The organism is Curtobacterium sp. BRB10 (genome assembly GCF_031844325.1).
Lineage (GTDB): Bacteria > Actinomycetota > Actinomycetes > Actinomycetales > Microbacteriaceae > Curtobacterium > Curtobacterium poinsettiae_A.
Genome location: NZ_JAUZVA010000002.1, coordinates 335,408 through 450,750 on the forward strand (window position 1 = coordinate 335,408; position 115,343 = coordinate 450,750).

Annotated in this window: 107 protein-coding genes (2 of these 107 running past the window's edge); 76 read left to right on the forward strand and 31 right to left on the reverse strand. The window is 70.7% G+C overall.

The annotated features are described in order from the left end of the window. From rplF to map, 8 genes are all read left to right on the forward strand, one after another. Positions 1 to 489: the 3' portion of a 50S ribosomal protein L6 gene (rplF, locus tag Q9R26_RS05480; RefSeq protein ID WP_017885518.1), read on the forward strand. The gene continues 48 nt to the left of window position 1, outside the view; the window shows 489 of its 537 coding nt (coding positions 49-537); its start codon lies beyond the left edge, outside the window; the stop codon is at positions 487 to 489. Between the two features lie 2 nt (positions 490 to 491). Then, positions 492 to 866 carry a 50S ribosomal protein L18 gene (gene rplR, locus Q9R26_RS05485; RefSeq protein ID WP_027466725.1) on the forward strand — a complete coding sequence of 125 codons (375 nt, stop codon included), beginning with the start codon at positions 492 to 494 and terminating at the stop codon, positions 864 to 866. Then, entirely contained in the window at positions 863 to 1,690 is an 828-nt protein-coding gene (gene rpsE / locus Q9R26_RS05490) for a 30S ribosomal protein S5 (protein ID WP_311226747.1), read from the forward strand. Before rplR ends, rpsE begins: the two co-directional genes overlap by 4 nt. Further along, positions 1,690 to 1,875 (forward strand): 50S ribosomal protein L30, encoded by a 186-nt coding sequence (rpmD, locus tag Q9R26_RS05495; protein WP_017885515.1) that lies wholly within the window; start codon positions 1,690 to 1,692, stop codon positions 1,873 to 1,875. Before rpsE ends, rpmD begins: the two co-directional genes overlap by 1 nt. Next, positions 1,872 to 2,336 carry a 50S ribosomal protein L15 gene (rplO, locus tag Q9R26_RS05500; protein WP_027466723.1) on the forward strand — a complete coding sequence of 155 codons (465 nt, stop codon included), beginning with the start codon at positions 1,872 to 1,874 and terminating at the stop codon, positions 2,334 to 2,336. The genes rpmD and rplO overlap by 4 nt, the downstream gene beginning before the upstream one ends. Before the next feature lie 147 nt (positions 2,337 to 2,483). Next, entirely contained in the window at positions 2,484 to 3,806 is a 1,323-nt protein-coding gene (gene secY / locus Q9R26_RS05505) for a preprotein translocase subunit SecY (RefSeq protein ID WP_027466722.1), read from the forward strand. Beyond that, complete coding sequence (locus Q9R26_RS05510; RefSeq protein WP_209134957.1) at positions 3,803 to 4,393, forward strand: adenylate kinase; 591 nt, start codon at positions 3,803 to 3,805, stop codon at positions 4,391 to 4,393. Before secY ends, Q9R26_RS05510 begins: the two co-directional genes overlap by 4 nt. Before the next feature lie 5 nt (positions 4,394 to 4,398). Then, a complete protein-coding gene (gene map / locus Q9R26_RS05515; RefSeq protein ID WP_371830597.1) occupies positions 4,399 to 5,232 on the forward strand; it encodes a type I methionyl aminopeptidase in 834 nt (277 codons plus the stop codon). 138 nt (positions 5,233 to 5,370) lie between these two features. Here the strand turns inward: map and Q9R26_RS05520 are convergent, their stop codons facing one another. Further along, positions 5,371 to 6,666, reverse strand: coding sequence for an LCP family protein (locus Q9R26_RS05520; RefSeq protein WP_209134958.1), 1,296 nt, complete (start codon positions 6,664 to 6,666; stop codon positions 5,371 to 5,373). 294 nt (positions 6,667 to 6,960) lie between these two features. On the opposite strand from Q9R26_RS05520, the gene infA reads away from it, so the two are divergent. The 8 genes from infA (at position 6,961) to Q9R26_RS05560 (ending at position 14,687) form a co-directional block, all read left to right on the forward strand. Beyond that, complete coding sequence (infA, locus tag Q9R26_RS05525; protein ID WP_017885509.1) at positions 6,961 to 7,182, forward strand: translation initiation factor IF-1; 222 nt, start codon at positions 6,961 to 6,963, stop codon at positions 7,180 to 7,182. 70 nt (positions 7,183 to 7,252) lie between these two features. Beyond that, on the forward strand, positions 7,253 to 7,369 hold the full coding sequence (gene rpmJ / locus Q9R26_RS05530) for a 50S ribosomal protein L36 (protein WP_022903266.1): 117 nt from the start codon (positions 7,253 to 7,255) through the stop codon (positions 7,367 to 7,369). Positions 7,370 to 7,555: 186 nt separating this feature from the next. Next, on the forward strand, positions 7,556 to 7,930 hold the full coding sequence (gene rpsM, locus Q9R26_RS05535) for a 30S ribosomal protein S13 (RefSeq protein ID WP_017885508.1): 375 nt from the start codon (positions 7,556 to 7,558) through the stop codon (positions 7,928 to 7,930). 9 nt (positions 7,931 to 7,939) lie between these two features. Then, entirely contained in the window at positions 7,940 to 8,338 is a 399-nt protein-coding gene (rpsK, locus tag Q9R26_RS05540) for a 30S ribosomal protein S11 (protein WP_017885507.1), read from the forward strand. Between the two features lie 205 nt (positions 8,339 to 8,543). After that, positions 8,544 to 9,539 (forward strand): DNA-directed RNA polymerase subunit alpha, encoded by a 996-nt coding sequence (locus Q9R26_RS05545; protein ID WP_017885506.1) that lies wholly within the window; start codon positions 8,544 to 8,546, stop codon positions 9,537 to 9,539. A gap of 63 nt (positions 9,540 to 9,602) precedes the next feature. Next, positions 9,603 to 10,181 carry a 50S ribosomal protein L17 gene (gene rplQ / locus Q9R26_RS05550; protein WP_071245471.1) on the forward strand — a complete coding sequence of 193 codons (579 nt, stop codon included), beginning with the start codon at positions 9,603 to 9,605 and terminating at the stop codon, positions 10,179 to 10,181. A gap of 141 nt (positions 10,182 to 10,322) precedes the next feature. Beyond that, positions 10,323 to 11,441, forward strand: a complete 1,119-nt coding sequence (locus Q9R26_RS05555; RefSeq protein WP_182064354.1) for an aromatic acid exporter family protein — start codon at positions 10,323 to 10,325, stop codon at positions 11,439 to 11,441. Positions 11,442 to 11,480: 39 nt separating this feature from the next. Beyond that, entirely contained in the window at positions 11,481 to 14,687 is a 3,207-nt protein-coding gene (locus Q9R26_RS05560) for a BTAD domain-containing putative transcriptional regulator (RefSeq protein WP_209134961.1), read from the forward strand. A 9-nt stretch (positions 14,688 to 14,696) separates the two neighbouring features. Here the strand turns inward: Q9R26_RS05560 and Q9R26_RS05565 are convergent, their stop codons facing one another. Beyond that, positions 14,697 to 15,527, reverse strand: coding sequence for an ABC transporter permease (locus tag Q9R26_RS05565; RefSeq protein WP_259578948.1), 831 nt, complete (start codon positions 15,525 to 15,527; stop codon positions 14,697 to 14,699). Further along, on the reverse strand, positions 15,524 to 16,513 hold the full coding sequence (locus Q9R26_RS05570; RefSeq protein WP_259578950.1) for an ATP-binding cassette domain-containing protein: 990 nt from the start codon (positions 16,511 to 16,513) through the stop codon (positions 15,524 to 15,526). Before Q9R26_RS05570 ends, Q9R26_RS05565 begins: the two co-directional genes overlap by 4 nt. A 90-nt stretch (positions 16,514 to 16,603) precedes the next feature. Between Q9R26_RS05570 and truA the strand changes: the two genes are divergently transcribed. The 6 genes from truA (at position 16,604) to glmM (ending at position 24,137) form a co-directional block, all read left to right on the forward strand. After that, positions 16,604 to 17,479: a tRNA pseudouridine(38-40) synthase TruA gene (gene truA / locus Q9R26_RS05575; protein ID WP_259578953.1), complete on the forward strand. Its 876-nt coding sequence runs from the start codon at positions 16,604 to 16,606 to the stop codon at positions 17,477 to 17,479. After that, the gene (locus tag Q9R26_RS05580) at positions 17,476 to 18,219 is read left to right on the forward strand and encodes an MBL fold metallo-hydrolase (protein WP_311226748.1); all 744 of its coding nucleotides are present in this window, start codon (positions 17,476 to 17,478) and stop codon (positions 18,217 to 18,219) included. The genes truA and Q9R26_RS05580 overlap by 4 nt, the downstream gene beginning before the upstream one ends. 130 nt (positions 18,220 to 18,349) lie before the next feature. Continuing rightward, on the forward strand, positions 18,350 to 21,439 hold the full coding sequence (locus tag Q9R26_RS05585; protein ID WP_311226749.1) for an ExeM/NucH family extracellular endonuclease: 3,090 nt from the start codon (positions 18,350 to 18,352) through the stop codon (positions 21,437 to 21,439). Between the two features lie 332 nt (positions 21,440 to 21,771). Next, positions 21,772 to 22,218, forward strand: a complete 447-nt coding sequence (gene rplM, locus Q9R26_RS05590; protein ID WP_027466717.1) for a 50S ribosomal protein L13 — start codon at positions 21,772 to 21,774, stop codon at positions 22,216 to 22,218. 37 nt (positions 22,219 to 22,255) lie between these two features. After that, on the forward strand, positions 22,256 to 22,741 hold the full coding sequence (gene rpsI, locus Q9R26_RS05595) for a 30S ribosomal protein S9 (RefSeq protein ID WP_027466716.1): 486 nt from the start codon (positions 22,256 to 22,258) through the stop codon (positions 22,739 to 22,741). A 22-nt stretch (positions 22,742 to 22,763) separates the two neighbouring features. After that, entirely contained in the window at positions 22,764 to 24,137 is a 1,374-nt protein-coding gene (gene glmM / locus Q9R26_RS05600) for a phosphoglucosamine mutase (protein ID WP_259578963.1), read from the forward strand. A gap of 92 nt (positions 24,138 to 24,229) precedes the next feature. Here the strand turns inward: glmM and coaA are convergent, their stop codons facing one another. Continuing rightward, positions 24,230 to 25,174, reverse strand: coding sequence for a type I pantothenate kinase (gene coaA / locus Q9R26_RS05605; protein ID WP_027466714.1), 945 nt, complete (start codon positions 25,172 to 25,174; stop codon positions 24,230 to 24,232). A 105-nt stretch (positions 25,175 to 25,279) separates the two neighbouring features. Then, positions 25,280 to 25,765 (reverse strand): glutathione peroxidase, encoded by a 486-nt coding sequence (locus Q9R26_RS05610; RefSeq protein ID WP_182065709.1) that lies wholly within the window; start codon positions 25,763 to 25,765, stop codon positions 25,280 to 25,282. Positions 25,766 to 25,835: 70 nt separating this feature from the next. Here Q9R26_RS05610 and glmS point away from each other — a divergent pair, with 70 nt between their 5' ends. The 10 genes from glmS (at position 25,836) to Q9R26_RS05660 (ending at position 34,456) form a co-directional block, all read left to right on the forward strand. After that, on the forward strand, positions 25,836 to 27,683 hold the full coding sequence (glmS, locus tag Q9R26_RS05615; RefSeq protein ID WP_311226750.1) for a glutamine--fructose-6-phosphate transaminase (isomerizing): 1,848 nt from the start codon (positions 25,836 to 25,838) through the stop codon (positions 27,681 to 27,683). 8 nt (positions 27,684 to 27,691) lie between these two features. Then, the gene (locus tag Q9R26_RS05620; RefSeq protein WP_111038494.1) at positions 27,692 to 28,087 is read left to right on the forward strand and encodes a holo-ACP synthase; all 396 of its coding nucleotides are present in this window, start codon (positions 27,692 to 27,694) and stop codon (positions 28,085 to 28,087) included. Next, positions 28,084 to 29,187, forward strand: a complete 1,104-nt coding sequence (gene alr, locus Q9R26_RS05625; RefSeq protein ID WP_311226751.1) for an alanine racemase — start codon at positions 28,084 to 28,086, stop codon at positions 29,185 to 29,187. The genes Q9R26_RS05620 and alr (Q9R26_RS05625) overlap by 4 nt, the downstream gene beginning before the upstream one ends. Further along, positions 29,184 to 30,350, forward strand: coding sequence for an alanine racemase (gene alr, locus Q9R26_RS05630; protein WP_209134970.1), 1,167 nt, complete (start codon positions 29,184 to 29,186; stop codon positions 30,348 to 30,350). The genes alr (Q9R26_RS05625) and alr (Q9R26_RS05630) overlap by 4 nt, the downstream gene beginning before the upstream one ends. After that, on the forward strand, positions 30,347 to 30,862 hold the full coding sequence (gene tsaE / locus Q9R26_RS05635; RefSeq protein WP_311226752.1) for a tRNA (adenosine(37)-N6)-threonylcarbamoyltransferase complex ATPase subunit type 1 TsaE: 516 nt from the start codon (positions 30,347 to 30,349) through the stop codon (positions 30,860 to 30,862). The genes alr (Q9R26_RS05630) and tsaE overlap by 4 nt, the downstream gene beginning before the upstream one ends. A gap of 68 nt (positions 30,863 to 30,930) precedes the next feature. After that, positions 30,931 to 31,317 (forward strand): GNAT family N-acetyltransferase, encoded by a 387-nt coding sequence (locus Q9R26_RS05640; RefSeq protein WP_310648859.1) that lies wholly within the window; start codon positions 30,931 to 30,933, stop codon positions 31,315 to 31,317. A gap of 20 nt (positions 31,318 to 31,337) precedes the next feature. Further along, a complete protein-coding gene (tsaB, locus tag Q9R26_RS05645) occupies positions 31,338 to 31,973 on the forward strand; it encodes a tRNA (adenosine(37)-N6)-threonylcarbamoyltransferase complex dimerization subunit type 1 TsaB (protein WP_311226753.1) in 636 nt (211 codons plus the stop codon). After that, positions 31,970 to 32,515 carry a ribosomal protein S18-alanine N-acetyltransferase gene (rimI, locus tag Q9R26_RS05650; protein ID WP_311226754.1) on the forward strand — a complete coding sequence of 182 codons (546 nt, stop codon included), beginning with the start codon at positions 31,970 to 31,972 and terminating at the stop codon, positions 32,513 to 32,515. Before tsaB ends, rimI begins: the two co-directional genes overlap by 4 nt. Beyond that, on the forward strand, positions 32,502 to 33,557 hold the full coding sequence (gene tsaD, locus Q9R26_RS05655) for a tRNA (adenosine(37)-N6)-threonylcarbamoyltransferase complex transferase subunit TsaD (RefSeq protein ID WP_311226755.1): 1,056 nt from the start codon (positions 32,502 to 32,504) through the stop codon (positions 33,555 to 33,557). The genes rimI and tsaD overlap by 14 nt, the downstream gene beginning before the upstream one ends. Before the next feature lie 86 nt (positions 33,558 to 33,643). Beyond that, positions 33,644 to 34,456 carry a DUF4190 domain-containing protein gene (locus Q9R26_RS05660; protein ID WP_311226756.1) on the forward strand — a complete coding sequence of 271 codons (813 nt, stop codon included), beginning with the start codon at positions 33,644 to 33,646 and terminating at the stop codon, positions 34,454 to 34,456. 39 nt (positions 34,457 to 34,495) lie between these two features. Here the strand turns inward: Q9R26_RS05660 and Q9R26_RS05665 are convergent, their stop codons facing one another. Beyond that, positions 34,496 to 35,698, reverse strand: a complete 1,203-nt coding sequence (locus Q9R26_RS05665; protein ID WP_311226757.1) for a class I SAM-dependent methyltransferase — start codon at positions 35,696 to 35,698, stop codon at positions 34,496 to 34,498. Between the two features lie 160 nt (positions 35,699 to 35,858). Here Q9R26_RS05665 and groES point away from each other — a divergent pair, with 160 nt between their 5' ends. Both groES and rarD read left to right on the forward strand, forming a co-directional pair. Then, positions 35,859 to 36,155: a co-chaperone GroES gene (groES, locus tag Q9R26_RS05670; RefSeq protein ID WP_017885484.1), complete on the forward strand. Its 297-nt coding sequence runs from the start codon at positions 35,859 to 35,861 to the stop codon at positions 36,153 to 36,155. A gap of 165 nt (positions 36,156 to 36,320) precedes the next feature. Next, complete coding sequence (gene rarD / locus Q9R26_RS05675) at positions 36,321 to 37,478, forward strand: EamA family transporter RarD (RefSeq protein ID WP_311226758.1); 1,158 nt, start codon at positions 36,321 to 36,323, stop codon at positions 37,476 to 37,478. Here rarD and Q9R26_RS05680 read toward each other — a convergent pair. Beyond that, on the reverse strand, positions 37,442 to 38,770 hold the full coding sequence (locus Q9R26_RS05680) for an ABC transporter substrate-binding protein (RefSeq protein ID WP_182065718.1): 1,329 nt from the start codon (positions 38,768 to 38,770) through the stop codon (positions 37,442 to 37,444). The genes rarD and Q9R26_RS05680 overlap by 37 nt on opposite strands. A gap of 262 nt (positions 38,771 to 39,032) precedes the next feature. Here Q9R26_RS05680 and Q9R26_RS05685 point away from each other — a divergent pair, with 262 nt between their 5' ends. After that, on the forward strand, positions 39,033 to 39,833 hold the full coding sequence (locus tag Q9R26_RS05685) for an SDR family oxidoreductase (RefSeq protein ID WP_138802038.1): 801 nt from the start codon (positions 39,033 to 39,035) through the stop codon (positions 39,831 to 39,833). Between the two features lie 12 nt (positions 39,834 to 39,845). Here the strand turns inward: Q9R26_RS05685 and Q9R26_RS05690 are convergent, their stop codons facing one another. Both Q9R26_RS05690 and guaB read right to left on the reverse strand, forming a co-directional pair. Further along, positions 39,846 to 40,247 (reverse strand): VOC family protein, encoded by a 402-nt coding sequence (locus tag Q9R26_RS05690; protein WP_259578983.1) that lies wholly within the window; start codon positions 40,245 to 40,247, stop codon positions 39,846 to 39,848. A gap of 76 nt (positions 40,248 to 40,323) precedes the next feature. Further along, a complete protein-coding gene (gene guaB / locus Q9R26_RS05695) occupies positions 40,324 to 41,826 on the reverse strand; it encodes an IMP dehydrogenase (protein WP_027466700.1) in 1,503 nt (500 codons plus the stop codon). A 242-nt stretch (positions 41,827 to 42,068) separates the two neighbouring features. Here guaB and Q9R26_RS05700 point away from each other — a divergent pair, with 242 nt between their 5' ends. From Q9R26_RS05700 to Q9R26_RS05730, 7 genes are all read left to right on the forward strand, one after another. After that, on the forward strand, positions 42,069 to 43,463 hold the full coding sequence (locus Q9R26_RS05700) for a branched-chain amino acid ABC transporter permease (RefSeq protein ID WP_259362796.1): 1,395 nt from the start codon (positions 42,069 to 42,071) through the stop codon (positions 43,461 to 43,463). Between the two features lie 12 nt (positions 43,464 to 43,475). Beyond that, positions 43,476 to 44,462, forward strand: coding sequence for a branched-chain amino acid ABC transporter permease (locus tag Q9R26_RS05705; RefSeq protein ID WP_027466698.1), 987 nt, complete (start codon positions 43,476 to 43,478; stop codon positions 44,460 to 44,462). Beyond that, entirely contained in the window at positions 44,455 to 45,345 is an 891-nt protein-coding gene (locus Q9R26_RS05710) for an ABC transporter ATP-binding protein (RefSeq protein WP_110859529.1), read from the forward strand. Before Q9R26_RS05705 ends, Q9R26_RS05710 begins: the two co-directional genes overlap by 8 nt. Continuing rightward, on the forward strand, positions 45,342 to 46,148 hold the full coding sequence (locus tag Q9R26_RS05715) for an ABC transporter ATP-binding protein (protein WP_259578984.1): 807 nt from the start codon (positions 45,342 to 45,344) through the stop codon (positions 46,146 to 46,148). Before Q9R26_RS05710 ends, Q9R26_RS05715 begins: the two co-directional genes overlap by 4 nt. Before the next feature lie 145 nt (positions 46,149 to 46,293). Further along, positions 46,294 to 46,485, forward strand: a complete 192-nt coding sequence (locus Q9R26_RS05720; protein WP_311226759.1) for a hypothetical protein — start codon at positions 46,294 to 46,296, stop codon at positions 46,483 to 46,485. 61 nt (positions 46,486 to 46,546) lie between these two features. After that, positions 46,547 to 47,665: a GuaB3 family IMP dehydrogenase-related protein gene (locus Q9R26_RS05725; RefSeq protein ID WP_182065723.1), complete on the forward strand. Its 1,119-nt coding sequence runs from the start codon at positions 46,547 to 46,549 to the stop codon at positions 47,663 to 47,665. A 62-nt stretch (positions 47,666 to 47,727) separates the two neighbouring features. Then, the gene (locus tag Q9R26_RS05730; protein WP_311226760.1) at positions 47,728 to 49,614 is read left to right on the forward strand and encodes a glycerol-3-phosphate dehydrogenase/oxidase; all 1,887 of its coding nucleotides are present in this window, start codon (positions 47,728 to 47,730) and stop codon (positions 49,612 to 49,614) included. Positions 49,615 to 49,712: 98 nt separating this feature from the next. On the opposite strand, the gene Q9R26_RS05735 is transcribed toward Q9R26_RS05730, so the two are convergent. Continuing rightward, positions 49,713 to 50,216 (reverse strand): hypothetical protein, encoded by a 504-nt coding sequence (locus tag Q9R26_RS05735; RefSeq protein ID WP_182065725.1) that lies wholly within the window; start codon positions 50,214 to 50,216, stop codon positions 49,713 to 49,715. Between the two features lie 75 nt (positions 50,217 to 50,291). Here Q9R26_RS05735 and Q9R26_RS05740 point away from each other — a divergent pair, with 75 nt between their 5' ends. The 5 genes from Q9R26_RS05740 to guaA are packed head-to-tail and all read left to right on the forward strand — an operon-like array spanning position 50,292 to position 55,093. Then, entirely contained in the window at positions 50,292 to 50,822 is a 531-nt protein-coding gene (locus Q9R26_RS05740) for a cation:proton antiporter regulatory subunit (protein ID WP_017885470.1), read from the forward strand. A 3-nt stretch (positions 50,823 to 50,825) separates the two neighbouring features. Next, positions 50,826 to 52,277, forward strand: a complete 1,452-nt coding sequence (locus Q9R26_RS05745; RefSeq protein WP_027466692.1) for a cation:proton antiporter — start codon at positions 50,826 to 50,828, stop codon at positions 52,275 to 52,277. Between the two features lie 47 nt (positions 52,278 to 52,324). Beyond that, positions 52,325 to 53,059 (forward strand): SURF1 family cytochrome oxidase biogenesis protein, encoded by a 735-nt coding sequence (locus tag Q9R26_RS05750; RefSeq protein ID WP_311226761.1) that lies wholly within the window; start codon positions 52,325 to 52,327, stop codon positions 53,057 to 53,059. A 10-nt stretch (positions 53,060 to 53,069) separates the two neighbouring features. Next, a complete protein-coding gene (locus Q9R26_RS05755; protein WP_017885467.1) occupies positions 53,070 to 53,516 on the forward strand; it encodes a DUF3817 domain-containing protein in 447 nt (148 codons plus the stop codon). Continuing rightward, positions 53,513 to 55,093, forward strand: a complete 1,581-nt coding sequence (gene guaA / locus Q9R26_RS05760; RefSeq protein ID WP_027466690.1) for a glutamine-hydrolyzing GMP synthase — start codon at positions 53,513 to 53,515, stop codon at positions 55,091 to 55,093. Before Q9R26_RS05755 ends, guaA begins: the two co-directional genes overlap by 4 nt. 326 nt (positions 55,094 to 55,419) lie before the next feature. Here the strand turns inward: guaA and Q9R26_RS05765 are convergent, their stop codons facing one another. Both Q9R26_RS05765 and Q9R26_RS05770 read right to left on the reverse strand, forming a co-directional pair. Further along, positions 55,420 to 56,283 (reverse strand): Bax inhibitor-1/YccA family protein, encoded by an 864-nt coding sequence (locus Q9R26_RS05765; RefSeq protein ID WP_209134987.1) that lies wholly within the window; start codon positions 56,281 to 56,283, stop codon positions 55,420 to 55,422. 31 nt (positions 56,284 to 56,314) lie between these two features. Then, the gene (locus Q9R26_RS05770) at positions 56,315 to 57,319 is read right to left on the reverse strand and encodes a DUF817 domain-containing protein (RefSeq protein ID WP_311226762.1); all 1,005 of its coding nucleotides are present in this window, start codon (positions 57,317 to 57,319) and stop codon (positions 56,315 to 56,317) included. Positions 57,320 to 57,425: 106 nt separating this feature from the next. Between Q9R26_RS05770 and Q9R26_RS05775 the strand changes: the two genes are divergently transcribed. From Q9R26_RS05775 to Q9R26_RS05800, 6 genes are all read left to right on the forward strand, one after another. Then, on the forward strand, positions 57,426 to 58,436 hold the full coding sequence (locus Q9R26_RS05775; RefSeq protein WP_262127110.1) for a glycerophosphodiester phosphodiesterase family protein: 1,011 nt from the start codon (positions 57,426 to 57,428) through the stop codon (positions 58,434 to 58,436). Between the two features lie 12 nt (positions 58,437 to 58,448). Next, positions 58,449 to 60,890, forward strand: coding sequence for an ATP-dependent helicase (locus tag Q9R26_RS05780; RefSeq protein WP_182065731.1), 2,442 nt, complete (start codon positions 58,449 to 58,451; stop codon positions 60,888 to 60,890). A 99-nt stretch (positions 60,891 to 60,989) separates the two neighbouring features. After that, a complete protein-coding gene (locus tag Q9R26_RS05785) occupies positions 60,990 to 62,969 on the forward strand; it encodes a LamG-like jellyroll fold domain-containing protein (RefSeq protein ID WP_311226763.1) in 1,980 nt (659 codons plus the stop codon). 142 nt (positions 62,970 to 63,111) lie between these two features. Beyond that, on the forward strand, positions 63,112 to 64,536 hold the full coding sequence (locus Q9R26_RS05790; RefSeq protein ID WP_311226764.1) for a pyridoxal-dependent decarboxylase: 1,425 nt from the start codon (positions 63,112 to 63,114) through the stop codon (positions 64,534 to 64,536). Then, positions 64,533 to 65,963: a SidA/IucD/PvdA family monooxygenase gene (locus Q9R26_RS05795; RefSeq protein WP_311226765.1), complete on the forward strand. Its 1,431-nt coding sequence runs from the start codon at positions 64,533 to 64,535 to the stop codon at positions 65,961 to 65,963. The genes Q9R26_RS05790 and Q9R26_RS05795 overlap by 4 nt, the downstream gene beginning before the upstream one ends. After that, positions 65,960 to 68,323 carry a GNAT family N-acetyltransferase gene (locus tag Q9R26_RS05800; RefSeq protein ID WP_311226766.1) on the forward strand — a complete coding sequence of 788 codons (2,364 nt, stop codon included), beginning with the start codon at positions 65,960 to 65,962 and terminating at the stop codon, positions 68,321 to 68,323. Before Q9R26_RS05795 ends, Q9R26_RS05800 begins: the two co-directional genes overlap by 4 nt. Positions 68,324 to 68,417: 94 nt before the next feature. Here Q9R26_RS05800 and Q9R26_RS05805 read toward each other — a convergent pair whose 3' ends face one another. From Q9R26_RS05805 to Q9R26_RS05855, 11 genes are all read right to left on the reverse strand, one after another. Further along, positions 68,418 to 69,056: a pyridoxal 5'-phosphate synthase gene (locus tag Q9R26_RS05805; RefSeq protein ID WP_311226767.1), complete on the reverse strand. Its 639-nt coding sequence runs from the start codon at positions 69,054 to 69,056 to the stop codon at positions 68,418 to 68,420. A 33-nt stretch (positions 69,057 to 69,089) separates the two neighbouring features. Then, a complete protein-coding gene (locus Q9R26_RS05810; protein ID WP_311226768.1) occupies positions 69,090 to 73,460 on the reverse strand; it encodes an FtsK/SpoIIIE domain-containing protein in 4,371 nt (1,456 codons plus the stop codon). A 210-nt stretch (positions 73,461 to 73,670) separates the two neighbouring features. Then, positions 73,671 to 74,231, reverse strand: a complete 561-nt coding sequence (locus Q9R26_RS05815) for a hypothetical protein (protein WP_182065738.1) — start codon at positions 74,229 to 74,231, stop codon at positions 73,671 to 73,673. Next, positions 74,228 to 74,410, reverse strand: a complete 183-nt coding sequence (locus tag Q9R26_RS05820) for a hypothetical protein (protein ID WP_182065739.1) — start codon at positions 74,408 to 74,410, stop codon at positions 74,228 to 74,230. The genes Q9R26_RS05815 and Q9R26_RS05820 overlap by 4 nt, the downstream gene beginning before the upstream one ends. Before the next feature lie 89 nt (positions 74,411 to 74,499). Further along, complete coding sequence (locus Q9R26_RS05825) at positions 74,500 to 75,075, reverse strand: hypothetical protein (RefSeq protein WP_259579008.1); 576 nt, start codon at positions 75,073 to 75,075, stop codon at positions 74,500 to 74,502. Then, complete coding sequence (locus Q9R26_RS05830) at positions 75,072 to 76,553, reverse strand: hypothetical protein (RefSeq protein WP_311226769.1); 1,482 nt, start codon at positions 76,551 to 76,553, stop codon at positions 75,072 to 75,074. The genes Q9R26_RS05825 and Q9R26_RS05830 overlap by 4 nt, the downstream gene beginning before the upstream one ends. Beyond that, positions 76,546 to 76,764, reverse strand: coding sequence for a hypothetical protein (locus Q9R26_RS05835; RefSeq protein WP_259579011.1), 219 nt, complete (start codon positions 76,762 to 76,764; stop codon positions 76,546 to 76,548). The genes Q9R26_RS05830 and Q9R26_RS05835 overlap by 8 nt, the downstream gene beginning before the upstream one ends. A gap of 251 nt (positions 76,765 to 77,015) precedes the next feature. Continuing rightward, complete coding sequence (locus tag Q9R26_RS05840; RefSeq protein WP_311226770.1) at positions 77,016 to 77,627, reverse strand: hypothetical protein; 612 nt, start codon at positions 77,625 to 77,627, stop codon at positions 77,016 to 77,018. Between the two features lie 17 nt (positions 77,628 to 77,644). After that, the gene (locus tag Q9R26_RS05845) at positions 77,645 to 78,928 is read right to left on the reverse strand and encodes a hypothetical protein (RefSeq protein ID WP_182065744.1); all 1,284 of its coding nucleotides are present in this window, start codon (positions 78,926 to 78,928) and stop codon (positions 77,645 to 77,647) included. Beyond that, positions 78,928 to 79,221 carry a hypothetical protein gene (locus Q9R26_RS05850; protein WP_182065745.1) on the reverse strand — a complete coding sequence of 98 codons (294 nt, stop codon included), beginning with the start codon at positions 79,219 to 79,221 and terminating at the stop codon, positions 78,928 to 78,930. Before Q9R26_RS05850 ends, Q9R26_RS05845 begins: the two co-directional genes overlap by 1 nt. Positions 79,222 to 79,327: 106 nt before the next feature. After that, positions 79,328 to 79,621, reverse strand: coding sequence for a WXG100 family type VII secretion target (locus Q9R26_RS05855; protein ID WP_311226771.1), 294 nt, complete (start codon positions 79,619 to 79,621; stop codon positions 79,328 to 79,330). Positions 79,622 to 79,741: 120 nt separating this feature from the next. On the opposite strand from Q9R26_RS05855, the gene Q9R26_RS05860 reads away from it, so the two are divergent. Beyond that, positions 79,742 to 80,251, forward strand: a complete 510-nt coding sequence (locus Q9R26_RS05860; protein WP_311226772.1) for an FHA domain-containing protein — start codon at positions 79,742 to 79,744, stop codon at positions 80,249 to 80,251. Here the strand turns inward: Q9R26_RS05860 and Q9R26_RS05865 are convergent. The 4 genes from Q9R26_RS05865 to Q9R26_RS05880 all read right to left on the reverse strand — a co-directional run bounded on the left by Q9R26_RS05865 (position 80,224) and on the right by Q9R26_RS05880 (position 83,661). Further along, entirely contained in the window at positions 80,224 to 81,060 is an 837-nt protein-coding gene (locus Q9R26_RS05865) for an oxygenase MpaB family protein (RefSeq protein WP_311226773.1), read from the reverse strand. The two genes, Q9R26_RS05860 and Q9R26_RS05865, sit on opposite strands and share 28 nt — an antisense overlap. Before the next feature lie 65 nt (positions 81,061 to 81,125). Continuing rightward, complete coding sequence (locus tag Q9R26_RS05870; RefSeq protein ID WP_311226774.1) at positions 81,126 to 81,458, reverse strand: hypothetical protein; 333 nt, start codon at positions 81,456 to 81,458, stop codon at positions 81,126 to 81,128. A 76-nt stretch (positions 81,459 to 81,534) separates the two neighbouring features. Further along, on the reverse strand, positions 81,535 to 81,822 hold the full coding sequence (locus tag Q9R26_RS05875; protein ID WP_311226775.1) for a hypothetical protein: 288 nt from the start codon (positions 81,820 to 81,822) through the stop codon (positions 81,535 to 81,537). Between the two features lie 207 nt (positions 81,823 to 82,029). Continuing rightward, positions 82,030 to 83,661, reverse strand: a complete 1,632-nt coding sequence (locus tag Q9R26_RS05880; protein WP_311226776.1) for a RecQ family ATP-dependent DNA helicase — start codon at positions 83,659 to 83,661, stop codon at positions 82,030 to 82,032. A gap of 225 nt (positions 83,662 to 83,886) precedes the next feature. Between Q9R26_RS05880 and sucC the strand changes: the two genes are divergently transcribed. The 8 genes from sucC to Q9R26_RS05920 all read left to right on the forward strand — a co-directional run bounded on the left by sucC (position 83,887) and on the right by Q9R26_RS05920 (position 95,152). Beyond that, positions 83,887 to 85,056: an ADP-forming succinate--CoA ligase subunit beta gene (sucC, locus tag Q9R26_RS05885; RefSeq protein ID WP_311226777.1), complete on the forward strand. Its 1,170-nt coding sequence runs from the start codon at positions 83,887 to 83,889 to the stop codon at positions 85,054 to 85,056. Between the two features lie 11 nt (positions 85,057 to 85,067). Further along, on the forward strand, positions 85,068 to 85,955 hold the full coding sequence (gene sucD / locus Q9R26_RS05890) for a succinate--CoA ligase subunit alpha (RefSeq protein WP_071250213.1): 888 nt from the start codon (positions 85,068 to 85,070) through the stop codon (positions 85,953 to 85,955). Positions 85,956 to 86,095: 140 nt separating this feature from the next. After that, positions 86,096 to 88,153: a DUF6350 family protein gene (locus tag Q9R26_RS05895; protein ID WP_311226778.1), complete on the forward strand. Its 2,058-nt coding sequence runs from the start codon at positions 86,096 to 86,098 to the stop codon at positions 88,151 to 88,153. A gap of 41 nt (positions 88,154 to 88,194) precedes the next feature. Next, positions 88,195 to 88,788, forward strand: a complete 594-nt coding sequence (gene purN / locus Q9R26_RS05900; protein ID WP_071404669.1) for a phosphoribosylglycinamide formyltransferase — start codon at positions 88,195 to 88,197, stop codon at positions 88,786 to 88,788. Further along, complete coding sequence (purH, locus tag Q9R26_RS05905; RefSeq protein WP_311226779.1) at positions 88,785 to 90,419, forward strand: bifunctional phosphoribosylaminoimidazolecarboxamide formyltransferase/IMP cyclohydrolase; 1,635 nt, start codon at positions 88,785 to 88,787, stop codon at positions 90,417 to 90,419. The genes purN and purH overlap by 4 nt, the downstream gene beginning before the upstream one ends. A 557-nt stretch (positions 90,420 to 90,976) precedes the next feature. Then, entirely contained in the window at positions 90,977 to 92,785 is a 1,809-nt protein-coding gene (locus tag Q9R26_RS05910) for an ABC transporter ATP-binding protein (RefSeq protein ID WP_182065754.1), read from the forward strand. Between the two features lie 101 nt (positions 92,786 to 92,886). After that, positions 92,887 to 94,686 (forward strand): ABC transporter ATP-binding protein, encoded by a 1,800-nt coding sequence (locus Q9R26_RS05915; RefSeq protein ID WP_209135411.1) that lies wholly within the window; start codon positions 92,887 to 92,889, stop codon positions 94,684 to 94,686. Between the two features lie 37 nt (positions 94,687 to 94,723). Beyond that, the gene (locus Q9R26_RS05920; RefSeq protein ID WP_182065755.1) at positions 94,724 to 95,152 is read left to right on the forward strand and encodes a DUF805 domain-containing protein; all 429 of its coding nucleotides are present in this window, start codon (positions 94,724 to 94,726) and stop codon (positions 95,150 to 95,152) included. 22 nt (positions 95,153 to 95,174) lie between these two features. Here Q9R26_RS05920 and Q9R26_RS05925 read toward each other — a convergent pair whose 3' ends face one another. After that, on the reverse strand, positions 95,175 to 95,516 hold the full coding sequence (locus tag Q9R26_RS05925; RefSeq protein WP_311226780.1) for an MGMT family protein: 342 nt from the start codon (positions 95,514 to 95,516) through the stop codon (positions 95,175 to 95,177). A gap of 29 nt (positions 95,517 to 95,545) precedes the next feature. Continuing rightward, a complete protein-coding gene (locus tag Q9R26_RS05930) occupies positions 95,546 to 96,001 on the reverse strand; it encodes a GNAT family N-acetyltransferase (protein ID WP_027466669.1) in 456 nt (151 codons plus the stop codon). An 85-nt stretch (positions 96,002 to 96,086) separates the two neighbouring features. Between Q9R26_RS05930 and Q9R26_RS05935 the strand changes: the two genes are divergently transcribed. Together Q9R26_RS05935 and Q9R26_RS05940 are read left to right on the forward strand one after the other, a co-directional pair. After that, the gene (locus Q9R26_RS05935) at positions 96,087 to 97,355 is read left to right on the forward strand and encodes an ROK family transcriptional regulator (RefSeq protein WP_182065757.1); all 1,269 of its coding nucleotides are present in this window, start codon (positions 96,087 to 96,089) and stop codon (positions 97,353 to 97,355) included. Positions 97,356 to 97,580: 225 nt separating this feature from the next. Then, positions 97,581 to 99,986, forward strand: a complete 2,406-nt coding sequence (locus tag Q9R26_RS05940; protein WP_311226781.1) for a lamin tail domain-containing protein — start codon at positions 97,581 to 97,583, stop codon at positions 99,984 to 99,986. A 160-nt stretch (positions 99,987 to 100,146) separates the two neighbouring features. On the opposite strand, the gene Q9R26_RS05945 is transcribed toward Q9R26_RS05940, so the two are convergent. Beyond that, positions 100,147 to 100,659 carry a hypothetical protein gene (locus tag Q9R26_RS05945; RefSeq protein WP_182066612.1) on the reverse strand — a complete coding sequence of 171 codons (513 nt, stop codon included), beginning with the start codon at positions 100,657 to 100,659 and terminating at the stop codon, positions 100,147 to 100,149. Between the two features lie 138 nt (positions 100,660 to 100,797). Between Q9R26_RS05945 and Q9R26_RS05950 the strand changes: the two genes are divergently transcribed. The 9 genes from Q9R26_RS05950 (at position 100,798) to Q9R26_RS05990 (ending at position 111,796) form a co-directional block, all read left to right on the forward strand. Further along, complete coding sequence (locus Q9R26_RS05950) at positions 100,798 to 101,352, forward strand: DUF805 domain-containing protein (RefSeq protein WP_182066611.1); 555 nt, start codon at positions 100,798 to 100,800, stop codon at positions 101,350 to 101,352. Between the two features lie 9 nt (positions 101,353 to 101,361). Next, positions 101,362 to 102,204 carry a PhzF family phenazine biosynthesis protein gene (locus Q9R26_RS05955; protein WP_311226782.1) on the forward strand — a complete coding sequence of 281 codons (843 nt, stop codon included), beginning with the start codon at positions 101,362 to 101,364 and terminating at the stop codon, positions 102,202 to 102,204. A 214-nt stretch (positions 102,205 to 102,418) separates the two neighbouring features. Next, positions 102,419 to 103,777: an extracellular solute-binding protein gene (locus Q9R26_RS05960; RefSeq protein ID WP_311226783.1), complete on the forward strand. Its 1,359-nt coding sequence runs from the start codon at positions 102,419 to 102,421 to the stop codon at positions 103,775 to 103,777. A gap of 107 nt (positions 103,778 to 103,884) precedes the next feature. Further along, on the forward strand, positions 103,885 to 104,835 hold the full coding sequence (locus Q9R26_RS05965; RefSeq protein ID WP_110894824.1) for a carbohydrate ABC transporter permease: 951 nt from the start codon (positions 103,885 to 103,887) through the stop codon (positions 104,833 to 104,835). A gap of 5 nt (positions 104,836 to 104,840) precedes the next feature. Continuing rightward, positions 104,841 to 105,734, forward strand: a complete 894-nt coding sequence (locus Q9R26_RS05970; protein WP_371830315.1) for a carbohydrate ABC transporter permease — start codon at positions 104,841 to 104,843, stop codon at positions 105,732 to 105,734. A 105-nt stretch (positions 105,735 to 105,839) separates the two neighbouring features. Next, a complete protein-coding gene (locus tag Q9R26_RS05975; protein WP_311226784.1) occupies positions 105,840 to 108,893 on the forward strand; it encodes a glycoside hydrolase family 38 C-terminal domain-containing protein in 3,054 nt (1,017 codons plus the stop codon). Between the two features lie 299 nt (positions 108,894 to 109,192). Continuing rightward, positions 109,193 to 110,152 carry a hypothetical protein gene (locus Q9R26_RS05980; protein ID WP_311226785.1) on the forward strand — a complete coding sequence of 320 codons (960 nt, stop codon included), beginning with the start codon at positions 109,193 to 109,195 and terminating at the stop codon, positions 110,150 to 110,152. Between the two features lie 50 nt (positions 110,153 to 110,202). Beyond that, on the forward strand, positions 110,203 to 110,943 hold the full coding sequence (locus Q9R26_RS05985) for a histidine phosphatase family protein (protein WP_311226786.1): 741 nt from the start codon (positions 110,203 to 110,205) through the stop codon (positions 110,941 to 110,943). After that, a complete protein-coding gene (locus tag Q9R26_RS05990) occupies positions 110,933 to 111,796 on the forward strand; it encodes an NAD(P)H-hydrate dehydratase (protein ID WP_182066605.1) in 864 nt (287 codons plus the stop codon). Before Q9R26_RS05985 ends, Q9R26_RS05990 begins: the two co-directional genes overlap by 11 nt. A gap of 131 nt (positions 111,797 to 111,927) precedes the next feature. Here Q9R26_RS05990 and Q9R26_RS05995 read toward each other — a convergent pair whose 3' ends face one another. Then, positions 111,928 to 112,365, reverse strand: a complete 438-nt coding sequence (locus Q9R26_RS05995) for a YdeI/OmpD-associated family protein (RefSeq protein ID WP_311226787.1) — start codon at positions 112,363 to 112,365, stop codon at positions 111,928 to 111,930. Positions 112,366 to 112,549: 184 nt separating this feature from the next. Between Q9R26_RS05995 and Q9R26_RS06000 the strand changes: the two genes are divergently transcribed. The 3 genes in view from Q9R26_RS06000 to Q9R26_RS06010 are tightly spaced (at most 5 nt apart) and all read left to right on the forward strand, a layout consistent with a single transcriptional unit that may run on beyond the window. After that, entirely contained in the window at positions 112,550 to 113,695 is a 1,146-nt protein-coding gene (locus tag Q9R26_RS06000) for an ABC transporter substrate-binding protein (RefSeq protein WP_311226788.1), read from the forward strand. A 5-nt stretch (positions 113,696 to 113,700) separates the two neighbouring features. Next, complete coding sequence (locus tag Q9R26_RS06005; protein ID WP_311226789.1) at positions 113,701 to 114,714, forward strand: ABC transporter permease subunit; 1,014 nt, start codon at positions 113,701 to 113,703, stop codon at positions 114,712 to 114,714. Continuing rightward, positions 114,711 to 115,343: the 5' portion of an ABC transporter permease subunit gene (locus Q9R26_RS06010; RefSeq protein WP_311226790.1), read on the forward strand. 282 nt of this gene lie beyond the right edge of the window; the window shows 633 of its 915 coding nt (coding positions 1-633); it begins with the start codon at positions 114,711 to 114,713; the stop codon falls past the right edge of the window. Before Q9R26_RS06005 ends, Q9R26_RS06010 begins: the two co-directional genes overlap by 4 nt.

Genomic DNA, 115,343 nt, shown 5'->3' on the forward strand with positions numbered 1-115,343 from the left:
GTCTCCGTTGACGGTCAGAACGTGGCGGTCAAGGGCCCGAAGGGCGAGCTCGCGCTCGTCATCGCCGAGCCCATCCAGGCCAAGGTCGAGGAGAACCAGGTCCTCGTCACCCGTCCGGACGACGAGCGCGAGTCGCGTTCGCTCCACGGACTGACCCGGACCCTCATCGCCAACAACATCATCGGCGTCACCCAGGGCTACACCAAGGGCCTCGAGGTCGTCGGTACCGGTTACCGTGTCGCGGCCAAGGGCTCGAACCTCGAGTTCGCGCTCGGGTACTCCCACTCGATCACGGTCGAGCCGCCGGCGGGCATCAGCTTCGCGGTGGAGGGCAACAACAAGGTCACCGTCGCCGGTATCGACAAGCAGGCTGTCGGCGAGGTCGCCGCGAACATCCGGAAGCTCCGGAAGCCCGAGCCCTACAAGGGCAAGGGTGTCCGTTACGCCGGCGAGAACGTGCGCCGCAAGGCCGGAAAGTCAGGTAAGTGATCATGGGACTCCTCAAGACACGAGGCAAGAGCAAGGCGGCCGCCAAGGCGCGTCGTCACAACCGTCTCCGCAAGAAGATCACCGGCACCGAGGCTCGTCCCCGTCTCGCCGTCACCCGCTCGTCGCGTCACGTGTTCGTGCAGGTCATCGACGACTCGAAGGGTCACACCCTCGCCAGCGCCTCGACGATGGAGGCAGACCTCCGCTCGTTCGACGGCGACAAGACCGCCAAGGCCCGTCGCGTCGGTGAGCTCCTCGCCGAGCGCGCGAAGTCGGCTGGCGTCGAGGCCGTGGTCTTCGACCGCGGTGGCAGCAAGTACGCCGGTCGCGTCGCCGCGATCGCCGATGGTGCCCGTGAAGGAGGGCTGAACCTGTGAGCGACAACGCGAACACCAACGAAGACGCCAAGACCGAGGCCGTCGAGGCCACGGCAACCGAGGCCGTCGAGACCACCGAGGCGAGCACGGAGGCCACGGCCACCGAGGCGACCGCCGAGGGCGCCAAGACCGGCAAGGAGGCGGAGGCACCTACCGTCGCCGAGCGTCCGGTCGAGACCGCCGCGGGCTCCGCGTCCAACAACCGCGACTCCGCCGACAACCGTGGCCGTCGTGGTGGCGGTCGTGACCGTCAGCAGGGCCGCGACCGCAACAACCGCGGTGGCGACAGCCAGTTCCTCGAGCGCGTGGTGACCATCAACCGCGTCTCGAAGGTCGTCAAGGGTGGTCGTCGCTTCAGCTTCACGGCGCTCGTCGTCGTCGGTGACGGCAACGGCCTCGTGGGCGTCGGCTACGGCAAGGCCAAGGAGGTCCCCACGGCGATCTCCAAGGGCGTCGAAGAGGCGAAGAAGAACTTCTTCCGCGTCCCCCGCGTCGGCAACACGATCCCGCACCCGGTGCAGGGTGAAGCCGCCGCTGGCGTCGTCCTCCTGCGTCCGGCCGGCCCCGGTACCGGTGTCATCGCCGGTGGTCCGGTCCGCGCCGTGCTCGAGTGCGCCGGCATCCACGACGTCCTGAGCAAGTCGCTCGGCTCGTCGAACACCATCAACATCGTGCACGCGACCGTCGAGGCCCTGAAGCAGCTCGAGGAGCCCCGCGCCGTCGCGAGCCGTCGTGGCCTCGACGTCGAGCGGGTCGTCCCGGCCCGTCTGCTCCAGGCCGAGGCCGCAGCCCTGCGTGCCGCGACCGAGAAGGCAGGTGCGTGATGGCGATGCTGAAGATCACGCAGATCAAGTCCGTTATCAGCGAGAAGCAGTACCAGCGCGACACCCTGCGCAGCCTGGGCCTCAAGCGCATCGGCCGTTCGGTCGAGCGTGAGGACAACTCCCAGAACCGCGGGTACATCGCGACGGTCGCGCACCTCGTGAAGGTCGAGGAGGTCGACGCATGAGCGACGAGAAGAACGAGCGCGTGCAGGTGCTGAAGCTGCACCACCTCCGTCCTGCAGAGGGTGCCAAGAAGGACCGCACCCGCGTGGGTCGTGGTGAGGGCTCGAAGGGCAAGACCGCTGGGCGTGGTACCAAGGGCACGAAGGCCCGTTACCAGGTCCGGGTCGGCTTCGAGGGTGGGCAGATGCCGCTGCACATGCGCACCCCGAAGCTCCGCGGGTTCAAGAACCCGTTCCGGGTCGAGTACCAGGTCGTGAACCTGGACAAGATCTCGGAGCTCTACCCCGACGGTGGCGACGTCACCGTTGCGGGCCTGGTCGCCAAGGGCGCCGTCCGCAAGAACGAGAAGGTCAAGGTTCTCGGTCAGGGTGACATCACCGTGAAGATCACGGTCACGGTCGACAAGGTCTCGGCGTCCGCCGCTGAGAAGATCGTGGCTGCTGGCGGCACCGTCTCCCAGTAACCCCCGTCGGCGGCCCGTGCGTTTGCGCACGGGCCGCCGTTACGGTTTCCTTGACAGTGGCCGGCATCCGCCAGCCGGGTCGGCCCTGCCGACCGAAACCGGTCCGGCCGCGATCGACGGCCCCGGTCCCACAAGTTCGGAGTCATCGTGTTCAGAGCGGTCGCGCGCATCATGCGCACCCCTGATCTTCGCAAGAAGATCGGCTTCACCCTCGCGATCATCGCGCTGTTCCGTCTCGGGTCGTACATCCCGGCACCGTTCGTCGACTACGCCGCCGTGCAGAGCTGTCTCGCCAGCGCGTCGTCCTCCGGCGGCCTCTACGACCTGATCAACCTCTTCTCCGGCGGCGCGCTGCTGAAGCTCTCGGTCTTCGCGCTCGGCATCATGCCGTACATCACCTCGTCGATCATCGTGCAGCTCCTGCGTGTGGTCATCCCGCACTTCGACACCCTCTACAAGGAGGGCCAGTCCGGCCAGGCGAAGCTCACGCAGTACACGCGTTACCTCACGATCGCGCTCGGTGTCCTGCAGTCCACGACCTTGATCACGGTGGCCCGCTCCGGCGCGCTGTTCGGCACCAACGCCTCCGCATCGTGCACGTCGATCATCTCGAACGACAGCTGGTACGCCATCATGCTGATGGTCGTCACGCTGACCGCCGGTACCGGCCTCATCATGTGGATGGGCGAGCTCGTCACCGAGCGCGGTATCGGCAACGGCATGTCGCTCCTGATCTTCACGTCGATCGCGGCGCAGTTCCCGTCGGCGCTCTGGGCGATCGAGCAGTCGCAGTCGTTCGAGCTGTTCCTGTTCGTGATCCTGGTCGGACTCGTGATCATGATGGCCGTCGTGTTCGTCGAGCAGTCACAGCGGCGGATCCCGGTGCAGTACGCCAAGCGCATGGTCGGGCGGCGGACGTACGGCGGCAACAACACCTACATCCCGATCAAGGTGAACATGGCCGGTGTCGTGCCCGTCATCTTCGCCTCGTCGCTGCTGTACCTGCCGGCCCTGATCGCGCAGTTCAACCAGCCGTCGGACGGCTCCGAGCCCGCCGCATGGGTGACCTGGATCCAGAACAACCTGACCTCGGGTGACAACTGGTTCTACATGGTCCTGTACTTCCTGCTCATCGTCGGGTTCACGTACTTCTACGTGGCGATCACCTTCAACCCCGAAGAGGTCGCCGACAACATGAAGAAGTACGGCGGGTTCATCCCCGGCATCCGTGCCGGTCGTCCGACCGCCGAGTACCTCGACTACGTCCTCACCCGGGTGACGCTGCCCGGCTCGCTCTACCTCGGTCTCATCGCGCTCATCCCGCTGGCAGCACTGGCGCTGTTCGGCGCGAACCAGAACTTCCCGTTCGGTGGCGCGAGCATCCTGATCATCGTCGGTGTCGGTCTCGAGACCGTGAAGCAGATCGACTCGCAGCTGCAGCAGCGTCACTACGAAGGGCTTCTCCGTTGAGCGCACGTCTCATCATCGTCGGACCTCCCGGAGCCGGGAAGGGCACCCAGGCCGGCCGCATCGCCGATTCCCTCGGGATCCCTGCGATCTCGACCGGGGACATCTTCCGCAAGAACGTGGCAGAGGGCACGCCCCTCGGTGTGCAGGCGAAGGCGATCATGGACGCCGGTGACTACGTCCCGGACTCCCTGACGAACGAGCTCGTGAAGTCCCGCCTGCAGGAGCCCGACGCCGAGCACGGCTTCCTGCTGGACGGCTACCCGCGTACGGTCGGCCAGGTCGAGTACCTCGACGCACTGCTCGCCGAGCAGGGCACCGGGATCGACGCCGTGGTGCAGCTCGTCGCCGACCAGGACGAGCTCGTCGGTCGCCTGCTCAAGCGCGCGGAGGACCAGGGCCGCAGCGACGACAACGAGGAGACGATCCGTCGTCGCCAGCAGGTGTACGTCGAGCAGACGGCGCCCATCGTGGCGGCGTACGGCGAGCGTGGCCTCGTGGTCGACGTCGACGGCCTCGGCGCCATCGACGAGGTCGGCGACCGCATCCAGGCCGCGCTGGCGGGCCGCGGGCTCTCCGCGACCGTCTGACCAGCGTGGTGCGGTTCAAGAAGCCCTCGATCTACAAGACTCCGGACGAGCTCCGGGCGATGGTCCGGCCGGGCCTGCTGACCGCCGAGGCGCTCGACGCGGTCCGTGCAGCGATCCGACCGGGCATCACCACCGGCGAACTCGACGCGATCGCGGAGCGCACCATCCGTGACGGCGGCGGGGTCCCGAACTTCCAGCTCGTGCCCGGCTACCGCCACACGCTGTGCGTGTCGGTGAACGACGAGATCGTGCACGGGATCCCCGGTGACCGCGTGCTCGCGCCCGGTGACATCGTGTCGGTGGACGCCGGCGCCGAGGTCGACGGCTGGAACGGCGACAGCGCGTTCACGACCGTCGTGCCCGGTGGCGACGCAGCGGTCACCGCGGCCCGGCAGACGCTCTGCGACACGACGGAGCGGTCGCTGTGGCACGGCATCGCCGCGCTCGCCCACGCGACGAACCTGCACGAGGTCGGCTCCGCCGTGGAGGACGCGATCGACGAGACCGGGGCGTGGGGCATCGTCGAGGACTACACCGGCCACGGCATCGGCCGGTCGATGCACGAGGACCCGCCGGTCTTCAACTACCGCGTCCGTGGTGCCGGCCCTGCGGTCAAGCCGGGGCTGGTGGTCGCCATCGAACCCATGGTCACGGCCGGCACGATCGACAGCTCGACGGACGACGACGACTGGACCGTCCGCACCCTCGACGGCTCCGACGCCGCGCACTGGGAGCACAGCGTGGCAGTGCACGCGGGCGGTGTCTGGGTGCTCACGGCCGCCGACGGCGGCGCTCGGGGCCTGGCCCCGCTGGGTGTGACGCCCGTCCCGATCCCGTAGGACGGGCCTCCAGTCCGCATGCGGTGCCCACGCTGGCTCGCACGATGCGACGGCCAGGAGGCCCGGCTGACGTCCGCCGCGTCGATCACGTCGCGCGGATCCACCGGACCAGTGCCGGGCGCACGCCGTGGCGTCGCGTCAGTTGCCGACGGAGCAGGTCTCCTCGGAGGCGCTCTGCCCGGTGATCGACGAGGGCAGCGGCGTCGCCGATGCGGTCGGCGTCCGCGTGGCGGCCGCGCTCGGCGTCGCTGACGGCGTGCCGGCGGACGACGAGGTCCCGGTTCCACCAGAGGAGCCGGACGACCCCGAGGAGCCGGACGACCCGGCGCCGCTCGACGTCCCGCCGCTCGACGGCGACTCCTCGGACGCGCGACCGGTGCTCGAGTCGCTCAGCGAGGACCGGACGTCGTTCTGCAGCGCCACGTTCAGGGTGTGGGCCGTCTCCTGGTCGACGATCACCCGGGCGCTGTCGGCCGGGTCGTCGGCAACCGGGTACTGCACGAAGAGCATGTTGGCCGTGCTCATCCCGCGCAGCGCCGCGGCGAGCTTGACCAGGGTGCCGGTCTGGGCCAGGCCGTCGGACAGCGTCATGTTGGACAGGGCGGCGCCCGCCAGCTTGTAGAGCGTGATGGGGTTCGAGAGCGTGCCGTCCGAGGTGACCTTGCGGAGGAGCGCCGACAGGAACACCTGCTGCGAGCTGATGCGGGCGAGGTCGCTGCCGTCGCCCACCCCGTGGCGAGTGCGCAGGAAGGCCAGGGCGTCCGAGCCCTCGAGGGAGTGCGAGCCCGTCGTCAGGTGCAGGCCGGTGAACGTGTCGTCGATCGGCTCGGCGACGCAGACGTCCACGCCGCCGAGGGCGTTCGACATCTCGATCACGCCGTCGAAGGTGATGAGCCCGGCGTAGGGGATGCTCAGACCGGTCAGGTTCTCGACGGTGTCCACGACGCAGGAGACGCCGCCGTTGCCGAGTGCGGTGTTGAACATCGCCGAGGTGGACGCGGGGTAGGTCGTGCCGGTCGCGGGGTTCGTGCAGGCCGGGATGGGGACCATCAGGTCCCTGGGGAAGCTGACCGCGGTGAGCTGCTGGTGGTCCGCCGAGATGTGGATGAGCATCGTGACGTCGTTCCGGGCGCCCTCGACGTCCTCGTCGGAGTCGAACTGGCCGACCCGGGTGTCGCTGCCGATGAGCAGGATGTTCGCCCCGCCCTTGATCGCCGAGATGTCCGCGGTCTTGGCGGTGCTCTGGTCGTCGGTGCTCAGCGCGACGGTCTGCGGCGCGGTGGCGAGCTGCGCCCCGGCGATCGCGGCGACGCTCGTGCCGCTGACGAGCAGGACGGCCACGGCGGAGGCGACGACGGTGACGAGCGTGCCCCAGCCCCGGCGACGGGCCTGCTTGCCGTGGCTGGCGAAGGGGCGTCGGGTGGCGTCGGGCACGTGTTCTCCGTTCGGTGGTCCGGCGCGAGCTGCTGGTGCGACGGACGTGGCTGCGGAGCAAAACTACGGTTCGCGCGCAAGCGCGCGCCCGGAGCGCGCCGTCAAACCACTGTGGAACGCTCAGGCACGGCTCCGGAAGCCCCAGACGTGGGGTGTTCCGCGCCCCCACTTGGCAATTGCGGGTTTACCACATAAGATCGATCTTTGGTGTGTCATGCCCTCTCGGGTGTGGCGACCGACCCGCAGACCGGTTCGGGGATCACACCTGTTCCACAACCAAGCGACAGTGAGGCTATGGCCAAGAAAGACGGCGTCATCGAGATCGAAGGCTCGGTGCTCGAAGCTCTGCCCAACGCGATGTTCCGCGTTGAGCTGACGAACGGACACAAGGTCCTCGCGCACATCTCCGGGAAGATGCGCCAGCACTACATCCGCATCCTCCCCGAGGACCGCGTGATCGTGGAGCTGAGCCCGTACGACCTGACCCGCGGCCGGATCGTCTACCGCTACAAGTGATCCGCGAGCTGGAAAGGAACGGCACGGCAATCCTGCCGAGCACGAAGCCAGCGAGCACGAGGAAAGAACCATGAAGGTCAACCCCAGCGTCAAGCCCATCTGCGAACACTGCCGTGTGATTCGCCGCAAGGGCCGCGTCATGGTGATCTGCAAGAGCAACCCGCGTCACAAGCAGCGCCAGGGCTAGTCCCGGGCGCGTGACCGGCGCCGACGGTGTCCATCGGACACCAGGCTGCTCGAGCACGACCCACAACTGAAGATCGACAACGCAGTACCAGAACCCGGTCGCACGACGGCCGGGGGACACCTCGGGGCGGAGGCCCGAGCACCGGTACTGCGCCACACCTCCATCGACAACAGGAGCAGCCATCACATGGCACGTCTAGCAGGCGTCGACATCCCGCGCGAGAAGCGCGTGGAGATCGCACTCACGTACATCTACGGCGTCGGCCGTACCCGCGCCGTCCAGGCACTGACGGAGACCGGTATCTCCGGTGACATCCGCGTCAAGGACCTGACCGACGACCAGCTCGTCGCCCTCCGTGACTTCATCGAGGGCAACTTCAAGGTCGAGGGTGACCTCCGCCGTGAGGTCGCCGCCGACATCCGCCGCAAGGTCGAGATCGGCAGCTACGAGGGTCTTCGCCACCGTCGTGGTCTCCCGGTGCGCGGTCAGCGCACCAAGACCAACGCTCGTACCCGCAAGGGACCGAAGCGCACCGTGGCAGGCAAGAAGAAGGCTCGATAGGAGACCCCGATGGCTACCCCCAAGACTGCCGCGCGCAAGCCGCGCCGCAAGGAGAAGAAGAACGTCGCCGTGGGCCAGGCCCACATCAAGAGCACGTTCAACAACACGATCGTCAGCATCACCGACCCGTCGGGTGCCGTCCTCAGCTGGGCGTCCTCGGGTGCCGTGGGCTTCAAGGGTTCGCGCAAGTCGACGCCGTTCGCGGCGCAGCTCGCCGCCGAGTCCGCTGCGCGTCAGGCGCAGGAGCACGGCGTCAAGAAGGTCGACGTCTTCGTGAAGGGCCCGGGTTCGGGTCGCGAGACCGCGATCCGCTCCCTCCAGGCCGCTGGCCTCGAGGTCGGCTCGATCAACGACGTCACGCCGCAGGCGCACAACGGGTGCCGCCCGCCCAAGCGCCGTCGCGTCTGACGCGAGGAGCAACCGGCCGCGCCCTGCTCGTCCCCTGACCGGATCCGTTCCGGCGAGGGCGGGCAGGGCCCGCGGCCATTCCTGGTCGTTCGATCGCGCACGTGTGTGCGCGTGATCACAACTCAACAGACCCGTCGGGGCCCATGCGGCCCCGTCGTACCGCCAAGTGTCATATAGCGGACACTTCGCCGAAAGGAATCCCACAGTGCTCATTGCACAGCGCCCCACCCTGACCGAGGAGCCGATCTCCGAGCACCGCTCGCGCTTCGTCATCGAGCCGCTCGAGCCGGGCTTCGGTTACACCCTCGGCAACTCGCTGCGCCGCACGCTCCTCTCCTCGATCCCCGGCGCGGCTGTCACCAGCATCCGCATCGACGGCGTCCTCCACGAGTTCAGCACCGTTCCCGGTGTCAAGGAAGACGTCACCGAGATCATCCTCAACATCAAGAGCCTGGTCGTCTCCAGCGAGCACGACGAGCCCATCACGGCGTACCTGCGCAAGCAGGGTGCCGGTCAGGTCACCGCAGCGGACATCTCCGCTCCGGCCGGCGTCGAGATCCACAACCCGGAACTCGTCATCGCGACCCTGAACGACACCGCACGCTTCGAGCTCGAGCTCACGATCGAGCGTGGCCGTGGCTACGTCTCGGCGACGCAGAACCGTTCCGAGTTCAGCGAAGCCGGTCAGATCCCGATCGACTCGATCTACTCGCCGGTCCTCAAGGTCACCTACCGCGTCGAGGCGACGCGTGCCGGTGAGCGCACGGACTTCGACCGCCTGGTCGTCGACGTCGAAGCGAAGCCGGCCATCACGCCGCGTGACGCCATCGCGTCGGCTGGTCGCACGCTGGTCGAGCTGTTCGGGCTCGCTCGCGAGCTCAACACGGCGGCCGAGGGCATCGAGATCGGCCCCGCGCCGGTCGACGCCGTGCTCTCGAACGAACTGCAGACCCCGATCGAGGACCTCGACCTGTCGGTCCGCAGCTACAACTGCCTGAAGCGGGAGGGCATCAACACGGTGTCCGAGCTCGTCGCCCTCTCGGAGACGCAGCTCATGAACATCCGCAACTTCGGTCAGAAGTCGGTGGACGAGGTCAAGGACAAGCTCACCGAGCTCGGCCTGTCCCTCAAGGACACCGTCCCCGGATTCGACGGCGCCCACTTCTACAGCGGGTACGACGAGGACGAGTCCAACAACTGACCTCGCGCTCACGCGCACGCGCGCTGACACCGCGCGCACCACTTTCACCACTGGAGAACTGACATGCCGAAGCCCACCAAGGGCCCCCGCCTCGGTGGCGGTCCCGCCCACGAGCGCCTGCTCCTGAGCAACCTCGCCAACGCCCTCTTCACGCACGGTCGCATCACGACCACCGAGACGAAGGCCAAGCGCCTCCGCCCGGTCGCCGAGCGTCTCATCACGTTCGCGAAGCGCGGCGACCTGCACGCGCGTCGTCGTGTGATCAGCATCCTGCGCGACAAGTCCGTCGTGCACACGCTGTTCACCGAGATCGCCCCCCAGGTCGAGGACCGCCAGGGCGGTTACACCCGCATCACGAAGCTCGGCTTCCGCAAGGGCGACAACGCCCCGCTGGCGTCGATCGAGCTCGTCCTCGAGCCCGTCTCGAGCACGCCCGCTCCGGTCAAGCGCAACTCGGCTCCGGCCGCTGCTGCCGCCCCGGTCGACGAGCCCGCCGCTGACGAGACCACCGAGGAGGCCCCGGTCGAGGAGACCGAGACCACCGAGGAGTCCGCACCGGTCGAGACCGAGTCCGAGACCGAGGCTGCTGCCGAGGTCGAGGCCGACGCCGCCGAGAAGTCGGACGACGCCGACACCAAGTAGTCCGGTGCCCTCCGGGGCGCTGCACCACCACGAGGAAGCCCCCGCGACCCAGGTCGCGGGGGCTTCCTCGTGTTCGCAGAGCGGACGGCAGCTGCGGCGTGCCGCGTACGGTGGCCGATCATCAGGACAGGGAAGGAAGTCATGGCGTTCCAGCACGTTGCGGGTCTGGGGACCCGGGTCTGGCGGTGGAGCCGGACCTCGGGCACGCAGCCGCGCCTGCTGCACGCCGGCAAGGCCGCGGCCGCTGCGGTGATCGCCTGGTTCGTGGCGCAGCACATCCCGGGCGTCGCGGCCGAGTACCCGTACTACGCACCACTCGGCGCCGTCGTCGCGATGCAGACCACGGTGTTCGCGGGCATCCGGAGCGGTGTGCAGACCCTGGTCGGGATCGCCCTCGGCATCCTCATCGCCGCGTTCACGATGTGGATCGGCGACCCGGGCTTCCTCGCGATCGCGCTCGCGGTCGGCGTCGGTGTCCTGGTCGGCGGGTTCCGCGTGCTGGGCGAGGGCAGCTCGTGGGTGTCCACCGCGGCGCTCTTCGTCCTGCTCGTCGGCGGCGCGCACGCCGAGGGCTACTCGCTCGGGTACCTCGTGCAGATGGCCGTGGGTGTCGTCGTCGGGCTGCTCGTCAACTTCCTGGTGTTCCCGCCGCTGCACTTCTGGGATGCCGAACACCGCATCGACACGGTCAACGGCGTGCTGGCGGACCACCTCGACGGTCTGGCCACCGTGCTCGAGGAGGGCAAGCGCGACGAGAAGGCGTGGGACCACCAGCAGGACCGTCTGGACCGTGCGATCGCGGACGTGCGGTCGCGGGTGGCGATCGCGCACGAGAGTCGTCGGCTCAACCCCCGTGGTGCGCTGCGCGGGTCCCGAGCGCGGCTGCAGAAGGACGGTGGACGCTTCCGTGCACTGGAGCGGGTCGCCTGGTACACGACCGACCTCACCGAACTCGTGGCACGCTCCGGCCCGGTGTCCGAGGGCGTCGGTCGTCCGGATCCGGCGTTCGCCACCCCCATCGCCGAGGCACTGCGGCAGATCGCCAGCACGATCCGTGGCGACTCCCCGGAGGACCAGGCCGAAGAGGCCATCGCACGACTCGAGCGCGCGCTCGACGCATCACGTGAGAACCCCTCGCACGTCGCGGTCACCTCGGCCGCGCTCGTCGCACTGCGCGGGATCGTCGAGTCGGAACGACGGGCCACCGACGACCTCGACACCCGGACCGGTCCGTCGGCGTTCGGTCGTCCGCGCGGCTGAGTGACCGGCACGTGCGCGGTCGTCCGTAGACTCGCCCTCGTGACCGACCGCCCCCGCATCGCCGTCCTCGGTCCGATCACCGTGGACGACGCCGACGGCGCTCCGACCGCGGTGCCGGGGGCGCTCGCCAGGGTGTTCCTGACAGCGCTCGTGCTCGCACGCGGCAACGCGCTGACGAGCGAGTCCCTGATCGAGGACCTGTGGCCGAACGAACGGCCGCGCGGTGCGCGAGCTGCACTGCAGGCGCTCGTCTCGCGACTGCGCCGGGGAGTCGCGGACGGCATCGTCGTGTCCACGAGCACCGGGTACGCGCTCGGTGGCGGTCCGGACGACATCGATCTGTTCCGAGCCGAACAGGCACTCGGCAACGGTGACCGCGCGGCCGTCTCCGCCGCACTGGGCCTCTGGCGCGGTGACCCCGGGGCGGACGTCGACGGGGAGCCGGGCACGGCGCTGGCCGACCGGGCGAACGCCGTCCGCCGCGGGCTCCGACGGGCGCTCGGCGCCGCTCTTTCCGACGACGGACACGCGGACGAGGCAGCCGAGGTGTGGGCAGCCGAGTCGCTCGCGAACCCCTTCGACGAGGTCGCAGCAGCCGGGGCGATGCGCTCCCTCGCCGCAGCGGGCCGAACCACTGAGGCGCTCACCGTGTTCGCGGCGCACCGGGACCGTCTCGCCGACGAACTCGGCGCCGACCCGTCGGCAGACCTGGTCCGTCTGAACGCCGACCTGCTGCGTCGGTCCGACGTGGCCGCCGGCACTGCGCGGCGCATCGGACTGCGGGCGGCGCCGAACGCGTTGGTCGGGCGACAGGACGACCTGGCCGCCGTGGGCGACCAGCTCTCGAAGAGCCGGCTGGTCACGATCCTCGGTGCCGGCGGACTCGGCAAGACCCGCCTGGCGCAGGCGGTCGCAGCCGCCCTGCCGCCGACGACCGGGGTCGTGGTCTTCGAGCTGGCGCCGCTCACCGCGGCGGAGGACATCGTCCCAGCGCTCGCCGCGCTGCTCGGGATCGGGGAGTTCCGATCGACCCGGTCGCTCCGGGACGCCGTCGCCGCGGACCTCGGATCGCGGGTCGTCCACGCCCTGGCCGACGGTCCCACCGTGCTCGTGCTCGACAACTGCGAGCACCTGGTCGCCGAGGTCGCGACCTTCGCAGCCGACCTGCTCGCGACGGTGCCGCAGCTCCGGATCCTCACGACCTCGCGGGCACCGCTGGCGATCGCCGGCGAGGTCGTGGCCCCCCTGGCACCCCTGCCGGTCGCCGCGGACGGCGCCGCCGTGCGCCTGTTCACCGAGCGGGCGCGGGCGGCGCGTCCGGGCGCGGTGCTGCCCGTGGACGCCGTTCGCCGGATCTGCACGCGGCTGGACGGATCGCCCCTGGCGATCGAACTCGCGGCCGCGCGGATCCGTGGCATGAGCACCGAGGAGATCGAGCGCCGACTCGACGACCGGTTCGCGCTGCTCCGCGGCGGCGACCGGAGTGCTCCCGAGCGGCACCGCACCCTCCTCGCGGTGATCGAGTGGAGCTGGCGATTGCTGAACGACGGTGCGCAGAACCTGCTGACCCGTCTCGCGCTGTTCCCGGACGGGCTGGCGGTCGACGCCGTCGAGTCGGTGACGCTGCCCGGACGCCGCGGAGAGGCGCTCGACGACCTCGCCGAGCTGGTCGAACAGTCCCTCGTGCAGCTGGTCGAGCACGTGGGCGAACCGGTGCGGTACCGGCTGCTCGAGACGGTCCGCGAGTTCGGAGCCGCACGGCTCCGGGATGCCGGGGCGACCGAGGACGTGCGGTCCGCCATGATCCGGTGGGGTCGCGGCTTCACCGCCGCCCGCAACCTGCTGACCATCACGGGCGAGCCGCAGCTCGAGTGCTTCCGGCAGGTCGGACGTGAGGCGGACAACATCGTCACGCTGTTGCGCTGGAGCCTGCGCGCCGGCGACGCATCCGCGGTCGCGCACCTCTTCGCCGCGCTCGCCGGGTACTGGTCGCTCCGAGGTGCGCACGGCGAGGTCGTCGCCCTCGGCCCGGACGTCGTGCCGCTGCTGGGCGGCACCGTCCCAGCGCCGGAGGACCGCAACGCCGTGGTGGTGGGCCTCGTCGTCGCCGGGGCGTCTGCCGCGTTCGGCGACCGGCGGACGGCTGCCCTCGCCGTGTCGGCCCTGCGGCGGGTGTCCGCCGGCGGCAGCACCGGGTACGCGGTCCTCGACGCACAGGCCGCGCTGGTGCTGACCCTTGGCCGGCCTGCCGACGGCAGTGCCCTGCTGGCCCGCCTGCGCGAGGACCCGGAGCCCGGGGTGGCGTGCCTGGCGAACATGCTCAGTGCGCCGCTGGCCGAGAACGACGGTGACACGGCCGTCGCCCTGCGGTACGCCCACCGCGCCGAAGCGCTCGCACGGATCAGCAACGACGCGTGGACCGCTGGGTCGATCGCCGTCACCGTCACGCAGCTGCTCGCACAGACCGGGCGCCACTCCGAGGCGTTGGCGGCCGCCGAGGCCGCGCGGGAGCAACTCGAACGGTTCGGCGCCGACGACGACCTGTACGAGATCGGATGGACGGTCGGGCTCTGCGCGGCGACGACCGGCGACGTGGCACGCGCCAGGGCCGTCGCCGACGACCTGCGGCAGCGGCCGTCGGAGGGCCGTGGCGGGTTCGACGGCGACCGGATGCAGATCGGCGTCCTCGCGACGGCGATCGCCGCCGAGTGCGCCCGGTACGAGGGCGACCTCGACGAGGCGGCGGCCGCATACGCCGCCGCCTGGGACGCGATCGCCCCGATCCGGAAGGAGACGCCGCACTGGAGCCTGATGGCGGGCGTGGCGCGGATCGCGGCTGCTGACGAGGCGGCGGTGAGCCGGACCGCCGGGAGCGCCCCGGGCCTCCCGGCCACCGATGTGGCGGTCGCGAGACGCCTGCGGGTCGGTGCGCTCGTGATGCTGCGCCTGCACCCGTGGTGGCTCGACCTCCCGGTCATCGGGACCACCCTGCTCGGGCTGGCGCTCGCCGCAGTCCGGACCGGTCAGTCGGAGTTCGCTGCGCAGGCGTGGGGGGTGACTGCTCGGCTCGGGTCTCGGCAGGACTTCGGGGTGCTCGCGCACACCCGCATGCGGCCGTTGCTGGTGACCGCGCTCGGCGACGCGGCCGTGAAGGACGCCGAGACGGCCTCGGCCGGTTGGGACCGGGCCGAGGCCGTCTCGCGGGCGCGGGCGCTGCTCGAGCAGCTGCGCTTCAGCGACCACTGATCGTGCGGTTCAGGCCTTCCGCATGTAGGCGCGGACCGTCAGGGGCGCGAACACCGCGACGATCACCGCCGCACCGAGCAGGCTGATCCACAGGTCGACGCCCACCGTGCCCTGGTTGACCAGGTCACGGACCGCGGTGATCAGGTGCGAGATCGGGTTGACCTCGGAGAACCAGCGCAACCAATCCGGCAGGGTGTCGGCTGGCACGAACGCGTTCGACAGGAACGTCAGCGGGAACAGCACCATGTTCGAGATGCCGGAGACACTCGACGCCGTCCGGGCGACCACACCGAAGTAGGCGAAGATCCAGCTGATCGCCCAGGCGACCACGATCACGAGCAGCCCGGCGAGGACCACCGCGCCGAAGCCCCCGGCCGGACGGAGCCCCATGACGATCCCGACCGTGAAGGTGATGGCGGTCGCGATCGCGTACCGCACGGTGTCGGCCAGCAGGGCGCCGGCGAGCGGGGCGATCCGTGCGATCGGCAGGGACTTGAAGCGGTCGAACACGCCCTTGTCCATGTCCTCGCGGAGCTGGACGCCCGTCACGATCGACGACGTGATGTTCGTCTGCACGAGGATGCCGGGGATGATGATCGGCAGGTAGCTCGCCACGTCGCCGGCGATCGCTCCGCCGAAGATGTACGTGAACATCACGGTGAAGATGATCGGCATCAAGGTGACGTCGAACAGCTGCTCGGGGGTACGCCGGACCTTGATCAGGCCTCGGTAGGCCATCGTGAGCGACTGACGGACCGTGGCTCCGAGCCCGGTCGAGCCGACGCCGGGGCGGGGGGTGACCCGCGGACCCGAGGTCCCCGTGGTGGTGATGGTGGTCATGCGATGCTCCCTTCGAGCTCGTGGTGGGCGTCGTCATCGGTGTGTGCGGGCGCGCCGGTGATGGTCAGGAAGACCTCGTCGAGCGTCGGCTTCTGCACGCTCATCTCGGCGAGCGAGACACCGGCCTGCCGGAACGACAGGAGCAGGTCGGTCACCCGGTCGGGGTCCGCCATCGGAGCGGTGAGGCGCGATCCCTCGGGGCTGACGACCGCGTCGACGCCGAGCGTGTTCCGGACGATGCCGCGTGCCGTGTCGAGGAGGAGCGAGTCGGCGAGGCGGAGCTGCAACGATGCCGTGCCGATGCTCGACTTCAGCTCGTCGCTCGTGCCCTCGGCGACGACCCTGCCGTGGTCGATCACCGCGATGCGGTCGGCGAGCTGGTCCGCCTCGTCGAGGTACTGCGTCGTGAGCAGGACGGTCGAACCGGTCGCCACGAGTTCGCGGATCGTGTCCCACATCTGCGCCCTGGTGCGGGGGTCGAGGCCGGTCGTCGGCTCGTCGAGGAAGATCAGGGGCGGTTGTGCGATCAGGCTCGCGGCGAGGTCCAGCCGACGACGCATGCCGCCGGAGAACCCCTTGAGTGGCCGGGACGCGGCCTCGGTCAGCCCGAAGCGCTCCAGCAGCTCGACGGCCTTCCGCTTCGAGTCCGCGCGGGACAGCCCGAGCAGGCGGGCGAAGACCACCAGGTTCTCGGTCGCGCTGAGCGTCTCGTCGACGCTGGCGTACTGCCCCGTCACGCCGATCAGGGTCCGGACGGTCTGTGCCTCTCGGCGGACGTCGTGCCCGAAGATCCGAGCCTCGCCGCCGTCCGCCTTGAGCAAGGTCGCGAGCATGGAGATGGTGGTGGTCTTGCCGGCGCCGTTGGGACCGAGCACGCCGTAGACCGTGCCGGCCTCCACGCGGAGGTCGACACCGTCCACGGCCCGGTTCGAGCCGAACGTCTTCACGAGGCCGGTGGCCTCCACCGCGAGCGGTGTCGTGGTCATCGCGGGGTCCTTTCGTCGATGTCGTGGACGATGCTGCCGCGGGGCGCTCACGCGGCACTGACGTGGCGCTGACATCGCTACCGTGGTCGTGTGAGTGAGACGGTGCGGCTGCGACTGGACATCGCCTACGACGGGGCGGCGTTCTCCGGGTGGGCCCGGCAGCCCGGGCTCCGGACCGTGCAGGGTGCCCTCGAGGCCGCACTCGCCACCGTGTTCACCCGCTGGGGTGAACCGCCGTTGCTCACCGTCGCCGGACGCACCGACGCCGGGGTGCACGCCACCGGGCAGGTCGCGCACCTGGACCTGTCGGCCGAGCAGTGGGCAGCGCTCACCGCCAAGCGCGGGTCGGGCAGGTCACCGCTCGACGGGCTGCTCAAGCGGGTCAACGGCATCGCGGCACCCGAGGGGGACGTCGTCGTGACCGGTGCCTCGGTGGCACCCGCGGGGTTCGACGCCCGGTTCTCCCCGCTGTGGCGCCGGTACGAGTACCGGGTCGCGGACGCCGACGCCCCGCGCGATCCACGTCGTCGTGGGCACACGGTCTGGCACGCGGCGCGGCTCGACCCGGCAGCGATGGAGCGCGGTGCGCTGACGCTGCTCGGGCTGCACGACTTCGCGACGTTCTGCAAGCCGCGCGAGGGGGCGACGACCATCCGGACGTTGCAGCAGTTCCGCTGGGACCGCGAGCCGGACGGCGTGCTGGTGGCGCGCCTCCAGGCCGACGCCTTCTGCCACTCGATGGTGCGGGCCATGGTCGGCGCGACCATCGCCGTCGGCGAGGGCCGCTTCGGCCCGGACCGCCTCGAGGAACTGCGCGTCGCCGAGGAACGCACGAGCGCCTTCAAGACGGCGCCGGCGAAGGGACTGACCCTGACCGAGGTGGGCTACCCGGCCGACGCCGAGCTCGCGGAGCGGGCGGAACAGACCCGGGCCAGACGGTCGGTGGACGGTACCGTCGAGGGATGAGCCCGCGCGAACCCCGTTCCGTCGTGTCCGTCGCCCCCGGAGTCGTCTTCGTCGAGGGCCCCGTGTCCAACTGGGTGGTGCTGGCGGAGGAGGACGGCGTCGCGCTGATCGACGCCGGCTACCCGGCCGACACCGACCTCGTGCTCGACACCGTGCGCGCCGCCGGACACGACCCCGCAGACCTCCGTCGCGTCTACGTGACGCACGGACACGTCGACCACGTCGGCGGCATCCCCGGGATCCTCGAGCGGTACCCCGACGTCGAAGTGCTCGCCCACGCCGACGAGCTCGCCAACGTGCGCGGGCCGGAGCGGCAGCAGGTCACCCCGGCGGAGATCGGCGGCCGGCTCGCCAGCCCCCGCGTGCTCGCCTGGCTGGCGCGGGCGATCCGCTCCAACGCCCTCCGACCCACCACCGTGCCGTCCGCTCGCGCGTTCACCGGTGCGGACTTCGCGGGTCGGGCGATCGCGCCGTTCCCGGCCGTCGGCCACACCGACGGCTCGACGGCCTACCTGCTGCCCGCAGCGGACGCGATCGTCACCGGCGACGCGGTCGTCAGTCGGCACGACACCCAGCCCGGGTCGTGGGCCCCGCGGCCGCGGATGATCACGCCGTTCTTCACCGCCGATCAGGACCTGGCGCTCGAGTCAGCACGGGCGCTGCCGTTCCCGGCCCTCGTGCTGCCGGGACACGGACCGGCCGTCCGACGCGTGGGTGGGGCCTGGCTGCCGATCGGCTGATGGCGCCTGAGGCGATCGGCTCATGCCGGCCGATCGGTTGCGCCGCGGAACGCGGTCGGCTCTTGTTGCCGAGCGCAATCATTTACCTCGACGCAACCTGAATGTCCCCGCAGGTCGGTAGCGTGCCGACATGGCCAACACCCTCGGGCGCACTCTGCTGTGCGCCACGGCGGCCGCGACGCTCCTCGCGGCCCCACTCGTCACCGTCACCGCAGCGACCGCGAACCCCGAGGGGACCGACCTCGTCATCGAGGAGGCCTACCTGAAGGCGGGGAGCAAGGGCGCGTTCTACAACGAGAAGTTCGTCGAGATCGGCAACCCGACCGACGCCGCCGTGTCACTCGACGGGTGGTCGCTGCAGTACCGGTCCGCCACGGGCACCGGCACCTTCTCGGCCAGTACGCTCCAGGGCACCGTGCCGGCGAAGGGCACATTCCTGGTGTCGATGGCGGGCAACGGCGGGGCCACCGCGGCCGGCGAGGACCTGCCCGCCGCCGACGACACCGCGACGCTCAACCCCTCGGGCACCACGGGCACGCTCGTCCTGTCCGACGCCACGGCACCCCTGTCGCTCGCCGCCGGACCCGTCACCACCGGCACCGACGGGGTGGTCGACCTGCTCGGCTACGGCGCCTCGAACACGTTCGAGTCGGCCGTGCGCACCGTGACCGGGGACAACTCCGTCCCGAACGGCCTGGTCCGCCAGGGCACCACGGACACCGACGTCAACGGTGCGGACTTCTCCGTGACGACGACGCTCACCCCGCGGAACGCCGCGGGCGAGACGACGGCACCGACCGAACCCACGGACCCGACCGACCCGGGTGACGGCGGGACCCCCGCGCCCGGCACCCCCGCCGAGACCGTGACCATCGCCCAGCTGCAGGGCACCACGGACACCTCGCCGTACGCCGGAAAGAACGTCACGACCGACGGCGTCGTCACCGCGGTGTACGGCACCGGCGGCTTCAACGGCTACACGATCCAGACCCCCGGCACCGGCGGCGCCATCGACCTCGGTGCCCACACCGCGTCCGACGCGGTGTTCGTCTTCTCGTCGGCCACCGCCGGCCTGGTGCACGAGGGCGACCACGTGCGGGTCACCGGTGCCGTGTCCGAGTACTTCGGCCTGACCGAGCTCACGGTGTCCGGGGCCTCGTCGCTGCAGCAGCTGGACGACACCGTCGCGGCACCGCAGCCGGCCGCGGTCGCGTTCCCGTCGTCCGACACCCAGCGCGAGTCGCTCGAGAGCATGCTCGTCGCTCCTCAGGGGGCGTACACCGTCGCCGACAACTACACGACGAACCAGTACGGCGAGGTCGTGCTCGCCAGCGGCACGAAGCGCCTGATCCAGCCGACCGAGGTCGGCCGACCGGGCAGCGCCGAGGCGAAGGCCGCCGAGGCCGACAACGCCGCGCGCAAGGTCACGCTCGACGACGGCGCGAGCACCAACTTCCTCACCCAGGCGAACCAGGGCATCCCGGTGTCGTGGCTCACCCAGGGCCCGGTCACGGTCGGGGCCGCCGCCACCTTCACCGAGCCGGTCGTCCTCGACTACCGCAACAACGGGTGGAAGTTCCAGCCGACCGCGCCGATCACGGGTGCGACCCCGGCCGCCGCGCTGCCGGCGTCGTTCTCGAAGGTGCGCCAGCCGGCACCGCAGGACGTCGGTGGCGACCTGAAGCTCGCCGGCTTCAACGTGCTCAACTACTTCCCGACCACGGGCGACGAGCTCACCGGCTGCAAGTACTACACGGACCGTGCCGGAGACCCCGTCACGGTGAACTCCGGCTGCGACGCCCGCGGCGCCGCCGAGCAGGAGGACTTCCTGCGCCAGCAGGTCAAGATCGTCAAGGCCATCAACGGCCTGGACGCCGACGTCGTCTCGCTCGAGGAGATCGAGAACTCCGTCCGCTTCGGTCAGGACCGCGACGCCGCCGTGGCCACCCTGGTCGACGCGCTCAACGCCGCCACCGGCCAGGACACCTGGGCCTACGCGAAGTCCCCGGCCGTCGTGCCCGCGAGCGAGGACGTCATCCGCCTCGCCCTGATCTACAAGAAGGACCGCGTCGAGCCCGTCGGCGAGTCGACGATCCTGCTCGACGACGCGTTCACGAACGCCCGCCAGCCCGTCGCGGACGCGTTCCGCCCGGTCGGCGGCACCGCGGACGACGACTTCCTGGTGATCGCGAACCACTTCAAGTCCAAGGGCTCCGGCACCGGCGAGAACGCCGACCAGGGCGACGGGCAGGGGGCGTCGAACGCCGACCGCGTCGAGCAGGCGAAGGCCCTGGTGACGTTCTCCACCGACATGCAGGAGCAGTACGGCACCGACAAGGTGTTCATGCTCGGCGACTTCAACGCCTACAGCAAGGAGGACCCGGTGGTGGTCCTCGACGAGGCCGGCTACACCGACCTCGGCCCGGCGCTCGACAGCACCGAGTACTCGTACGTGTTCTCCGGCCTGAGCGGCTCGCTCGACCACGTGTTCGCGTCGGAGGCCGCGCTCGAGACGGTCACGGGCGTGGACATCTGGAACATCAACTCGGTCGAGTCGGTGGGCCTGGAGTACAGCCGCTACAACTACAACGCGACGAACCTGTACACCGACGACGTGTACCGGGCGAGCGACCACGATCCGATCCTGGTCGGGTTCGACCTCGACGCCGCGGGCACCGACCCGACGCCGACCCCGACCCCGACCCCGACCCCGACCCCGACGCCGACCCCGACCCCGACCCCGACCCCGACCCCGACGCCGGTGCCGCCGGTCGACGGGATCACTCCGCCGGTCGTTCCGGTGGCGCCGTCGGGGTCGCTGTTGACGGAGGCGAGTCGTGGTGGGGTGTCGGCTCCGGCGACCGCGCGTGCGGGGGAGACGATCACGGTGACGGTGGGGACGGCGTCTGCCGGTGACACGGTCGACGTGTGGTTGTTCTCGGAGCCGACGCTGATCGGGACGGCGGTGGTGGCTGCTGATGGGACGGTTCGGGTGACGATCCCGGCGGACACGGCGGTTGGTGTGCACCGGTTGGCGGTGACGGCTGCGGACGGGAGTCTGATCGGGTGGACCCCGATCACGATCACCGTGGATGGGCAGCTCGCGTTCACGGGTGCTGCGGGGATGGGTGCTGGTGCGTTGGTGGCGTTCCTGTTGCTCGCGGCGGGTGCGGGTGTGCTGGTCGTGCGTCGCCGACGTCGGACGGTGGCTGCGGAGTAGTCCCCACGTCGCGCGTCGGGGCGACGAGTGTGCAGAAGACGTCGGGTTCGCGGTGCGGACCCGACGTCTTCTGCTCACCGGGTGCAGTGGGCTGGGCCCAGGGGCGGACGGGAGGCGCGGTGCGGGGCCGCCCCGCGCCTCCAGGCCGGCAGTCGCCCGCGTTTGACCGACGTGCCCCGCGTCGGCTAGGCTCTCACCTTGGTCTGTGCGCCCCGCGCGCGGACAGTCAGATGAGCCCTCCAACCGAGGTGTTCCCCGCGCTTCTGCTCGTGGAACTCCCGCCCGGAGTGGGATTCACGGACTCCTCACCTCGACACGAAAGCAGCACTCCTGTGACTCGCACGTTCTCACCGAAGCCGGCAGACGTCCAGCACGACTGGATCGTCATCGACGCCACCGACGTCGTCCTCGGCCGTCTCGCCACCCACGCCGCGGCGCTCCTGCGCGGCAAGCACAAGGCCACCTTCGCCCAGCACATGGACATGGGTGACTTCGTCATCATCGTGAACGCCGACAAGGTCGCCCTGACCGGTTCGAAGCTCGCGAAGAAGGTCTACTACCGTCACTCGGGTTACCCGGGCGGCCTGACGGCGACCTCCTACCCGGAGATGCTCGAGAAGCACCCCACCCGCGCCGTCGAGAAGGCGATCCGCGGCATGCTGCCGAAGAACACCCTCGGCCGCGAGCAGCTCAAGAAGCTGAAGGTCTACGCCGGCGCGGAGCACCCGCACGCCGCGCAGCAGCCCAAGCCGTACATCTTCGACCAGGTCGCACAGTAGTTCCGGCCACGACGACTTCAAGGACATAGAGAAACTCATGGCTCAGATCGCTGATTCCCTCGACCAGACCCCGGAGAGCTTCACCACGGAGAGCGCACCCGCCGCTGCCGAGGCCGCTCCCCGTCAGATCCTCAACGTCTCCGGCGGTGCCGTCGGGCGCCGCAAGGAGGCCATCGCGCGTGTCCGGCTCGTCCCGGGCTCCGGCACGTTCGTCGTGAACGGCCGCACGCTCGAGGACTACTTCCCGAACAAGCTGCACCAGCAGCTCATCAACGACCCCTTCAAGGTGCTCGAGCTCCTCGGCTCGTACGACGTCGTCGCCCGCATCACCGGTGGTGGCCCCTCGGGTCAGGCCGGCGCGCTCCGCCTCGCCATCGCCCGCACCCTGAACGAGATCGACCGCGAGAACAACCGCGCGACCCTCAAGAAGGCCGGCTTCCTCACCCGTGACGCCCGCGTCATCGAGCGCAAGAAGGCCGGTCTCAAGAAGGCCCGCAAGGCTTCGCAGTTCTCGAAGCGCTAGTCGTCACCGGCTGAAGATCGCCATGCCGCGTCTGTTCGGTACCGACGGGGTTCGTGGTCTCGCCAACGGCGAGCTGACGGCCGCGCTCGCACTGGGTCTTGCCCAGGCGAGCGCGGCCGTCCTCACACACGGACACCATGCCGACGCCCGCCGGGCGTCGGGTCGACCGCGCCCACGCGCGGTCCTCGCGCGGGACCCGCGCGTCTCCGGCGAGTTCCTCGGTGCCGCCGTCGCGGCCGGACTCGCCTCGGCCGGCGTCGACGTGCTCGACGCCGGGGTCATCCCCACCCCCGCCGCGGCGTTCCTCGTCGCGGACATCGACGCCGACTTCGGCGTGATGATCTCCGCATCGCACAACCCCGCTCCCGACAACGGGATCAAGTTCTTCGCCACAGGTGGCCGCAAGCTGCCGGACGAGGTCGAGGACCGCATCGAAGCGGCCATGCACGACCACTCCGCGCCCACCCCCACCGGCATCGACGTCGGGCGCATCTCGCGGTTCGCCGACGCCGAGGACCGCTACGTCGTGCACCTGCTCGGCACGTTGCCGCACCGGCTCGCTGGGCTCCACGTAGTGCTCGACTGCGCCAACGGTGCTGCCGCCGGCGTCTCGCCCGAGGTCTTCGTCAACGCGGGTGCCCGCGTGACGCTCATCGGCGCCGACCCCGACGGCTGGAACATCAACGACGGCGTCGGTTCGACCCACATCGACAACCTCGCCCGCGCGGTGCTCGAGCACGGCGCCGACGTCGGCATCGCGCACGACGGCGACGCGGACCGCTGCCTGGCGGTCGACGCCGCGGGCAACGCGATCGACGGCGACCAGATCATGGCGATCCTCGCGCTGTCCCTGCAGGAGCGCGGCCGCCTGAAGGACGACACCCTCGTCGCGACGGTCATGTCGAACCTCGGGCTGAAGCGCGCCATGGCCGACGCGGGCATCACCGTGATCGAGGCCGGCGTGGGCGACCGCTACGTGCTCGAGAAGATGACCGAGGGCGACTACTCCATCGGCGGCGAGCAGTCGGGCCACATCATCTTCAACGAGTTCGCCACGACGGGTGACGGCATCCTGACCGGGCTCCACCTGGTGGCCGAGATGGCCCGGACCGGGAAGTCGTTGCAGGAGCTCGCCTCGTGCATGACCGTGTTCCCGCAGGTACTGCTCAACGTCCGCGGCGTCGATCGGCACGGGCTCGCCGACCAGGGCGTGCAGGACGCCATCGCCGCCGCCAGCGAGGCGCTCGGGGACAGCGGCCGCGTGCTGCTCCGTCCGTCGGGCACCGAGCCGGTCGTGCGCGTGATGGTCGAGGCCGCTTCGCAGGACGATGCCCAGCGCATCGCCGAGGAGCTCGCCGCCGTCGTGCAGGACCGCCTGGCGCTCGACGCCGCGTAGGCGTTTCGCCGCAAAACACCGGTGTTCGCCGGTTGAACACGCGCAGACCGCGGTTCAGCTCGCGAACACCGGTGTTTTGCGCTGCCCTACCGCTAGATCTTGCGGAGCAGGACCGAGTTCACCTTGTGGTTCGCGCCCTTCTTCAGCACCAGCGTGGCGCGGGAGCGCGTGGGCAGCACGTTCTCGATCAGGTTCGGCTCGTTGATCGCCCGCCAGACCTCGGTCGCCGTCCGTACCGCGTCCTCTCGCGAGAGCGAGGCGAACCGGTGGAAGAACGAGTCGGGGCTCGAGAACGCTTCTTCCTGCAGGGCGAGGAACCGGTCGACGTACCAGGACTCGATGTCCTTCGTCTTCGCGTCCACGTAGATCGTGAAGTCGAACAGGTCGGACAGCGCGAGCCTGCCGTGCACCGGGGGCGCCAGCACGTTGAGGCCCTCGACGATGAGCACGTCGGGCTGCCGGACGACGATCTCGGCATCGGGCACGATGTCGTAGACCAGGTGCGAGTAGTACGGCGCGCGGACCTCGGTCGCCCCGCTCTTCACCTGGCTCACGAAGCGCAGCAGGGAGCGGCGGTCGTACGACTCCGGGAAGCCCTTGCGGTCCATGATCCCGCGGCGCTCCAGCTCGGCGTTCGGGTACAGGAAGCCGTCGGTCGTCACGAGCTCCACACGAGGGGTGTCCGGCCAGCGCTTCGTCAGCTCGCGCAGCAGGCGGGCGACGGTGGACTTGCCGACCGCGACGGAGCCCGCGACGCCGATGACGAACGGCGTGCGCCCGGCGCGCTCACCGAGGAACCGGCTCGTCTCGGCGTGCAGGTTGCGCGCACCGGCGGCGTAGAGCGTGAGCAGGCGGGACAGGGGCAGGTAGACCTCCTGCACCTCCTGCATGTCCAACCGGTCACCGAGACCGCGCAGCTGCACGATCTCGGTCTCGGTGAGCGACAGGTGCTCCTTCGGGGCGAGCTGGGACCACTCGTCGCGCGGGATCTCCACGAACGGGGTCGGGTGCGCGACGGCGGTCTCCGAGAACGGCATGGGATCGAGCGTACAGACGGGAGGCCCGTGGCACGTGAGCCGACCGGCTCACGTGCCACGGGCCTCCCGTCCAGTGCTCGGTGCGCGTCCGCAGGACGCGACGCGTCAGGCGGGGAGGGCCGCCTCGATGGCGGCGACGACCTCGGGGGCGTCGGGCTTCGTGGTGGGGCGGAACCGCGTGACGGTGCCGTCGGGGGCGATGAGGAACTTCTCGAAGTTCCAGGCGACCCGGCCGGCCTTGCCGTCGGCGTCCGGGGTCTCCTTGAGGGCCTGGTAGAGCGGGTGGGCGCTCTTGCCGTTGACCTTGACCTTCTCGGACATCGGGAACGTCACGCCCCACGTGGTGGAGCAGTACTCGTCGATCGCCTCGGACGAGCCGAGCTCCTGCAGGAACTGGTTGCTCGGGAAGCCCAGCACCGTGAACCCGCGGGGGCCGTACTGCTTCTGCAGGGCCTCGAGCTGCTCGTACTGTGGGGCGAGGCCGCACCGGGAAGCGACGTTCACGACCAGTACGGCCTTGTCGGCGTAGGCGCCGAACGTGGTGTCCTCGCCGTGCAGCGTGGTGATGGCGATGTCGTCGAAGCGTCCCATGGCCGAAACGTTATCCCCACCCCCGGGACTTCGCAGGGTCGGCGTCCAGGCAGACCGTAGGATCGGTTCCATGTGTGGAATCGTCGGCTACGTCGGCAGCAACAGCAGCCAGGACGTCCTCCTCGGTGGCCTCCGTCGCCTCGAGTACCGCGGCTACGACTCGGCGGGCATCGCCGTCGTCGACCCAGCCGGAGACCTCGTGTCGGCCAAGAAGGCCGGCAAGCTCCAGGCCCTGGTCGACGAGCTCGAGTCGTCGCCGATCCCGGACGGCACGACGGGCATCGGGCACACCCGCTGGGCGACGCACGGCGGACCGACGGACGGCAACGCCCACCCGCACCTGGCCGACGGCGACAAGCTCGCCCTCATCCACAACGGCATCATCGAGAACTTCTCCGAGCTCCGCGCCGAACTGCAGGCCGAGGGCATCGAGTTCCGCAGCGAGACCGACTCCGAGGTCGCCGCGCACCTGGTCGGACGCGCCTTCCGCGAGACCGGCGACCTGACCGCCGCCATGCAGCAGGCCGTGCAGCGGCTCGAGGGGGCCTTCACGCTCCTCGTCGTGCACGCCGACCAGCCCGGCGTCGTCGTCGGTGCCCGCCGCAACTCGCCCCTGGTGGTCGGGCTCGGCGACGGTGAGAACTTCATGGGCTCGGACGTCGCCGCGTTCGTCGCCTACACGCAGCGCGCGCTGTCGATCGGGCAGGACGAGATCGCCACGATCCGCCCCGACGGCGTCGACGTCATCCACTTCGACGGCACCCCGGCCACGCCGAGCGAGTTCGAGGTCAACTGGGACGCGTCCGCCGCCGACAAGGGCGGCTGGAGCTCGTTCATGGCGAAGGAGATCAGCGAGGAGCCCGAGGCCGTCGCGAAGACGATCCTCGGTCGCGTCCACGACGGCGCCGTCACGCTGACCGACCTCGACCCGATCGCCGAGCGCCTGGCGACCGTCGACCGCGTCATCGTGATCGCCTGCGGCACCGCCGCCTACGCCGGCATCCTGGGCAAGTACGCCATCGAGCAGTGGGCCCGTGTGCCGGTCGAGGTCGAGCTCGCCCACGAGTTCCGGTACCGCGACCCGGTGCTGAACGAGCGCACCCTGGTCGTCTCGATCAGCCAGTCCGGCGAGACCATGGACACGCTCATGGCCGTCAAGTACGCCCGCGAGCAGGGCGCGCAGGTCCTGTCGATCTGCAACACCCAGGGCGCCACGATCCCCCGTGAGTCCGACGCCGTGATCTACACGCACGCCGGGCCCGAGGTCGCCGTCGCGTCGACCAAGGCCTTCATCGCCCAGGGCGTCGCGCTCTACCTGCTCGGGCTGCACCTGGCGACGCTGCGCGGCACGCTCACCACCGAGCAGATCGCCGAGCAGGTCGCCGAGCTCGAGGGGCTCGCCCCGAAGCTGCAGCAGACGATCGAGGACGCCGCCGGCATCAAGGACCTGGCCCGCTGGATGGCGGACACCCGGAGCGTGCTGTTCCTCGGCCGCCACGTCGGCTACCCGATCGCGCTCGAGGGGGCCCTCAAGCTCAAGGAGCTCGCGTACATCCACGCCGAGGGCTTCGCCGCCGGTGAGCTCAAGCACGGCCCGATCGCCCTGATCGAGCCTGGCCAGATCGTCTTCGTCATCGTGCCGTCGCCGCGCGACCCCCGATCGCTGCACCCGAAGGTCGTCTCGAACATCCAGGAGATCCGCGCCCGCGGTGCCCGGGTGATCGCGATCGCCGAAGAGGGCGACGCCGCGGTGCTGCCCTTCGCCGACGAGGTCCTGCGGATCCCGCTGGCGACCCCGCTGTTCGAGCCGCTGCTCGCCGTGGCACCGCTGCACATGTTCGGCATGGAGCTCGCCGCCGCCAAGGGCCTCGACGTGGACCAGCCACGCAACCTCGCGAAGTCGGTCACCGTCGAGTAGTCGCGACGGTGATCATCGGGATCGGGGTCGACGTGGTCGACCTGGAGCGGTTCGAACGGGTGCTCGAGCGCACACCGGCGATGCGGGCGCGGCTGTTCACACCGTCCGAGCAGGTCCGTGACGGCGAACCCCGGCCGATCGCGTCCCTCGCCGCACGGTTCGCGGCGAAGGAAGCCCTGATCAAGGCCTTCGGGTCGAGTGCCGGGCTCAGCTGGCAGGACCTCGAGGTCGTGTCCGACGACCAGCGGAACCCGTCGCTCACCCTGCACCAGGGCGCCCGGCAGGTGGCGGACGCGCGTGGCGTGACGAGCGTGCACCTGTCGCTCTCGCATGATGGAGGGATCGCGACCGCGTTCGTGGTCCTGGAAGGAACAGACGTGGTCCTGGAAGGAACGGTCCGGTGAGTGCGTTCACCGGCATCACGGTCGATCGCGGAGCCCTGATCGAGAACTACGCGACCATCGCCGACCGGGTCGCCCCGGCCGGGGTCATCGCGGTGGTCAAGGCGAACGCCTACGGCCACGGGGCCCTCGACGCCGCGCAGGCCTTCGTGGACGCCGGTGCCGAGTGGCTCGGGGTCGCCGACATCGACGAGGCCGTCGCGCTCCGTCAGGGCGGCATCGACGAGGGGGTCCGGATCCTCGCGTGGCTGCACGCCCCCGACGAGGACTTCCGCCGCGCGGCGCAGTTCGACGTCACGCCCGCGGTGTCGAGCGTCGAGCAGCTCTCCGCAGCAGCGGATTCCGACGTCCGCGCCGTGCACCTGTGCGTCGACACCGGCCTGAGCCGCAACGGTGCGGTCGAGTCCGAGTGGGCCGAGCTCTTCGCGACCGCCGGCGCCCTGGCCCGCGGCGGCAACCGCACCCGGGTCGAGGGGCTCATGTCCCACCTGTCGAACGCGTCGCGCACCGACGACCTCGACCAGGACGCCGCACTGCAGCGGGCGCTGGACGGTCTCGCCGCGAACGGCATCGTGCCGGACGTGGTGCACCTCGCCGCGAGTGCCGCGAGCATCGCCGTGCCGGAGACCCGCCACGATCTGTCCCGCGTCGGACTCGCCCTGTACGGGCTGAGCCCCTTCGACGGTCGGACCTCGTCCGACCTGGGGCTGCGCCCGGCGATGCGGGTCACCGCCGCCGTGCTCCGCACCGTGCCGGTCGCCGCGGGCGACGGCGTCTCCTACGGCTACACCTGGCGCGCGGAGACCGACACCCGTCTCGCCGTGATCGGCCTCGGATACGCGGACGGCTTCGACCGTGCCTTCGGCAACCGGGTCTCGGTGCGGATCGGCGACCGGACGTTCCCGGTGGTCGGACGCGTCGCGATGAACGCCATGCACGTCGACATCGGCGACGCCGACGTGCAGGTCGGCGACGAGGCGGTGCTGTGGGGTGACCCCGCGAACGGCGACCCCGCCGTCGAGGACTGGGCCGACGCCATCGGCACGATCAACTACGAGGTGGTCGCCCGGATCGGCCGCAGCGTCGAACGGAGGACGACGTGAGCTCCGCACCGCTGCGTCAGGCGCGCATCGACCTCGACGCCTACCGTGCCAACCTCGACCGTGTCCGCGAGTGGATGGACCCGGTCGCCGTGATGGCGATCATGAAGGCCGACGCGTACGGGCACGGCCTCGAGCCGATCGCACTCGCTGCCGTCGACGCCGGCATCCGCTGGATCGGTGTACTGACGGTGCCCGCCGCCCTGCGCCTGCGCTCGATCGGCGTCGGCGAGGACGTCCACCTGTTCACCTGGCAGCACGACCCCGATCTGGACTTCCGCGACGCCATCGACTCGGCCGTCGACCTCGGCGTCTCGAACGTCGCCGAGTTGCAGCGCATCATCGACGCCGTCGACCAGCGACCGGCCCGGGTGCACCTCGGCGTCGACTCCGGCCTGCACCGCGACGGCGCGACGCCGTCGGACTGGCCGGCGCTCGTCGAGCTCGCCCGGGACGCCCAGCGGAACGGCCGCATCGAGGTCGTCGCCGCGTACACGCACCTGGCCGAGGCGTCCGACCACGAGGACAGCGCCGCGGTCGCCGTGTTCGACGCCGCGATCGAGATCGCCGACGACCTGGGGCTGGACGTCCCGATGGAGCACGTCGCAGCGTCGCTCGCGGGGCTCGAGCGCAAGGAGTTCCGCAAGGACATGGTCCGGATGGGTGCGAACCTGTTCGGCATCCCCGGCGCGGACGGCGTCTCGGCAGCGGACCTCGGACTCGAGCCGGTGATGACCCTCACCGCGTCGGTCGCGAAGACGAAGCGCGTCCCCGTCGACACCGGCGTCTCCTACGACTACACGTACCGCACCGCGACCGAGACGACCCTGGCGCTCGTGCCCGTCGGGTACGCCGACGGGGTCCCCCGTCTGGCACAGGGCCGCATCGAGGTCGCGATCGGTGGCAAGCGGTACCCGATCGCCGGCCGCGTCGCGATGGACCAGTTCCTGGTGGACGTCGGCGAGGACGACGTGCAGACCGGCGACACCGTCGTGCTGTTCGGCACCGGCGAGCACGATGAGATGACCGTGCTCGAATGGGGCGCGGCGCTCGAGACCATCGGTGAAGAGATCGTCTGCCGCATCGGCAGCCGTGTGCCTCGGTCCTACGAGGGCCACGACATCGAGGGACGCGTCGGGGAGTACCTGCGGGGCGAGCGGCCGTGACCGAGTCGGCGCGGGTCCTGCTCGACACCACCGTCGACGGCACCGAGGCGATGGGGGAGCTCGGTGCCCGACTGGCCGCGGTGCTGCGCGCGGGGGACCTCGTCGTGTTGACCGGACCGCTCGGCGCCGGCAAGACGACCCTGACGCGCGGGCTCGGCGCTGCACTCGGCGCGCGCGGCCAGGTGTCCAGCCCGACCTTCGTCCTCGCCCGGACGCACCCGACGACCGTCGGCCCCGACCTGGTGCACGTCGACGCTTACCGGCTGTCCGACCCCGTGGAGCTGGACGACCTGGACCTCGACTGGGACGCCGCGATCGTCGTGGTCGAGTGGGGCCGGGGCATGGTCGACGGCATCAGCGACAGCGTGCTCGACGTCGAGATCACGCGTCCCACCGGCGCGGACGCGGTCGAGCACGGTGACGACGACCTCGACCCCGACGACGTGCCCGACGAGCCCCGCCGTGTCGTCGTCACCGCCACCGGTCCGCGCTGGGACGGCGTGGCCCTCTGACCCTCCAGCCCGTCGGTGCGGACGACGTCGAGGCGCTCCGCGCGTTCCTCGTCGAGGCCGATCTGACCGTGGCCGGGCTCGACGAGCCGACGGTGCGGCTCTGGATCGACCGCGACGACGACGGCATGGCGGTCGGCAGCGCCGGCTTCGAGGCGAGTGCCGACGGCGTGCACGTGCTCGTCCGCAGCGTGGCCGTCGCTCCGCAGCACCGCGGCTCCGGGGCCGGCACCCGTCTCGCACGGTTCGCGATCGAGCGGGCGACCGAGGCCGGTGCCGAGCGCGCGTGGCTGTTCTCTCGTCGCTCCGGTCCGTTCTGGCAGTCGCTCGGCTTCACGTCCGCTGACCGACAGGCCCTGGCCGCCGCGCTGCCGGACACCCACCAGGTCCGTCTGTTCCGTCGGACCGGGCAGTTGGAGCACGAGGTCGCGTGGTCCCGCGGGCTGCCGGTGCGCTGACCGCCGCCTACGATGGACGGGTGCTGCTCGCGATCGACACCTCCGCCGGGACCTCCGTCGCCGTCGTCGACCCGGCCACCGGCCAGTCCCTCGCGACCCGCGACACCGAGGACAGCCGCCGGCATGCCGAGGTGATCGGCCCGTTCCTGGCCGAGACCCTCGCCGAGGCCGGCATCACCGGCGCCGACGTCACCGGGGTCGTCGCCGGCATGGGCCCCGGCCCCTTCACCGGCCTGCGCGTCGGCATCGCCGCCGCCCGCACCTTCGCCGCAGCCCGCGGCGTCCCCGTCCTGCCCCTCGTCAGCCACGACGCCGTCGCCCTCGACCAGCGCGACTCGGGCATCGCCGGCCCGTTCGTCGTCCTCACGGACGCCCGCCGCCGCGAGGTCTACTGGAGCGCCTACGACGCCGACGGCGTCCGGGTGGCCGGCCCCGGACTCGCCAAGCCCGCCGATCTCGAGGACGCGATCCGCGCCTCCCGGCCCGCAGCGGTGGGCTGGGACCGCGTGACGGTCGCGTCCATCCCGGCCTGGAGGCTCGGCTCGCTCGCCGCGGACCGCCTGCGGTCCGGCACAGGGTTCGACCAGGACACCCCCCTGTACCTGCGGGAGCCCGACGTGACGGTGCCGGGTGCGCCCAAGCGGGTGAAGCAGTGACCCTGCCGGACGGGCTCCGCCTGCGGCGAGCACACCCGCAGGACCTCGACGAGATCATGTGGCTCGAGCACGTCTCGTTCCCGACGGACGCCTGGTCGGCGTCGCAGATGTCCGGCGAGCTGTACGCACCGCACGGGTACTACGTCGTGATCGAGACGGCCGACGACACGTCCGCGCCGCTGGTCGTCGGGTACGCCGGGCTCTCGTCGCTCGCGGGCAACCCGGTGGCCGACGTGCAGACCATCGCGGTCGCTGCGGACCAGCGCGGCAAGGGGCTCGGGCGGGTCCTGTTCACGGAACTGCTCGACGAGGCGCGGCGCAGTGGGGTGCGCGAGGTGTTCCTCGAGGTGCGCGCGGACAACCCCGTCGCGCAGGCGATGTACACGGCGTTCGGGTTCGAGCACATCGCGACCCGGCCGCGCTACTACCAGCCGGACGGCGTCGACGCGTGGGTGATGCGGGCGGAGCTGCCCGGCCCGGACGCCGAGCCGTCGTCGGGCGTCGGACCCATCGGACAGGAGGCCCTCGGTGAGCGCGACTGAACCACTGGTGCTCGGCATCGAGACGAGCTGCGACGAGACGGGCGTCGGCATCGTGCGGGGGAACACCCTGCTGGCGAACGTGATCGCCTCGAGCATGGACGAGCACGCCCGCTACGGCGGGGTCGTGCCCGAGGTCGCCGCACGGGCCCACCTGGAGGCGATGACCCCGACGCTGCACGAGGCGCTCGAGCGTGCCGGCGTCACCCTCGACGAACTCGACGCGGTCGCGGTGACCGCCGGGCCGGGCCTGGCGGGAGCGCTCATGGTCGGGGTGGGGGCCGCGAAGGCGCTCGCCGTGGCCACGGGCAAGCCCCTGTACGGCGTGAACCACCTGGTCGGGCACGTCGGCGCCGACGTGCTGCGCGAGGACGGGAGCGAGATCGAGTTGCCGACGATCGCGCTGCTGGTCTCCGGTGGCCACACGTCGCTGCTGCTGGTGCGCGACCTGGTCGGCGACGTCGAACTGCTCGGCGAGACGATCGACGACGCGGCGGGCGAGGCGTTCGACAAGGTCGCGCGGCTGCTCGGGCTGCCCTACCCCGGCGGCCCGCAGATCGACCGTGCGGCGGCTGACGGCGATCCGACGGCGATCCGGTTCCCCCGGGGACTGACGCTGCCGAAGGACATGGCCGCGCACCGGTACGACTTCTCGTTCTCGGGACTCAAGACCGCCGTCGCACGGTGGGTCGAGCGCTGCCGCGACGAGGGCCGCGAGGTGCCGGTGGCCGACGTCGCCGCGAGCTTCCGCGAGGCCGTCGTCGACGTCCTGCTGACCAAGGCCCTGAACGCGTGCCGCGACACCGGCGTCGACCGGCTGCTGCTCGGTGGCGGGGTCGTCGCGAACGCCCGACTGCGACAGGTCGCCGAGGATCGCTGCGCGGCCGCGGGCGTGCGACTGCGCATCCCGCCGTTCGACCTGTGCACGGACAACGGTGCGATGATCGCCGCCGTCGGCGCCCGACTCGTGGCGGAGGGGCACGCGCCGAGCGACCTCGGCATCGCGGCGGACTCGACCCTGCCGGTGACGACCGTCCAGGTCTGACCAGTTCGGCCCCGGTCCTTCTTCGGGAGCCTGTGGGAGGATTCACACGGGCGTCGGAGAGACCGGACGCCCGAGAGGGGTGGACGGTGTCCGATCAGAACGAGTGGCCGAAGCCGGGCGAGACGCCGAACGGCCCAGCGAACGGACAGCCCGACGGCACGCCCGCCCCGGACGGCCCGCAGGCCCCTGACGCACCGCAGGCACCGTCGGCCCCGGAAGCGCCCCAGCACCCGTACGGCCAGCAGCAGGCCCCGTACGCGGCCCCGCAGCAGCCGAACCCGTACGGCGAGCAGCAGCCGCAGAACCCGTACGGCCAGCAGCAGCCCCAGAACCCGTACGGCCAGCAGCAGCAGTCGAACCCGTACGGCCAGCCGCAGCAGTCGAGCCCGTACGGCCAGCAGCAGAACTCCTACGCGGCATCGCAGCCCTCGTCGGACCCGTACGGTCAGCCGCAGCAGCAGAACCCGTACGCGGCTCCGCAGCAGAACGCCTACGGCACCCCGCAGAACTCGTACGGCCAGCAGCAGAACCCGTACGCGCAGCCGCAGCAGCAGCCCTACGCGTCGAACCCGTACACGTACCAGCCCTACGCGCAGCGGCCGAAGACGAACGTCCTGTCGATCCTGTCGATCGTCTTCGCGTTCGGCGGGATCATCATCTGGCCGATCATCATCCTGACGAGCCCGGCCGGCGCGATCATGGGACACATCGCCCTCGGCAAGATCAAGCAGACCGGCGAGGGCGGCCGCGGTCTGGCGCTCGCAGGCATGATCGGCGGCTGGATCCTGACCGGCCTGTTCATCCTGATCGTCGCCCTGGTGTGGATCTCGATCGCGAACGCGTCGGACTACTCGGACTACTCCGACTACAGCTCGAACTCCGGCGCCTTCGTCAACTGACGCTGACGCGCACGCAGCACCGCACGCGGCCCCCGGCCGTCAGCCGACCGCGTCGGTGAGCCGTTCGCACAGGATCGCCGTGTGGTGTCCCTCCAGGCGGGTGAGGACGAGCGTGACGCGACCCGACCCGCGCAACCGCAGCCGCTTGCGGAACTGCGCCGGGTCGACGTCGACGCCGCGCTTCTTGATCTCGACGGTGCCGATGCCGTCGGCAGCGAGCCGTGCGGCCAGTCGCTTGACGTCGAGCGGCATCGTGTCGAGCACCCGGAAGCCCTGCGCGAAGGGGGTCGTGACGGCGCGGTCGGACGTGACGTAGGCGATGCCCTCGGACAGCATGTGCCCGTCGAGGCCCCGTGCCAGATCGCCGATCAGCCGTGCGCGGATCACGGCGCCGTCGGGCTCGTACAGGTAGGCGCCGAGTGTTCCGACCTCGGCGTCGTCGGCGTCGGCCGCTCCGGTCATCTCGGCGATGCCGTGCGCACCGATGACGGTGGCGGCGCGGCGGACGCCGGGGCGGGCGAGGGGGCCGAACCACAGGGCGAGCTCCACGACCTCGCGGTCGACGGAGGTCCACTGCGCCTCGGCGGTGTCCGGGATCAGGTCGCGGTCGATGCCCGGTCCGAGCTTCACGCCGGTCGGCGTCGTCGTCGCCGCGGCGAACACGGTGTCGAGCGAGGGCGACCAGTCGTCCGGGTCGGCGAGCCGGCGGGTGTCCGAGTGGCCGGAGGTGCGGCGTGCGGGGTCCATCCACACGCCGTCCACCGACGACAGGTCGAACGACGCTGCATCGCCGAGCTCGACGCGCGCGTTCGGCCACACTGCCAGGTTGTGGGTCGCGACGGCCGCGGTCACCTCGTCGCGGTCGACCGCGGTGACGTCGAGGTCGAGTGCCGCCATCGCCATGGCGTCCCCGCCGATGCCGCAGCCGAGGTCGGCGACGCGGGTCAGCCCGGCCGCTGCGAAGCGTCCGGCGTGCTGGGCCGCGACCTGCAGCCGGGTGGCCTGCTCGAGCCCGGCCTCGGTGAAGAGCATGCGGGACGCGAAGTCGCCGAACTTGCCGCGGGCCTTCAGCCGCAGCTTCGCCTGGGTCAGCACCGCGGCGACCAGTCGGGGATCGTGGCCCTCGGCGCGCAGCCGGGACACCACGCGGACGATCTCGCCGCCGTCGGAGACACCCGGGGTACGGTCGAGCAGGGCCATCCCGTCTGGGGTCAGCAGTGCGGTGAGTTCGGCGGCGTCCATGCGTCGATCCTCGCAGGTGCTGCGTGTTCTCCGGATGTGCTGGCACTCGGATTGACCGAGTGCCAGAGGCCCCCTAGAGTTGGCGTTGGCACTCTCCTGTGCGAAGTGCCAACCCGGTTTTCATCTGTACCGAGTCCGTACCGAGAAAGAAGAGGTCACCGTGGCCGTCAGCATCAAGCCGCTCGAGGATCGCATCGTCATCCGCCAGGTCGAGGCGGAGCAGACCACCGCTTCCGGTCTGGTCATCCCCGACACCGCGAAGGAGAAGCCCCAGGAGGGCGAGGTCGTCGCCGTGGGTCCGGGTCGCATCGACGACAACGGCAACCGCGTCCCGCTCGACGTCGCCGTGGGTGACAAGGTCATCTACTCCAAGTACGGCGGAACCGAGGTCAAGTACTCGGGCGAGGACCTGCTGGTCCTGTCCGCCCGCGACGTCCTCGCGGTCATCGTTCACTGAGTCGAGTACTCACCACGGACGCCCCGTCCGGCCCTCGGGCCGACGGGGCGTCCGCGCGTCCGGGGGCGATCACCCGGGTGCTCCGGTCCTGACCAGCCCGCTGTCAGCCCGCCTGGAGGCCCGGTGGGCGTGCCACGGGTCGGCGGTCGTTCCTAGGATGGTTCCGTGAGTGAACCGAGTCCGGCGCGACCCGTCCGCAGCGAGGCATCCGTCGGCGTGGTGCAGGCCGTCGTGGCCTACGGGCTCTGGGGACTGATGCCCCTGCTCTTCGCGGCGATGGCCCCCGCGGCGGCGTTCGAGATCGTGTCGTGGCGGATCGTCTTCGGCCTGGTGTTCTGCGCGGTGGCGATCGCCGTGACCCGGTCGTGGCTCCGCACCCGCACCCTGATGGCCCAGCGCCGCGTGATGCTCGTGATGGGGCTCGCCGCCGTCCTGATCCTGGTCAACTGGACCGTCTACGTCCTCGCGACGACCACCGGCCACACCGTCGAGGCCGCGCTCGGCTACTTCATCAACCCGCTCGTCACGATCGCGCTCGGCGTCGTCGTCCTGCGCGAACGCCTGCGTCCGGCGCAGTGGGCAGCTGTCGGGCTGAGCGTCGTGGCGGTCGTCGTCATCGCCGTCGGCTACGGGCAGATGCCGTGGATCTCGTTGGCCCTGGCGTTCTCGTTCGGGCTGTACGGCCTGGTGAAGAAGCGCGTCGGCGGCACCGTGGACGCCCTGAGCGGCCTGACGATCGAGACCGTGTGGCTGCTGCCGATCGCGGTCGTGGCGCTCGTCGTGCTCGGCGTGACCGGCCTCGGCGGCGGCGTGACGTTCACGAGCGAGGGCTGGGGGCACGCGGTCATCACGGTCCTGACGGGGCCGGCGACGGCGGTGCCGCTCCTGCTCTTCGCGTCGTCGGCACGCCGGGTGAGCCTGTCGACGCTCGGACTGACCCAGTACCTGGCGCCCGTGATGCAACTGCTCGTCGGCGTGCTGGTGCAGCACGAGGAGATGTCGGCCGGGCGCTGGTTCGGCTTCGGCATCGTGTGGCTCGCCCTCGTGGTGCTGACGGCCGACTCGTTCGCCGCTGCACGAGCGTCCCGCCGCCGGGCGCTCGCACCCGGGCCGATCCGGTCTGACGGACGCACCACGGGCCTCCAGGCCGCCCACCGGGCCGTCCTGCGGACGCGACCGCACCCGCCCGGCCGTCCCGGTCGTCCCGGGCACCGACGCGAAAGCGACAGTCCCCCACGGAGGTTCCGTGGAGGACTGTCGCTTTCTCGTTGGTGCTGGGCTGTGCCCTACTTCTTCACCGCACCCTGGATGGCGCTCTGGTAGACGGGCTTGTTGTCGCCGTCGAACTTGTAGATGCCGATGTAGGCGCTCGACGGGTCGTTGTTCTCGTCGAACGGACCGATGCCGGACGGGCCGGTGTAGTGGATGTCCTTGCCGTCGTCCAGGAGCGTCTTGCACTCCTTGAACGTCGCGCACTCGGTGCCGCCGTCAGCACCCGACACCGCAGCCATGTTGGCCTGGATCGTGCCGGAGTCGGTGCCCTTGCCCTTCACCGCGGCGAGGGCGGCGAGGACGGTGGCGTCGTAGGACTCCGCCGCGTACGAGTAGTCGGCGAGCGTCTTGCCCGACGAGTCCTTGTAGAACGCCGCGAGCTGCTTCTTGAAGTCGTCCTTCGGCGAGGCACCGGGGATGGTGCCCTGGGCGCCCGTCAGGGTGCCCTTGTCGAAGTCCTTCGAGTAGTCCGCCGTGTTGCCGTCGGACATGTAGATCTTCGCTTCGTTGCCCTGCGAGACGAGCTCCGGGATGATCGACTTCGTCTCGTCGAAGGCGAGGACGACGATCGCGTCGGGCTTCGCGGCCAGGGCCGCGGTCACCTCGGACGAGAACGTGGTCTGGCCGGGCGGGAACTCCTGGCCTTCACCCTTGGCGCCGTAGACGACTTGACCGCCCGAGGCCTCGACCGCAGCCTGCACCGAGTTGCGGAGGCCGGTGCCGTACGTGTCGTTGAAGACCAGGAACGCGACCTTCGCGTTGCCGTCACCGGTCACGAGCTGGCCGAGCGCGGAACCCTGCACCGAGTCCGGCGGTGCGGTCCGGTAGTAGTACGACGAGTAGCCGGAGAGGTCGGTCGCGGTGTTCGCGGGCGAGATCTCGACGATGCAGTTGCTCGTCAGCTGGTCGATGACGTTCAGCGTGACCGACGAGGACTCGGCACCGATCGCGACCGGCACCTTCGCGTTGACGAGCTTCGTCGCGGCGGAGCTCGACACGGTCATGTCGTTGCTGTCACCGGAGTCGGTCGCCGGGTCGATCGTGACGTCCTTGTCGAGGACGCCGCCCGCGGCGTTGATGTCCTTGACGGCCAGGCCGACACCGGACTCGGCCGGCGGGTTGAGGTAGGCCAGCGAACCGGTCAGGGGCAGGATCGTGCCGATCTTCAGCGCGTCCGTACCGGGGGTGTCCGGGGCCTTGCAGCTGGCGGCGGGATCCTTCTTCGCATCGCTCGACGCCGAGCTCGAGGGGGAAGCACTGCCGGTGGTGGAACACGCGGCGAGGAGGACGGCTGCTGCGCCCGCCAACGCCAGTGCCGCGGTGGCACGGGTGGTTCTGATCATCCGTGGAGCCCTTTCTCTGCGCGGAGGCTGTGCCGCTTCGGGTGAATGCGACGCCTCCACTGGATGTCGAGAAACGTAGGGTCCATGTGTTTCGCCCGTGTGACGGGGCGGTACGCAAAGGTGTTTCGTTACCGAGCCGTGACGTTCCTGTGCGCAGGGACAGGCATCGGTGGTGGAGCGACGGTGCCGGCGTGCCGAGCCGACCTGCGCCAGGCGGATGGTCCGGCAGGGCACCCGGGAGGCCCGGCGTACGTTCCGCCGCATGAGCGACTTCCAGCCCACCAAAGCCATCGTCACCGGCTCCGAATCCGGGATCGGCCGCGCGACCGCCGTCGCGCTCGCCGAAGCCGGCATGGACGTCGGCATCACCTACCTGTCCGAACCCGACCGAGCCGAGGAGACCGCGGAGGAGGTCCGGAAGACCGGCCGCCAGGCCTTCGTCGAGCAGATCGACGTCTCCGACCTCGCCGGTGCGGCCGCCGTCGTCGACCGCCTCGTGTCGCAGCTGGGCGGCGTCGACGTCTTCGTGGCCGACGCCGGCACCGGCGACAACGCTCCGTTCCTCGAGATGACCCTCGACCAGTGGCGTCACACGGTGTCGACCGACCTCGACGGTGCCTTCGTCACGATGCAGGCCGCCGCGAAGCACATGGTGCAGGCCGGCACCGGCGGCCGGATCATCGGCATCACGAGCGTGCACGAACACCAGCCCCGCTCCGGCTCGAGCGCCTACGACGCCGCGAAGCACGGACTCGGCGGTCTGCTGAAGACCATGGCGATCGAGCTCGCCGAGCACGGCATCACCGTGAACGCCGTCGCCCCCGGCGAGATCGCCACCCGGATGACCGGGGCCGAGGACGAGGACCCGCACACCATCGACCGCCCCGGTGTGCCGCTCGGTCGGCCGGGCAACGCGTGGGAGATCGCGGCAGCCGTGGCCTTCCTGGCCTCGCGTGCGTCGTCCTACATCACCGGGGTGTCCCTGCCGGTGGACGGCGGGATGCTGCAGATGGGCCCGCACGGCGGCTCGCACATCACGTCGAACGACTGGCGTTCGGCGTAGGCACTCGCCCGGTCAGTCCTGCCGGGCGGCGTCTCCGTCGAGTTCGGCCTGGGATCGTAGGACGCAGAACTCGTTGCCCTCCGGGTCGGCGAACACCACCCACCCGCCGTCCGGGTGGCGCAGGTCGGCGAGCTCCACGGCACCGATGCCGCGGAGCCGCTCGACCTCTTCGTCGCGGGTGCGGTCGGTGGGGCGCAGGTCGAAGTGGATCCGGTTCTTCACGGTCTTCGCCTCGGGTACCTGGATGAAGAGCACGGTGTGCGATCGATCGGGTGCCGTGATCTCGCACTCCTCGTGCCCGGGAGCGTTCGGGTCGTCGGGCAGGTCGACGTAGCCGAGCACCTGCTTCCACCACTCGGACTGGGCGTAGGCGTCGCGGGAGTCGATCGTGGTGTGTGAGACGGCGCTGACCATGTCGCGACACTACCGCCGTGGGACGCAGCACGCCCCCGCTCCACGGGGGAACGGGGGCGTGCTGTCGAACAGCTGACTAGCTGCGGTAGTTCGGCGCCTCGACGACCATCTGGACGTCGTGCGGGTGGGACTCCTTGAGCCCCGCCGCCGTGATGCGGACGAACTTGCCACGCGCCTTCAACTCGGGGATCGTGCGACCGCCGACGTAGAACATCGACTGCCGCAGCCCACCGGTGAGCTGGTAGACGACGTTGCCGACCGAGCCGCGGTAGGGCACCTGGCCCTCGATGCCCTCGGGGATGAGCTTGTCGTCGTTCGGCACGTCCGCCTGGAAGTAGCGGTCCTTCGAGTACGAGGTCTTCTTGCCACGGGTCTGCAGGGCACCGAGGGAGCCCATGCCGCGGTAGGCCTTGAACTGCTTGCCGTTCACGAACACCAGGTCACCGGGGGACTCGTCGGTGCCGGCCAGCAGCGAGCCGAGCATGACGGTGTCGGCACCGGCCACCAGGGCCTTCGCGATGTCGCCCGAGTACTGCAGGCCACCGTCGGCGATGATCGGCACACCGGCTTCGCGTGCGGCGAGGGAGGCCTCGTACACGGCGGTCACCTGCGGCACACCGACACCGGCGACGACGCGCGTGGTGCAGATGGAGCCCGGGCCGACACCGACCTTGACGGCGTCCACACCGGCGTCGATGAGCGCCTGGGCTCCGGCACGGGTGGCGACGTTGCCGCCGATGACGTCGATCGCGTCGAACGTCGGGTCGGCCTTGAGGCGGCGGACCATGTCGAGCACGCCTTCGCTCTCGCCGTTGGCGGTGTCGACGACGAGCACGTCCACGCCGGCGTCCCGCAGGGCCTCGGCGCGCTGCCAGGCGTCGCCGAAGAAGCCGATCGCGGCACCGACGCGGAGCCGGCCTTCGTCGTCCTTCGTGGCGTCCGGGTACTGCTCGCTCTTGTCGAAGTCCTTGACGGTGATCAGACCGCGGAGCTTGCCCTCGGCGTCGACCAGCGGCAGCTTCTCGATCTTGTGCTGCGCGAAGATGGCGATCGCCTCTTCGGGGTCGATGCCCTCCATCGCGGTGATCAGCGGGGCCTTCGTCATCACGTCGCGCACGTACGTGGTGGCCTGCTCGAACGTGGCCACGAAGCGCATGTCGCGGTTCGTGATGATGCCGACGAGGGTGCCGTCCTGCTCGACGACCGGCAGACCGGAGACACGGAACTGGCCGCAGAGCGCGTCGACCTCGGCCACGGTGGCGTCCGGGGTGGTGGTCACCGGGTTGGTGATCATGCCCGACTCGGAGCGCTTGACCTTGTCGACGTACGCAGCCTGGTCCTCGATGGACAGGTTGCGGTGCAGGATCCCGATGCCGCCCTGGCGCGCCATGGCGATGGCCATGCGGGCTTCGGTGACGGTGTCCATCGCGGCGGAGAGCAGCGGGACGTTGACGGAGATCCGCTTGGTGAGCCGGGACGCCGTGGACGCCTCGCTCGGGATGACGTCGGTGTGCCCGGGCAGCAGCATGACGTCGTCGTACGTGAGTCCGATGAATCCGAACGGATCCGGCTGGTCCATGGGTCCCCTTCGTGGGCGAGTGAAGTGTCGAGACACCGGGAACACGACGACGGGTTCCGGATAGGACATGGTAACGCGGGCGGCTGTCGCCGCATTCCGCCTGGAGGCACGGATCGCGCCCGCCTCGGAGCGTTCCTCCACAACGTCACAGTTCGGGTACGAATCACACAGGGAACGTGTTGGAAACACGGGTGTCACAAAATCCCCATAGGTTCCTCGTCATCCGAACGAGAGGCTCTTCCGTGGGATCCATCACTCCTCCGGGACGGGCGCAGCCGCGCCTGTTCCGCCTCCGCCACGCACGACGACGACCGGTCCTGGCGGCCGTGCTCGTCGCCGCGTTCCTGGCGACCTTCCTGATCGACTGGGCGGTCACCCTGCCGGCCTTCAGTGCCACCTCGGCACCGGCCACCAGCCAGGCGTGCACCGTCAGCCCCGACAACGGGTGCATCCAGGGGACGATCACCGACTCCGAGCGTGAACCGGCCGAGGGCGTCGACGTCGACGTGACCGGCCCGAGCGGCTTCGACGAGACGGCCACGACGAACGCCGACGGCCGCTGGTCCGTCAGCGTCGACACGGCCGGCGAGTACACGGTGAGCGTCGACCAGGGCACCCTGCCGAAGGGCCAGTACCTGACGAACGCCGCCGACGCCGACCGCAAGGTGCAGGCGACGCTGAACGCCAACGTCGGGCAGATCTTCCAGCTGTCCGACCAGAAGGGCGCCACCACCTCGGCCGACTCGTCGAGCGTGAGCATGCAGCGCGCCTGGCAGCAGTTCGCCTCGGGGCTCCGGCTCGGGTTGCTCATCGCCCTGGCGTCGATCGGGCTCTCGCTCATCTACGGCACGACGGGGCTGTCGAGCTTCTCGCACGGCGAGCAGGTGACCCTCGGCGGTCTGCTGGCGTACGTGTTCGCCAACCAGCTCGGCTGGAACATCTGGGTCACCGGGATCGTCGTCACGCTGTTGTGCGCCGCGACCGGGTACCTGCAGGACGCCGCGATCTGGCGACCACTCCGGCGCAAGCGCATCAGCCTGACGCAGCTCATGATCGTCACGATCGGTCTGTCGATCGCCGCCCAGTACGCGTTCCAGTACTTCTTCGGCGCCTCGACGGTCCGCATCCAGCAGGGCAACCCGGAGACCGTGCGGTTCGCCGGTGTCACCCTGACGGTGCAGTCCTACGTCGCCATGGGGATCGCGCTCGTGGTCCTCGTCGCGACCGGACTCTTCCTGGCGAAGACGCGCTTCGGACGGGCAACCCGCGCCGTGTCGGACAACCCGGCGCTCGCCGCGGCCTCCGGCATCGACGTCGACCGGGTGATCCGCTTCGTGTGGACGCTCGCCGCCGGCCTCGCGGGACTCTCCGGCGTGATGCTCGGACTCGTCCTGAACGGCGTGAACTGGCAGACCGGGCTCCAGCTGCTCCTGCTCATGTTCGCCTCGGTCACGCTCGGTGGCCTCGGCACCGCGTACGGCGCCCTGGTCGGCTCGATGATCATCGGCGTCGTCGTGGAGCTCACGAACCTGGTGCTCCCCGGTGACTTCAAGTACGCCACCGCCCTCGTCATCCTCATCCTCATCCTGCTGTTCCGGCCGCAGGGCATCTTCGGCCGCGCCGAGCGGATCGGCTAAGGGAGCACGCGCATGGACTACATCCTCAACCTGCTGTCCTCGCTCACCCAGGAGGCACTCGCCCCGACGACCGCGGCGTTCGCGCTGGCCGCGATCGGCCTGAACGTGCACTTCGGGCTCACCGGCCTCGTGAACATGGGCCAGGCGGCGTTCCTGCTGCTCGGTGCCTACGGATTCGCGATCTCGATCACGAACGGACTGCCGTTCGTGATGGCGGTCCTCATCGCCCTGCTCGTCGCGATCGTGTTCGCGATCATCCTCGGCATCCCGACCCTGCGGTTGCGCGGCGACTACCTGGCGATCGTCACGATCTCCGGCGCCGAGATCATCCGCATGGTGGGCCGCTCGAGCCTGCTCACCTCGACCACGGGCGGCTCGAACGGCATCACCGGGTCGAGCTACCGCGACCCGTTCACCGCCCTCAGCCCGCTGCCCGACGGCACCACCACGATCCTGTGGTTCACGTACGCGAACAACGGCGTCAACGGCTGGTGGATCCGCATCGCGGCGTGGGCGATGGTCGCCCTGTTCACCCTGGTGCTCTTCCTGCTCATGCGCAGCCCGTGGGGCCGCGTGGTGAAGGCCATCCGCGAGGACGAGGACGCCGTCCGCTCGCTCGGCAAGAACGTCTACTCGTACAAGATGCAGGCGCTCGTCTTCGGTGGGGCGCTCGGTGCGATCGCGGGCATCATCTACGTGCTGCCGAGTTCGGTGCAACCGGACGCCATGGGCCGCTCGATGACGTTCTTCATCTGGACGGCGCTCATCCTCGGTGGTGCGGCGACGGTGTTCGGACCGGTGCTCGGAGCCGTGCTCTTCTTCGTCGTCCGGCTCTTCATCCGCACGCTGGCCGGCGACTTCATCCCCGACTCGATCATGAACGCGCAGCAGGCCGAGCAGTTCTCGTACGTGCTCGTCGGCGTCGCGCTCATGCTGCTCATCGTGTTCCGTCCACAGGGGTTGCTCGGCAACAAGAAGGAGCTGACGTTCAGTGTCTGAGACCTACGGCCACCCCAAGGCCGACCCGATCCTCACCGTCGACGACGTCACCCGCCGCTTCGGGGGCATGACCGCCGTGGACGTCGACCACCTCGAGGTCCAGCGCGGCTCCATCACGGCCCTGATCGGCCCGAACGGCGCCGGCAAGACCACGTTCTTCAACCTGCTCACCGGGTTCGACAAGCCGAGCCCCGGAGCGAAGACGCAGTTCGACGGCGCCACGCTGCAGAAGACGAGCGCGACGCACATCGCGAACAAGGGCATGGTCCGCACCTTCCAACTGACCAAGGCGCTGTCCCGGCTCACCGTGATGCAGAACATGCTCCTCGGCGCTCGCGACCAGCCCGGCGAGAACTTCTTCGCCGCCCTGGTCAAGCCGGTGTGGGCGAAGCGGGAGCGCGAGATCACGGCCAAGGCCGAGGACCTGCTCGCCCGGTTCAAGCTCGACACCAAGGCGGACGACTACGCCGGTTCGCTGTCCGGCGGGCAGCGCAAGCTGCTCGAGATGGCCCGTGCGCTGATGTCCGACCCGACGATGATCATGCTCGACGAGCCGATGGCCGGCGTGAACCCCGCGCTCACCCAGTCGCTCCTCGGGCACATCCAGTCCCTGCGCGACGACGGCATGACCGTGCTGTTCGTCGAGCACGACATGCACATGGTCCGGCACATCTCGGACTGGGTGGTCGTGATGGCCGAGGGCAAGGTCGTCGCCGAGGGCCCGGCGGACACGGTGATGGACGACCAGGCGGTGATCGACGCCTACCTCGGTGCGCACCACGACACCGACCTGGGCGACGACTCGCTCCTCACCGAGGAGACCTTCGAGGAACTGGCGGAGGAAGTCGCCGAAGAGGACGCAGCAGAGGAGACGACCCGATGACGGACGCAACGGACCCCACGAACGCGAGCAGTGCCTCCAGTCCGTCCCCGGCGGCCACGCTGGAACGCGAGCCGGTGCTCAGCGCGAAGAACCTCGTCGCCGGCTACCTGCCGGGCGTGAACATCCTGAACGGCTGCGACCTGGACTGCTACCCGGGCGAGCTCATCGGCATCATCGGGCCGAACGGCGCGGGTAAGTCGACGCTCCTCAAGGCGCTGTTCGGGCTCGTTTCCATCCGCGAGGGATCGGTGACCCTGCAGGGTGACGACATCACGAACCTCAAGGCGAACAAGCTCGTGCAGGCCGGTGTCGGCTTCGTGCCGCAGACGAACAACGTGTTCCCCTCGCTGTCCATCGAGGAGAACCTGCAGATGGGGCTGTACCTGCGGCCGGGGAAGTTCGCCGAGCGGCTCGAGGTCATCTACGACCTGTTCCCCGTCCTCGCGCAGCGGCGCAACCAGCGGGCCGGATCGCTCTCGGGCGGGGAGCGGCAGTCCGTCGCGATGGCCCGTGCGCTGATGATGGACCCGAAGGTGCTGCTGCTCGACGAGCCGAGCGCCGGGCTGTCCCCCGTGCGCCAGGACGAGACGTTCCTGCGGACCCGCCGGATCAACAAGGCCGGTGTGTCGATCATCATGGTGGAGCAGAACGCGCGACGCTGTCTGCAGATCTGCGATCGTGGGTACGTGCTCGACCAGGGGAAGAACGCGTACTCGGGCACCGGGAAGGAACTCGCTGACGACCCCAAGGTCATCGAGCTCTACCTGGGGACGCTCGCCAAGGACGTCGACGCACAGCGCTAGCGCTGTCGTCGGCTGCGGGTACCGCTGTGGGGGTGGTATCCGCGACGGGTGGGGCCGTGCGTGGTCGCTTCGCGCCGCACGGCCCCGCTCCTGTACCCGGCCTGGAGGCACGACCCACCCTGCGCGGGTCGGTATCGTTCCGCGGGTGCGCACCTCCGGACCCCTCGTGCTCGACGCCCTCGTCTGGCTCGTGTTCATCGCGCTCTTCGTCGGGGCGGCGTTGCTCGTCAAGGTCGCGTCCGTGCTGCTCGTCGTCCTCGTGGTGCTCGCGCTCCTGCTCGGCTTCGTGCTGCGGGTTCTCCGGAAGCGCCGACGGGCCCCGCGCCGCCCGCGCTGACGACTCCGCCCGCACCGTCCGGCCCGTGCACGCCCCAGAGCCCGCCCGGTAGGCTGTCGGAGTGAGCGAAGTCGAGATCGGTGCAGGCAAGCGCGGACGTCGGGCGTACGCGTTCGACGACATCGCGGTGGTCCCCTCCAGGCGGACGCGTGACCCGCGCGACGTCAACGTGCAGTGGTCGATCGACGCGTTCACGTTCGCGTCGCCGATCCTGTCGGCGCCGATGGACTCCGTGTCCTCGCCGGCGACGGTCATCCAGATGGGCGAGCTCGGCATCCTCGGTGTGCTCGACCTCGAAGGTCTCTGGACCCGCTACGAGGACCCGACCCCGTACTACGACGAGATCAAGTCGCTCACCGACGGCAACGTCACGAAGCGCATGCAGGAGATCTACTCCGAGCCGATCAAGGCCGAGCTGATCACCGCACGCCTGGCCGAGATCCGCGCAGCCGGGGTGCCGGTCGCCGGCTCGCTCAGCCCGCAGCGCACCCAGGAGTTCTCGAAGACGGTCGTCGACGCCGGCGTCGACCTGTTCGTCATCCGCGGCACCACGGTCTCGGCGGAGCACGTCTCCCAGACCGAGGAACCCCTCAACCTCAAGAAGTTCATCTACGAGCTCGACGTCCCGGTGATCGTGGGCGGTGCCTCGACGTACACGTCGGCGCTGCACCTCATGCGCACCGGCGCCGCCGGTGTGCTCGTCGGCTTCGGTGGCGGCGCAGCGTCGACCACCCGCGCCGCGCTCGGCATCCACGCCCCGATGGCCACCGCCGTCGCCGACGTCGCGGGCGCCCGTCGTGACTACCTCGACGAGTCGGGCGGCCGCTACGTGCACGTCATCGCCGACGGCGGGCTCGACACCGCGGGCGACATCGTCAAGGCCATCGCCGTGGGCGCCGACGCCGTCATGCTCGGCACCGCACTGGCCCGTGCGACCGAGGCCCCGGGTGGTGGCTACCACTGGGGTGCCGAGGCGCACCACCCCGAGCTGCCGCGCGGGCGCCGTGTCCAGGTGGGGACGATCGCGCCGCTCGAGAACGTCCTGAACGGCCCGACGCCGACCCATGACGGCCGCGCCAACCTGGTCGGGGCCCTGCGCCGCTCGATGGCGACGACCGGATACTCCGACGCCAAGGAGTTCCAGCGAGTAGAAGTGGTCGTGGCGCCGTACCACCAGTGACGGTGGCACCCGGGCACGAACCCGGGTGACGCCTCGGCGCCGACCGTGACCCGGAGGCGACGATGGCGAAGTCCAGCACGACGAAGCAGACCAGCACGGCCGGACGTCCGCGTGACGTCGCGCCCGGCGTGGGGTTCGACCCCGCGGCGAAGCTCGGACCGGACGAACGTGCGGCCGCGATCGAGACCTTGAAGACCAAGGAGCTCGACGTCCTGGTCGTCGGTGGCGGCATCGTCGGGGCGGGCAGTGCGCTCGACGCCGTGACCCGCGGCCTGAGCGTCGGCATCGTCGAGGCCCGCGACTGGGGCTCCGGCACGTCGAGCCGCTCGTCCAAGCTCGTGCACGGCGGCATCCGTTACCTCGAGCAGCTCAACTTCGCTCTCGTCCGCGAGGCCCTCATCGAACGCGGCCTGCTGCTCCAGCGCATCGCCCCGCACCTGGTGAAGCCCGTGCGCTTCCTCTACCCGCTCAACCACCGGGTCTGGGAGCGCTTCTACATCGGGATCGGCATGTCGATGTACGACGTGTTCAGCTGGTCCGGCGGCCGTCCGCCCGGCGTCCCGCACCACCGGCACCTCAGCCGGAAGCAGGTGCTCAAGAACATGCCAGGGCTCAAGAAGGACGCCTTCGTCGGCGGTATGACGTACTACGACGCCCAGGTCGACGACGCGCGCTACGTCGCGTCGCTCGTGCGCACCGCGGCGTCGTACGGCGCCGAGGCGGCGAGTCGCGTCCGCATCGAGGGGTTCATCAAGGTCGGGGAGCGCGTGGTCGGCGCGCAGGCCCACGACATCCAGACCGGTGAACGGTTCGAGATCCGTGCGAAGCAGGTCGTCAACGCCACCGGTGTCTGGACCGACGACACGCAGGCGATGATCGGCACCCGCGGCCAGTTCAAGGTGCGGGCGTCGAAGGGCGTCCACCTCGTGATCCCCCGGGACCGGTTCCAGTCGAACACGGGCATGATCCTGCGCACCGAGAAGAGCGTGCTCTTCGTCATCCCGTGGGGTCGGCACTGGCTCGTCGGCACGACCGACACCGACTGGTACCTCGACAAGGCGCACCCGGCAGCGACCGCGGCGGACATCGACTACATCCTCGAGCACGTCAACAAGGTGCTCGCCGTCCCGCTGACCCGCGAGGACGTCGAGGGCGTCTACGCCGGCCTCCGCCCGCTGCTGGCGGGGGAGTCCGACCAGACCTCCCAGCTCAGCCGCGAGCACGTCGTCGCGCACACCGTGCCCGGGCTCGTCGTCGTCGCCGGCGGCAAGTGGACCACCTACCGGGTGATGGGGAAGGACGCCATCGACGAGGCCGTCGCGGCCATGGACGGCAGGATCCCGGAGTCGACGACCGAGGACATCCCGCTGCTCGGCGCCGAGGGCTACCCCGCCGCGTGGAACCGACGTGCCCGCACCGCGCGGAGCTGCAACGTGCACAAGGTCCGCATCGAGCACCTGCTCAACCGGTACGGCACCCTCGCGACCGAGGTGCTGCAGCTCGTCGAGCAGGACCCCGCGCTCGCCGAGCCGCTGCCGGGGGCCGACGACTACATCGGCGCCGAGGTCGTCTACGCCGCCTCGCACGAAGGTGCCCTGCACCTGGAGGACGTCCTCGCCCGCCGCACCCGCATCTCCATCGAGGCCTGGGACCGCGGCGAGTCAGCAGCGCCCGTCGCCGCGAAGCTCATGGCGGACGTGCTCGGGTGGGACCAGGAGACCACCGAGCACGAGGTGTCGAACTACCTGAAGCGCGTCGCCGCGGAACGGGAGTCGCAGCTGCAGCCCGACGACGAGAGCGCGGACCGCGTGCGGCTCGAGGCCCCGGACATCGCCTTCGGCTTCGACGAGGACGACGTGGTCGTGGGCGGCGGCCGCTCGGACGGCGCCGAGGGCGCGAAGGCCTCCGACGAGCAGGTCATCGGCGAGAAGACGAGCGAGCCGGAGTAGCGAGTCGGAGTAGCGAGTCGTCACCGACGCGACCGGCGTCGCGGACGCGCACGGGCCTCCAGGCCGGAAGACCGGACTGGAGGCCCGTGGTGCGTCCGTCAGACGGCGCGCGCCCGCACGGCGGCGCGGCGCGCGTGCGCCGCCTGGCCGACCACGAGCACCACCGGGATCGCGATGAGCGCGACGAGGCTCGTCACGTACAGCACGCCGGCCCAGATCGTGTGGTCACCACCGTCGGTACCGAAGCCGTCCGCGACGTCCATCCCGAGGGCGAACCCACTCCAGAACGACGCCGGACCACCGAGCACGACCACGGCCAGCAGCACCGCGGCGATGACGTGGGTCGGTGCTCGGGTGACGAGCAGCAGCACCGACAGCCCGGCGGCGAGCACGACCCCGACCGAGGCCAGCGCGATCACGACCACGATGTCGGTCTGCACGTGGAAGCCCTGCTGCGTGAGCTCGGCGTGGATCTCGGCCAGGGTCGCACCGGGGACCGCGGCGAGCGGGTCCAGCACCAGTGCGTTCACCGCCAGCAGTGCCGCGTACAGCGCGACGACCAGCACCCCGACGACGGCGACGACGATCCGTGATCTCCCCATCCACAGAACAGTAGTGCGCGGAATGCGTGGGACCACCGGATGGTTAGCATGGGGGTACTCGAAGAGGGAGCCATCATGGTCGACGTCCATCGCGTCAAACTCCCCGGAGTCGGCGTGCTGCACAGCTTCTACACCGACGACGGTGGCAAGTGCGGTGTCATCACGCACCGGTCGGGTCACTCCGACCTCATCTCGTTCGCCGACGTTTCCGACGGGGCGGACAAGTCCGAGAAGGTCTCGCTGCGTCTCAGCGAAGACGAAGCGCACACACTCGCCGAACTGCTCGGTGGCACCCGGATCACCGAGGGCCTCGACAAGCTCGACGAGATCCCGGGGTTGTCCATCGACTGGTTCTCCGTCGACTACGACGACGCCATCGCGGGCAAGCCCCTCGGCGACCTGCACGACTCGGGCTTCATCGGTTTGACCGTCGTCGCCGTGGTCCGTGGCGACAGCGCCAACCCGGCGCCCTCGTCGGACTTCGTCGTCTTCCCCGGGGACACGATCGTCGTCGCCGGATCCCCCGAGAAGGTCGCCAAGGCGTTCTCCTTCTACCGCAGCGGAGAGCTTGCGGCCGCATCGGCCGAGGCCCCGCGGAAGAGCTAGCGCATGCACCTGGGTGGTGAGCTGCTCACCATCGGTGTGCTCTTCGTCATCGCCTACGTCCTGGGACGGCTCGGCAAGACCATCGGTCTGCCGGCCATCCCGATCTACATGGTGGTCGGACTCGTTGCGAGTCCGAACACGCCGTGGTTCGGGCTGAGCGTCGAGTCCCACACGATCGAGCTCATCGCGACGTTCGGGCTCATCCTGCTGCTGTTCAACCTCGGGCTCGAGTTCGACCAAGAGGAGTTCTACGGCAACGCGGGCAAACTCCTGGTGTCCGGCGGCACCTACGTCGTCATCAACATGGGCGTGGGGTTCGCCTTCGGGTTCTCGCTCGGATGGGGCACCCGGGAAGCCCTGATCATCGCGGGCATGACGGCGACGTCCTCGAGCGCCATCGTGACGAAGCTGCTCATCGAGCTCCGGCGCCTGGCGAACGACGAGACCCCGATGATCCTCGGTGTCACCGTGATCGAGGACGTCTTCATCGCCGTCTACCTGGCGATCGTCTCCGTCGTGCTGTCCGGCGACACCAACGTCTGGGCCGTCGTCGGCAAGCTCGCACTCGCGTTCGGGTTCCTCATCGTGATGTTCACGCTCGCGCGCTTCGCGGGCAAGTGGGTCTCGAAGATCTTCGCCACCCGTGACGACGAGCTGTTCACGGTGCTGTTCTTCGGACTCGCGGTCATGTTCGGCGGCATCGGCGACCTGCTCGGCGTGACCGACGCGATCGGTGCCTTCGTCATCGGCCTGCTCTGCGGAGCGACCCGGTACCGCGATCGCATCGAACAGCTCGCCCTGCCGATGCGCGACGTCTTCGCCGCGTTCTTCTTCGTCAACTTCGGGCTCGGCCTCGACCTGTCGACCTTCGGCGAGGTGCTCTGGCCCGTCCTCGGCGCGATCGGCATGACGGTCGTGCTCAACGCGGTCGCCGGGCAGATCGTCGCCCGGATGAACGGCTTCAACGTCCAACAGGGCATCAACACCGCCGTCATCCTGGTGAACCGTGGCGAGTTCGCGCTGATCCTCGCGACGCTGTCGGCTGCCGCCGGGCTGGAGGCGCGGATCACCGCCTTCGCGGGCCTCTACGTCCTCTGCATGGCCGTCCTCGGGCCGCTGCTCGCGGTGAACTCGGACCGGATCGGCCGCCTCGTGGTGCGCCCGGGTCGGCTCATCCGCCTGCGCGGACGCTTGGGCGGCCGACGTGCCGTCGCCGCCGCAGCCGCAGCCGAGAGCGCCGAAGCGGCCGAGGCCGAGGCGGACGCCACCGCCGCGGCGCGGAAGGCCGAGCGGGACCGCCAGTTCGCCGAGGAGTTCGCCCTCGTCGAGGCTGCTGGCAGGGACGAGCGAGACAATGAGGGGTCCGAGCCGACGTCCGCCCCCGTGACGTCGCCGGTCGAGATCCCCGCCGAGCGCCCCGAGCGCCCGGTCCGACAGCGTGATCCGGAGTACTGATACAGATGTGGGCCGTTGCCCGACGACCGAGGTGGATCGCGCTGCTGTTGCTGGCGCTCGTGCTGGCGGCGGTGTTCGCCGGGCTGGGCAAGTGGCAGCTCGAGCGCTCGATCGCCAATGGCAAACCCCTGCCGGCGACCACCGAGACCCGCCGCACGCTCGAGGCGGTCACCACCCCCGAGCGCCCCGTCAGCGAGAGTCTCGCCGGGCAGAAGGTCACCGTCACCGGGACCTTCGTCGCCGACGACACCACCGTCCTGACCGGCCGCACCGGGGGTGGCGAGTACCAGACCGTCGGCCACCTGGTGGACTCGGACGGTGGGGCGAGCCTCCCGGTCGTCATCGGGTGGTCCGACCAGCGGTCGGCCGCCGTCGCCGGGGGTGAGCGCCTGGCGGACGGGCAGACGCTCACGATCCAGGGTCGCTACTACCCGGCCGAGTCGCCCGACCAGGACGCCTACAAGGAGGGCGAGTACTCCGCAGTCGCCCCCGCCCGGTTCGTGAACACCTGGCAGGCCTTCGACGACCGCATGTACCTCGGGTACGTCGTCGCCGACGGCACCACCGCGAAGGCCGCCGACCTCGGCGCCATCGCCGACCGTGCACCGTCGCGCGAGGTCCAGTTCGACTGGCTCAACCTGTTCTACGCGATCGAGTGGGTCGTCTTCGCCGGCTTCGCCGTCTTCCTCTGGTACCGCTTCGTGAAGGACGCCTGGGAGCGCGAGCAGGAAGAGGAGCGCGAGGCAGCGCTCGCCACCGAAGCCGACGTGCTGCAACGGTAGGATTGCCGGCATGGCCCTGACCGTCCGAACCCGTGACATCCCCAAGATCCCGGGGGCGGTGAAGTGGTACCGCGTCTCGGCGTACATCACCGGTGTGCTGCTGCTCGCCCTGGTGGTCGAGGTCATCATCAAGTACACGCCGCTGCAGCTCGAGATGCAGCTCGGCAACGGCCCGTTCTTCGTGCCCAACGGCACGGCGGGCGAGACCCCGGGTACGTTCAACCTGTCGATCGCGATCCTCATCGCCCACGGCTGGCTGTACGTGCTCTACCTCTTCACGGACTTCCGTCTGTGGAGCATCATGCGTTGGAGGCCGTCGCGCTTCCTGCTCATCGCCCTCGGGGGCATCATCCCGTTCATGTCCTTCGTGGTCGAACACCGCATGCAGCAGCGGGCCATGGACACCTACCACGAGCTGATCGCTGCCCAGCAGCGTGAGAAGGAGGCCGCTCGGTGAGCGAGACCGAACAGCGTCCCGTCCTCGTCGTCGACTTCGGGGCCCAGTACGCGCAGCTCATCGCGCGTCGGGTCCGTGAAGCGAACGTCTACAGCGAGATCGTGCCGCACTCCATCACCGCGGACGAGATCCGCGCCAAGGACCCGGCGGCCATCGTGCTGTCCGGCGGTCCGTCGTCCGTGTACGAAGAAGGCGCGCCGTCGCTCGACGGTGACATCCTCGACCTCGGCGTCCCCGTGCTCGGCATCTGCTACGGCTTCCAGGCCATGGCGACCGCCCTCGGCGGTGAGGTCGCGAACACCGGTCTGCGCGAGTACGGCGCCACGGACGTGACCCTCGCCCCCGGCACCAGCACCCTGCTCGGCGACCAGCCGGCGGACCAGGTGACGTGGATGTCGCACGGCGACTCGGTGGCCAAGGCACCGGCCGGCTTCGAGGTGCTCGCCTCGAGCGCATCGACGCCCGTCGCGGCGTTCGCATCCGACGAGCGCAAGCTCTACGGCGTGCAGTGGCACCCCGAGGTCAAGCACTCCGTGTACGGCCAGGCCGTGCTCGAGAACTTCCTGCACCGTGCCGCGGGCCTGCCCGGCGACTGGAACTCCAGCAACGTCATCGAGGAGCAGGTCGCCCGCATCCGCGAGCAGGTCGGTTCCGCGCGCGTCATCGCCGGGCTCTCCGGTGGTGTCGACTCCGCCGTCGCCGCAGCCCTGGTGCACAAGGCCGTCGGCGACCAGCTCACCTGCGTCTTCGTCGACCACGGGCTCCTGCGTGCCGACGAGCGCAAGCAGGTGGAAGAGGACTACGTCGCCTCCACCGGTGTCCGGCTCATCACGATCGACGCCGAGCAGCAGTTCCTCGACGCCCTCGCCGGCGTGAGCGACCCCGAGCAGAAGCGCAAGATCATCGGGCGCGAGTTCATCCGCACGTTCGAGGGCGCGGCCGAGGCACTCGTGCTCGAGGCGCAGGCTTCCGACTCCGATGCCGAGGTCAAGTTCCTCGTGCAGGGCACGCTCTACCCCGACGTCGTCGAGTCCGGCGGCGGAGCGGGCACCGCGAACATCAAGTCGCACCACAACGTCGGCGGCCTGCCCGAGGACATGACGTTCGAGCTCGTCGAACCCCTGCGCACCCTGTTCAAGGACGAGGTCCGTGCGGTCGGCCGCGAGCTCGGACTGCCCGAGGTCATCGTCGGGCGCCAGCCGTTCCCCGGCCCGGGCCTGGGCATCCGCATCGTCGGCGAGGTCACGAAGGAGCGGCTCGAACTGCTCCGCGCGGCCGACAAGATCGCCCGCGAAGAGCTCACCGCGGCCGGCCTCGACCAGGAGATCTGGCAGTGCCCGGTCGTGCTGCTCGCCGACGTCCGCTCGGTGGGCGTGCAGGGCGACGGCCGGACCTACGGACACCCGATCGTGCTCCGTCCGGTCTCGTCGGAGGACGCCATGACCGCCGACTGGACGCGTCTGCCGTACGACACCCTCGCGAAGATCTCGAACCGCATCACGAACGAGGTGCCCGACGTCAACCGGGTCGTGCTTGACGTCACGTCGAAGCCGCCGGGGACGATCGAGTGGGAGTAGGGCTCCCCTGAGTCACGGAAGGCCCGGTACGCGTCACGCGTGCCGGGCCTTCGTGCGTGCGGGGGTGCGTCGCGGAGGTGCGGGCGTGGGCGCTGCCGGAGCCGTGTTCGTGGGTGCTCCCGGGGGCCGTCGAGTGGTCACAACACCCCGCGGGCCCCGTGCCGAGTGGTCAGGAAGTGTCGGCTGGCCCCGGCCCGGGCGACGCTTCGTGACCACTCGGCGGGCGACCGGCGGGGTGTTGTGACCACTGGGTCCCACTGTCGCCGCCGGCCAGGGAACGACGAAGGGCCCCGGCAGCGCCGGGGCCCTTCGCGTGTGCGGTGGTACTAGTTGCGCGAGCTGCTCGCGAGGATGGCGAGGATGCGCAGGATCTCGAGGTACAGCCAGACGATCGTGACGATCAGGCCGAACGCCGCTGTCCAGGCGTAGATGCGGGGAGCACCACGACGGACGCCGGTCTGGATCTGGTCGAAGTCGAGGATCAGCGAGTACGCCGCCATGACCACGACGAGGATGCCGATGATCACGCCGAGCGGGATGCCGAAGATCGTGATCCCGAGGGCACCGAACGCGGTGTCCGTGACGCCGGTCCACATCAGGACCAGGTTGATGAGCGAGAACACCATGTACCCGACCATCGCTACGAGGAAGAAGCGCGTGGCCTTCGGTGTGGCGCGGACCTTGCCCGATGCGAACAGCGCGAGCGTCACGGCGAAGACACCGAGCGTCCCGAACACCGCCTGAGTGACGATGCCACCCCACATCGAGTTGTACGCGCCGGAGATGCCACCCACGAACAGACCCTGGACGAACGAGTACGTCAGGATCAGGCCCGGTGACGGCTTCTTCTTGAAGGTGTTCACGAGGCCGAGCACGAGGCCGACGACCGCCGCGACGATCCAGACGATCGGCGGCAGGTTCCAGCCGGCCACCGCGCCGACGACGAGCACGCCGAACGCGAGCAGCGTCTTGACGATGGTGTCTTCGTACGACATGCGGTCTGTGTCCACCGGGGACGCGGTCGGGCGGTCGTACATGTACTGCAGCTGCTCGGGGGTCATGCCGCCCTGGGCCTGCTGCGGGGTCTGTCCCCAGCCGGCCTGCTGCTGACCAGCACCGCGCCCGCCCCAGGTGTTTGCCCCCTGTGCGTTGAAGGCGGGGGACTGGTCGAAACCGGGCTTGAAGGCCATGGTGTCCTCTTCCTAGGAGATTCGAGTCCTCTCAGCCTAGGGGCGCTCGGTCGCGGAAGGCTGAGGATTCGCGGCGAGCGGACGCGGGCCCAGCGGGCCCCGTCGAGGGAAGCCTAGGGTCGCCCGCTGCACGCGCGCCCCGAGGACGTCGAGAGTCCGCCGTCGAGCCAGCCGAGTCTGCCCGCCCGGACGACAGCGCCGGGTAGAGCCAGGTGACGAGCGCGACCGAGATCGTCATGAGCAGGAACCACGCCACGATCTTCGTCGGCGCCACCGGCTGCCACACCGCGAGCTGCGCCGGGTAGCTCCACGCCCCGGCCCAGGTCGCGACGTTCTCCGCCGCCCAGACGAACACCGCGACGAGGCCCATCGCCACGAGCACGGGCATCCGCAGTGTCGCCCGGTGGATCCGCACGTGCATGGTCGTGCGGGCGAAGAGCAGCAGCACGAGCGCGAGCAGCACGTACCGGGCGTCGGCGACGAAGTGGTGGCCGAAGAAGTTCAGGTAGATCCCGCCCGCCACGACCGCCAGCAGCCACTGCCGCGGGTACCGGTCGAACCGCAGGTCGGACAGCCGGTAGACCCGCACCATGTACGACCCGACCGCGCCGTACATGAACCCCGAGAACAGCGGCACTCCGGCGACGACGAACAGCCCGCCCGGCTCGTAGGTCCACGAGCCCATGTGGGTCTTGAACACCTCCATCGCGGTGCCGACGACGTGGAACAGCAGGACGACCCGGAGCTCACGCACGGTCTCGAGCCCGAACACGAGCATGCCGACCTGCAGCAGCACGGCCGCGATGGTCAGCACGTCGTTCCGCATCGCCGCCGGCACGGTCAGGTGCACCACGGCCATGGTCGCGAGCAGCATCGCCCCGAACGCGCACGCCCAGGCCTGCTTCGCGCCGAACACCAGGAACTCGGTGACGAACACCCGGACGGGCCGGTGCGGCTGGTGCCCGGCGTCGAGCAGACGGCGTGCAGCCCGGTCGATCCGGGCCTCGACGGCGGTGGAGAGCGAACGGACGGTCATGCGGTGATGCTCGGCGCAGTCGCTGGGAACGACGGCCGCCGGAGCGACGCGTGTGTCCCGCGACACAGGCGCCCCGCTGGTCACCCGCGGCAAGTAGGGTCGCGCCATGACCCTCGTGATCGCCCACCGCGGTGCGTCCGGCTACCGTCCCGAGCACTCGCGGAGCGCGTACGACCTCGCGATCGAGCTCGGCGCCGACGCGATCGAACCGGATCTGGTGCCCACGAAGGACGGCGTTCTGGTGCTCCGGCACGAGAACGAGGTCTCGGGCACCACGGACGTCGCCGACCACCCCGAGTTCCGGCACCTGCGCACGACGAAGACCGTCGACGGGCAGACCCTGACCGGCTGGTTCACCGAGGACTTCACGTGGTCCGAGCTGCAGACGCTCCGCACCCGCGAGCGCCTGCCGGTGCTGCGGCCGGGATCCGCCGAGCACGACGGTGCGCAGCCGATCCTGCGGCTCGTCGACCTGCTCGCGATCCTCGACGCGGCGCCCCGCCCGGTCGGGCTCGTCGCCGAGGTGAAGCACGCCGCGTACTTCGACCGCGCCGGGTTCCCGATGGGTGCACTCGTCGACGCCGCGCTCGGCGAGGCCGGGTGGCGGCAGGACGAGCGGCTCACGGTGGAGAGCTTCGAGAAGGGCGTGCTGCGGGACCTGCGCGAGCGGGGGACCGGTGGCCGGCTCGTGTACCTCCAGGAGGCCCGTGGCAGCGCCGCGGACGAGGTCGCGTCCCACGGGTCGCTCGCCCCCACCTACGCCGCCGAGCGCTCCGAGGACGCGCTCGCGTCGTTCGCGACCGAGTTCCACGGCATCAGCGTCGACCTCGGCACCCTGATGGCCGGCGTCGACAGCGTCGCGCTCGACGACCCGACGCCGGTGCGCAGCGCGATCGTCGACCGTGCCCACGCCGCCGGACTCGCGGTGTACACGTGGACCCTCCGGCCGGAGAACCGGTTCCTGCCGTCGCCGTTGCGTCGTGGTGGCGACGTCGCGGCCTTCGGCGACTGGGAGCGGTGGTTCACCTCCGTGATCCGCACCGGACTCGACGGGGTGTTCGCCGACCACCCCGACCTGGCGGTGCTCGCCCGGTCTGCTGTCGGGGGTCCCGCCTAGACTGTCCCGGACATGACGATCGTGCTCGACCCCTTCGAATCGACGCCCGAGCCGGGCGCCGGTGCCCGCGCGTACGAAGACCCGTTCACCGCGGGTCTGAACCCCCAGCAGAAGGAAGCCGTCGAGTACCGCGGCGAGTCCCTGCTGATCGTTGCCGGCGCCGGTTCCGGCAAGACGAGCGTGCTCACCCGCCGCATCGCGCTGCTGCTCGCCAACCGCGAAGCCTGGCCGTCGCAGATCCTGGCGATCACCTTCACGAACAAGGCCGCCGCCGAGATGCGCGAGCGCGTCCGGGCCCTGGTCGGTGGCGAGGCCGAGGGGATGTGGATCTCCACGTTCCACTCGGCGTGCGTGCGCATCCTGCGGCGCGAAGCCGAACGGTTCGGGTTCCCGCAGTCCTTCACGATCTACGACTCCGCCGACTCCAAGGCGCTGCTGAAGCGGATCATCAAGGAGCTCGAGGCCGACTCCCTCGGGCTGACCGTCGGCGCCGCGGCGTCGAAGATCTCGAAGCTCAAGAACGAGCTGCAGGACATCGACACCTACGCGCGCAACATCAACGTGAACGACCCGCAAGAGGTCATGTTCACCGAGGTGTTCCGGCGCTACACGAACGAACTCCGCCGGGCGAACGCGTTCGACTTCGACGACCTCATCGGCCAGACGGTGTTCCTGTTCCGCGCCTTCCCGGACGTCGCCGCCCTGTACCAGCGCCGCTTCCGGTACATCCTGGTCGACGAGTACCAGGACACGAACCACGCCCAGTACGCCCTGATCCGCGAGCTCACCCGCCCGGTGCCGGTCGAACAGGTGGACAAGCTCGAGGACTCCGGGCAGCACGTCGCCCGGATGCGCGAGACCGACGGCTCGATCGCCCCCGCGTCCCTGACGGTGGTCGGCGACTCCGACCAGTCGATCTACGCGTTCCGCGGGGCGGACATCCGCAACATCGTCGAGTTCGAGCGGGACTTCCCGAACTCCAAGACGATCCTGCTCGAGCAGAACTACCGCTCGACGCAGAACATCCTCGACGCGGCGAACGCCGTCATCGCGAACAACTTCGACCGCCAGGCGAAGAGCCTGTTCACCGACGTCGGCGCCGGCGAGAAGATCGTCGGCTTCACCGGGTACACCGGCCACGACGAGGCGCAGTTCGTCGCCGACGAGATCCAGCGCCTGCGGGAAGACGGCATGGACTACCGCGACATGGCGGTGTTCTACCGGACCAACTCGCAGACCCGTGCGCTGGAGGAGATCTTCATCCGTGCGGCGATCCCGTACCGGGTGCTCGGCGGCACGAAGTTCTACGAGCGCGCCGAGATCAAGGACGCCATGGCGTACCTGATCACCGTCGCCAACCCGGCCGACCCGATGGCCCTGCGCCGCATCCTCAACGTGCCCAAGCGCGGCATCGGCTCGGTCACCGAGACCACGCTGCAGCGCTACGCCGACGAGCACGAGACCACGATGCGCGACGCCCTGCGACACGCGGGCGAGCTCGGGTTCGGACCGAAGGTGCGGAACGCCATCACCGAGTTCGCGGCGCTGCTGGACTCCGTGTCCGAGAAGGCCCCGTCGCAGCCGGTGGTCGACACTCTGACACAGCTGCTCGACGGCTCCGGGCTGCTCGACAACCTGCGGAAGTCGCCCGACGCGCAGGACGCGGCCCGTGCCGACAACATCGACGAGCTCGTGGCCGTGACGCGTGAGTTCCAGAAGAACAACCCCGAGGGCACGCTGTCGGACTTCCTGACCGAGGTCTCGCTCGTCGCCGCGGCGGACGAGCTCGACGACTCCTCGGGCACGGTCTCGCTGATGACGCTGCACACCGCGAAGGGTCTGGAGTACGACGCGGTGTTCCTGACCGGCGTCGAGGAAGACCTGCTCCCGCACCGGATGTCCGCCAACGAACCCGGCGGGCCGTCGGAAGAGCGACGGCTGTTCTACGTGGGCATCACGCGCGCCAAGAAGGTCCTGTTCCTGTCCCTCGCGATGACCCGTGCCCAGTTCGGTGACGTCAACGTGGCGATGCCCTCGCGCTTCCTGCAGGAGATCCCCGAGGGGCTCATCGAGTGGAAGCAGTCCCCGGGCATGGCGAACAGCCGCGGTGGCACGCAGCCCCGTGCCCTGAACGCCAAGCGCGACGGCGGCTTCGGCGGCGGCGGTGGCGGCTACCGCGGCGGTGGTGGTTGGGGTGGCGGCTCGTACGACCGCGCAGCGGCGGCCTCGAAGACCCGCCCGAAGACCGAGTGGGCGAACCGGGTGTCCGGGCAGGTGCGCGACAACGGCGACATGGAACTCGTCCCGGGCGACCGCATCAAGCACGTCGACTTCGGTGAAGGCACGGTGTCCGCGGTGACGGGGCAGGGTGCCAAGCGCATCGCGGAGATCGCGTTCGACTCCGCGGGCCGCAAGAAGCTCCTCATCAAGATCGCCCCGATCGAGAAGCTGTAGGAGCCCTCACCGGTCCACACCGAACCGGCAGCCGCAGCCGGTCTGGAGTTCACGGAACGGACCCGGGGCGTTCCCCCGCGATCCGTACGGTGCGGTGCTGTGGAGAACAGCCCTGACGACCGCGACGGCACCGACGACCACGCCGGAGAGCGCAGCAAGCGCATCCCGGTCTCCCGCCGGGGCTTCCTGGTCGGATCCGGGCTCGCCGGTGCCGCCGGTCTCGTGGCGTCGAACGGCCTCGGCAGCGCCCCGGCCGTCGCCGATGCGCTGACCGCGGGACCCGCCGTGGCTCCGGCGGTGCTCGGCGGACCGGTCGCGGCCGCTCAGGCTGCGGTGGTGCGCGGACACACCGGACGGTGGCGCCCGGACACGACCTCGCCGCGCTTCACCGTCGCGGTGATGCCGGACACGCAGTACATGTTCGACGGCGCCGCGGTCGACCCGGCGCCGATGCGGGCTTCGCTCGAGTACGTCGTCCGCGAGCAGGCCCGGCACAACATCGTGTTCCTCGTCCACCTCGGCGACCTGACCCAGAACGGTGCGGCGTCCGAGATGCGCGCGTCCGGTGCGGTCTTCGACGTGCTCGACCGAGCCGGGGCGCCCTACAGCGTGCTCGCCGGCAACCACGACGTCGATCCCTCGACCGACGACCAGCGCGGCCGGACCCCGTACCTCGACGTGTTCGGTCCGCAGCGGTTCCGGAAGGCCCCCGGCTGGATCGGCTCGAGCCCGGACGGGTACAACACCGCTCACCGGTTCACCGCGGCCGGCCGCGAGTGGGTCGTCCTGGCGCTCGACTGGCGGACGAGTGCGAGCGGGCTCGCCTGGGCCAGCTCCGTGCTCGCGGTCCGGCCGCACGCTCCGGTGATCCTCACGACGCACGCCCTCGTCGACTCGGACGCCAGCGGCGGGGCGGCGTTCGACCCCTACGGGCAGCGGCTCTGGGACTCCTTCATCACGAAGCACGACCAGGTCTTCCTGACGCTCAACGGGCACTACTGGGGGCCGGGACGCACGACGGCGAAGAACGCCGTGGGGCACGACGTCGCGCTGCACCTGACCAACTACCAGAACCGCTACTACGGCGGGGCGGCCATGATCCGGCTGTACCACGTCGATGTCGAGCGGAACGTCATCGACGTCGAGACGCTGTCGCCCTTCCTGCTCGCCGGCGGACTCGGCGACGCGAACGAGCTCGCAGCACAGGAGACCGCGCTCAGCGGCGACGTCGACCGCTTCACCATGGCCGTGGACTTCGACGCGCGCTTCGCGGGGTTCGCGCCGGTCGCACCACGGGCCTCCCGGCCGGCGGCACGCATGCTGGTGCCGGGGACGTTGGCGTACTGGCGGTTCGACGGCAACCCGGACGGGGCGGCGCTCGCGCCGACGACGCTGGTGCGCGACCAGAGCGGGCGGGGGAACGACCTGGTGGTCGCCCGCCGGACCGGTGCCGTCGCGGGGGCGCTGCGCTGGACGGCGGCACACCATCCAGACCAGCCGGGTGCCGGCAGCCTCGCGCTGCAGGGCGGCAAGTCCGGCGGCGACCACCTGCAGACCATCGACACGGCTCCGCTCAACCGGACCCGGTTCCCCCACGGCTACACGGTCGAGGCGTTCTTCGCCCTGCCGACCACGTTCGACCCGAGCGCGAACGGGTTCAGTGCCCTGCTGTCGCAGTACTCGAGCGCCGGCCAGGTGGGGAAGGCGACCGGGCCCGATGGTGACCCGGACGAGCCCGCCGTGACGCTGAGCCTGTCCGGGGACCGCGAGCTGCAGTGGTGCGTGTACCCGACGAGCCAGGACGGATCGCTGACGAACTGGGGGCACGAGTTGCCGCTCGGCGCCTGGTGGCACGTTGCCGTGGTGAACGACGGGACGCACACCGTGCTGTACGTCGACGGATGTCCGGTCGTGCGGAACCCGTCCACGCCGAACCGCGGTCTGAGCACGATCGGCAAGCCGTGGCTGCTCGGTGGGTACCGCTACGGCGGACAGCTCGACCAGGTGTTCGTCGGATCGATCGGCGACGTGCGCATCGTCGGCCGGGCCCTGCAGCCGAGCGAGTTCATGAACGCCTGACGCCCCGGCGGGCGGACGCCGACCCGCGCGGCGAATGGACGCCCGGCGCGTCCGGCAGACGGGCGTCTGACACGCCCGGCCTGCCAGAGCGCCCCTCGTTCGGGTGGCACGATCACGCTTTGTGAGGTTAGCCTTACCTAACGTGACACCTCCCATCGAACTCCTGACCACCGCCACCGCCGAGCGTTACCGCTTCGCCGTGACGACCACGGTGGACCGTCTGGCCGACCGCTTCGCCGCCGCCGACCGTCCGACGACCGACACCGCTCCCGAGGTCCTCCGGGCCCGGGTGCAGGACGTCGACCTCGACGCCGAACCCCTCGGGACGGACCGCGCACTCGCCGAACTCGACGAGCTGTTCGTCCGCGAGGCCGTCTGGTTCCACGACCCGGCGTACCTCGCGCACCTGAACTGCCCGGTCGCGCTGCCCGCGGTCGCCGCCGAGTCGGTCCTGGCCGCCGTGAACCCGTCGGTCGACACCTGGGACCAGTCCCGGATCGGCACCGAGATCGAGCGGCACGTCGTCTCCTGGCTCGCCGGTCGGATCGGGTTCGCCGCGGGGGACGGCATCTTCACCTCGGGCGGCTCGCAGTCGAACCTGCAGGCCCTGCTGCTGGCGCGCGAGGCCCTCGGCGTCAGTGGCACCGTGTTCACGACCGCGGAGACCCACTTCAGCATCGCGAAGTCGGCGCGGCTGCTCGGGCTCGAGGCCGTGGTCGCCGTCGCCACCGACCACGCCGGCCGGATGGTGCCCGCCGCCCTCGCCGAGGCGATCGCCGCCGCCCGCGCAGCCGGGCAGACGCCGATGGCCGTCGTCGCCACCGCCGGCACCACCGACCGCGGGGTGATCGACCCGCTCGAGCCGATCGCGGACGTCTGTGACCTCGAGGGGGTCTGGCTGCACGTCGACGCCGCGTACGGCTGCGGTCTGCTCGTCTCCCCGACCCGCCGGCACCTGCTCGACGGCGCCGAACGGGCCCGGAGCGTGACCGCCGACCTGCACAAGGCGTTCTTCCAGCCGGTGTCGTCGAGCGCCCTGCTCGTCCAGCGCCCGGAGGACCTGCGCCGCACCGCCTGGTACGCCGACTACCTGAACCCCGAGGACGCCGCCGAGCCCAACCAGGTCGACAAGTCGCTGCAGACGACCCGTCGGTTCGACGCGCTGAAGCTCTGGGCCACCCTGCGGGCGACCGGCGCCGACGCGATCGGCGAAGCGTTCGACGCCGTCATCGACCTCGCCGCGGCCACCCACCGGATCGTCGAGGAGCACCCGGACCTGGTGCTCGTCGCGCCGACGCAGCTCAGCACGGTGCTGTTCCGCTGGCAGCCCGCCGGCATGACGGACGAGGCCGCCGACGCGCTGGTCGCCCCCATCCGCTCGGCCCTGCTCGCCGAGGGCCGGGTGCTGATCGCCAAGACGGTCATCGACGGTCGGCCGTGCAACAAGCTCACGCTGCTCAACCCCGAGACCACCCCGGAGCAGATGCGCGCGTCGCTGGAGCACGTCGTCGCGACGGCCGCCCGGGTGCGCGCCACCACCACCGAGACCGAGGGAGCGAACCGATGACCGCCGACCGCACCGCCGCCGACCTCCCCGCCGCCGACCGCACCGCCGACCCCGCCGTGCACGACGTCGTCGGCATCGGCATCGGCCCGTTCAACCTCGGCCTCGCCTGCCTGACCGACCCGATCGCCGACCTCGACGCGGTGTTCCTCGACGCCGCGGACGGCTTCGCCTGGCACCACGGCATGATGCTCGACGACGCCACGATCCAGGTGCCGTTCCTCGCCGACCTGGTGACGATGGCCGACCCGACCTCGCCGTTCTCGTTCCTCGCCTGGCTCAAGGAGACCGGGCGCCTGTACCCGTTCTACATCCGCGAGGACTTCCACCCCCTGCGCAGTGAGTACGACGCCTACTGCCGATGGGCCGCCGACCGGCTCGACACCCTGCGGTGGGGCCGCCGGGTGACCGCCGTCGAGCACGACCCGGTCACCGATACGTTCACGGTGCACGCCGAGACCGATCAGGGTCCCGAGACGTACCGCGCACACCACGTCGTCGTCGGCATCGGCACCGAACCGTCCGTCCCCGCACCGCTCCGCGGCATCGGCGGGCCGGCCGTGCACTCCGCCGCGTTCCTGCCGAACCGCGACGCCCTGCGCGACGCCGGGTCGATCGCCGTCGTCGGCAGCGGGCAGTCCGCCGCCGAGGTCTACCGGGAACTGCTCGAGGACATCCGGCAGGACGGATACCGCCTCGACTGGATCACGCGCTCGCCCCGGTTCTTCCCGATGGAGGACACCAAGCTCACCCTCGAGATGACGAGCCCCGAGTACACGGACCACTTCCACGGGCTGCCCGAGGCCGTCCGCGATCGCCTGGGGCGGGAACAGCGCGGCCTGTACAAGGGGATCAGCGCCGACCTGGTCGACGACCTGTACGACCAGCTCTACCGGATCAGTGCGCGCGGCCCGGTCCCGACGACGCTCCGGACCGAGACGAGCGTCGTCGACGCCGCCTGGCTCGCCGACCGCGGCACCTACCGGCTGACGCTCCGCCACGAGCAGCTCGACCAGACGTACGAGCACGAGGTCGAGCAGCTGGTGCTGGCCACCGGGTACACCCCCCGGGTGCCGCGGTTCCTCGACCCGGTCGAGCACCTCGTCACCCGCGACTCCCGTGGTCGCCTGGCCGTCGCCCGCGACCACCACGTCGACACCCTGGGCGGACGCATCTGGGTGCAGAACGCCGAGGAGCACACGCACGGCCTGACCGCGCCCGACCTCGGCATGGGTGCGTGGCGGAACGCGTCGATCATCCGGTCCGTCACGGGTCGCCCCGTGTACGGCCTGGAGGCCCGGATCGCCTTCCAGGAGTTCGGCCTGCCCGCCTCGGGGCAGTCGACAGCAGCGCCGTCCACCGCCCAGCCCGGCGCCGCGGAGCGGGCGCCGGCCCGGCTCGCGACCGAGCGTGCGGAGGTGTCCGCATGAGCACGACCGTGACGACCACCGCACCGGACGCGACCGTGCCTGGAGGAGCCGAGCCGGGCCTCCTGACCGTCGAACCCGTGGACCCGGAACGCGACGCCGCCGTCGTGCAGTCCTGGCTCGCCCACCCGGCGTCGTCGTGGTGGGAGATGGGTGACCTCGACGTGGACGGCGTCCGGGACTACCTGGCCGGCGTGCAGGCGGATCCGGCGCAGGCCGCGTGGCTCGGTCGTCGGAACGGCGAACCGTGCTTCCTGGCGGAGACCTACGATCCCGCCGCCGTCCTGCTCACCGACCTGTGGGCGGCTGAGCCGGGCGACGTCGGCATGCACCTGCTCGTCGCTCCGGCACCCGCGGACCGTCGTGTGCACGGCCTCACGAGCGCGGTGATGCGTGCCGTCGTCGAGCACTGCCGGGACGCCCTCGGCGCGCGTCGGGTCGTCGTCGAACCGGACGTGCGGAACACCGCCGTGCAGGCGAAGAACGCCGAGGTCGGGTTCCGCGCGCTGCGCCAGGTGGACGTCGACGGCAAGCGGGCCCTGCTGTCGGTGCTCGACACCGATCGCATCGGCGTCCCCGATGACGACGGGCCGGCCGCGCACCTGCGGCCCGAGCACCTGGAGCCCGCCGAACGGCACCTCGTCGCGAAGGCGATCGCGGAGTTCACTCACGAACGGCTGATCGCACCCGTGCCGGACGAGGACGGGTGGCGGCTCGACGCGGGGGAGTCGACGTACCGGTTCCGGGCGCGGCAGCACCTGCTCGAGCACTGGTCGATGGACGAGGCCTCGTTGACGCGGACCCGTGCGGGGGTGCCGGCGCCCCTCAGCGCGCAGGAGCTCGTGCTCGAACTGCACGACGTGCTCGGAATCCCCGACGAGTTGCTCGGCACGTACCTGGAGGAGATCGCGTCGACCCTGGCGAGCGCGGCGGCGAAGCACCGGCGGGGAGGCCCGTCCGCTGCACAGCTCGCGCGCGGGCGGTCCGGGGAATCCGTCAACGCCGCTGTCGCCTCCTTCCAGGACGCCGAGTCCGCGATGACCGAGGGGCATCCGGCCTTCGTCGCAGCCAACGGGCGGATCGGGTTCGGGCTCGACGAGTACCGGGCGTTCGCGCCCGAGTCCGGCGGGCGGTTCCGGTACCGGTGGCTCGCCGCCCGACGCGGGCACACGCACCTGGCGCTCGCCGCGGACCGCACCGAGCAGGCGCACTGGGAGTCGGAGCTGTCGGCCGCGGTCGTGGCCGGGTTCCGTGCCACGGTGGAGCGTCGTGGGCTCGACCCCGACGACTACGTGTGGCTGCCCGTGCACCCGTGGCAGTGGCAGCACCGGATCGCCGTGACCTTCGCGCCCGACCTGGGCCGACACGACCTGGTCGACCTGGGCGAGGGGCCGGACGAGTACCAGCCGCAGCAGTCGATCCGCACCGCGTTCAACCGCACCGACCCGGCACGCTCGTACGTCAAGACGGCGCTCGCCGTGCAGAACATGGGGTTCCTGCGGGGGATGTCGCCCGCGTACATGCGGAACACCCCCGCTGTGAACGATTGGGTCGCGTCGATCGTCGCCGCCGACCCCACGCTCGCCGCCGCCGGGTTCTCGGTGCTCCGGGAGCACGCCGCCATCGGCTACACGGGGGACGCCTACCACCGGGTCGACGTGTCCTCGCCGCAGCGCAAGATGCTCGCCGCGCTGTGGCGGGAGAGTCCCATCCCGCAGCTGGCGGAAGGCCAACGCCTGCTCACCATGGCGGCGCTGCTGCACCGGGACGCCTCGGGAAACGCCGTGGCCTCGGCGCTGATCGAGGCCTCCGGTCTGCCCGCCGACGTCTGGGTCCGGCGCTGGCTCGACGCGTACCTGCTGCCCGTCGTGCACTGCCTGACCGTGCACGACCTGGTGTTCATGCCGCACGGCGAGAACCTGGTGCTCGTCGTGCGCGACGGCGTCGTGGTCCGTGCCGTGATGAAGGACATCGGGGAAGAAGCGGCGGTCCTCGGTCGCCACGCCGACCACCCGGTCCCGGCCGACATCGACCGGATCGTGCACCCGGTGTCCGACGACGAAGCAGCGCTCGCCGTGTTCACCGACGTGTTCGACGGGGTGCTGCGGTTCGTCGCCGCGATCCTCGACGACGACGGGGTGCTGCCGGAGTCCCGCTTCTGGGAGGTCGTGGGGGAGTGCATCGACGCGCACGCCGCCGCACACCCGGACCGCCGTCGTCCCCTGGACCTGCGGGTACCGACGTTCGAGCACTCGTGCCTGAACCGGTTGCAGTTGCGGAACACCCTGTCGATGGTGGACCTGGCGGACCAGTCGGCGTCGCTCATCCGGGCGGGGGAGATGGTGAACCCGATCGGGCGGTAGGGGCGCGGGCGGCGCTCGGTGCGAGGTTGATCACTCCGTGCAGCGCAACGAGCGCGCGGAGTGGTCGATCTCGCACCAACGGAAGCCGCGCCGACTACGGCTGCAGGCGGGTGGCTGTCCAGGCTCCGTCGGCGAATGCGTACTGCAGTCGTCGGTGCATCCGGTCGCGGCTGCCGTGCCAGAACTCCACGATGTCCGGCTCGAGACGCCAGGCGACCCAGCCCGCCGGCCGGGGGACGTCGTCGCCCGAGTCGTCGAGCAGGTCGTTCGCGTCGTCGATCAGGTCCTGCAGGGTGCGGGGTTCGAGCACGGCCGACTGATCGGCGATGGCCGTGGCGGCGCGTGACTTCGGGGAGCGGTCCGCGAACAGGGCATCGGACTCGTCGTCCGACAGCCGCACGACGCGCCCCTCGAACCGGAGCTGCTGCATCGTCTCGCGCCAGTACGCCTGCAGAGCCGCGTGCGGGTTCTCGGCGAGTTGGCGGCCCTTCGGGCTGTCCTCCGATGTGCCGAAGACCAGTCCGTCCGCCTCGATGCGCTTCACGTCGACGGTGCGCGCCGACACACGACCGTCCGCCCCGGCCGTGGCGAGGGTCATCGACAACGGCTCGGAGACCTCCCGGTCCTCCGCCGCGGACAACCACTCGCGGGCGAGGTCGAGCGGAGACGCTGGCGGGTTGTCGAACTCGGGCAGGTGCAGGGAGTCGTCACCGGAGAGCGGGGCAGAGGACATGTACCCACCCAACCGTGCGCGGGGGACCGGCGTTCAGGGAGTCGGCACCTGCACCGACACGAGCTCACCGTTGCCGAGGTGCACGATCGCGGAACCGACCTGCACCCGCTCGACGATGCTGCTGCGCGGCAGACGCATCCCGAGCAGATCGCCCTCGGTGATCGCCTGGGGGCTCAGCAGCGCTCCCGAGCGGTTGCGCTTCATGTCGACCTGCCAGCCGGTGAACCCGACACCGAACTCGGCGGTCAGTCCGGCTGCGACGATCGCCTGACCGTTGTCGGCCGCCCGCTTGACGAACCCCTGCAGCCAGCTCTTCGCCGGGGCGTCCTTGACGAGCTCGGCGTCGTCGATCACCAGGACGCGTCGACCGGGCTGCCCGTCGAACAGGGGTGCGAGGTCGTCCTCGGTCAGATCGGCACCCTCGTGCACCGCCAGCACACCCGGTTCCGCGGCCAGCCCGCGGAGCGGGGACTGCCGCGGGGTCACGAGCACGACCTCGCCACCCTCGCGCAGGACCGAACGGGTCATCGAGAGCAGGACGGCACTGCGTCCGGACTTCGCGGGGCCACCGACGACGAACGAGCCGGCCGCGGCCAGGTCGGGCCCGATCGCGGTGAGGTCGTCGCCGCCGATGCCGACCAGACCGAACAGGCCGGCGTCGTCGTCGCGCATCTCCCATGCCCGCTCGAACGGCACCGGGCCGGACAGCTGGTCGACGCGGAAGGGACGTCGGCTGCGTTCGACGGCCCGATCGCGTTCCGTCGCGAAGGTGGCGAGGGCCGTGATGGCGGCGGCCTGCGACTGCCCGGTGCCGGCTGCGGCGAGCAGCGCGATCTGTGTCTCCGTCGCGGACTCGGAGGCGAACGCTCGTCCGTCGGGGACCTGCTCCGGGAGCTTCCGCGGGTTGAGCGACGCCAGGCCGTAGTCGCCCCGGTCCGACAACCGGAGGACGAGCTTGTCCTCCACCAGGGTGGCCATCCGACTCGAGAGCAGCTGTCGGTCTCCGGTGACGACCAGGTGGATGCCGACGCTGGCACCTTCGCGGAGCAACGTCATCACCTGGTCGGTGGGAGCGCCGTGGTCGAGCTCGCCGAGTGAGCCGACGAAGCCCTCCCAGCGGTCGAGCATGAAGACGATGTGCGGCAGGCGTTCCGCTGGCACGACGGCCGCGGCACGCTGCTCGACGATGCTCGCGAAACCGCCGTCAGCCAGCACCTGCTGGCGCCGGGCGAGTTCCTGGGCCAGCTTGGTCAGCAGCCGCTGGGCTCGTTCGGTCTGGACACGCTGGACGACGGCTCCGGCGTGCGGGAGTGCCTGGATCGGCAGCAGCGCGCCGTTGCCGCAGTCGAGCGCGTACACGTGGACGTCCGCCGCCGAGGTGTTCCGGGCGATGGCTGCCGCGAGGGTCCGGAGCACCTGCGATCGGCCGCTGCGAGGTGCACCGACCACGTAGAGGTGTCCGTCGGAGTCGAGGTCGAGGCTGCGCACCCGCTGTGCCTGCTCACCCGGGAAGTCCTGCAGCGCGAACGGCAGCGGGCCGACCCGCGCGTCCGTGGCGGTGCTGTCGTCGAGTTCCCACGCGCGGTCGTTGAGGTCGGTGAAGAGCAGCGTCTCCGGCAGGGCATCGAGCCAGGGACGGTACGGAGCCGGACCGCCCAGCTCCGCCGCGGCCTCGGTCACGGCGCCGACGAGCTCCTGCAGGTCGGTTCGTTCGTCGGTGTGCTGCACCTCGGACTTCGGTGGTGCGGGCGGTGCGGTACCGAGCGCCGACCACGAGACGGCACCGGCCCAGACCTGCTTGCGCTGGGTCGACTGTCCGGGGCGACGGCCACCGACGCGACCCGACTGGAACGGCAACAGCGCCCCGGCACCCAGTCGGATGTACCCGCGGCCGGGAGTGCTCTTCTGGATCTGGGCCGCGTCGCCGGCGTCGATCACGTCGGTGCTCTCGCTCGAGTCGGTGACCCGCAGCGCGATCCGCAGGTTCGTGTTCGCGCGGATGTCGTTCGAGACGACACCGGTCGGACGCTGCGTGGCGAGGATCAGGTGGATGCCGAGGGATCGGCCGCGCTGGGCGATGTTCACCAGGCCGGTCACGAAGTCGGGCAGCTCCCGCACCAGGCTGGCGAACTCGTCGATGACGATGAGCAGCCGTGGCATCGGCGGCAGCGGTTCACCACGACCGAGGCGGTCGAGGTAGTCCTCGATGTCCTTCGCTGCCGCATCGGCCAACAGGTGCTCGCGACGACGGAGCTCGGCGCCCAGGGACTCGAGCGCTCGCTCCACCAGGTGCGTGTCGAGGTCGGTCACCATCCCGACGGTGTGCGGCAGCGGCGCGAAGTCGCGGAAGGCAGCCCCGCCCTTGTAGTCGATGAGGACGAAGTTCATGCCCTCCGGGGTGTTCGTGGCCGCGAGCGACGCGACGATCGTCTGCAGGAGCTCGGACTTGCCCGAACCCGTCGTGCCGGCGACGAGGCCGTGGGGGCCGTCCTTCCGCAGGTCGAACGCGAACGGTCCGTCGAGGCTCTCGCCCACGACGACCTCGGTGGTGCGTGGGCGCACCGACCACTTCCCGGTGATCGCCCGGGCCGTCGGCGGTTCGAGCAGCATGACGTCGAGCAACCGCGACGACGTGGGCAGTCCGCCGGCGTCGCTCTCGTCGTCGGCGTCCACCATCGGCGCCACCGCCCGGGCGACCGTCTCGAACCAGCCGTCCGGGATCCGGTCGGGCCGCACGTCGGTGACCGTCGCCTGGCGCTGCGCGGCGACCCGGATGCGTTCCGGCCCGACGGTGACGACGACGGAGCACTCCTCGGGCAGCAGCCGTGCCTCTTCCTCGATGCAGATCGCCCGGACGCCGACCGCCGGCCCTTCCTTGAGGATGCGGATCAGGCCGGGCAGCGCTCGGAGCCGCCGGGCACCGTCGAGCACGACGACGATGTCCGGACCGGGGATCCCGCGCATGTTCGACTCACGCATCGCCCGCTGTCGCGCATCGATCAGCTGACCGACCTCGGCCACCCGGGCGCCGAGCGTCTCGGCGTCGTTGCCGATCGCGATCACGGCGTCCTGCCCGAAGCCCGGTCGAGCCTGCGGGATCCACCGCAACCACGCCCACTCATCGGCCGACCGGGCGTCCGTCAGCACGACGAACTGCGTGTCACGCGGGCTCTGGAGCACCGCGAGCTGCGCCACGAACCACGACGTCAGGTGCCGCGTGTGCTCGTCTCGGCCTGCGACGCCGACGACCCCCTGCACGCCGAGGTCGACGATCACCGGCACGTCCTCCGCCAGCTTGTCGACCGCGCGACGGTGCTCGAGCGCCGACGGGTCCTCGAGCACGACGCCGGACGGCACGTCCGCGGTTCCGACGCGGAGCGTCAGGTAGTCAGGATCGGTCCGGCGGCGCTCCCACAGGCGGGCGCGACGCCGCAACGCGACGTCGAGCACGGTTGCGGGGTCGGGTGCGCTCGTCCGCAGCTCGCGCTGGTACCGGACCACTGCCTCCAGGGCGTCCGCCTCGACCGCCTTCTTGGTCTCTTCGTACTCGGCGACGCGCTGCTTGTGGGTCTTCTTGCCGTTCCGACGGTCCCACCAGGCGTTGCCGAACATGATGATCGGCGACATGAGACCGAACGCGAGGTACGCGACGTTGTGGAAGATCGAGATCATCACGGCAGCCATGCCGAGCGGCGCGAGCGCCGCGATGATCGGGATGGAGCGTCGTGACTGCTGCGCCGGCACGGCCGGCAGCTTGAAGACGGACGGGTGGTCCTCGGGCAGGAGCCGAGGCGGCCGGGTGTAGTCGAGCGAGCCGCCACCGGCGGTCAGAGTGATCGCCGCTCGGTCGGCGTCCGGCACCGCGACCGACAGCAGGGTGTCGCCGATGGTGACGATGCTGCCCGATTCGACCGGGGTCTCGTCGTCGACCTCGGTGCGGTCCACCAGCACCGTGGAGCCCTCGGTCGGGGTGATCGTGAACCGACGGTTGAGGTCGAGCCGCAGGATCGCGGCGTACTCCGGGGCGGTGCGGTCCGGCAAGGGCACCGTCGCATCAGGCGCGGAACCGACGTGGGCGATGCCCGCGTCGAGCACCACCACAGTGCCGGCACCCGGTCCGCCGACGATGCGGACGCTCGGCAGATCACCGGGCAGCGGCAGCACCGGAGCCGGTGCCCCGAACGTCAGCCGAGCACCTTCGAGCAGCACACCATCGCCGATGCGCGCGTGCGGGGTGGTCGGGACGGAGTCGACCGCGACGTCGATGATCGACGAGGCTCCCTGGCCGAGCCGCTTGGCGACGACCTCGACGATCTCGCCGAGCAGGGTGTCCTCGTCGCACTCCACGACGAAGTCTGCGGAGGTGCTCGACGGAAGGTGGCTCGCGGTGAACGTCAGGCGCACGTGAGGCGCCCCGCACCGGAGATCGTGGTCGTCGTGGTCGCAACGCGGTGGTCGGACGAGGCCCCCCGCAGCGTCGTGCTGCCGCTCATGGGTCGATTCTCGCAGGTTCCTGCGACGCGCAGGCCGGGTTGCGCCTGGCTTGTGGACGGGTCGTCGAACTGGAGGCGTGGTGTGGGGAGCTGGGTTGGCTCACCCATGACGCGCCCAGTCTCAACACCCACCTCGCGTGGTGATGCGTCGAACGAAGGCCTCCAGGGACGCCTCAGCGCCAGCGAAGGCAGCAGCGTGATCGCCGATCCCCGTGACGGTGATGGTCGAGGAACCCGAGCGGAACTGCCAGCGACGAGCGGCCACGGCTCCCGCTGCATCCAGGAACGGCCAAGTCTCGGTTCCCGCTTCCCAACGGGTGCCGGTGCCGGCTCGGAGGCCGTCGGCCGGAGCGCTCCCGGGGCCGACGAGCCGCTCATCGGTCGCGCTGACGGCGACGGTGGTCGTGTTCGTGATCGACGTGAGCTGCGGGCGGAACACCGCGAACCGGAGGTCGGGTGCGCTCATCCTGCAGAGGACCTCGAGCGACGCCGCGGTCGAGATCACTTCCGCCGTCCTGAACGGTCGGACGTACCAGGGGAAGAGTCGGGAGGTGGTCGAGTTCGCCCAGCGCTTCGGCTTGCCCCGGACCTCCTCGGGTAGCGGGACGACCAACCAGTCCGCTCCGGCGATGTCCTCGAGGCCGCGGAAGTCGACGGGCGTCGGATCGGGGGCGCCGGTCACGACGACACGCAGAGTGCGAACTCGCGTCCGTGTTCGTCACGGACCACGACGGCTCGGTCGCCAGGCCTCACGACGATCGAGCGCAGGACGTCCGACCAGTCCAGCGTCCGAGCGGGCGCGATCCGATCGGTGAGCGCGATGGTGCCCGCCGACTGCGCGCCGTACGGGCGGCCGTCCACGACGGCGAGCGGCCCCAGTTGTCGCCGTGCTTCGCATCGGTCGCTCGGAACGGCTGCTTGCGCGACCATCTCCGCCTCAGTGATGACGCTCAACCCCAATCGACACGCACGTCGCGGAGGAGCTCGTCGAGCATCGGCCGCGCGAGTGCACTGTCGTCCTCGTCGGGGACGAAGAACGACACGACCACGGTGAGCTCGTTCAGGCCGTCGACGATCGGGATGATCGCGCGAACGACCTGCATCACTGACCGTGCCCGGCGGTCGGTGCTGCGTTCCCGCATCTCCACCAGCGTTGCGCGGCCGACGGGCAGGTCGAGTGCCCTGACGCTGGCGTCGCCGATACCGGACGCCCGCGGTGCACGAGCATCGTCGATGAAGCTGTCCGTGCGGTCGACGCCGGCGACACTGTGCACGACCGCGTAGGCGATCGCACGAACCGTCGGCGCGGTGGTCGAGAGGACGAAGCAGCTCTCCGCTTTCGCCGCGGACTGGAACGCAGCGATGTCGTGCATGACCGTTCGGAGGACCGTGCGTTCTCGACGCTTCGGCCGCTGCTTCGCCTGCGCGAGCGCATGCTCCACCGCAGCGTCGGTGACGTCGTCGATGTGACCCTCGTCATCGAGCAGCGTCCAGGCGCGGTTGTAGTTCCACAGCAGGCGAGTCATTCGTCTCCTCTCGGGGCTCCGATCACGATCCAACGTCCGAGCCCGACCGGTGCCTTCCCCCGCTCTGCGCGACGACGACGGAAGGTCAGCCACGAGACGAGCGGGACGGCGAGTACCAGGAGCAGGATGCTGGCCGCAGCGAAGACGTTGCCCTGCATCGAGTACCAGACGGCGACTGCTGCTCCGATGAGCGGGATGCCCACGGCCACGAGGTGACGTCGGGTGAGCGTCGGTCGATCGGGGCGTCCGTGCTGTTCCGGACGGATGCGAGCGACGGGCAGACGTGAACTCGATTCGACGACGAAGACCGCTGCGACCGCTGCGACCGCGATGGCTGCGGACACGGCAGTGACGATCGTCGAGGTGTCCCCAGGGCTTGCTGAACGAGCGCCGGCGAGCACGACCGTCGTGAAGGCCGACGATGCGAGGAACGGGTACGCGGGCACGGACCCCAGGACGTTCGGCAGCATCAGCGACGACGGGCCGACACGGCTGCTGCGCATCTCGTCGAGCGCGAGCGCGGGCTGGTTGCGCACATCGTCCGACACGAGGGTGAGGACACCGAGCCGCTGCAGGAACTCTCGGAGGACGAGTGCGTCGTCCGGCGATGGTGCCCACGAGCGCAGCGGCAACTGCGCGCGGACCGTGTCCGTTCCGTCGATGAGCAGCACCCGTGGGTCCTCGTCGTGCACGAACGCCGCGCGCACGACGACGTCCGGCCCGAGATGCCGATCCGGTGTCGCCAACCGCTGCGCGATGCCCTGCCCGTCGACGAGGACGAGACCGTGGTCATCCGCGCTGATCGACGCCGAGTCGAGGAACCAGGAAGGGCCGACCACGGGCCGGAGCGCCTGCCCCCGGAGTTTCCTGGGCAGCCGCCTCCGCCCTGCGGCGATGGCCAGCACCACGATCGCGTTGGCCGCAGCGGCACCGGCCGAAATCCATCCCAGAACCGGGGCGTCGGTGACGCGGTTCATCGTGAGCACGATCGGACCGAACGCGTCCGTCAGGAAGGCGCCCAGTCCGAGCAGGATGACCACGATCAGCATCTTCTGTCTCACGGCGCGTCGTCGCTCGTCCGTGGGGGCGAGGACGCGGGCGGAGGCGAGATGGCCGGGAAGCGGAGCATCCGTGGCGAAACGGTCGAGCAACGTGGAGAGACCGCTCGAGCGGAGTGCGAGTTCCCTCGGTACGACGGAGACGGGAGCCATCCACCAATCATCGATCGGAACGAGGTACAGGTTGCCGTTCACGTCCTCGAGCAGCACGGCACCGTTGCTGGCTGTGGGAGCGAGACGTCTCGGGAGGACGTCCTCGTCCAGGAACCAGGCGCGCGCGACCGGATCGGTCGTCGTTCGGTCACCGCCGCAGTCGAGGATGACGATCCGATCTTGCTCGTCGATGACGAGCCTCGTGGCACTTGTCGCAGCGTCCGCCCGGTCACTCGAAGTGGCAGGGCGGGCAAGGGTTTCAGGCATCGATGACGATCTTCGCAGCGAGCGCGTCGATGCGCGTGATCAACAGCTCGGCGAGTGCGGGCTCTGCGCTGCTCGAAGAGAGGACGACGAGCTCGTCTCCGACGACCCAGGACCACGATGCCTGGACGACGACGAAACGCGCGCCACCGGGCCGCTCCAACGCGAGCCGTTGGACCAGCCGCAGTGCGTCGCCGCTGCTCGTGGCGAGCATCGACTCCTCGATCGGTCCGATCGGGTCAGGAGCACGAAGGCCAGCCCGAACGACTCCGGCAGACCGACCCGCAAGCGGAGCAGTGCGGACGGCGACCCAGCCGACCTCGCGTGAGGCCTCGTGGACCATCCAGGCGGCCGCTGCATCCGTCTCGTTGAGTCGTCTGATGATCGTCGGCGCGCTCGAGGGATCGAGACGATGTGCCTCGAGGTCGAGCGGACGGAGCACGTCGGTCCGTGGCCACGTGATCCTCATCGTCCGCTCTCCCAGGCGAAGCCGGTCATCAGGATGTCGAAGTGCGCAACACGCTCGTCCGTGAACAGTTCACCGGCGCACTGGAACGAGATCAGCGCGAAGGAGCCGTGCTCCTGCGGGACCGGCAGGAGGTAGTCCACGCGCGTCGTCCTCGCTGGCACGTCCGGTCCCGAACCAGCCAGGAACGCCGCGGCGAGGTCTCTGGGAAGCGAAGCCGGCAGCGGTCCTCGTCCGTCGAGCTCACCTTCGGAACGGGCCCGGAGCGCTGCCCCCACGGGCAGATCCGTGAGCGTCGTCGAAGCGCCGAGCGCCGGAGCGACCTCAGCGAGTTCGAGTCCCGCGATCGTCGGCCCGAGGTAGACGACTCCGGTCGTGAACAACATGTTCATCGGCGCTCCGCCGAACCGGCCATCGAAGAAGTACAGGTCGGTCGTACCGGCATCCGCCATCGTCGTGAAGGCGGAGCTGATGTCGTCGCGTGCGCGGCGCCGTGCCTCGACTGCAGTCGGATCATCTCCGCCGAGGAGGACGAGGTGTCGGTCAGCGAACGCTCGCGAGGCACGTTTCGGGTCGCCGTCGACCGGGTACCGGTACCACCCGTCCGGCAAGAGGACTCGGTACTGCGTCACAGCGAACCGACGTGGATCTCGCTCTTCGACTTCCAGTAGCCGTCCCAGTCCGTGGCGGCGGAGACGACGTTCTCCACGGGTTCCGGCATCTCCGTGAGACCGGGGAGCCCGGAGCCCGCGACGACTCCGTTCGCGAGCGCTGCGCGCGTCGCGGCCTCGCGTGCGAGCGCGGAGTCCGGCGCGAGCTTGAGGACTTGAGCGGTCTCCATCAGACCGCCGGTGACGTACGTGTCGAGCAACGCCGTGAGGGGCTTCCGGCCGATCGCTTCTGCCTCCCGGACGCCGGCACTGCCTCCCCGGAGGAACGCACTCAACTCGCCGGCCGCCCCGGCGTTCGCCGTACGCGCTGCGGCGGCAGCCGAGGCTGCGCGTGTCTCTCCGACCGCCCCCCGCAGCAGCCCCATCGCTGAGCTGGCGTACTTGGCGGCGCCGAACCCGACCGCGGCCAGTGCGAACCCGAGCGCATCCTTGCCGACGTCCTTCGCGCTCGCGTCACCCGCTACCGACTGCGTCGCCGTGATCAGCAGCTTCGCGCCGGCAACCGCGAGCCCGATGAGGGCGATCACGGGGAGTGCCGCGGGGAAGAACACGGCTGCGATCACGGTGACGACCAGGAGGACCGCACCCACGGCATCCAGTACGTCCTTGATCACGTTGAGAACCCCACGTGCATCGTGGATCGCCTGCTTCACGTGGTCGAACCAGCCGTCCTTCAGGCCGTCGTCGGCGCCCTGACGGATGCGATCGGCGACCCGGCTGGCCAGGTCCCCGTACTCACCCTGTTCGCCGAAGGGACCGGCGAGCCGGTGGATGATCGCCTTCGCCGCATCGATGTCGCCCTGTGCCGCACTCAGCGCCCGGTCCTGCGCGTCGACCTGGTCCTGGTGCTCCGGGCTGTCCGCCTCGGCGCTGATCGTCTGGTTCGCCGCAGCGCGGTGCGCGTCCCGCGCGTCCTGCGCCTGCAGCAGAGCGGCGTCGGCCTCGCGCTGGAGCCCCTCGAGCCCGTCTGCCCACTGGTCGAGCGCGGCGGCGAGCGCTGTGTAGCGGCCCTTGGCCTTCTCGATGGCGCCGGCGAGGTCCCCGGCGGAGTCGCGGAACTTCGTCCCCGACTCGCTCTCCCAGCCATCGCCGTCCTTGAGCCTGTTGAGACGGTTGACCTGCTCGGTGATGGCCTGCTCGATCGAGCGGGCACCCGACGCGGACTGTCGAACCTCGACCGGGTCGCCGGGCACCGGATCGAGCTGCATGTCGACGGCGCTCCAGTCGCTGGGCCGTGCCATCAGCTGTCCTTCCCGAGGATCCGGTTCGCGAGCTCGACCTCGGTCTGCGTGAAGCCGTCGTGCGCACTCTCGGCCATCTCGGCGACGGCCTTGATCGACTCTCGGAGGCGCCCGCGTCGGATGTCCCAGTTGCCCGCGAAGTCGTCGATCGCACTGCTGACCGTCATCGAGCCGATGCCGATCTTGTAGTCAGATGCGGCAGAAGCGACGTGTTCGAAGTCGCCGTGCAGCCTCGAGAGGTCGGATGCGAGATTCCCGATCAGGTCGAGATCGAGCTTGATGGTGCCGGCCACGGTTCCCCCGGTGGATTCCTACTGTTGCTCTTCGTCGACGCCGCCCCTGCGGCGAGAACGGTGGCCGGCACCCCCAAGGCGCCGGCCACCGTCGTGCTGGTCCTGACTAGCCGATGCTGGACGCGAGCTGCTCGTCCGTCGACTCGAGCGTGTTCGCCGCGCTCTCGAGGAAGCCCGCCATGCCGTCGATGGCCTGGATGGTCTGCGTCGCACCGGAGTTGAACTCCGAGTACGTCGAGTCGAAGGCCTTCGAGGACTTGTCGGTGACGTAGCCCGACGAGACGAGGTTGTCGATCTGGCCCTTGAGCTGGCTCAGCTGGTCTTCGATGGCCTTCTGGCCGTTGCGAAGCTGTGAAGCCTGGTTGCGAAGATCGTCGTAAGTGACGTTGACATTGGCCATGGCGCATGCCCTCCCGATGCGTATGTGAAGTACCGGGCGACCCCCGGCGCGGTTCGACCATACTTGATCGCGTTGCATCTCGCACCACTTCTGAACAATCACCAGAACGAGGGGGACACGGTGGCTCGACGCCGGAAGGACGACGACACTCCGAAGCGCCCGGTGGTCACGCGTGCCGACGTCGAGCGCGACCGGCAGGCCGGGTACCTGTCCCGCGCCTGGGTGCTGCCTGCGGCTCCGGTGTCGGACGACGAGCCGGACGCCGTTGTCCGGACCGAGCAGCCGCTGCCGACGATCGGCGTCGTGCCGCGACTCGTGCTCGAGGTCGCGCCGGGCACCGTCGTTCCGCTCGACCAGCCGGTGGTCGTGGGGCGACGCGTCCCGACCGCGCCGGGCCGACGAGCTGTCCTGCTCGAGGACCCGGGGAAGTCGGTGTCGCGCGAGCACGCCGCGATGCGGCCGACCGGGGACGGCGGCCTGGTGGTCGAGGACCTCGGATCCTCGAACGGCACGGTGGTCGTCCGCGCATCCGGTGCGCAGGAACCCAGCGTGGGCGGAGCGCAGGTCATCGCCCGGCCCGGTGACGTCGTGATGGTGGGGGACTACGCCGTGCGGGTCCTCGCAGGCTGACCAGCACCAGCACCAGCACCAGCACCAGCACCAACGCCGGCGCCGGCCGTCGCGTACCGACCGGCGGTCCGCCGCATCGCCCGCAGCAGCACCGGCCCCGGCAGTCGCAGCAGCGCCCTCGGCACCAACGCCCGCACCCCGGTCACCACCCGGACGGTGCGCCGGAAACGCCGTTCCTCCCGCGGTCCCCAGGCGAAGCCGTACGCCGTCCGCACCCGTTCCGGAAGCATCCCCACGGTCACGATGCGCACGAGGGGCATCACGGCCCGCACCCACAGCGGCGCGAACCGGGGGTGCAGCAGGTCGCGCACGACCCCGCGGGCGTCATCGGTGACCTCGAGTCCGGCCAACGTCTGCTGCCAGTACCGGTCGAACGCGGCCACCGAGGCCGGCCAGCGCTCCGCCGGCACCCGCAGCGCGGTCGCGATTGGGGCGTAGGCGGCGAGGACCTGCTCGGCTCGGGCCGCGGAGACGCGTGTGCCGAACAGGTCGTGCGCCCGCCGGGCGGAGTCGAAGAGTGTCGCGGCCACCCAGAGCTGCCGGTCGACGTCGTCGGCGCCGGCGACGGGCCGGTGCGCACGGTTCACGAAGCCCGCCGCGGTCGCCGAGTCGGTGTCGGTGCCGACGACGACGGCGTAGATGAACATCAGGGTGTGGGCGAGCCGCTGCTGGGGTCGCCGGGCGAAGTCCGAGTGCCGTCGGACACCGGCCGCGACGACCGGGTCGGCGATCTGCAGCAGGATGGCGCGGCCGCCCGCGGCCACGGGTGTGCTGTCGGCGAGGAACCGACGCAGGTGGCGGTCGTGCACGCGGCCAGCAGACGGACGGGAGGCTCGGTGCGGGTCGTGCGCCGCGCCTCCAGGCCGTGGGGTGGTCACGCCGCACCCCGTCGGCGTCGCGCCCGCAGGACGGGCCGCAGGTCCACGGCGATCGCCGCCAGGAGCACGACTGCGCCGACGACCAGGGCGACCCGTGCGTGCGAGGGGTCGACGGGTGCGTCACCGGTCAGGGCGAGGAGCGTCGCGACGAGCCAGATCGCGGGCAGCGGCCAGAGGCGGGTCGGTGATCCGGTGACGACCGCGACGACGACGCCGACGACCAGGAGCGGGACCCAGCGGCCACCGGGCTCCGAGCGGGCGGCGAGGTGTGCCGAGGCGGCGACCAGCAGCATCGCCGCGAGCGCCAGCAGCCGCGCTGCCGAGGGCATGCTGCGAACGCTGGAGCGGACTCGTCGGAACACGGCCCGATGCTACCGAGCCGTGTCCCGAGGGAGGCTGATCAGCTCAGAGCGGCTTAATGCCGAGGTCGCCCCCGAGGTCCGGGCGTTCCTCGTCCTGCTCCCACAGGTCGGGCGAGCCCTCGCGCGGGGATCCACCGGTCGGACCGTCGTCGGAGCCGTCACCGGGCTGCGGCTCCACCGTCTCGCCGGCGACCGCGTCGTTCGTCACCGTCTCGAGGGACTCCTCGGCCTCGTCCACCTCGTACGGGCCGACGTGCTCACGGTCGATGTCGTCGTCGCGACGCTGCTGGGAGTCGAAGTCGTCGACGGGGCTGATACCGGGGTCGCTCATGGTGGTTCCTTTCCGTTGCGGGCTTCCTGCCTACCCGTCGGCGCTTGACGCCCGTCCGGTTTCGTGTCGTGTTCACCCGGGCGTCACCTGCCGGTCACACCGCCACGGCAGCATCGCGGATGCTCGGGGGAGTGGAGCGCGGTCGCCGACGGGTGGTCGAGCGACCGCGCCTTCCCCCGCCGTGCCCGATCGGCGACGTGTCGCACGTCAGACGCGTTCGAGCAGGTCGCGTTCCTCGACGTCGGCGAGTGCGAGGGTGCGGTAGCCGGCGGACTCGAAGAAGACCGTGATGCGGTCCTCCTCCGTGCTCATCACGACACCGGTGCCCCACTCGGCGTGCTCGACCCGGGCGTCCGGCGGCCAGGCGGTGTCGTTGGCGCCGTCGGCGACGTGCGCGGCGGTCTCGAAAGCGGTCCCGGACGAGCAGGTGTCGCAGTTGCTGCACGGTTCCGGGAGCTCGTCGCCGAAGTAGCCGAGCAGGAACTGCCGGCGGCACCCGGTCGTCTCGGCGAGCTGGCGCATCATCGCGATGCGGGACTCCTCGACCCGTTCCCGTTCGGCAGCACGGTCGGCGGTGGCACGGGCAGCACGGTCGGCGTCCTGCGGGCCGTCCGGCACCCGGGAGACACCGTCGACGTCATCGCGCAGGGCGCCGGCGTCGAGCAGGGCGTTCAGTGCTCGACCGGCGGTGCGGGCCGACAGGCCAGAGGCCTCCACCAGTGCGGAGCGGGGGATCGAGCCGGTCGCCGGGACGGCGTCGAACACGGCCCGGACCGAGGCGGGTCGTGGCGAGCCGGACGCGAAGAAGGTGCGCAGGCCGAAGTCCTCGGCGCGGTAGTGCAGGGTGGCGCCGGCCGGTTCGGCGTCCCGTCCGGCCCGCCCGATCTCCTGGTAGTAGGCGTCGATCGACTCGGGGACGTCGGCGTGCACGACGTACCGGACGTCGGGCTTGTCGATGCCCATGCCGAACGCGCTCGTCGCGACGACCACGTCGACGTCGCCGTCGAGGAACCCGGTGTGGACGGCCTCGCGCTCCGCGATCCGCATGCCCGCGTGGTACGGCTGCGCGCGGCGACCGCGGGCCGCCAGGGCGTCGGCGTACTCCGTGGTCGCCGCCCGGGTGGCGACGTAGACGACGGTGGCACCGTCGAGCTCGGCGACCTGGTCGACCACGGCCTGGCGCTTCTCGGCGTCCTCGGCGTGCCGGACGACCTCGAGCCGGATGCCGGGGCGGTCGAAGCCCGACGCGAGCACGAACGGGTCGCGCATGTGGAGCCGTTCGACCACGTCGTCGCGCACGGGGGCGGAGCCGGTGGCGGTCAGCGCCAGGACGGGGGGACGGCCGAGGCGCTCGACGACCTCGCCGAGTGCCAGGTAGTCCGGGCGGAAGTCGTGGCCCCAGGACGAGATGCAGTGCGCCTCGTCGACGGTGACCAGGGCGACGCCGGCGTCGTGCAGCCGCTCGAGCACGTCGTCCTTCGCGAGCTGTTCGGGGGCCAGGAACACGTAGCCGACCTCGCCCGCGGCGACGGCGTCCCAGGCCTCGGCGACGTCACGGGCCTTCCTCGTGGCGTTCATCGCGACGGCCCGGGGAGCGCCCTCGTGGTGCTCGAGTCCGACGACCTGGTCCTCCTGCAGCGCCACGAGGGGGGAGACCACGACGACGATGCCGTCCAGCTCGAGACCGGCGACCTGGTAGATCGCGGACTTGCCCGACCCGGTCGGCATCACGGCGAGTGCGTCGCGCCCGTCGAGCACCGCGTCGATGACGGATTCCTGGTCGGGGCGGAGGCGCCAGCCGAACACGTCGGTGGCGCGGGTGCGGAGTGCTTCGTTCACCGATCCACACTGCCGGGCGCACGCTGGGGGATGGTCCCAGGGGTGCGCCCAGCGGCTCACGCGTGGCGGGGGCGACCCGTGCCTCCCGGCCGCGCACCGGCCGTCCACCCAGCAGCGCTAGGCTGCGTGGCGGCCGTTGTCTCGACATCGAGCGACCCTCGATGGTGAGTGTGGCGACCGGGTAACCGATGCCGATCGCACGGAACGTGCGGGAAGAAGAACAGCGTGGATCTTTTCGAGTACCAGGCCAGGGACCTCTTCGAGTCCTACGGCGTTCCCGTGTTGCAGGGGATCACCGCCGACACCCCCGAGGAGGCGAGAGCAGCGGCCGAGCGCATCGGCGGCGTGGTCGTCGTCAAGGCGCAGGTGAAGGTCGGCGGTCGCGGCAAGGCCGGCGGCGTGAAGGTCGCGAAGACCCCGGACGAGGCGTTCGAGCACGCGCAGGCGATCCTCGGCCTCGACATCAAGGGCCACACCGTCCAGCGCGTCATGGTCGCCCAGGGCGCCGACATCGCCGAGGAGTTCTACTTCTCCGTGCTGCTCGACCGGGCGAACCGCTCCTACCTCTCCCTGACCAGCGTCGAGGGCGGCATGGAGATCGAGCAGCTCGCGGTCGAGAAGCCCGAGGCGCTCGCCCGGGTCGAGGTCGACCCGCTCACCGGCATCGACAAGGCCGCCGCGCTCGAGATCGCTCGGCAGGCGAACTTCCCATCGGAGCTGCAGGACGCCGTCGCCGACGTCTTCGTCAAGCTCTACGACGTCTACGAGGGCGAGGACGCGACCCTCGTCGAGGTGAACCCCCTCGTCCGCACCGGCGACGGCCAGATCCTGGCACTCGACGGCAAGGTCTCGCTCGACGAGAACGCCGACTTCCGGCACGAGGGTCACAAGCAGCTCGAGGACACCGCCAGCGAGGACCCGCTCGAGGCCAAGGCGAAGGCTCACGGCCTGAACTACGTCAAGCTCGACGGCCAGGTCGGCGTCATCGGCAACGGCGCCGGGCTCGTCATGTCGACGCTCGACGTCGTCGCCTACGCCGGTGAGCGCCACGGCGGCGTGAAGCCCGCGAACTTCCTCGACATCGGTGGCGGCGCCTCGGCCGAGGTGATGGCCAACGGTCTCGACGTCATCCTCGGCGACCCGCAGGTCAAGAGCGTGTTCGTCAACGTCTTCGGCGGCATCACCGCCTGCGACGCCGTCGCGAACGGCATCGTCGCCGCGCTCGGCATCCTCGGCGACGCGGCCACGAAGCCGCTCGTCGTGCGCCTGGACGGCAACAACGTGGAAGAGGGTCGTCGGATCCTGGCGGAGGCAGCGCACCCGCTCGTCACCGTCGCCGCGACCATGGACGATGCGGCCGAGAAGGCCGCCGAACTCGCCGCCGCAGCGGCCTGAAGGGACTGACCATGTCGATCTTCCTCAACAAGGACTCCAAGGTCATCGTCCAGGGCATCACCGGTGGCGAGGGCACGAAGCACACCGCCCTGATGCTCAAGGCCGGTACGAACGTCGTCGGCGGTGTCAACGCTCGCAAGGCCGGCACCACCGTCACCCACGGCGACGTGTCGCTGCCGGTCTTCGGCTCGGTGCGCGAGGCCATCGACACCACCGGTGCCGACGTCTCGATCGTCTTCGTCCCGCCGGCGTTCGCGAAGGACGCCGTGACGGAGGCCATCGACGCCGAGATCCCGCTCGTCGTCGTCATCACCGAGGGCATCCCCGTGCAGGACTCGGCCGAGTTCTGGGCGCACGCCAAGGCGAAGGGCGGCACGACCCGGATCATCGGGCCGAACTGCCCCGGCATCATCACCCCGGGGGAGTCCCTCGTCGGCATCACCCCGGCGACGATCACCGGCAAGGGCCCGATCGGGCTCGTCTCGAAGTCCGGCACCCTGACCTACCAGATGATGTACGAGCTCCGTGACCTGGGCTTCTCGACCGCCATCGGCATCGGCGGCGACCCGGTCATCGGCACCACGCACATCGACGCGCTCGCCGCGTTCGAGGCCGACCCCGAGACCGAGGCCATCGTGATGATCGGCGAGATCGGTGGCGACGCGGAAGAGCGTGCCGCCGAGTTCATCAAGGCGCACGTCACCAAGCCGGTCGTCGGCTACGTCGCGGGCTTCACCGCTCCCGAGGGCAAGACGATGGGCCACGCCGGCGCGATCGTGTCCGGTTCTGCCGGCACCGCCGAGGCGAAGAAGCAGGCGCTCGAGGCCGCGGGGGTCAAGGTCGGCAAGACGCCGTCCGAGACCGCCGCGCTGCTGCGCGAGGTCGTCGCCGCTCGGTAGCGACCGCCCGTTCCGCACAACACCGGTGTTCGTCGGTTGAACCGCGTCCTGCGCGTGTTCGTCCTGCGAACACCGGTGTTTTGCGTCGGCAGCCGCGCGGCTCCGGGGCGGCAGCGCGAGGGGCACGTATCCTCGCTGCGATGAACCGCCTGGGAACCGCTCTGCTCGCCGCGATCGAGGCGGTCGTGACGGTCGGCGTCGGCATCGGGATCGCCCTCGTGCCCCTGACGCTGCTCTGGGGGTTCGAGTACGGCCTGCAGGTCGACTGGGACGTGTTCTGGAAGGCCACCGGCAGCGTCTGGCTGGTCGGACACGGCGTCGACGTCTCGTTCCTGCTCGGGTCCGCGCTCGCGAGGAGCACCGGGGTCAGCGGCGCCGCTGACCCCATCCACGTGACCCTCGCGGCCCTCGGGTTCGCGGTCGTGACGGCATGGCTCGGTGCCCGTGCCGGACGTCGGTTCGCGGAGACCGAGCACCGCACCACCGGCCTGCTGGTCGGGACCGCCGCCGTCGCGCTCCTCGGTCTGGCCGTCGCGCTGTCGTCGACCTCCGCTGCCACCCGCCCCACGCTCTGGCAGGCCGTGGTGCTGCCGGCGCTCTGGTTCGGGATCCCCGCGTTCGCGGCCTCCGAGGTCTGCCGCCGCCGCCGCGACGTGCTCGCCGACCCCGTCACCCAGCGCGTGATCGACCTGGTCGACCGCATCCCCGCCGTCTGGCGGTCCGTCGCCGGGTTCGGCCTGCGCGCCGGGACCGCCGCGACCGCCGTGGTCGTCGGCGTGGCCGCGGTGCTCGTCGGCCTGCTCCTCTTCACGTCCTTCGCCGAGGTCATCACCCTGTACGAGCAGTCGCACGCCGGGGTCATCGGCGGCGTCGCACTCACCGTCGGACAGCTCGCGTTCCTGCCGGACTTCGTCGGGTGGGCGACCTCGTGGCTGATCGGCCCCGGGTTCGCCATCGGCACCGGGTCGAGCGTGTCCCCGATCGCCACGACCCTGGGCCCGATCCCGGGTCTGCCGGTCTTCGGCGCGCTGCCGACCGCCGGTCACACCTTCGGACTCGTCTGGATCCTCGTGCCGGTCATCGCCGGGTTCGCGATCGGCGGCTCGATGCGACCGCGGTTGGTGCGGGCCCTGGGTTCCGCCGACTCCGCGCTGCACCGTGCGCTCGGCGGCGTCGTCGCAGGACTCGTGGCCGGTGTGCTCACGGGGCTGATCGCCTGGGTGTCGTCCGGCTCGTTCGGCCCCGGGCGCCTGGCCGACGTCGGCCCGGACGCCCTGGCGGTCGGTGGGTTCGCCGCACTCGAGGTCGGCCTGCCGGCGATCATCGCCCTCGCCGCGGGCAGCGACCTGGTCCGGCTGCCGGACCGTGGGTGGACGCGAGAGCGCTGGACCGAGGCCGACGAATCCGACGGCGACAACGAGACGGCGCGCGTCGACGGCGAGGGCTCGCTGCTCGCCGCCCTCGACCAGGCCGGGGCCGGGCGCACCACCGACGTGCACCGCTTCGTGGTCGAGGAGTCGCACGACGGGTCGACGGCCGCACGGCCCCGCGCGACGACCGAGCGCGCGACCGAGCCGATCAGCAGCGCGCCGGTCAGCGGCGCGCCGATCGGCAGCGAGCCCGCCGACGCGGCACCCGCACGGCCCGCCTCGGCCCCCGCGCCCGTCGCACCGCGCGCCGGCGACACCGACCACGACGTCGAGCTCCCCGACTGGGCGAAGACCGATGCCGTGGCCGCCGACCGCCTGGCCGCCGAGCCCGAACCGGAGCGCCGCAGTGCCGGACGAGCAGCCCTGGGTGGCCTCCGCGACCGCCTGGCCGGCGCGGCCGGGGGTGTCCGGGGACGAGCCGGTGCACTCCGCGACCGTGTGACCGGTTCGGACGCCGAGCCGGAGCGGCCCGGCCCGCAGCGACCCGACCCCGAGCGGCCCGCAGCCCCCACGCCCGCGTCCCACCCCGCACCGACCCCGGTGCCGACCGACGCCCAGCCCGCGTTCCCCTGGAGCACCGAGGAGTTCGTCGCCGGCCGGGACGACGTCGACGAGACCGCCGAGGCGGACCGCGTGGACGTCGCGCCCGACACCAGGGCGTCCGCCCCGCGGTCGGCGGAGCAGTCCCGCCCGGCGAAGTGGGACGTCACCGACCAGATCCCCGAGGACGAGCTGCCCTGGTGGCGGCAGCCGAAGGACGACCGGTAACAGCGCCCGTCGGGTGCGTGCCTGCCGGTAGGGTTGGTGCCGTGCTCGAACTGGTCGTCCTGATCTCCGGTACCGGGTCGAACCTCCGAGCCCTGCTCGAAGCGACCTTCGACGCCGAGTACCCCGCCCGTGTCGTCGCCATCGGTGCCGACCGTGACGCCGAGGGTCTCGGCCTGGGCGAGGAGTTCTCGATCCCGACCTTCACGGTGCCGTTCACCCGCTACGACTCCCGCGCCGAGTGGGGCCAGGCCCTGGCGGAGCAGATCCGCCCGTGGTCGCCCGACCTGCTCGTGCTCTCCGGCCTGATGCGCCTGCTGCCCCCGGCCGTGGTGTCCGAGTTCGCCCCGGGGATCATCAACACCCACCCGGCGTACCTGCCCGAGTTCCCCGGCGCCCACGGTGTGCGAGACGCCCTGGCCGCCGGGGTCACCGAGACCGGTGCGAGCGTCATCGCGGTCGACGACGGCGTCGACACGGGGCCGATCCTCGCGCAGGAGCGCATCCCGGTGCTGCCGGGGGACACCGAGTCGACGCTGCACGACCGCATCAAGCCGGTCGAGCGCCGCCTGCTCATCCAGACCATCCTCGACATCGCCAACGGCACCACCGACCTGAAGGGCACCCCGAGCGCATGAGCGTGCACGCAGCCGACCCCAGCCTCTACCGCGACCGTGACGTGGTCCCGGTCCGCCGTGCACTGATCTCGGTGAGCGACAAGTCCGGCCTGCTCGAGCTCGCCGGTGCCCTGGCCGACTCCGGGGTCGAGATCGTGTCGACCGGCTCCACCGCGCAGACCATCCGCGACGCGGGCTACGCCGTCACCGACGTCGCGAGCGTCACCGGGTTCCCCGAGTCCCTCGACGGTCGCGTGAAGACGCTGCACCCGTCGGTGCACGCCGGCCTGCTCGCCGACCTACGGCTCGAGTCGCACGAGCAGCAGCTCGCCGACCTCGACATCGCGCCGTTCGAGCTCGTCGTCGTGAACCTCTACCCGTTCGTCGAGACCGTGGCGTCGGGTGCCGACACCGCGACCGTGGTCGAGAACGTCGACATCGGTGGCCCCGCGATGGTCCGCGCCTCGGCGAAGAACCACCCGAACGTGGCGATCGTCGTGTCCCCGGCGTCCTACCCCGAGGTCGTCGAGGCCGTCCGAGCCGGCGGCACCACGCTCGAGCTCCGGAAGCGCCTCGCCGCCCAGGCCTTCGCGCACACCGCCGCGTACGACACCGCGGTGGCGTCCTACTTCGCGAGCGACGTCGTCACCGCCGCTGCAGCCCCGACGACCGCCGGCGACATCCGGACTCCGGGTGCGTTCGACGAGCACCTGACGGTCGAGGCCGAGCTGTCCGCGAGCCTGCGCTACGGCGAGAACGCCCACCAGGCCGCGGCCCTCTACACGACGTCCGACGGCACCGGCATCGCGCAGGCCACGCAGCTGCACGGCAAGGAGATGTCGTACAACAACTACGTCGACGCCGACGCAGCGGTCCGTGCGGCCTTCGACTTCGACGAGCCCGCCGTCGCGATCATCAAGCACGCCAACCCGTGCGGCATCGCGATCGCCCCGGCCGACGCCGCCGACCCGATCGCCTCGGCCCACGCCGCCGCGCACGCCTGCGACCCGCTCTCGGCGTTCGGCGGGGTCATCGCCGCGAACCGCCCGGTCACCGTGGCCATGGCCGAGACCGTGAAGGACATCTTCACCGAGGTCGTCGTCGCCCCCGGGTTCGACCCCGAGGCGCTCGAGATCCTGTCCCGGAAGAAGAACATCCGCCTGCTCACGCTGCCGGCCGACTTCGCGCTCGCCGACCGCGAGGTCAAGCAGATCTCCGGCGGGTTCCTGGTGCAGGACGCCGATCGCTTCACGGGCTTCGACCAGGCCACCTGGACCCTCGTCGCCGGCGAGCCCGCTGACGAGCAGACCCTCGCCGACCTGGCCTTCGCGTGGCGTGCGAGCCGTTCGGTGAAGTCGAACGCCATCCTGCTGGCGAACCAGGGCGCGAGCGTCGGCGTCGGCATGGGCCAGGTCAACCGGGTCGACTCCTGCCACCTCGCGGTCAACCGTGCCGGTGACCGCGCGACCGGCAGCGTGGCGGCGTCGGACGCGTTCTTCCCGTTCGCGGACGGCCTGCAGGTGCTGCTCGACGCCGGTGTCCGTGCGGTGGCGCAGCCCGGTGGCAGTGTCCGCGACGACGAGGTCATCGCCGCGGCGAAGGCCGCCGACGTCACGATGTACTTCACGAGCGAGCGCCACTTCTTCCACTGATGTGAACAATCGGTGGCGAACCATTGCGCGCCGTGAGTCACTGTGAATAGTCTGTAAGGCTCCGCGGCAGGCAGCCGACGATCCCTCGGGACCGGCGGCACCGCGGACACAACGGTGACGAAGACGACGACTGGAGTGACGATGGACAACATGACCGGAACCGTGGCGACGGCCGCCCGTGCAGGTCTCGTGTCCGTCGTGGGGACCACTCCCGCACGGCGATCCCTGATCGCACCGCGGCCCCGTGCCGCGGCCGCCGTCTAGTCGGGCCGTTCCCACGGCCCCGCGACGCAGCACCACCGGCGTCCGCGAACCACCCGCCTGAACCCGGGGGACGACTGTCCCTCGGTGCCTCCGGCCCGACCGACGTCACGCGAGTGACGGCGGAGACGCGACCACGCGCCCGGCCGATGATCACCACGCAACGCCACACCGAGCCTCCAGGCCGAAGCCGCGCGACGCGAGCAAGCAGCAAGCAGCAAGCAAGCAGCAGCAGCAGCGAGCACGCACCGCGCAGCGCGACCCGGGGACCCGGCAGACGCATGAGGACGCAACGCATGTCCAAGTCGCCCACCACGGCGCGCCCGTCCACCTTCCGCGCGATCGCGCGGATCCACCCCTACGTGAAGCCCTACCAGGGGCGCCTCATCGGCGGCATGGCCGCAGCGATGGGAGCCTCCCTGGTGGCGCTCGCAATCCCCTACGTGCTGCAGTGGCTCGTCGACGGTCCGCTGTCGTCGCGCGACTCGGCACAGATCTGGCCCGCCGGGCTCGGGGTGCTCGCCCTCGGTGCGCTCGAGGCGTTCTTCATCGCCTCACGCCGCAGGCTGGTGATGCGCCCCTCGACCCGTATCGAGACGAGCATGCGCAACGCGCTCTACGCGAAGCTGCAGGACCTGCCGGTCGCGTTCCACGACCGCTGGGAGTCCGGGCAGCTGCTCTCCCGTTCCGTGTCGGACCTGTCGCTGATCCGGCGCTGGCTGGCCTTCGGCGTCGTCCTGCTCGTCGTGAACATCGTGACGATCGTCGTCGGCTTCGTCGTGCTGTTCACCTTCGGGTGGATCCTCGGGCTGATCTTCCTGATCGCGTCGATCCCGCTGTGGATCAACGGCCTGCTGTTCGAGCGCCGGTACTCCGCCGTCGCACGCCGCAGCCAGGACCAGGTCGGTGACCTCGCCACGAGCGTCGAGCAGTCGGTGCACGGCATCCGCGTGCTCAAGGCGTTCGGTCGCGGCGGCGCGAAGCTCGAGGAGTTCAGCGAGCAGGCCGAGGCCCTGCGCGGCACCGAGATCAAGAAGGCGAAGGCCATCGCGGGCATCTGGCTGTGGCTGCTGCTCGTGCCGGACGTCGCGTTCGCGCTGTGCCTGCTCGCCGGCATCTGGCTGGCGTCGCAGGGGCAGCTCAGCGTCGGCCAGCTGTTCGCGTTCTTCGCGACGGCGACGGTGCTGCGGTTCCCGATCGAGTCGATCGGCTTCCTGCTCTCGATGACGTTCGACACCCGCACGGCGGTCGACCGGTTCTTCGAGGTCATGGACTCCGAGAACACCATCACGGACCCGGAGCACCCGAAGACGATCGCGGAGCCGCACGGTGCGCTGTCGTTCAACGGCGTGCACTTCCGGTACCAGGACTCCGCACCGCAGTACCCGGACCTGATCAACGGCGTCGAACTGCAGCTGCAGCCGGGCGAGACCATGGCGCTCGTCGGGCTCACCGGCTGCGGCAAGACGACGCTGCTCTCGCTCGTGCCGCGTCTGTACGACGTGACCGGCGGGTCGGTGACGATCGACGGGGTCGACATCCGCGACCTCACCCGCGAAGAGCTGCGCCGGCACGTCGGCGTCGCCTTCGAGGACGCCACCCTGTTCTCGTCGACGGTGCGTGAGAACGTGCTGCTCGGTCGACCGGACGTGCAGGGTGCCGAGGCCGAGGCGCTCATGCGCGAGGCGCTCGACATCGCGCAGGCGTCCTTCGTGGACGACCTGCCCGACGGCGTCGACACCCGGGTCGGTGAAGAGGGGCTGTCGCTGTCCGGCGGCCAGCGCCAGCGCCTGGCACTCGCCCGCGCGATCGCCGCGCGGCCGTCGGTGCTCGTGCTCGACGACCCGCTGTCGGCGCTCGACGTCGACACCGAGGCACGGGTCGAGGCGGGCCTGCGGCGCGTGCTCGCCGACACCACGTCGCTCATCGTGGCGCACCGTCCGTCGACGGTGACGCTGGCCGATCGGGTCGCCCTGATGGAGAACGGCGTCATCACGGCCGTCGGGACCCACCACGACCTGATGGCCACCAACGAGCACTACCGCTACGTCATCTCGTCGCTCGACGACGACGACGCGACCGCACGACAGGAGGCGATGGCATGAGCCAGCAGACCGACCAGAACCTGCCGGGAGGATCGGCGTCCGTCCCGCAGGAAGCTCCGGACGAGCAGTCTGCCGCGCCCGTCACCGCCTCGATCACCACCATGGGCGTGCGCGGCGAGGAGCGTGAGGACTTCACGAAGGCCGAGAGCAAGCGCCTGCGGCGCCGGTCCCTCGCCCTGCTCGGGTCCCTCGCCGCACCGCTGAAGCTCCGGCTCGTGCTGCTCGGCATCGTGGTCGTGGTCTCGACCGCCGGCACCGTCGCGGGTCCGGCGCTCATCGCGTGGGGCATCGACAACGCCCTGCCCGCGGTGATGGACCAGAACGACTGGGTGCCGGCGTTCGGCGTCGTCGCGACGTACATCGTCGTGGCCGTCCTCGGCGCGGTGCTCACGGCGTGGTACACGGTGCTCGCGGCACGGATCAGCCAGGCGATCCTGTTCGACCTGCGCAAGCGGGTGTTCCTGCACACGCAGCGGCTCTCGCTCGAGTTCCACGAGACCTACACGTCGGGCCGGATCATCTCGCGCCAGACGAGTGACCTCGACTCGATCCGCGAGCTGCTCGACTCCGGGCTGAACCAGCTCATCCAGGGTGTGCTGTACATGGCGTTCACCGCCGTGGCCCTGGTGCTGCTCGACCCGACGTCCGGGCTCGTGCTCGCGGTGTCGCTCGTGCCGCTCTGGTTCCTGATCCGCTGGTTCCAGACGAACTCGCAGACGCTGTTCCGCGCCACCCGTGTCACCTCGGCGCGCGTGATCGTGCACTTCGTCGAGACGATGACGGGCATCCGCGCGGTGCAGGCGTTCCGCAAGGAGTCCCGCAACCGTGACGAGTACGGCGGCTTCGTCGAGGACTACCGGGTGGCGAACACGAAGGTGTTCAACCTGTTCGGCACCTTCGACCCGGTGCTCGTGCTCATCGGCAACGCCACGCTCGCCGCGGTCGTCATCGTCGGTGGGTTCCGGATCGTCGGTGGGACGCTCGAGGTCGGTGCGCTGCTCGCGGTCGCGCTGTACGCCAAGCGCTTCTTCGACCCGGCGCAGGAACTCGCGATGTTCTACAACGGGTACCAGTCGGCCTCGGCGGCGATGGAGAAGATCTCGGGTGTCCTCGAGGAACGGCCGAGCGTGCCGGACCCCGTGAAGCCCACCCGCCTGGCGAACGCCACCGGGAAGATGGACTTCGACGACGTCGTCTTCGCGTACAGCAAGGGCAAGGTCGTGCTGCCGGAGTTCGACCTGCACATCCCGGCGGGGCAGACCATCGCGCTCGTCGGGTCCACCGGAGCCGGCAAGTCGACGCTCGCCAAGCTCATGGCGCGCTTCTACGACCCGACCCAGGGCTCGGTGAAGCTCGACGGTGTGGACCTGCGCGACCTCGACACGAAGGACATGCGCCGCGCGATCGTCATGGTCACGCAGGAGGCGTACCTGTTCTCCGGCACCGTCGCGGACAACATCGCGCTCGGCAAGCCCGGTGCGTCCCGTGAGGAGATCGAGGCGTCGGCCAAGGCCGTGGGCGCGCACGAGTTCATCATGGCGCTGCCCGACGGGTACGACACCGACGTGAACAAGCGCGGCGGTCGGGTGTCGGCGGGGCAGCGGCAGCTGCTCTCGTTCGCGCGTGCGTTCATCGCCGACCCGAAGGTGCTCATCCTCGACGAGGCGACGGCGTCGCTCGACATCCCCTCGGAGCGGCTCGTGCAGGAGGGCCTGGAGACCCTGCTCGCCGACCGCACCGCGGTGATCATCGCGCACCGGCTGTCCACCGTCGCGATCGCCCACCGGGTGCTCGTGATGGAACACGGCCGGATCGTCGAGGACGGCACCCCCGCCGACCTCATCGCCGGTACCGGACGGTTCGCCCAGCTGCACGCGGCCTGGCGCGACTCGCTCGTCTAGGCCCGGGTTGGGCTGCACCACGTGGTTGGCTTGCTCCATGAGCAACGACAGCGTGGTGCAGCCCGGCGGCGTCGCCCTGCACGACCCCTTCTACGGTGCCCCCTTCACCGAGGCCGTCCGACGGTTCTGGCGGAAGTACACCGTGTTCACCGGACGGGCGTCGCGCGCCGAGTTCTGGTGGTGGTGGCTGACGTCGTTCGCGATCGGGCTCGTGCTGCAGCTCGTGCCGCAGGTGTTCACGCCGGACACCCCGGTGCTCGAGAACCCCGTCGGCTCGTACCTGTTCATGCTGTGGGTGCTCGCGACGCTCATCGGCTCGCTCGCCCTCGGCGCCCGACGGCTGCACGACGCGAACCTGTCCGGCTTCTGGCAGTTCCTGCACGTGCTGCCGGGCCTCGGCTCGCTCATCGTGTCCGTGCTGTGCCTGCTGCCCGCGAACCCGAAGGGTGCGCGCTTCGACCGCTGAGGCCGAGCCGCGCGCACCGGGATCAGAACGGGTCGTCCGCGTCGGTTGCCGGTGACCAGCGCGCACGACGCATGTCGAGCCTCCAGGCCGTCGGCCCGTGCACGAGCGGCGTCCCCTCGGCGCGGTAGTGCTCGAGTGCCCGGGCCTCGTGGTGGAGCGGCGGGTGCCCACCCGCGCGCACCACGCGCCACCACGGCAGCTCGGTGCCCTCGTGCGCCATCACCTTGCCGACGGCGCGCGACGCCCGCGACCCGAGGGTGGCGGCGACGTCGCCGTACGTCATGACGTGACCCGGCGGGATCATCCGCACGACCTCGGCGACGGCGGCGCCGAAGCCTACGACGGAGGCATCGTCGGAAGGCACGTCGTCGGACGCCACGTCGTCGGAGCGCGCTAGAGCGTCAGGACCGCGAAGTGGTCGCCGTACTGGGTCTCACGCACGACCTCGAAGCCCACGGCACGGAAGAACGCCTCGGGGCTGTCGTCTCCGCCCGGCTCGTACACGACCGTCAGCCGCTCGAACCCACGGCTGCGCGCCTCGTCCGCCAGGCCGTGCACGGCGAAGCGACCGACGCCCCGGCCCTGTGCGCTCGCCGCCACGTTGACGCGCCAGATGCAGCTGCGCAGCTCTTCCTGCGCGTTGTCGGCGTCGAAGGAACCGATGATCAGGCCGAGGACCTCGTCGTCGTCGAGGACGACACGGGTCCACGCGGAGCTCGGCTTGACGTCGGACTCGGCGACCCCGTAGGTGGTCGGCTGCACGAACTGTTCCTGGCCCGGCTTGAGCGTCAGGGAGTTCGCCGCGGCGGCGGTCTTCGCGGAGAGTTCTTCCAGGCGCAGGTCGGACATGCGGCCAGGGTAACGGTGCTGACCCTGCGGAAGCCAGTGACGACGGCAGACCGAGACCGCACCGTTGCCGCGGTATGGTCGCGGCATGGCAGAGCATCGACGCGGAGCGAACCTCCCGTCGATCGGCGGCTTCAACCGCACCGTGGTCCTGGACGCCGTCCGCCGCTCACCCGACGGTCTGAGTCGCGTCGAACTCGCAGCACGCACCGGACTGAGCGCGCAGACCGTGTCGAACGTCACCCGGTTCCTGATCGAGGCCGGCATGATCGTCGAGTCCGGCACCGTCGTGTCCGGCCGCGGCAAGCCCCGCACCATCCTGCGGCTCGAACCGGGCAGCCGGTACGCGGTCGGCGTGCACGTCGACCCGGCCGTCGTCACCTACGTGCTGCTCGACCTCGCCGGCACCGTCGTCGCCGCGTCCACGACCTCGACCCCCACGGCCGACGACCCGTCCGAGGTGGTGCGCACCATCGCCTCGGCCGTCGACGGGCTCGTCGCCGACGCCGGGGTGGCCGTCGACAGCGTGCTCGGTGTCGGGATCGCGAGCCCCGGACCCATCGACGTCGAGGCCGGCATCGTGGTCGACCCGCCGTTCCTGCCCCGGTGGCGGGACGTGCCGCTGCGCGACGCGCTCGCCGAGGCCACCGGCTACCCGGTCCTGCTCGAGAAGGACGTCACGGCCGCCGCGGTGGGCGAGATGTTCCTGGCGGGGGAGTCCTCGGCACGGAACTTCGCGTTCGTGTACTTCGGCACCGGCTTCGGCGTCGGGCTCGTCGTCGACCACGAACCCCTGCGCGGGGTGGGGTCGAACGCGGGTGACGCCGGGCACATCATGGTCGACCAGGGGTCACTCGCGGGCACGCCGGACGGCTCGGGCACGCGCGGCGAGGTCGGTGCGGCCGTCGCGCCGGACCGGCTGGTGCGGATCGCCCGGTCGCGAGGGCTCGCTCTGTCGGGCGGCGCCGCGGTCGCCGAGGCTGACGCAGACGCCGATGTCGACGCTGTGAACGCCGCGTGGGACGAGCTCGCCGCAGCGATCGCGGACGGGGACGACACCGCCGTCACGCTCGCGGCCGATGCCGGCACCGTCATGGGCAACGCCGTCGTCCTCATCGTGAACCTGCTCGACATCGACCGCGTGGTGTTCGGCGGCCCGTTCTGGTCGCGCATCGCGAGTGCTGCGCTGCCGGCTGCGCGGACCGCCATCGTCGGGTCGCCGTTGCTCGTGCCGAAGCACGCCGTGCAGGTGGTGGAGAGCGACCGCGGGGCCGACGTCGCCGCCGTGGGTGCCGCCTGCCTGGTGCTCGACGCCGCGCTCTCGCCGCGGGCCAGCACCCTGCTGATCCGGCGCTGACGACGGGGTCACCTTCTGCCCACCATGCGCGGTGGGCGCGACCGCACGGCGGACGGGAGGCGCGGTGCGGGCCCGCCCCGCGCCTCCCGTCCGCACGCCGCGGGTCCAGGGCGCCGGTCCCGACCCGGGACACCGTGCGTTCACCCCGCGGCCACCGGCCGGTCGCGTGGATGCTGAACAGTCGTGCAGGTCTCCGCCCGCTCCCTCCCCCGAGAAGGACCCCGCATGCGTGTTCCTGCCCTGCGCCCACCCACGATGCGGATCGGCGCGTTCGTCGCGACCGCCCTGGTCGTCGCCGCCGGTGTCGTCACCGCCAGCCCGGCCCTCGCAGCCGTCGGGGACGACGACCCGGCCGTCGGCGCCGTCGCGGCGAACGGCCTCGTCGTCAACGAGGTCGAGTCGAACGGCGACGACACCGACTGGGTGGAGCTCAAGAACACCTCGGGCACCGCGATCGATCTGACCGGGTACGCGTTCCTCGACTCCGACGGCTCGCACGACGCCTCCGTGCTGCCCAGCGGCTCGACGATCGCCGCCGGCGGGTACTTCGTCGTTGACCAGCTGTCCGCGACCGCCCCTGGCTTCGACTTCGGGCTCGGCGGTGCGGACACCGCGCGCCTCTACGATCCCGCCGGCGACCTGGTGCTCCGGTACGCCTGGACGACCCACGCGGGCGTCACCTACGGCCGCTGCGCCGACGGCGTCGGGCCGCTCGTGGACACCACGGCCTCGACCAAGGGCGCCGCGAACGACTGCTCCTCGCCCGTGCGGATCAACGAGGTCGAGTCGCAGGACGGCACTCCCGGCGACTGGGTGGAGTTGACCAACACCGGCAGCACTGCAGTCGACCTGGGCGGGTACGTGCTGCGCGACAGCGAGGACGACCACGCGTACACGATCCCCGCGGGCACGACCGTCGCGGCCGGGGGCTTCACCGTCCTCGACGAGGCGGCGTTCGGCTTCGGACTCGGCAAGGCGGACTCCGCGCGGCTCTTCGACGCCCGCGGTGCGCTCGTCGACTCGACCTCGTGGACGGCGCACGCCGCCACCACCTCCGGCCGCAACCCCGACGGCACCGGCGACTTCGCCGAGACGGCAGCGCCCACGAAGGGCGCGGCGAACCGGTTCGCCGGCGTCGTCACCGCCGAGGCCTGGCCCGGCGGCCCGGACGAGACCGTGCTCGACGACGAGGACACCTTCACCGGTGACCTGAGCGGCCTCGACTGGACGACCTCGACGGCCTCGCGGGACGGGCAGCTCTGGGCCGTGCAGAACGGCGACGGCCTGCTCTACCACCTGACCTCGGACGGTGCGGGCGGCTGGACGCCGTCGAACGCCGCGGGTACCGACCTGCGCTACGCCGACGGCACGGGCACCCCGGACGCCGAGGGCGTGACGGTCACGAGCGACGACCCCGGTGCCGTCTACGTCTCGACCGAGCGGAACAACGACGTCTCGAGCACGAGCCGCCCGTCGGTCCTGCGCTACGCCACGACCGCCGGCTCCGAGAACACCCTGCGGGCCACCGACGAGTGGAACCTCGCCGTGGACTTCCCTGGGCTCGGCGCGAACGCCGGGCTCGAGGGCATCACCTGGATCCCGGACACCTGGCTCACCGCGAACGGGTTCACCGACGAGCGCACCGGCAGCGCCTACGCGCCGTCGAGTTACGCCGGACACGGCGAGGGCCTGTTCTTCGTCGGGGTCGAGGGCACCGCGAGCGTGTACGCCTACGCCCTGATGGACGACGGGTCCTCGGCACGAGTCGCCACCATCGCGACGTCGCTCGCCGTCGTCGCCGACCTGCAGTTCGACCCGACGCTCGACGCGCTCTGGGTGGTCTGCGACGAGGTGTGCTCCGGTCGGACCGCGCTGTACGAGGTGACCGACGGGGCCTTCGCCCCCTCGACGCTGTACGAGGCGCCCTCGGCCGCCGACCGCACGCTCGCCAACGAGGGCTTCGCGATCTCGGGCGTCTGCACCGACGGGGAGCGCGCGACCTTCTACGCGGACGACAACGACACGGACGGGTTCTCGCTCCGCACGGGGACGTACCCGTGCAAGGGCGGCGACACCGACCCGGGAACGGAGCCCACGCCGACGCCGACTCCGACCCCGACCCCGGGCGACGGCACGACGTCGACCCCGACCCCGGGTGGGACGCCCACCGCGGGCCCGACTCCGGTTCCCTCGGCTGCCCCGGTCGTTCCGGTGGCGCCGTCGGAGTCGCTGTTGACGGAGGCGAGTCGTGGTGGGGTGTCGGCTCCGGCGTCGGCTCGTGCGGGGGAGACGATCACGGTGACGGTGGGGACGGCGTCTGCCGGTGACACGGTCAACGTGTGGTTGTTCTCGGAGCCGACGCTGATCGGCACGGCCGTGGTGGCTGCTGATGGGACGGTTCGGGTGACGATCCCGGTGGACACGGCGGCTGGGGTGCACCGGTTGGCGGTGACGGCTGCGGACGGGAGTCTGATCGGGTGGACCCCGATCGCGATCACCGTGGATGGGCAGCTCGCGTTCACGGGTGCTGCGGGCCTCGGTACCGGTGCGTTGGTGGCGTTCCTGTTGCTCGCGGCGGGTGCGGGTGTGCTGGTCGTGCGTCGCCGACGGAAGGCTGCGGCTGCGGAGTAGTCCCCAGTCCCCACGGGGTGGATGGTGTGCAGCAATGGTCGGGTCCGCAGGTGGGGACCCGACCATTCCTGCTCACGATGCGCGGTGGGCGCGACCGCGTGACGGGCGGGAGGCGCGGTGCGGGGCCGCCACGCGCCTCCAGGCCGGTGGGTGGCTGCGGTCAGTCCGCCGACCCGTGCATGGTCTGGGTGTCGTCCTCACCGGGGATGGCGTCCTTCGTGGTCCAGCCGTACCAGCGGCCGTCGATCTCGGTGACCGCGCGACCGTCGCCGCAGGTGACCAGGCCCTTGGTCGGGAGCTCCTCGGGCAGGAAGTCGGCGGTCATCGCCGTGCCGCCGTACGACTCGTCGAGCGGGGCGCAGTCGTCCACGTCGACGCCGTCCTTCGACGCGAACCCGATGACGTACCCGGGCTGGGAGACGTGGAGGCGGACGCCGATGTCCTTCGCGTCCTCCGGCACCCACTTCGGCATGAAGAACGCCAGATCCTCGGACTCCCCGGAGCGCGGGGCGTCGGAGTACGCGTCGAAGTGCTTCTCCGGGGTCTTGTTCGGCACGATGTCCTGGATCGCGCTGCAGCCGGCGGTCAGCAGCAGGGCGGACACCGCGGCAGTGGAGGCGAGGGCGAACCGGAGGGTGCGGCGGGCGGTGGTGGGGCGCGTGTCGGTGCTCATGGATCCAGTCTCACGACGGACGCATCGCTGAAACATCACGTGCGCACCCGGAAGCGGTCGGGGGTTACCCCCACCCGCCACGCCGCGCCTGCCGAGGAGTGCTCAGGAGCGCCCAGGTCGCACCGGTAAGCAGGTTCGGTGCACCAGACGCAGCAGCCACCCGTCGGGGTCCCCTGGCATCAGGCCACCTTCACCGCCTCGTTCTCGCGGTTCTGGCGGGGGTACGTCGTGTTCCGCGGACGTGCCGCTCGTGCCGAGTTCTGGTGGTGGGCGCTGTGGTGGGCGATCATCTCCGCTGCGATCAACATCGTGTACGGCGTCGGACTCTTCATCACGCCGCCGACCATGCCGAGCCCGGACGAGACGCGCGTCATCGACCAGGCGATGCAGTCCTTCAACCCGTTCCCGGTCTGGTGGTTCCTGCTCACGTCGATGCCGGTCTTCGCCAAGGTCGCGCTGGGGGTCTTCGTGGTCGTCGGGCTCGCGGCGCTGCTGCCTTGGATCGCCATCGCGGTGCGGCGGCTCCACGACACGAACCGATCCGGTTGGTGGGTCCTGCTGTACCTCGTGCCCGCCGGCGGCATCGCGCTCGCCGTGTTCCTCGCGCTGCCCTCGGAGCCACCCGCGGTGCCGCAGCCGTCCGGGCCACCCGTCGGTGATCGGCCCGCGCACCCGGTCGTGACGCCGCAGTAGCGTCGGGGCATGCAGCAGGAGATCCTCCGGTACACCGCCTTCGCCGCCGAGCCGGGCGGAGGCAACCCCGCCGGGCTCGTGCTCGACGCGGCCGGGCTGTCCGACGACCAGATGCTCGCGATCGCCCGGCAGGTCGGGTACCCCGAGACCGCCTTCGTCGTGGGTGCCACGTCGACCGGGCCGCGGGTCCGCTACTTCTCGCCGAGCGCCGAGGTCCCGTTCTGCGGGCACGCCACCGTCGCACTGGCCGTCGCGTTGGCCGAGCGGGAAGGAGCGGGCCGCCGGGTGTTCACGACCCTGGCCGGCGGAGTCGCCCTCGACGCGACCGTCGGTGCGGACGGCGCGGTGCAGGTCGCGATGACGAGCGTCGAGCCGGCGACGCGGGACCTCGACCCGGCCCTACTGGCGAGGCTGTTCGACCTGCTCGGACTCGAGGCAGCCGACATCGCTCCGGGGTTCCCTGTGCTGGAGTCCTTCGCCGGCAACTGGCACCCGGTCCTCGCGCTGCACGACCGCGAGCTGTTCCACCAGTTCCGGTTCGCGCCGGACCCCCTCGCCGAGCTGAAGCGCGAGGCGGGCTGGGCGGGGACCGTCACGGTGCTGCACCGTACCGGCGACCGGGAGTACGAGGCGCGCAACCTGTTCCCCGCCGGGCGCATCACCGAGGACCCGGCGACCGGGTCGGCTGCGGCGTCCACCGGGGCGTACCTGCGGCGGATCGGGGCAGCGCAGCCGGGTGACCGCATCACGATCCGGCAGGGGCGGCACGTCGGGCGTCCGAGTCTGCTGCTCGTGGACGTGCCCGAGGCCGGCGGGATCACGGTGACGGGGAGCGCGACCCCGATCTCCTGACGGACGTTCCTTCCCAGAACGCGCGCGATGGGAAGCGGGATCGGGCGTACCTGGTCGAAACTTCCGACCCGGTACGCCCGATTCCACTCGGTACGCCCGAATCCGCCCGGCGGCCTCCTCCAGAAACTCCTTGACACGGTTAAGTCAATACGGTGGACTAATCCTGCGCGCGGGCGATGGTGCCCGCGGACATCACCCGTGCAAAGGAGCACCGATGAAACGCACCCGCATCATCGCCGGACTCGCAGCTGTGGCCGTTGCCGCGGTCGGTCTGGCTGGCTGCTCGAGCTCGGGGTCCGCCTCGAGCGACACGATCAAGATCGCGTACCAGAAGTTCGGCGCCTTCCAGCAGCTCGACGCCCAGATGAAGGTCGTCAAGAAGCAGTACGAGAAGGACAACCCCGGCAAGAAGGTCACCCTCGTGCCCATCCAGGCGCAGGGCAACGACTACTACACGAAGCTCGCGCTCATGAACAAGGCGCCGGCCACCGCCCCGGACGTCATGTACGAGGACACGTTCCTCGTCAAGGCCGATGCCGAGGCGGGCTACCTGCTGCCACTCGACGAGTACACGGACAAGTGGGACGAGTGGGACCAGTTCTTCGACAACGCCAAGCAGGCCGGGCAGGGTGACGACGGCAAGATCTACGGCGTCCCGATGGGCACCGACACCCGAGCCCTCTGGTACAACAAGGACATCTTCAAGAAGGCCGGGCTCGACGTCCCGTGGAAGCCGAAGACGTGGGACGACGTGCTCGCGGCGGCGAAGACCATCAAGGACGAGCAGCCCGACGTCATCCCGTTCAACATCTACTCGGGCAAGGCGCAGGGCGAGGCCTCGACCATGCAGGGCTTCGAGATGCTCCTGTACGGTGCCGACGGCCCCGGCAACACCCTGTACAAGGACAAGAAGTGGGTCACCGGCTCGAAGCAGTTCGAGGACTCGCTGCAGTTCGTGAAGGACGTCTACCAGGGCGGCCTCGGCCCGACACCGCAGCAGGCGCTCGACACGAACGTCGGCACGACCATCGCCCAGACGTGGCTGCCGAAGGGCAAGCTCGCGATCGACCTCGATGGATCGTGGCAGTCCGGCACGTGGCTGAAGTCCGGCACCGCGCCGTGGCCCGAGTGGAACGACGTGATGGGGCAGGCACCGATGCCGACCCAGAACGGGCAGGCTCCCGGTTACAACTCGATGTCCGGTGGTTGGACCCTGGCGGTCGGCGCGAAGTCGAAGAACCCGCAGGCGGCGTTCGACTTCATCACGAGCTTCCTCGACAAGGACGGCTCACTGAAGTACGACACCGAGAACAGCCAGATCGCGGTCCGGAAGGACGTCGCGGACGACCCGGCCTACACGGCGGCGAACCCGACGTTCAAGTTCTTCTCGGGGCTGGTGGAGAACACCAACTTCCGTCCGGCGACGAGTGACTACTCGCAGGTGTCCAACGCGATCCAGGTCGCGATGGAAGCGGTCATGACCGGTCAGCAGTCGCCGAAGGACGCGGCCGCCGCCTACGACGAGGCCGTCACCCAGGTGGTCGGCAAGGAGAACACCGTCGCCGCTGGTTGACGGACGTCACCCACTGACGGCCGGGAGGCGCGGGGCGGTCCCGCACCGCGCCTCCCGGCTGCCTCTCCCCACCTTCGGAACCCCTCCGCACCCGGAAGGCACCCATCGTGTCCAGCACCCCCCTCGCGCCGACGCTGTCGGCGCCCGGTGCGCCGAAGCGCACCGATCCACCCGTGCCGCGCAAGCGGCGACCACTGCGGAACGTCGGACGAGCGGTCCCGCTCCTGCCCGCCCTGGTCCTCCTCGTCATCTTCCTGCTCGGCCCCGTCATCTCGTCGTTCTACGGGTCGTTCACCAACTCGGCGCTGACCGGTGCCAGCGCGGCCGACCAGCAGTTCGTCGGGTTCCAGAACTACGTCGAGCTGTTCCAGGACCCGGACTTCCCGAAGTCCGTCATCCTGACCGTCGTCTTCCTGCTGGCCTCGGCCGTGGTGGGACAGAACGTGCTCGGCCTCGGGCTGGCCCTGCTGATGCGTTCGGCGAACAAGGCGGTCCGGGCGATCGTCGGCACCTTCGTGGTGGCCGCGTGGGTCCTGCCGGAGATCGTGGCGTCGTTCGCGGCGTACGCGTTCTTCAACGACGAGGGGACGCTCAACACGTTCCTCGCGTCGATCGGGATCACCGGCGCGAACTGGCTCTACACGTACCCGATGCTCGCCGTGATCCTGGCCAACATCTGGCGCGGCACCGCGTTCTCGATGCTCGTCTACTCGGCCGCCGTGCAGGAGGTCCCCGAGGAGATCACCGAGTCCGCCGAGGTCGACGGAGCCACCGGCTGGCAGCGGCTCGTCTACATCACGCTCCCGGTGATCCGCCGGAGCATCTCGACGAACCTCATGCTCACGACGCTGCAGACCCTGTCGGTCTTCACGCTGATCTTCGTGATGACCGGCGGCGGCCCGGGCACGAACTCGTCGACCCTGCCGATCCTGGCGTACCAGGAGGCGTTCAAGTTCTCGCAGCTCGGCTTCGGGACGGCGATCGCGACCATCCTGCTCGTGGTGGGGGCGGTCTTCTCGATCATCTACATCCGAGCCCTCAAGCCGGAGGTGGACTGATGGCCATGACAGCCCCGTCCCTCGACCAGACCACCACCCGCTCGGTGACCGCACCGGGGTCGATGCACATGACGTCACCGCGCGGCCGCACCATGCGGTGGGTGTCGAACGTCGTGCTGCTCGTCATCGCGGTGTGCTTCGCGGTGCCGCTGCTGTGGCTCGTGCTCGCCTCGTTCGACACCCAGGCGTCGCTGTCGGTGAAGCTGCCCTCGCAGTTCACCCTCGACAACTTCGCGAAGGTGCTCACCCCCGAGCTGTCGTTCATCCCGCTCGCGAACAGCCTGCTGCTCTCCGGCGGCACCGCGGTCGTCACCGTGGTGTTCGCACTGCTCGCCGCGTACCCGCTGTCCCGGTACAAGATGCGTGTCAACAAGCCGTTCCTGTACAGCATCCTGTTCGGCACCGGTCTGCCGATCACCGCGATGATGGTGCCCGTCTACGCGCTGTTCGTGTCGCTCAACCTGATCGACAACGTGTGGGGCTGCATCTTCTTCCTCGCCGCCACGTCGCTGCCGATGGCGATCTGGATGGCGAAGAACTTCATGGACTCGGTGCCGATCTCGCTCGAAGAGGCGGCGTGGACCGACGGCGCCTCGATGCTCACCACCCTGACCCGCATCGTGATCCCGCTCATGCGTCCGGGCATCGCGGTCGTCTTCATCTTCGTGTTCATCCAGGCGTGGGGGAACTTCTTCGTCCCGTTCGTCCTGCTGCTCTCGCCCGAGAAGGTGCCCGCCGCGGTGAGCATCTTCAACTTCTTCGGGCAGAACGGGGCGGTGGCGTACGGCCAGCTCGCCGCGTTCTCGATCGTCTACTCCGTGCCCGTCATCGCCCTCTACGTGATCGTGTCCCGAGGCCTCGGCGGCGGCAACGCCCTCGCCGGCGGCATCAAGGGCTGACGCCGGCCCCCACCCCCGCAAGACACCGGTGTTCGCGCGTCGAACACCCGCGAACCGCGGTTCGATCCGCGAACACCGGTGTTCCGCGAACCAGAAAGGAAGCACATGCACCAGGACGAACCGCTCGTCGAGGCCCGGATCGCCCGCCTCGTGCGCGACCGCGTCGACCCCGCCGTCCTCCGTCGCTCGGCGCCGGTGACGATCGAGGCGTGGGAGGTGCCGGGCGAACCGGTGCCGTTCGACGCCGCCGTGGGCGAGACGTACACACCGTTCACGGTGGGGTCGCACTGGGGCGGACGCCCGTGGGGCACGACGTGGTTCCGGGTGACCGGTACCGTGCCGGCGGACTTCGGCACCGCGCCGGGGACCACCGCCGAGCTCCTCGTCGACCTGGGGTTCACCAAGCGGCAGCCCGGGTTCCAGGCCGAGGGACTCGCGTTCCGCGCCGACGGCTCCACGATCAAGGCGATCGAGCCGCGGAACGACACCGTGCCGCTCGAGGTCGACCCGGGGGAGTCGTTCGAGCTCTGGATCGAGGCCGGGGCGAACCCGGACATCGGCGGCGACTCGTTCCAGGGTGCGACGCCGCTCGGCTCGCGCTCCACCGCCGGCGACGACCCGATCTACCGGCTGAAGGCCCTGGAGGTCGTCGAGCGCGACGACACCGTGTGGGAACTGCAGCAGGACCTCTGGGTGCTGCGCGGGCTCATGGCCGAGCTCCCGACCGACGGCACCCGCGGCGCCGACATCCTGCGGGCGCTCGAACGGGCCGCCGACGCCCTGGACCCGGACGACGTCGCCGGCACCGCCGCGGATGCCCGGCAGGTCCTGGCGCCCGTGCTCGCCGTCCCCGCCAGCCCCGCCGCCCACCGTGCGATCGCCGTCGGGCACGCCCACATCGACTCCGCCTGGCTGTGGCCCGTGCGCGAGACGAAGCGCAAGTGCGCGCGGACGTTCTCGAACGTGCTCGACCTGATGGACCGCGACCCCGACTTCACCTTCGCCTGCTCGTCCGCGCAGCAGTACGCCTGGATCCGCGACGAGTACCCCGAGGTCTTCGCGCGCATCAAGCAGCGGGTCGCCGAGGGCCGGTGGATCCCCGTCGGCGGCATGTGGGTCGAGTCGGACACCAACCTGCCCGGCGGTGAGGCCCTGGCCCGCCAGTTCGTCGCCGGCAAGCGCTTCTTCCTCGAGGAGTTCGGCATCGACACCCCCGAGGCCTGGCTCCCCGACTCGTTCGGCTACTCGGGCGCCCTGCCGCAGATCGTCCGCGCCGCCGGGTCGAAGTGGTTCGTCACCCAGAAGCCGTCGTGGAACGAGACGAACGTCATCCCGCACACCTCGTTCCACTGGGAGGGCATCGACGGCTCGCGCATCCTGACGCACCTGCCCCCGGCCGACACCTACAACTCCGACGTCTCACCAGCCGACCTGCGCCGCGGCGAACGGAACAACAAGGAACGCGGCACCGCGAACACCTCGATGCTGCTCTACGGCTTCGGCGACGGCGGTGGCGGTCCCACCCGCGAGATGGTCGGCGCGGCACACCGCCAGCACGACCTCGACGGGTCGCCCCACGTCACCCTCGGCACGCCGGCGCAGGTGTTCGAGCAGCTCGAAGCCGAGCTGCCGACACCGGGGGTCTGGTCGGGGGAGATGTACCTCGAGTTCCACCGCGGCACCTACACGTCGCAGATCCGCACGAAGCAGGGCAACCGCCGTTCCGAGCACCTGCTGCGCGAAGCCGAGCTCTGGGCGGCGACGGCGGCCGTCCGGCTCGGGAGCGAGTACCCGTACGCCGAGCTCGAGGACGCCTGGCACACCGTCCTGCTCCAGCAGTTCCACGACATCCTGCCGGGGTCCTCGATCGCGTGGGTGTACGAGAACGCCGAGGAGCAGTACGCCCGGGTCGCCGAGGTGCTCGAGGGGCTGATCGGCAGCGCGACGACGGCGCTCGCCGCAGGCGGGAGCGGGAGCGGGACCGGAACCGGTGCCGTCGCCGGCACCGCCGGCGACGCCGCGTCGGTCGTGCGCTTCAACGCCTCGCCGGTCGCGGCAGGGGACGTGACCGCCCTGGCAGGTTCGGTCGTCCACGCGCCGCGACCCGTGCCTCCCGTCCGGAGCGGCGACCGCTTCGTCTTCGACACCGGCGTCGTCACCGCGACCATCGACGCCGCCGGCCACGTCGTCTCGTTCGTCGACCACGCCACCGGACGCGACGCGATCGCGCCCGGCGCCGCTGCGGCGGAGTACACGGTGTTCCGGGACACCCCGAACCAGTGGGAGGCGTGGGACATCGACCGCGCCTACCAGCGCAACGGCACGGTGCTGTCGGCGTCGTCGGTCGCGATCGCAGGCGACGAGCTCGTGGTGGAACGGTCCTTCGGATCGTCGACGCTCACCACGCGCTACTCCGCCGTGCAGGGCGAACCGGAGCTGAGCGTCGAGACCGAGGTCGACTGGCACGAGCACCAGAAGCTGCTGAAGCTCGCGTTCCCGATCGACGTGCTCGCGTCGTCGGCCTCGAGCGAGATCCAGTTCGGGCACATCGACCGGCCGACGCACCAGAACACCTCGTGGGACCACGCCCGCTTCGAGACCGCGGCACACCGATGGGTGCACGTCGCGGAGCCCGGGTTCGGCGTCGCCGTGGCGAACGACTCGACCTACGGCCACGACATCACGCGCGAGACCCGGCCGGACGGTGGGATCACCACGCTCGTGCGGGAGTCGCTGCTGCGCGGGCCGACGTTCCCGGACCCGAACGCCGACCAGGGGCACCACGTGTTCCGGACGGTGCTGCGGATCGGGGCCTCGGTGCTCGACGCGGCCGACTCCGGGTACCGGCTGAACCTGCCGGTGCGGAGCGTCCCCGGGTCAGCCGAGGTCGCGCCACTCGTCACGGTGTCGTCGCCGCAGGTGTTCGTCGAGGCCGTCAAGCTCGCCGAGGACCGCTCCGGAGACGTCGTCGTGCGACTGTACGAGGGGCTCGGCGGCCGGGCGACGGACGTCGGGGTCTCCTTCGGGTTCGACGCTGCGTCGGTGTCGCAGGTCGACCTGCTCGAGCGGCCGCTGGAGCGCTCGTGGTCGGCCGGGGAGCCGGTCGTGCTGACCCTGCGTCCGTTCGAGATCGTGACGCTGCGCGTGCGTCGGGCCTGAGGCAGCGGGCCCGGCGTCCGGTCGGGGAGAGACCGCGGCGCCGGACGGGGCACGGGTGCGTTCCGTCCGGCGCCGTGTTGCGTGCGGTGGGTGGGCGGGCGCGAGTCGGGTCGGGCGTACCTGGTCGAAACGGGCGTACCTGGTCGGAACTTCCGGCCAGGTACGCCCGATCCCGCTTGGCATTGCGGCCGTTCTGGGAAGGAACGGCTCCCCTCCACAACCGCCCAGCCCTGGAGGCCCGTCCACAGTTCCCGACATCGGCCCCAGGAGCGGGTGGCTGAGCGGGCATCGTCACGTGCATGAACGAGTCGCTGCCCATCCTCCGAGCCTCTGCCATCCACGAGACCGGCCTCGACGCCTCCACCCTGCGCCGCCGAACCCGGACGCAGGGGGCAGGCCGCCTGGTCCGGGTCGGACCGAACGCCTTCGTCGACGGCGCTGCGTGGGACGCCGCCGGGCCTCGTCAGCGGTACGTCACCCGGGTCTTCGCGCGGCTCGGTCGACTCGGCACGCGGGCGACGGCGTCGCACCTGTCCGCCGCGGCCGTGCACGGTCTCCCGGCGCTCGGCGGGTGGGACGTCCCCGTGCACGCGACGGTGCCGGAGTCGATGTACCGGGGCAGGAGCGCCGAGCTGGTCCTGCACACGAGACCCGTGGGCCGAGTCGAACGGGTCACGGTCGGTGCGATCGCGGTCACCTCCGTCCCCCGGACCGTCGTCGACATCGCGATGTCCGGCGACCTGCGGGCGGGCGTCGTGATCGCGGACGCCGCGCTGCGCCGTGGCGTCGACGCAGCCGACCTCCGACGTGCGGTTCCTCCGAAGGCCCGCGCCCGAGCCCTGGCGCAGCTGGTGCTCGACCTCGCCGATGCTCGCTCGGGGTCACCGGCCGAATCGCTCGCTCGGGTCGTGTTCCGGGAGCTCGGACTACCCGCGCCGGTGCTGCAGCAGGAGTTCGTCGTGGACGGTCGCCGGTCCGCAGTCGACTTCTGGTTCCCGGACCACGGGGTCGTCGTCGAGATCGACGGACGGGCCAAGTACTCCCAGGAGCGCTCCCTGGGCGGCCGGAGTCCGACCGAGGTGTTCCTCGACGAGAAGCGGCGGCACGGTCGGTTGCTCACCGTGCCGGGTGTCCGGACGATCATCCGGCTCGAGTGGCGAGACCTCTTCGACCTCGATGCGCTGGCACTGCGACTCCGGGCGGCGGGGCTGCCGTGCGCGGTCCGTCCGGTCCGGAGTGCTCGACGCCGCACGGGGTGACCGTCCGGCACCGGTGAACCGGCACAGCACGCTCTGGCTAGCGTGGCGGCATGGCAGTGCAGGAGATCTGGCTCGTCCGTCACGGCGAATCGGTCGCGAACGTCGCAGCGGCCCGGGCCGAATCCGCGGGCGACGATGTGATCGACGTCGAGTTCCGGGACGCCGACGTCCCCCTCAGCCCGCTCGGCACCGATCAGTCTCGAGCCCTCGGCCAGGAGCTCGCCGACCGCGGGATCGACGACGTCCCCGTCGCGCTGTGGGTGTCGCCGTACCTCCGTGCGCAGCAGACCATCGCGATCGCGCTCGAGGCAGCCGGCCTCGCCGAACCCGAGAAACGGGTGGACGAGCGGCTGCGCGACCGCGAACTCGGCGTCCTCGACCTGCTGACCCTGCAGGGCGTCCGCAACCGGTACCCGGACGAGGAACGCCGCCGGCAGTGGCTCGGCAAGTACTACCACCGGCCGGCGGGTGGGGAGTCGTGGGCCGACGTGATGCTCCGGCTCCGGTCGCTCCTCGGCGACGTCGATCGGCTCGACGGTGCCGAGCGCCTGGTGATCGCCGCGCACGACGCCGTGGTGATGCTCGCCGTCGCGGTGTGCCTCGACCTCGACGAGCCGGCGCTCATGGAGTTCGCCCGGACCCACGCGGTCGCGAACGCCTCCCTCACCCGCCTGCGTCGCGACGACGCCGGATCGCCGTGGGTGCTCGAGGAGTTCTCGTCGGTCGGGCACCTGGACGACGACGAGGTCACCCAGCACACCGGCCGGAAGGACGACGAACATGTCCGCTGAACCCGTCACCCCGAACTTCCTGCGGGACTGGCCACTGCCCGAGCCCGGTGCCGGCAAGTACGGCCGCGGGCAGGTGCTCATCGTCGGCGGCGCCGCTCGGACCCCTGGCGCGGCGATGCTCTCCGCGCTCGCCGCACTCCGGGTCGGCGCCGGTCGTCTCACCCTGGCGGTCGGCCGGAGCGTCGCGAACGAGGTCGCGGTCGCCGTACCCGAGTCCGGGGTCGAACCCCTCGACGAGGACCAGGACGGACACATCGCCGTCGGTGCGATCGAGGGCATCGCGGACAGCGCCTCGAGTGCCGACGCCGTGCTGGTCGGCCCGGGACTCGACGACCCGGACGGTTCGCGCGACCTCGTGGCCGGGCTCGCCGACGTCGTCGGTCCGCAGACCACCGTCGTGCTCGATGCCTTCGCCCTCGGGGTGGCCGCCGACGTGCGGGACCGCCTGGAACCGCTGCGTGGCCGGCTCGTGATGACCCCGAACTCCGGCGAAGCCGAACGCCTGCTCGGGCGGGAGTGCAGCGACGACGACGTGGCCGACGCCGTGGCGATCGCGAACCGCTTCGGAGCGGTCGTGGCCCTCGGTGACGCCATCGCCACACCGCAGGGTCGGGCGTGGCTCAAGGGCACCGGTTCCGGTGGTCTCGGCACGAGCGGCAGTGGCGACGTGCTGTCCGGCGCGGTCACCGGTCTGCTCGCCCGCGGCGCCGATCCGGCACAGGCCGTGGCGTGGGCGTCCTACGTGCACGCTGCCGCAGGCGACCGACTCGCGGTGCAGGTCGGGCCGCTCGGGTACCTGGCGAGCGAACTCGTGACCGAGATCCCGCGGGTCCTGGTCGAGCTCGGGGCCTGAGCGCGCCCGTTCTTTCCCAGAACGCCCGCGATACCTGGTGCTTCCGGGCATACCTTGCGAGAACTTCCGACCAGGTACGCACGAAACGACCAGGTACGCCCGAAACGACCAGGCGGCCCGACCCCGCACCGCTACCCCCGTAGGGACTCCACGGCCTTCTCGATCCGGCGGGCCCGGGTCTCCGGGGCCTTCGCCTGCGTGACGGGGTCGGCGAGCGCCCGCTGCCGCGAGTTCGACAGCGTGTCGAACGCCGCACGCACGCCGGCCTCCTGCAGTGCGGCGGCCAGGTCCTCCGGCAGGTCGACGGTCCGGGGCAGGGTGTCGACCTCGAGTGCGACCTCGACGGTGTCGCCGGCGGCGATCCCGGCGGCCTCACGGTGCGCGGCCGACAGCGGCACCAGGAACTGCTCGTTCATGACCCCGACGGTGGACCGGTAGGTGTAGCCCCGGTTGATCGTGACGACCACCGCGGGGCGCTTGCCGGATCCGAGCGCCTCGACGACGGACTCCGGGACGGGGAGTCCGGTCGCCGTCTTCCGTGCTTGCAGGACCGTCGTCGTGAACCGCATCCGTGCCTCCAGGCCTGGTGTGGGCGCGACCGTGCGCCCAGAACGAGCAAATCGTACAGCCGCACCCGCTGTTCCGCCGCCGTTCACCACCGGAGCACGGGCCGGAAACCGGCCGCGTCCACGATCGACCAGAACCCGGACCCCCGGTCACCGCAGCACCTTCCCCCACCCGAAAGGCCCACCCGTGCAGCACAAGCGCACCCTGGCCGGCATCGCCCTGGCCGCCGCAGCGATCGTCACCCTCGCCGGATGCTCGGCGACGAGCTCCGCGACCGCCGGCTCCGACGGCGACGCCGACTGGAAGACCGCCACCAGCGCCGAGTCCGCCGGCGGCATGGACGCCCTCGTCACGGCCGCCAAGGCCGAGGGCCAGTTGAACGTCATCGCGCTGCCGCCGTCGTGGGCCAACTACGGCAAGATCATCGACGGCTTCACCAAGAAGTACGGCATCAAGATCAACTCCGCGAACCCGAACGGCTCGAGCGCCGACGAGGTCGCCGCCGTGAAGTCGCAGAAGGGCCAGTCCACCGCGCCCGACGTGCTCGACCTCGGCAACGCGGTGCTGCAGGAGAACCTCGACCTGCTCACCGACTACAAGGTCGCGAACTGGGACGACATCCCCGCCGACCTGAAGGAGCAGGACGGCGCGTGGACGCGCGACTACACCGGCCTGATGTCGATCGGGTACGACTCGTCGAAGATCTCCGACGCCCCGAAGGACCTGCAGGACCTGCTCGGCAGTGAGTACAAGGGCAAGGTCTCGATCGCGGGTGACCCGACGCAGGCCAACCAGGCAGCATCGGCCGTGTACCTGGCGGCGCTCGAGAACGGCGGCTCGGCGGACGACATCACGAAGGGCGTCGACTACTTCGGCGACCTCAAGAAGGCCGGCAACTTCCAGAACGTGCTGCCGACGCAGGCCACGGTCGCCTCGGGCGAGACCCCGGTCGTCATCCAGTGGTCGTACAACAACCTGGCGTGGGGACCGGCAGCGGGCGCGAGTGGCAACAAGGACTGGAAGACCGTCGTCCCGACGGGCCAGGCGCTCGGTTCGTACTACTCGCAGGCCATCACCAAGGACGCTCCGCACCCCGCGGCGGCCCGCCTGTGGCAGGAGTACATCGCCAGCCCGGAGGCCCAGAACCTGTACCTGCAGGCCGGCGCCTTCCCCGCGACCCTGTCGGCGATGGAGAAGTCCGGCAAGGTCGACCAGGACGCCCTCGACGCCGCCGGCGGTGCGCCGAAGGACTACGTCGAGCTGACCGACGCGCAGGTCGCCGACGCCGCGAAGGTGCTCAAGGCCAAGTGGTCCTCGACGATGGGGTCCTGAGCAGCATGACCACCGCATCGGCAGACGCGCCCGCGCCCGCGCCCGCGCCGGCGACGAGCGGCACAGCCGCGACCGACGCCGCACCGGCGACGAGCGCGACGAGCCCCGTGCGCCCGACGTCCGCGCGAGCGTCCGCCGATGCCGTCCGACGCAGCGCCGGACCCCGTGTCCGGCGCCGCGTCGGTCTCGCCTGGCTGGGGCTGACGCCCTTCGCCGCCTACGTCCTGCTGTTCCTCGCCGTCCCCGCCGTGATCGCGATCGGCAGTGGTTTCTTCGACGGCTCCGGCGCGTTCACGTTCGCGAACCTCGCGGCCTTCGCCGACCCGTCCGTGCTGCGGGCGTTCGGCGGGTCGTTCGGCCTGTCGGCCGCGTCCGCGGTCATCGGTGCCGTGCTCGGCGCGGTCGTCTGCTGGGCGCTCTCGGCACTGCGGCCGGACGGGCTGGTCCGGTCGATGATCGACTCGGCGGCCAGCGTCCTCGCCCAGTTCGGCGGCGTCATGCTCGCGTTCGCGTTCATCGCGACGATCGGCGTGCAGGGCCTCGTCACGACGTGGTTGGTCACGGTCTTCCACGTCGACCTCAACGCGGACGGCGCCTTCCTGTACACGGTGCCCGGGCTCGTGATCCCCTACGTCTACTTCCAGGTGCCGCTCATGGTCCTCACGTTCATGCCCGCACTCGAGGGCGTCCGGCCCGCGTGGGGCGAGGCCGCCGCGACCCTCGGCGCCTCGCGCCTGACGTACTGGCGCCGGATCGCGTTGCCGGTGCTGGCGCCGGCGTTCTGGGGGTCGCTCCTGCTGCTCTTCGCGAACGGCTTCTCGTCGTTCGCCACCGCCGCGGCCCTCATCTCGCAGGGCGGCATCGTGCCGCTCACGATCCGCACACAGCTCACCAGCGAGACGCTCGTCGGCCTGCAGAACGTCGCCGGGGTGCTCGCGTTCGGCATGGTGGTCGTGATGGCGGTCGTGATGGGCGCCTACTCGCTGCTGCAGCGCCGTGCCGCCAGGTGGCAGCGATGAGCGCGGCGGCCCCGGTGCGGCCGGTGCGGCCGGCGCAGCCGGTTCGGTTCGGAGGCCCGTCCCGCGTCCGCCGCTTCGGCACGGCGCCGTCCCGTGGCGCGGCAGCGATCGTGCTCACCGTGATCGGGCTGCTGTTCGCCGTCCCGCTGGTCGCCCTCGTGCAGTTCACGTTCCGGCAGGGCACCGACGGCGGCCTGACCTTCGCGCACTGGGCAGCGATCGGCGACCCGGCCAACGCGTTCACCTACCAGCCGGTGTTCGACGGGCTCGGGGCGTCGCTGTTCATCGCCGTGATCACCGTCGGGATCGTGCTGCTCGTGCTGCTGCCCGCCCAGATCATCACCGCGCTCCGCTACCCGAGGCTCCGACGCATCCTGGAGTTCGTCTGCATCGTGCCGATCACCGTGCCGGTCGTGGTGCTCGTCGTCGGGTTCATCCCCGTGTACCAGGTCGTCTCGCAGGTCTTCGGCTCCGGCGCCTGGACGCTGGCGTTCGCGATCGGCATCGTCACACTGCCGTTCGCGTTCCGCCCGATCGCCGCCGCCATCACCGCGATGGACCTGATCGTCCTGTCCGAGGCGGCCCGCTCGCTCGGTGCCTCGTGGTGGACCGTCACCTGGCGCGTGCTC

Coding starts and splice junctions, on each gene's coding strand:
- rplR (WP_027466725.1), top strand. CDS start 492: ATGGGACTCCTCAAGACACGAGGCAAGAGCAAGGCGGCCGCCAAGGCG.
- rpmD (WP_017885515.1), top strand. CDS start 1,690: ATGGCGATGCTGAAGATCACGCAGATCAAGTCCGTTATCAGCGAGAAG.
- rplO (WP_027466723.1), top strand. CDS start 1,872: ATGAGCGACGAGAAGAACGAGCGCGTGCAGGTGCTGAAGCTGCACCAC.
- infA (WP_017885509.1), top strand. CDS start 6,961: ATGGCCAAGAAAGACGGCGTCATCGAGATCGAAGGCTCGGTGCTCGAA.
- rpmJ (WP_022903266.1), top strand. CDS start 7,253: ATGAAGGTCAACCCCAGCGTCAAGCCCATCTGCGAACACTGCCGTGTG.
- rpsM (WP_017885508.1), top strand. CDS start 7,556: ATGGCACGTCTAGCAGGCGTCGACATCCCGCGCGAGAAGCGCGTGGAG.
- rpsK (WP_017885507.1), top strand. CDS start 7,940: ATGGCTACCCCCAAGACTGCCGCGCGCAAGCCGCGCCGCAAGGAGAAG.
- rplQ (WP_071245471.1), top strand. CDS start 9,603: ATGCCGAAGCCCACCAAGGGCCCCCGCCTCGGTGGCGGTCCCGCCCAC.
- Q9R26_RS05555 (WP_182064354.1), top strand. CDS start 10,323: ATGGCGTTCCAGCACGTTGCGGGTCTGGGGACCCGGGTCTGGCGGTGG.
- Q9R26_RS05565 (WP_259578948.1), bottom strand. CDS start 15,527: ATGACCACCATCACCACCACGGGGACCTCGGGTCCGCGGGTCACCCCC.
- Q9R26_RS05570 (WP_259578950.1), bottom strand. CDS start 16,513: ATGACCACGACACCGCTCGCGGTGGAGGCCACCGGCCTCGTGAAGACG.
- Q9R26_RS05580 (WP_311226748.1), top strand. CDS start 17,476: ATGAGCCCGCGCGAACCCCGTTCCGTCGTGTCCGTCGCCCCCGGAGTC.
- Q9R26_RS05585 (WP_311226749.1), top strand. CDS start 18,350: ATGGCCAACACCCTCGGGCGCACTCTGCTGTGCGCCACGGCGGCCGCG.
- rpsI (WP_027466716.1), top strand. CDS start 22,256: ATGGCTCAGATCGCTGATTCCCTCGACCAGACCCCGGAGAGCTTCACC.
- glmM (WP_259578963.1), top strand. CDS start 22,764: ATGCCGCGTCTGTTCGGTACCGACGGGGTTCGTGGTCTCGCCAACGGC.
- coaA (WP_027466714.1), bottom strand. CDS start 25,174: ATGCCGTTCTCGGAGACCGCCGTCGCGCACCCGACCCCGTTCGTGGAG.
- Q9R26_RS05610 (WP_182065709.1), bottom strand. CDS start 25,765: ATGGGACGCTTCGACGACATCGCCATCACCACGCTGCACGGCGAGGAC.
- glmS (WP_311226750.1), top strand. CDS start 25,836: ATGTGTGGAATCGTCGGCTACGTCGGCAGCAACAGCAGCCAGGACGTC.
- Q9R26_RS05665 (WP_311226757.1), bottom strand. CDS start 35,698: ATGGACGCCGCCGAACTCACCGCACTGCTGACCCCAGACGGGATGGCC.
- Q9R26_RS05680 (WP_182065718.1), bottom strand. CDS start 38,770: ATGATCAGAACCACCCGTGCCACCGCGGCACTGGCGTTGGCGGGCGCA.
- Q9R26_RS05685 (WP_138802038.1), top strand. CDS start 39,033: ATGAGCGACTTCCAGCCCACCAAAGCCATCGTCACCGGCTCCGAATCC.
- Q9R26_RS05690 (WP_259578983.1), bottom strand. CDS start 40,247: ATGGTCAGCGCCGTCTCACACACCACGATCGACTCCCGCGACGCCTAC.
- guaB (WP_027466700.1), bottom strand. CDS start 41,826: ATGGACCAGCCGGATCCGTTCGGATTCATCGGACTCACGTACGACGAC.
- Q9R26_RS05705 (WP_027466698.1), top strand. CDS start 43,476: ATGGACTACATCCTCAACCTGCTGTCCTCGCTCACCCAGGAGGCACTC.
- Q9R26_RS05715 (WP_259578984.1), top strand. CDS start 45,342: ATGACGGACGCAACGGACCCCACGAACGCGAGCAGTGCCTCCAGTCCG.
- Q9R26_RS05730 (WP_311226760.1), top strand. CDS start 47,728: ATGGCGAAGTCCAGCACGACGAAGCAGACCAGCACGGCCGGACGTCCG.
- Q9R26_RS05735 (WP_182065725.1), bottom strand. CDS start 50,216: ATGGGGAGATCACGGATCGTCGTCGCCGTCGTCGGGGTGCTGGTCGTC.
- Q9R26_RS05740 (WP_017885470.1), top strand. CDS start 50,292: ATGGTCGACGTCCATCGCGTCAAACTCCCCGGAGTCGGCGTGCTGCAC.
- Q9R26_RS05745 (WP_027466692.1), top strand. CDS start 50,826: ATGCACCTGGGTGGTGAGCTGCTCACCATCGGTGTGCTCTTCGTCATC.
- Q9R26_RS05755 (WP_017885467.1), top strand. CDS start 53,070: ATGGCCCTGACCGTCCGAACCCGTGACATCCCCAAGATCCCGGGGGCG.
- Q9R26_RS05765 (WP_209134987.1), bottom strand. CDS start 56,283: ATGGCCTTCAAGCCCGGTTTCGACCAGTCCCCCGCCTTCAACGCACAG.
- Q9R26_RS05770 (WP_311226762.1), bottom strand. CDS start 57,319: ATGACCGTCCGTTCGCTCTCCACCGCCGTCGAGGCCCGGATCGACCGG.
- Q9R26_RS05775 (WP_262127110.1), top strand. CDS start 57,426: ATGACCCTCGTGATCGCCCACCGCGGTGCGTCCGGCTACCGTCCCGAG.
- Q9R26_RS05780 (WP_182065731.1), top strand. CDS start 58,449: ATGACGATCGTGCTCGACCCCTTCGAATCGACGCCCGAGCCGGGCGCC.
- Q9R26_RS05795 (WP_311226765.1), top strand. CDS start 64,533: ATGACCGCCGACCGCACCGCCGCCGACCTCCCCGCCGCCGACCGCACC.
- Q9R26_RS05800 (WP_311226766.1), top strand. CDS start 65,960: ATGAGCACGACCGTGACGACCACCGCACCGGACGCGACCGTGCCTGGA.
- Q9R26_RS05805 (WP_311226767.1), bottom strand. CDS start 69,056: ATGTCCTCTGCCCCGCTCTCCGGTGACGACTCCCTGCACCTGCCCGAG.
- Q9R26_RS05825 (WP_259579008.1), bottom strand. CDS start 75,075: ATGACTCGCCTGCTGTGGAACTACAACCGCGCCTGGACGCTGCTCGAT.
- Q9R26_RS05830 (WP_311226769.1), bottom strand. CDS start 76,553: ATGCCTGAAACCCTTGCCCGCCCTGCCACTTCGAGTGACCGGGCGGAC.
- Q9R26_RS05835 (WP_259579011.1), bottom strand. CDS start 76,764: ATGCTCGCCACGAGCAGCGGCGACGCACTGCGGCTGGTCCAACGGCTC.
- Q9R26_RS05845 (WP_182065744.1), bottom strand. CDS start 78,928: ATGGCACGGCCCAGCGACTGGAGCGCCGTCGACATGCAGCTCGATCCG.
- Q9R26_RS05855 (WP_311226771.1), bottom strand. CDS start 79,621: ATGGCCAATGTCAACGTCACTTACGACGATCTTCGCAACCAGGCTTCA.
- Q9R26_RS05870 (WP_311226774.1), bottom strand. CDS start 81,458: ATGCCCTCGGCAGCGCGGCTGCTGGCGCTCGCGGCGATGCTGCTGGTC.
- Q9R26_RS05875 (WP_311226775.1), bottom strand. CDS start 81,822: ATGAGCGACCCCGGTATCAGCCCCGTCGACGACTTCGACTCCCAGCAG.
- sucD (WP_071250213.1), top strand. CDS start 85,068: ATGTCGATCTTCCTCAACAAGGACTCCAAGGTCATCGTCCAGGGCATC.
- Q9R26_RS05895 (WP_311226778.1), top strand. CDS start 86,096: ATGAACCGCCTGGGAACCGCTCTGCTCGCCGCGATCGAGGCGGTCGTG.
- purH (WP_311226779.1), top strand. CDS start 88,785: ATGAGCGTGCACGCAGCCGACCCCAGCCTCTACCGCGACCGTGACGTG.
- Q9R26_RS05910 (WP_182065754.1), top strand. CDS start 90,977: ATGTCCAAGTCGCCCACCACGGCGCGCCCGTCCACCTTCCGCGCGATC.
- Q9R26_RS05915 (WP_209135411.1), top strand. CDS start 92,887: ATGGGCGTGCGCGGCGAGGAGCGTGAGGACTTCACGAAGGCCGAGAGC.
- Q9R26_RS05920 (WP_182065755.1), top strand. CDS start 94,724: ATGAGCAACGACAGCGTGGTGCAGCCCGGCGGCGTCGCCCTGCACGAC.
- Q9R26_RS05930 (WP_027466669.1), bottom strand. CDS start 96,001: ATGTCCGACCTGCGCCTGGAAGAACTCTCCGCGAAGACCGCCGCCGCG.
- Q9R26_RS05935 (WP_182065757.1), top strand. CDS start 96,087: ATGGCAGAGCATCGACGCGGAGCGAACCTCCCGTCGATCGGCGGCTTC.
- Q9R26_RS05940 (WP_311226781.1), top strand. CDS start 97,581: ATGCGTGTTCCTGCCCTGCGCCCACCCACGATGCGGATCGGCGCGTTC.
- Q9R26_RS05945 (WP_182066612.1), bottom strand. CDS start 100,659: ATGAGCACCGACACGCGCCCCACCACCGCCCGCCGCACCCTCCGGTTC.
- Q9R26_RS05955 (WP_311226782.1), top strand. CDS start 101,362: ATGCAGCAGGAGATCCTCCGGTACACCGCCTTCGCCGCCGAGCCGGGC.
- Q9R26_RS05960 (WP_311226783.1), top strand. CDS start 102,419: ATGAAACGCACCCGCATCATCGCCGGACTCGCAGCTGTGGCCGTTGCC.
- Q9R26_RS05970 (WP_371830315.1), top strand. CDS start 104,841: ATGACAGCCCCGTCCCTCGACCAGACCACCACCCGCTCGGTGACCGCA.
- Q9R26_RS05975 (WP_311226784.1), top strand. CDS start 105,840: ATGCACCAGGACGAACCGCTCGTCGAGGCCCGGATCGCCCGCCTCGTG.
- Q9R26_RS05980 (WP_311226785.1), top strand. CDS start 109,193: ATGAACGAGTCGCTGCCCATCCTCCGAGCCTCTGCCATCCACGAGACC.
- Q9R26_RS05985 (WP_311226786.1), top strand. CDS start 110,203: ATGGCAGTGCAGGAGATCTGGCTCGTCCGTCACGGCGAATCGGTCGCG.
- Q9R26_RS05990 (WP_182066605.1), top strand. CDS start 110,933: ATGTCCGCTGAACCCGTCACCCCGAACTTCCTGCGGGACTGGCCACTG.
- Q9R26_RS05995 (WP_311226787.1), bottom strand. CDS start 112,365: ATGCGGTTCACGACGACGGTCCTGCAAGCACGGAAGACGGCGACCGGA.
- Q9R26_RS06005 (WP_311226789.1), top strand. CDS start 113,701: ATGACCACCGCATCGGCAGACGCGCCCGCGCCCGCGCCCGCGCCGGCG.